At 59.5% G+C, this 113345-nt stretch carries 110 protein-coding genes and 1 pseudogene (2 of these 111 cut by a window edge); 52 read left to right on the top strand and 59 right to left on the bottom strand.

Annotated elements, in window-relative coordinates; genetic code table 11:
* On the top strand, window positions 1-622 hold the end of the coding sequence (gene rep, locus E1573_RS11900) for a DNA helicase Rep (protein WP_133213839.1). It extends 1388 nt beyond the left edge of the window; only the last 622 of its 2010 coding nucleotides appear in the window; its start codon lies beyond the left edge, outside the window; its stop codon occupies window positions 620-622.
* A gap of 63 nt (window positions 623-685) precedes the next feature.
* The gene (locus tag E1573_RS11895; RefSeq protein WP_133213837.1) at window positions 686-1258 is read left to right on the top strand and encodes a xanthine phosphoribosyltransferase; all 573 of its coding nucleotides are present in this window, start codon (window positions 686-688) and stop codon (window positions 1256-1258) included.
* A gap of 64 nt (window positions 1259-1322) precedes the next feature.
* Here E1573_RS11895 and E1573_RS11890 read toward each other — a convergent pair whose 3' ends face one another.
* The 6 genes from E1573_RS11890 to dadA form a co-directional block, all read right to left on the bottom strand.
* Complete coding sequence (locus E1573_RS11890) at window positions 1323-3182, bottom strand: acetyl-CoA hydrolase/transferase C-terminal domain-containing protein (protein ID WP_133213835.1); 1860 nt, start codon at window positions 3180-3182, stop codon at window positions 1323-1325.
* Between the two features lie 136 nt (window positions 3183-3318).
* Window positions 3319-3741 carry a cytochrome c5 family protein gene (locus tag E1573_RS11885; RefSeq protein ID WP_028942436.1) on the bottom strand — a complete coding sequence of 141 codons (423 nt, stop codon included), beginning with the start codon at window positions 3739-3741 and terminating at the stop codon, window positions 3319-3321.
* A 140-nt stretch (window positions 3742-3881) separates the two neighbouring features.
* Window positions 3882-4430, bottom strand: coding sequence for a cupin domain-containing protein (locus E1573_RS11880; RefSeq protein ID WP_028942437.1), 549 nt, complete (start codon window positions 4428-4430; stop codon window positions 3882-3884).
* Between the two features lie 108 nt (window positions 4431-4538).
* Entirely contained in the window at window positions 4539-5612 is a 1074-nt protein-coding gene (alr, locus tag E1573_RS11875; RefSeq protein WP_133213833.1) for an alanine racemase, read from the bottom strand.
* A 94-nt stretch (window positions 5613-5706) separates the two neighbouring features.
* Complete coding sequence (locus E1573_RS11870; RefSeq protein WP_133213831.1) at window positions 5707-6060, bottom strand: RidA family protein; 354 nt, start codon at window positions 6058-6060, stop codon at window positions 5707-5709.
* On the bottom strand, window positions 6032-7333 hold the full coding sequence (gene dadA, locus E1573_RS11865) for a D-amino acid dehydrogenase (RefSeq protein WP_133213829.1): 1302 nt from the start codon (window positions 7331-7333) through the stop codon (window positions 6032-6034). The genes E1573_RS11870 and dadA overlap by 29 nt, the downstream gene beginning before the upstream one ends.
* 156 nt (window positions 7334-7489) lie before the next feature.
* On the opposite strand from dadA, the gene E1573_RS11860 reads away from it, so the two are divergent.
* Window positions 7490-7978 carry an Lrp/AsnC ligand binding domain-containing protein gene (locus E1573_RS11860; protein ID WP_133213827.1) on the top strand — a complete coding sequence of 163 codons (489 nt, stop codon included), beginning with the start codon at window positions 7490-7492 and terminating at the stop codon, window positions 7976-7978.
* Window positions 7979-7981: 3 nt separating this feature from the next.
* Here the strand turns inward: E1573_RS11860 and E1573_RS11855 are convergent, their stop codons facing one another.
* Window positions 7982-8335 (bottom strand): YkgJ family cysteine cluster protein, encoded by a 354-nt coding sequence (locus E1573_RS11855; protein WP_133213825.1) that lies wholly within the window; start codon window positions 8333-8335, stop codon window positions 7982-7984.
* Between the two features lie 115 nt (window positions 8336-8450).
* Here E1573_RS11855 and E1573_RS11850 point away from each other — a divergent pair, with 115 nt between their 5' ends.
* Window positions 8451-9755, top strand: coding sequence for an FAD-binding oxidoreductase (locus E1573_RS11850; protein ID WP_133213823.1), 1305 nt, complete (start codon window positions 8451-8453; stop codon window positions 9753-9755).
* A gap of 87 nt (window positions 9756-9842) precedes the next feature.
* On the opposite strand, the gene E1573_RS11845 is transcribed toward E1573_RS11850, so the two are convergent.
* The gene (locus E1573_RS11845; protein WP_133213821.1) at window positions 9843-10073 is read right to left on the bottom strand and encodes a DUF1127 domain-containing protein; all 231 of its coding nucleotides are present in this window, start codon (window positions 10071-10073) and stop codon (window positions 9843-9845) included.
* A gap of 160 nt (window positions 10074-10233) precedes the next feature.
* On the opposite strand from E1573_RS11845, the gene E1573_RS11840 reads away from it, so the two are divergent.
* Complete coding sequence (locus tag E1573_RS11840; protein WP_133213819.1) at window positions 10234-11664, top strand: PLP-dependent aminotransferase family protein; 1431 nt, start codon at window positions 10234-10236, stop codon at window positions 11662-11664.
* Window positions 11665-11723: 59 nt separating this feature from the next.
* Window positions 11724-13280, top strand: coding sequence for a phospholipase D family protein (locus E1573_RS11835; RefSeq protein ID WP_165957321.1), 1557 nt, complete (start codon window positions 11724-11726; stop codon window positions 13278-13280).
* Here E1573_RS11835 and E1573_RS11830 read toward each other — a convergent pair.
* Both E1573_RS11830 and E1573_RS11825 read right to left on the bottom strand, forming a co-directional pair.
* Window positions 13277-14416, bottom strand: coding sequence for an MFS transporter (locus tag E1573_RS11830; protein ID WP_133213817.1), 1140 nt, complete (start codon window positions 14414-14416; stop codon window positions 13277-13279). The two genes, E1573_RS11835 and E1573_RS11830, sit on opposite strands and share 4 nt — an antisense overlap.
* A 93-nt stretch (window positions 14417-14509) precedes the next feature.
* The gene (locus E1573_RS11825) at window positions 14510-16003 is read right to left on the bottom strand and encodes an aldehyde dehydrogenase (protein ID WP_133213815.1); all 1494 of its coding nucleotides are present in this window, start codon (window positions 16001-16003) and stop codon (window positions 14510-14512) included.
* Window positions 16004-16199: 196 nt separating this feature from the next.
* On the opposite strand from E1573_RS11825, the gene E1573_RS11820 reads away from it, so the two are divergent.
* Window positions 16200-16562: a cupin domain-containing protein gene (locus E1573_RS11820; protein WP_133213813.1), complete on the top strand. Its 363-nt coding sequence runs from the start codon at window positions 16200-16202 to the stop codon at window positions 16560-16562.
* A 149-nt stretch (window positions 16563-16711) separates the two neighbouring features.
* Here E1573_RS11820 and rpmG read toward each other — a convergent pair whose 3' ends face one another.
* Together rpmG and rpmB are read right to left on the bottom strand one after the other, a co-directional pair.
* Complete coding sequence (gene rpmG / locus E1573_RS11815) at window positions 16712-16867, bottom strand: 50S ribosomal protein L33 (RefSeq protein ID WP_010225867.1); 156 nt, start codon at window positions 16865-16867, stop codon at window positions 16712-16714.
* 11 nt (window positions 16868-16878) lie between these two features.
* Window positions 16879-17115, bottom strand: coding sequence for a 50S ribosomal protein L28 (gene rpmB, locus E1573_RS11810; protein WP_010225868.1), 237 nt, complete (start codon window positions 17113-17115; stop codon window positions 16879-16881).
* 362 nt (window positions 17116-17477) lie between these two features.
* On the opposite strand from rpmB, the gene E1573_RS11805 reads away from it, so the two are divergent.
* Window positions 17478-19067, top strand: coding sequence for an ABC transporter substrate-binding protein (locus E1573_RS11805; RefSeq protein ID WP_133213811.1), 1590 nt, complete (start codon window positions 17478-17480; stop codon window positions 19065-19067).
* Window positions 19068-19137: 70 nt separating this feature from the next.
* Here E1573_RS11805 and radC read toward each other — a convergent pair whose 3' ends face one another.
* Window positions 19138-19818 (bottom strand): DNA repair protein RadC, encoded by a 681-nt coding sequence (gene radC, locus E1573_RS11800; RefSeq protein ID WP_133213809.1) that lies wholly within the window; start codon window positions 19816-19818, stop codon window positions 19138-19140.
* A 133-nt stretch (window positions 19819-19951) separates the two neighbouring features.
* Here radC and coaBC point away from each other — a divergent pair, with 133 nt between their 5' ends.
* The 4 genes and pseudogenes from coaBC (at window position 19952) to argB (ending at window position 24079) form a co-directional block, all read left to right on the top strand.
* The gene (coaBC, locus tag E1573_RS11795) at window positions 19952-21160 is read left to right on the top strand and encodes a bifunctional phosphopantothenoylcysteine decarboxylase/phosphopantothenate--cysteine ligase CoaBC (RefSeq protein ID WP_133213807.1); all 1209 of its coding nucleotides are present in this window, start codon (window positions 19952-19954) and stop codon (window positions 21158-21160) included.
* 6 nt (window positions 21161-21166) lie between these two features.
* Complete coding sequence (dut, locus tag E1573_RS11790; protein WP_133213805.1) at window positions 21167-21622, top strand: dUTP diphosphatase; 456 nt, start codon at window positions 21167-21169, stop codon at window positions 21620-21622.
* Window positions 21623-21758: 136 nt separating this feature from the next.
* A pseudogene (locus E1573_RS11785) lies at window positions 21759-23135 on the top strand (phosphomannomutase/phosphoglucomutase); the annotation flags it as partial.
* A gap of 29 nt (window positions 23136-23164) precedes the next feature.
* Complete coding sequence (gene argB, locus E1573_RS11780) at window positions 23165-24079, top strand: acetylglutamate kinase (RefSeq protein WP_133213797.1); 915 nt, start codon at window positions 23165-23167, stop codon at window positions 24077-24079.
* A 93-nt stretch (window positions 24080-24172) separates the two neighbouring features.
* On the opposite strand, the gene pyrE is transcribed toward argB, so the two are convergent.
* Entirely contained in the window at window positions 24173-24814 is a 642-nt protein-coding gene (gene pyrE, locus E1573_RS11775; protein ID WP_133213795.1) for an orotate phosphoribosyltransferase, read from the bottom strand.
* An 80-nt stretch (window positions 24815-24894) separates the two neighbouring features.
* On the opposite strand from pyrE, the gene E1573_RS11770 reads away from it, so the two are divergent.
* Window positions 24895-25674: an exodeoxyribonuclease III gene (locus E1573_RS11770; protein WP_028942456.1), complete on the top strand. Its 780-nt coding sequence runs from the start codon at window positions 24895-24897 to the stop codon at window positions 25672-25674.
* A 127-nt stretch (window positions 25675-25801) separates the two neighbouring features.
* Here the strand turns inward: E1573_RS11770 and E1573_RS11765 are convergent, their stop codons facing one another.
* Both E1573_RS11765 and rph read right to left on the bottom strand, forming a co-directional pair.
* A complete protein-coding gene (locus E1573_RS11765; RefSeq protein ID WP_133213793.1) occupies window positions 25802-26170 on the bottom strand; it encodes a DUF4870 domain-containing protein in 369 nt (122 codons plus the stop codon).
* A 24-nt stretch (window positions 26171-26194) separates the two neighbouring features.
* A complete protein-coding gene (gene rph, locus E1573_RS11760) occupies window positions 26195-26917 on the bottom strand; it encodes a ribonuclease PH (RefSeq protein WP_133213791.1) in 723 nt (240 codons plus the stop codon).
* A 241-nt stretch (window positions 26918-27158) separates the two neighbouring features.
* Here rph and E1573_RS11755 point away from each other — a divergent pair, with 241 nt between their 5' ends.
* Window positions 27159-28022 carry a YicC/YloC family endoribonuclease gene (locus E1573_RS11755; RefSeq protein WP_133213789.1) on the top strand — a complete coding sequence of 288 codons (864 nt, stop codon included), beginning with the start codon at window positions 27159-27161 and terminating at the stop codon, window positions 28020-28022.
* Between the two features lie 13 nt (window positions 28023-28035).
* A complete protein-coding gene (gene gmk, locus E1573_RS11750) occupies window positions 28036-28656 on the top strand; it encodes a guanylate kinase (protein WP_133213787.1) in 621 nt (206 codons plus the stop codon).
* Between the two features lie 21 nt (window positions 28657-28677).
* On the opposite strand, the gene E1573_RS11745 is transcribed toward gmk, so the two are convergent.
* From E1573_RS11745 to E1573_RS11730, 4 genes are all read right to left on the bottom strand, one after another.
* Window positions 28678-30228, bottom strand: a complete 1551-nt coding sequence (locus E1573_RS11745; protein WP_133213785.1) for an APC family permease — start codon at window positions 30226-30228, stop codon at window positions 28678-28680.
* 112 nt (window positions 30229-30340) lie between these two features.
* Window positions 30341-31120: a gamma-glutamyl-gamma-aminobutyrate hydrolase family protein gene (locus E1573_RS11740; RefSeq protein ID WP_133213783.1), complete on the bottom strand. Its 780-nt coding sequence runs from the start codon at window positions 31118-31120 to the stop codon at window positions 30341-30343.
* A 14-nt stretch (window positions 31121-31134) separates the two neighbouring features.
* Window positions 31135-32628 (bottom strand): aldehyde dehydrogenase, encoded by a 1494-nt coding sequence (locus E1573_RS11735; RefSeq protein WP_133213781.1) that lies wholly within the window; start codon window positions 32626-32628, stop codon window positions 31135-31137.
* A gap of 18 nt (window positions 32629-32646) precedes the next feature.
* Window positions 32647-34029 carry a glutamine synthetase family protein gene (locus tag E1573_RS11730; protein WP_133213779.1) on the bottom strand — a complete coding sequence of 461 codons (1383 nt, stop codon included), beginning with the start codon at window positions 34027-34029 and terminating at the stop codon, window positions 32647-32649.
* Between the two features lie 242 nt (window positions 34030-34271).
* On the opposite strand from E1573_RS11730, the gene E1573_RS11725 reads away from it, so the two are divergent.
* The 5 genes from E1573_RS11725 (at window position 34272) to E1573_RS11705 (ending at window position 39009) form a co-directional block, all read left to right on the top strand.
* Window positions 34272-35150 carry a LysR family transcriptional regulator gene (locus tag E1573_RS11725; RefSeq protein WP_133213777.1) on the top strand — a complete coding sequence of 293 codons (879 nt, stop codon included), beginning with the start codon at window positions 34272-34274 and terminating at the stop codon, window positions 35148-35150.
* Window positions 35151-35375: 225 nt separating this feature from the next.
* Complete coding sequence (gene rpoZ, locus E1573_RS11720) at window positions 35376-35642, top strand: DNA-directed RNA polymerase subunit omega (RefSeq protein WP_028942466.1); 267 nt, start codon at window positions 35376-35378, stop codon at window positions 35640-35642.
* A gap of 60 nt (window positions 35643-35702) precedes the next feature.
* Window positions 35703-37811, top strand: a complete 2109-nt coding sequence (gene spoT, locus E1573_RS11715) for a bifunctional GTP diphosphokinase/guanosine-3',5'-bis pyrophosphate 3'-pyrophosphohydrolase (RefSeq protein ID WP_133213775.1) — start codon at window positions 35703-35705, stop codon at window positions 37809-37811.
* Window positions 37812-37834: 23 nt separating this feature from the next.
* Window positions 37835-38215 carry a RidA family protein gene (locus E1573_RS11710; protein ID WP_038615925.1) on the top strand — a complete coding sequence of 127 codons (381 nt, stop codon included), beginning with the start codon at window positions 37835-37837 and terminating at the stop codon, window positions 38213-38215.
* A gap of 59 nt (window positions 38216-38274) precedes the next feature.
* Window positions 38275-39009 (top strand): hypothetical protein, encoded by a 735-nt coding sequence (locus E1573_RS11705; RefSeq protein ID WP_133213773.1) that lies wholly within the window; start codon window positions 38275-38277, stop codon window positions 39007-39009.
* Window positions 39010-39017: 8 nt separating this feature from the next.
* On the opposite strand, the gene E1573_RS11700 is transcribed toward E1573_RS11705, so the two are convergent.
* Complete coding sequence (locus tag E1573_RS11700; RefSeq protein WP_133213771.1) at window positions 39018-39878, bottom strand: SDR family oxidoreductase; 861 nt, start codon at window positions 39876-39878, stop codon at window positions 39018-39020.
* Between the two features lie 195 nt (window positions 39879-40073).
* On the opposite strand from E1573_RS11700, the gene exbB reads away from it, so the two are divergent.
* The 6 genes from exbB (at window position 40074) to E1573_RS11670 (ending at window position 46840) form a co-directional block, all read left to right on the top strand.
* On the top strand, window positions 40074-41099 hold the full coding sequence (gene exbB, locus E1573_RS11695; RefSeq protein WP_133213769.1) for a tonB-system energizer ExbB: 1026 nt from the start codon (window positions 40074-40076) through the stop codon (window positions 41097-41099).
* A 3-nt stretch (window positions 41100-41102) separates the two neighbouring features.
* Window positions 41103-41528 (top strand): TonB system transport protein ExbD, encoded by a 426-nt coding sequence (exbD, locus tag E1573_RS11690; RefSeq protein ID WP_133213767.1) that lies wholly within the window; start codon window positions 41103-41105, stop codon window positions 41526-41528.
* On the top strand, window positions 41525-42262 hold the full coding sequence (locus tag E1573_RS11685) for an energy transducer TonB (RefSeq protein ID WP_133213765.1): 738 nt from the start codon (window positions 41525-41527) through the stop codon (window positions 42260-42262). Before exbD ends, E1573_RS11685 begins: the two co-directional genes overlap by 4 nt.
* Before the next feature lie 93 nt (window positions 42263-42355).
* On the top strand, window positions 42356-43276 hold the full coding sequence (locus E1573_RS11680; protein ID WP_128321929.1) for a hydrogen peroxide-inducible genes activator: 921 nt from the start codon (window positions 42356-42358) through the stop codon (window positions 43274-43276).
* Between the two features lie 9 nt (window positions 43277-43285).
* Window positions 43286-45361 (top strand): ATP-dependent DNA helicase RecG, encoded by a 2076-nt coding sequence (gene recG, locus E1573_RS11675; RefSeq protein ID WP_133213763.1) that lies wholly within the window; start codon window positions 43286-43288, stop codon window positions 45359-45361.
* Window positions 45362-45439: 78 nt separating this feature from the next.
* Window positions 45440-46840, top strand: coding sequence for an aminoacyl-tRNA deacylase and HDOD domain-containing protein (locus E1573_RS11670; protein ID WP_133213761.1), 1401 nt, complete (start codon window positions 45440-45442; stop codon window positions 46838-46840).
* Window positions 46841-46862: 22 nt separating this feature from the next.
* Here E1573_RS11670 and E1573_RS11665 read toward each other — a convergent pair whose 3' ends face one another.
* From E1573_RS11665 to E1573_RS11650, 4 genes are all read right to left on the bottom strand, one after another.
* Window positions 46863-47237, bottom strand: coding sequence for a helicase (locus E1573_RS11665; RefSeq protein WP_133213759.1), 375 nt, complete (start codon window positions 47235-47237; stop codon window positions 46863-46865).
* 298 nt (window positions 47238-47535) lie between these two features.
* Entirely contained in the window at window positions 47536-47811 is a 276-nt protein-coding gene (locus E1573_RS11660) for an HU family DNA-binding protein (protein ID WP_133213757.1), read from the bottom strand.
* A gap of 187 nt (window positions 47812-47998) precedes the next feature.
* Window positions 47999-49147: an NAD(P)/FAD-dependent oxidoreductase gene (locus tag E1573_RS11655; protein WP_133213755.1), complete on the bottom strand. Its 1149-nt coding sequence runs from the start codon at window positions 49145-49147 to the stop codon at window positions 47999-48001.
* 33 nt (window positions 49148-49180) lie between these two features.
* Window positions 49181-49348 carry a rubredoxin gene (locus tag E1573_RS11650; protein ID WP_028942479.1) on the bottom strand — a complete coding sequence of 56 codons (168 nt, stop codon included), beginning with the start codon at window positions 49346-49348 and terminating at the stop codon, window positions 49181-49183.
* Window positions 49349-49555: 207 nt separating this feature from the next.
* Between E1573_RS11650 and E1573_RS11645 the strand changes: the two genes are divergently transcribed.
* On the top strand, window positions 49556-50080 hold the full coding sequence (locus E1573_RS11645) for a chorismate lyase (RefSeq protein ID WP_371925157.1): 525 nt from the start codon (window positions 49556-49558) through the stop codon (window positions 50078-50080).
* Complete coding sequence (ubiA, locus tag E1573_RS11640; RefSeq protein WP_133213751.1) at window positions 50080-50967, top strand: 4-hydroxybenzoate octaprenyltransferase; 888 nt, start codon at window positions 50080-50082, stop codon at window positions 50965-50967. The genes E1573_RS11645 and ubiA overlap by 1 nt, the downstream gene beginning before the upstream one ends.
* A gap of 70 nt (window positions 50968-51037) precedes the next feature.
* Here ubiA and E1573_RS11635 read toward each other — a convergent pair whose 3' ends face one another.
* Window positions 51038-51409 carry a hypothetical protein gene (locus E1573_RS11635; RefSeq protein WP_133213749.1) on the bottom strand — a complete coding sequence of 124 codons (372 nt, stop codon included), beginning with the start codon at window positions 51407-51409 and terminating at the stop codon, window positions 51038-51040.
* A gap of 145 nt (window positions 51410-51554) precedes the next feature.
* Here E1573_RS11635 and phoB point away from each other — a divergent pair, with 145 nt between their 5' ends.
* From phoB to E1573_RS11620, 3 genes are all read left to right on the top strand, one after another.
* Window positions 51555-52244, top strand: a complete 690-nt coding sequence (gene phoB, locus E1573_RS11630) for a phosphate regulon transcriptional regulator PhoB (protein ID WP_010225936.1) — start codon at window positions 51555-51557, stop codon at window positions 52242-52244.
* 152 nt (window positions 52245-52396) lie between these two features.
* A complete protein-coding gene (gene phoR / locus E1573_RS11625; protein ID WP_256659525.1) occupies window positions 52397-53671 on the top strand; it encodes a phosphate regulon sensor histidine kinase PhoR in 1275 nt (424 codons plus the stop codon).
* Window positions 53672-53786: 115 nt separating this feature from the next.
* The gene (locus E1573_RS11620) at window positions 53787-55127 is read left to right on the top strand and encodes a hemolysin family protein (protein WP_133213745.1); all 1341 of its coding nucleotides are present in this window, start codon (window positions 53787-53789) and stop codon (window positions 55125-55127) included.
* 86 nt (window positions 55128-55213) lie between these two features.
* Here the strand turns inward: E1573_RS11620 and E1573_RS11615 are convergent, their stop codons facing one another.
* The 8 genes from E1573_RS11615 to E1573_RS11580 all read right to left on the bottom strand — a co-directional run bounded on the left by E1573_RS11615 (window position 55214) and on the right by E1573_RS11580 (window position 65704).
* A complete protein-coding gene (locus E1573_RS11615) occupies window positions 55214-56110 on the bottom strand; it encodes a peptidoglycan DD-metalloendopeptidase family protein (RefSeq protein WP_133213743.1) in 897 nt (298 codons plus the stop codon).
* A 160-nt stretch (window positions 56111-56270) separates the two neighbouring features.
* Window positions 56271-57167: a response regulator gene (locus E1573_RS11610; RefSeq protein ID WP_133213741.1), complete on the bottom strand. Its 897-nt coding sequence runs from the start codon at window positions 57165-57167 to the stop codon at window positions 56271-56273.
* A gap of 162 nt (window positions 57168-57329) precedes the next feature.
* Window positions 57330-58088, bottom strand: a complete 759-nt coding sequence (phoU, locus tag E1573_RS11605) for a phosphate signaling complex protein PhoU (RefSeq protein ID WP_133213739.1) — start codon at window positions 58086-58088, stop codon at window positions 57330-57332.
* 120 nt (window positions 58089-58208) lie between these two features.
* The gene (gene pstB / locus E1573_RS11600) at window positions 58209-59042 is read right to left on the bottom strand and encodes a phosphate ABC transporter ATP-binding protein PstB (protein ID WP_133213737.1); all 834 of its coding nucleotides are present in this window, start codon (window positions 59040-59042) and stop codon (window positions 58209-58211) included.
* Between the two features lie 97 nt (window positions 59043-59139).
* A complete protein-coding gene (pstA, locus tag E1573_RS11595; protein ID WP_133213735.1) occupies window positions 59140-60810 on the bottom strand; it encodes a phosphate ABC transporter permease PstA in 1671 nt (556 codons plus the stop codon).
* A 17-nt stretch (window positions 60811-60827) separates the two neighbouring features.
* Entirely contained in the window at window positions 60828-63116 is a 2289-nt protein-coding gene (locus tag E1573_RS11590; protein ID WP_133213733.1) for an ABC transporter permease subunit, read from the bottom strand.
* Window positions 63117-63254: 138 nt separating this feature from the next.
* Window positions 63255-64253: a phosphate ABC transporter substrate-binding protein PstS gene (locus E1573_RS11585; RefSeq protein ID WP_133213731.1), complete on the bottom strand. Its 999-nt coding sequence runs from the start codon at window positions 64251-64253 to the stop codon at window positions 63255-63257.
* 161 nt (window positions 64254-64414) lie between these two features.
* On the bottom strand, window positions 64415-65704 hold the full coding sequence (locus E1573_RS11580) for an MFS transporter (RefSeq protein WP_133213729.1): 1290 nt from the start codon (window positions 65702-65704) through the stop codon (window positions 64415-64417).
* 373 nt (window positions 65705-66077) lie between these two features.
* Between E1573_RS11580 and E1573_RS11575 the strand changes: the two genes are divergently transcribed.
* Together E1573_RS11575 and E1573_RS11570 are read left to right on the top strand one after the other, a co-directional pair.
* The gene (locus E1573_RS11575) at window positions 66078-66479 is read left to right on the top strand and encodes an acyl-CoA thioesterase (protein ID WP_009402429.1); all 402 of its coding nucleotides are present in this window, start codon (window positions 66078-66080) and stop codon (window positions 66477-66479) included.
* Window positions 66480-66551: 72 nt separating this feature from the next.
* Window positions 66552-67448, top strand: coding sequence for a D-hexose-6-phosphate mutarotase (locus tag E1573_RS11570; protein WP_133213727.1), 897 nt, complete (start codon window positions 66552-66554; stop codon window positions 67446-67448).
* Window positions 67449-67527: 79 nt separating this feature from the next.
* Here the strand turns inward: E1573_RS11570 and E1573_RS11565 are convergent, their stop codons facing one another.
* The 5 genes from E1573_RS11565 to E1573_RS11545 form a co-directional block, all read right to left on the bottom strand.
* Window positions 67528-68061: a DUF3299 domain-containing protein gene (locus E1573_RS11565; protein WP_165957320.1), complete on the bottom strand. Its 534-nt coding sequence runs from the start codon at window positions 68059-68061 to the stop codon at window positions 67528-67530.
* A 44-nt stretch (window positions 68062-68105) separates the two neighbouring features.
* Window positions 68106-68351 carry a GlsB/YeaQ/YmgE family stress response membrane protein gene (locus E1573_RS11560; RefSeq protein WP_028942497.1) on the bottom strand — a complete coding sequence of 82 codons (246 nt, stop codon included), beginning with the start codon at window positions 68349-68351 and terminating at the stop codon, window positions 68106-68108.
* A gap of 93 nt (window positions 68352-68444) precedes the next feature.
* Complete coding sequence (locus E1573_RS11555) at window positions 68445-69527, bottom strand: 5-(carboxyamino)imidazole ribonucleotide synthase (RefSeq protein ID WP_133213723.1); 1083 nt, start codon at window positions 69525-69527, stop codon at window positions 68445-68447.
* A 10-nt stretch (window positions 69528-69537) separates the two neighbouring features.
* A complete protein-coding gene (gene purE, locus E1573_RS11550) occupies window positions 69538-70029 on the bottom strand; it encodes a 5-(carboxyamino)imidazole ribonucleotide mutase (protein ID WP_028942499.1) in 492 nt (163 codons plus the stop codon).
* A gap of 170 nt (window positions 70030-70199) precedes the next feature.
* On the bottom strand, window positions 70200-71147 hold the full coding sequence (locus tag E1573_RS11545) for a LysR substrate-binding domain-containing protein (protein ID WP_133213721.1): 948 nt from the start codon (window positions 71145-71147) through the stop codon (window positions 70200-70202).
* Between the two features lie 178 nt (window positions 71148-71325).
* On the opposite strand from E1573_RS11545, the gene aspA reads away from it, so the two are divergent.
* From aspA to E1573_RS11525, 4 genes are all read left to right on the top strand, one after another.
* Window positions 71326-72750 (top strand): aspartate ammonia-lyase, encoded by a 1425-nt coding sequence (aspA, locus tag E1573_RS11540; RefSeq protein ID WP_045186229.1) that lies wholly within the window; start codon window positions 71326-71328, stop codon window positions 72748-72750.
* A 254-nt stretch (window positions 72751-73004) separates the two neighbouring features.
* A complete protein-coding gene (locus tag E1573_RS11535) occupies window positions 73005-73997 on the top strand; it encodes an asparaginase (RefSeq protein WP_133213719.1) in 993 nt (330 codons plus the stop codon).
* 57 nt (window positions 73998-74054) lie between these two features.
* Window positions 74055-75047 carry an AraC family transcriptional regulator gene (locus tag E1573_RS11530; protein ID WP_133213717.1) on the top strand — a complete coding sequence of 331 codons (993 nt, stop codon included), beginning with the start codon at window positions 74055-74057 and terminating at the stop codon, window positions 75045-75047.
* 123 nt (window positions 75048-75170) lie between these two features.
* On the top strand, window positions 75171-76214 hold the full coding sequence (locus E1573_RS11525) for a histone deacetylase family protein (protein ID WP_133213715.1): 1044 nt from the start codon (window positions 75171-75173) through the stop codon (window positions 76212-76214).
* A gap of 51 nt (window positions 76215-76265) precedes the next feature.
* Here E1573_RS11525 and E1573_RS11520 read toward each other — a convergent pair whose 3' ends face one another.
* Both E1573_RS11520 and E1573_RS11515 read right to left on the bottom strand, forming a co-directional pair.
* A complete protein-coding gene (locus E1573_RS11520) occupies window positions 76266-76712 on the bottom strand; it encodes a hypothetical protein (RefSeq protein ID WP_133213713.1) in 447 nt (148 codons plus the stop codon).
* Between the two features lie 142 nt (window positions 76713-76854).
* On the bottom strand, window positions 76855-78381 hold the full coding sequence (locus E1573_RS11515) for a PLP-dependent aminotransferase family protein (RefSeq protein WP_133213711.1): 1527 nt from the start codon (window positions 78379-78381) through the stop codon (window positions 76855-76857).
* An 89-nt stretch (window positions 78382-78470) separates the two neighbouring features.
* On the opposite strand from E1573_RS11515, the gene E1573_RS11510 reads away from it, so the two are divergent.
* Genes E1573_RS11510 through E1573_RS11500 form a run of 3 tightly spaced genes read left to right on the top strand, consistent with a single transcriptional unit; the run spans window position 78471 to window position 80246 of the window.
* Entirely contained in the window at window positions 78471-79100 is a 630-nt protein-coding gene (locus E1573_RS11510) for an FMN-binding negative transcriptional regulator (RefSeq protein WP_133213709.1), read from the top strand.
* Window positions 79101-79111: 11 nt separating this feature from the next.
* A complete protein-coding gene (locus tag E1573_RS11505) occupies window positions 79112-79558 on the top strand; it encodes a GNAT family N-acetyltransferase (protein WP_133213707.1) in 447 nt (148 codons plus the stop codon).
* Between the two features lie 16 nt (window positions 79559-79574).
* Entirely contained in the window at window positions 79575-80246 is a 672-nt protein-coding gene (locus E1573_RS11500) for a GNAT family N-acetyltransferase (RefSeq protein WP_133213705.1), read from the top strand.
* A gap of 147 nt (window positions 80247-80393) precedes the next feature.
* Here the strand turns inward: E1573_RS11500 and oadA are convergent, their stop codons facing one another.
* Complete coding sequence (gene oadA / locus E1573_RS11495; RefSeq protein WP_133213703.1) at window positions 80394-82202, bottom strand: sodium-extruding oxaloacetate decarboxylase subunit alpha; 1809 nt, start codon at window positions 82200-82202, stop codon at window positions 80394-80396.
* 101 nt (window positions 82203-82303) lie between these two features.
* The gene (locus E1573_RS11490) at window positions 82304-83719 is read right to left on the bottom strand and encodes an acetyl-CoA carboxylase biotin carboxylase subunit (RefSeq protein WP_133213701.1); all 1416 of its coding nucleotides are present in this window, start codon (window positions 83717-83719) and stop codon (window positions 82304-82306) included.
* Window positions 83720-83907: 188 nt separating this feature from the next.
* On the opposite strand from E1573_RS11490, the gene E1573_RS11485 reads away from it, so the two are divergent.
* Window positions 83908-84870 (top strand): LysR family transcriptional regulator, encoded by a 963-nt coding sequence (locus tag E1573_RS11485; RefSeq protein WP_133213699.1) that lies wholly within the window; start codon window positions 83908-83910, stop codon window positions 84868-84870.
* Here the strand turns inward: E1573_RS11485 and E1573_RS11480 are convergent.
* Together E1573_RS11480 and hexR are read right to left on the bottom strand one after the other, a co-directional pair.
* Entirely contained in the window at window positions 84812-85030 is a 219-nt protein-coding gene (locus E1573_RS11480; protein WP_133213697.1) for a PA3496 family putative envelope integrity protein, read from the bottom strand. The genes E1573_RS11485 and E1573_RS11480 overlap by 59 nt on opposite strands.
* 187 nt (window positions 85031-85217) lie before the next feature.
* Window positions 85218-86084 carry a transcriptional regulator HexR gene (gene hexR, locus E1573_RS11475; RefSeq protein ID WP_133213695.1) on the bottom strand — a complete coding sequence of 289 codons (867 nt, stop codon included), beginning with the start codon at window positions 86082-86084 and terminating at the stop codon, window positions 85218-85220.
* A gap of 104 nt (window positions 86085-86188) precedes the next feature.
* Here hexR and zwf point away from each other — a divergent pair, with 104 nt between their 5' ends.
* Together zwf and E1573_RS11465 are read left to right on the top strand one after the other, a co-directional pair.
* Window positions 86189-87631, top strand: coding sequence for a glucose-6-phosphate dehydrogenase (gene zwf, locus E1573_RS11470; protein WP_133213693.1), 1443 nt, complete (start codon window positions 86189-86191; stop codon window positions 87629-87631).
* Window positions 87632-87716: 85 nt separating this feature from the next.
* Window positions 87717-88040 carry a hypothetical protein gene (locus E1573_RS11465; RefSeq protein WP_177494576.1) on the top strand — a complete coding sequence of 108 codons (324 nt, stop codon included), beginning with the start codon at window positions 87717-87719 and terminating at the stop codon, window positions 88038-88040.
* A gap of 37 nt (window positions 88041-88077) precedes the next feature.
* Here the strand turns inward: E1573_RS11465 and E1573_RS11460 are convergent, their stop codons facing one another.
* Window positions 88078-90957, bottom strand: coding sequence for a bifunctional diguanylate cyclase/phosphodiesterase (locus tag E1573_RS11460; RefSeq protein ID WP_133213691.1), 2880 nt, complete (start codon window positions 90955-90957; stop codon window positions 88078-88080).
* Between the two features lie 226 nt (window positions 90958-91183).
* On the opposite strand from E1573_RS11460, the gene uvrD reads away from it, so the two are divergent.
* The 3 genes from uvrD to E1573_RS11445 all read left to right on the top strand — a co-directional run bounded on the left by uvrD (window position 91184) and on the right by E1573_RS11445 (window position 94904).
* Window positions 91184-93367 carry a DNA helicase II gene (uvrD, locus tag E1573_RS11455; RefSeq protein ID WP_133213689.1) on the top strand — a complete coding sequence of 728 codons (2184 nt, stop codon included), beginning with the start codon at window positions 91184-91186 and terminating at the stop codon, window positions 93365-93367.
* A 159-nt stretch (window positions 93368-93526) separates the two neighbouring features.
* Complete coding sequence (locus E1573_RS11450) at window positions 93527-94384, top strand: Tim44 domain-containing protein (protein ID WP_133213687.1); 858 nt, start codon at window positions 93527-93529, stop codon at window positions 94382-94384.
* Window positions 94385-94496: 112 nt separating this feature from the next.
* Window positions 94497-94904 carry an SMI1/KNR4 family protein gene (locus tag E1573_RS11445; RefSeq protein WP_133213685.1) on the top strand — a complete coding sequence of 136 codons (408 nt, stop codon included), beginning with the start codon at window positions 94497-94499 and terminating at the stop codon, window positions 94902-94904.
* A 146-nt stretch (window positions 94905-95050) separates the two neighbouring features.
* Here the strand turns inward: E1573_RS11445 and E1573_RS11440 are convergent, their stop codons facing one another.
* Window positions 95051-96811, bottom strand: coding sequence for a cation:proton antiporter (locus E1573_RS11440; protein ID WP_133213683.1), 1761 nt, complete (start codon window positions 96809-96811; stop codon window positions 95051-95053).
* Between the two features lie 322 nt (window positions 96812-97133).
* Between E1573_RS11440 and E1573_RS11435 the strand changes: the two genes are divergently transcribed.
* The gene (locus tag E1573_RS11435) at window positions 97134-97619 is read left to right on the top strand and encodes an acyl-CoA thioesterase (protein ID WP_133213681.1); all 486 of its coding nucleotides are present in this window, start codon (window positions 97134-97136) and stop codon (window positions 97617-97619) included.
* On the opposite strand, the gene pdxY is transcribed toward E1573_RS11435, so the two are convergent.
* A complete protein-coding gene (pdxY, locus tag E1573_RS11430) occupies window positions 97616-98488 on the bottom strand; it encodes a pyridoxal kinase PdxY (RefSeq protein WP_133213679.1) in 873 nt (290 codons plus the stop codon). The two genes, E1573_RS11435 and pdxY, sit on opposite strands and share 4 nt — an antisense overlap.
* Before the next feature lie 117 nt (window positions 98489-98605).
* Here pdxY and E1573_RS11425 point away from each other — a divergent pair, with 117 nt between their 5' ends.
* Window positions 98606-98998 (top strand): DUF3301 domain-containing protein, encoded by a 393-nt coding sequence (locus tag E1573_RS11425; RefSeq protein WP_133213677.1) that lies wholly within the window; start codon window positions 98606-98608, stop codon window positions 98996-98998.
* On the opposite strand, the gene E1573_RS11420 is transcribed toward E1573_RS11425, so the two are convergent.
* Both E1573_RS11420 and zigA read right to left on the bottom strand, forming a co-directional pair.
* On the bottom strand, window positions 98995-99966 hold the full coding sequence (locus tag E1573_RS11420; protein WP_133214099.1) for a GTP-binding protein: 972 nt from the start codon (window positions 99964-99966) through the stop codon (window positions 98995-98997). The genes E1573_RS11425 and E1573_RS11420 overlap by 4 nt on opposite strands.
* Before the next feature lie 77 nt (window positions 99967-100043).
* The gene (gene zigA / locus E1573_RS11415; RefSeq protein WP_133213675.1) at window positions 100044-101252 is read right to left on the bottom strand and encodes a zinc metallochaperone GTPase ZigA; all 1209 of its coding nucleotides are present in this window, start codon (window positions 101250-101252) and stop codon (window positions 100044-100046) included.
* A gap of 128 nt (window positions 101253-101380) precedes the next feature.
* Here zigA and E1573_RS11410 point away from each other — a divergent pair, with 128 nt between their 5' ends.
* Together E1573_RS11410 and folE2 are read left to right on the top strand one after the other, a co-directional pair.
* The gene (locus tag E1573_RS11410) at window positions 101381-101767 is read left to right on the top strand and encodes a glutamine synthetase (protein ID WP_133213673.1); all 387 of its coding nucleotides are present in this window, start codon (window positions 101381-101383) and stop codon (window positions 101765-101767) included.
* Between the two features lie 29 nt (window positions 101768-101796).
* Window positions 101797-102684 carry a GTP cyclohydrolase FolE2 gene (gene folE2 / locus E1573_RS11405; protein WP_133213671.1) on the top strand — a complete coding sequence of 296 codons (888 nt, stop codon included), beginning with the start codon at window positions 101797-101799 and terminating at the stop codon, window positions 102682-102684.
* A gap of 13 nt (window positions 102685-102697) precedes the next feature.
* On the opposite strand, the gene E1573_RS11400 is transcribed toward folE2, so the two are convergent.
* Window positions 102698-103225, bottom strand: coding sequence for a DUF3617 domain-containing protein (locus tag E1573_RS11400; RefSeq protein WP_133213669.1), 528 nt, complete (start codon window positions 103223-103225; stop codon window positions 102698-102700).
* A 127-nt stretch (window positions 103226-103352) separates the two neighbouring features.
* Here E1573_RS11400 and cls point away from each other — a divergent pair, with 127 nt between their 5' ends.
* Window positions 103353-104792 (top strand): cardiolipin synthase, encoded by a 1440-nt coding sequence (gene cls / locus E1573_RS11395; RefSeq protein WP_133213667.1) that lies wholly within the window; start codon window positions 103353-103355, stop codon window positions 104790-104792.
* A gap of 6 nt (window positions 104793-104798) precedes the next feature.
* On the opposite strand, the gene cfaB is transcribed toward cls, so the two are convergent.
* Window positions 104799-105983, bottom strand: coding sequence for a C17 cyclopropane fatty acid synthase CfaB (gene cfaB / locus E1573_RS11390; RefSeq protein ID WP_133213665.1), 1185 nt, complete (start codon window positions 105981-105983; stop codon window positions 104799-104801).
* A 210-nt stretch (window positions 105984-106193) separates the two neighbouring features.
* On the opposite strand from cfaB, the gene lpdA reads away from it, so the two are divergent.
* A complete protein-coding gene (gene lpdA, locus E1573_RS11385) occupies window positions 106194-107594 on the top strand; it encodes a dihydrolipoyl dehydrogenase (protein WP_133213663.1) in 1401 nt (466 codons plus the stop codon).
* A 2-nt stretch (window positions 107595-107596) separates the two neighbouring features.
* Here lpdA and E1573_RS11380 read toward each other — a convergent pair whose 3' ends face one another.
* The 7 genes from E1573_RS11380 to benB all read right to left on the bottom strand — a co-directional run.
* Window positions 107597-108802: a benzoate/H(+) symporter BenE family transporter gene (locus E1573_RS11380; protein WP_133213661.1), complete on the bottom strand. Its 1206-nt coding sequence runs from the start codon at window positions 108800-108802 to the stop codon at window positions 107597-107599.
* Window positions 108803-108909: 107 nt separating this feature from the next.
* Entirely contained in the window at window positions 108910-109842 is a 933-nt protein-coding gene (catA, locus tag E1573_RS11375) for a catechol 1,2-dioxygenase (RefSeq protein ID WP_133213659.1), read from the bottom strand.
* A gap of 38 nt (window positions 109843-109880) precedes the next feature.
* Window positions 109881-110171 (bottom strand): muconolactone Delta-isomerase, encoded by a 291-nt coding sequence (gene catC, locus E1573_RS11370; protein WP_133213657.1) that lies wholly within the window; start codon window positions 110169-110171, stop codon window positions 109881-109883.
* Window positions 110172-110182: 11 nt separating this feature from the next.
* A complete protein-coding gene (locus E1573_RS11365) occupies window positions 110183-111304 on the bottom strand; it encodes a muconate cycloisomerase family protein (protein WP_133213655.1) in 1122 nt (373 codons plus the stop codon).
* Between the two features lie 18 nt (window positions 111305-111322).
* Window positions 111323-112084, bottom strand: a complete 762-nt coding sequence (locus E1573_RS11360; RefSeq protein WP_133213653.1) for a 1,6-dihydroxycyclohexa-2,4-diene-1-carboxylate dehydrogenase — start codon at window positions 112082-112084, stop codon at window positions 111323-111325.
* 65 nt (window positions 112085-112149) lie between these two features.
* Window positions 112150-113160: a benzoate 1,2-dioxygenase electron transfer component BenC gene (gene benC / locus E1573_RS11355; RefSeq protein WP_133213651.1), complete on the bottom strand. Its 1011-nt coding sequence runs from the start codon at window positions 113158-113160 to the stop codon at window positions 112150-112152.
* Window positions 113161-113184: 24 nt separating this feature from the next.
* A protein-coding gene (gene benB / locus E1573_RS11350) for a benzoate 1,2-dioxygenase small subunit (RefSeq protein ID WP_038616069.1) crosses the window boundary here: on the bottom strand, window positions 113185-113345 show its 3' end. Its footprint extends 328 nt past the window's final position; the window shows 161 of its 489 coding nt (coding positions 329-489); its start codon lies off the right edge, out of view; it ends in the stop codon at window positions 113185-113187.

The raw sequence follows: 113345 nt of genomic DNA, 5'->3' as shown, positions 1-113345 counted from the left end.
CCGCGAGCAGGTTGCCCTGGAAGATCCGATTGCTGCGTTGCGCAGCATGATCATGGACATCGACTACGAAACCTGGATCCGCACCAACAGCTCCAGCGACAAGGCTGCGGACTTTCGCATGAGCAACGTCTGGTTCCTGATCGAGGCGTTGAAAAACACGCTGGAGAAGGACGAAGACGGTGAGATGACCATCGAGGAGGCCATCGGCAAGCTGGTGCTACGCGACATGCTCGAGCGCCAGCAAGAGGAAGAGGACGGTGCCGAGGGTGTGCAGATGATGACCTTGCACGCCTCCAAGGGCCTGGAGTTCCCCTACGTGTTCATCATCGGCATGGAAGAAGAAATTCTTCCGCACCGCTCCAGCATCGAAGCCGACACCATCGAAGAAGAACGGCGCCTGGCCTACGTGGGTATTACCCGTGCTCGCCAGACCCTGGCCTTCACCTATGCAGCCAAACGCAAGCAATACGGCGAGATCATCGATTGCGCCCCGAGCCGCTTCCTTGACGAACTGCCCGATGATGACTTGGCCTGGGAAGGCCTGGACGACGCGCCCGTCGAAGTGAAGGCGGCGCGCGGCAATAATGCACTGGCCGATATCCGCGCCATGCTGAAACGTTAGATAATCAACCTTTGCTGCGGCGTACTGCCGTGGCCACTCTTGCTACATCGAGGAAATACCACAGTGGAAGCACTGCACCAGAAGATTCGCGAAGAAGGCATCGTGCTTTCCGATCAGGTTCTCAAAGTCGATGCGTTTCTCAACCATCAGATCGACCCTGCGCTGATGCAACTGATTGGCGACGAGTTCGCCCGTCTGTTCGCCGACTCCGGCATTACCAAGATCGTCACCATCGAAGCCTCGGGAATTGCCCCAGCGGTGATGACCGGCCTGAAGCTGGGTGTCCCGGTGATTTTCGCGCGCAAGCACCAGTCGCTGACCCTGACTGAGAACCTGCTGACCGCAACGGTGTACTCTTTCACCAAGCAGACTGAAAACACCGTGGCAATTTCTCCGCGCCACCTCAACAGCAGCGACCGCGTACTGGTGATCGACGACTTCCTGGCCAACGGCAAAGCCTCCCAGGCCCTGATCTCGATCATTAAACAGGCTGGCGCTACCGTTGCCGGTCTGGGTATCGTCATCGAGAAGTCGTTCCAGGGCGGCCGTGCCGAACTGGATAGCCAGGGCTACCGCGTTGAGTCGCTGGCTCGGGTCAAGTCGCTGGAAGGCGGTGTAGTTAGCTTCATCGAGTGACCCTTTTATCGCGGGGCAAGCCCGCTCCCACAGCGTCGATTGTGGGAGCGGGCTTGCCCCGCGATCAAACGGTTGCCCCCAACCCCGCCAGCAGCAACCGCTGATACAGTTCCTCTTTCAGCCCCTGCGGCTGCGTCAGTCCCATGCGCGCCAACTGCTGTGGATAAGTTTCCGGCGCCGGTGCATCCAGTGCAGCCTTGCCCAGCTCCAGCACCTCACTCAACTTGAACTTGCTCTTGAGCCAGTTCAACGCCCGCAACAAATCCTGTTCTTCATCCGTGAAGTCAGTACCCAACGGGTACTCCGGGAACAAGCGTGCATGCGCATCGCGAATACGCTGCAACCGTTGCGGGGTGTTTTCGGTAAAACGTGGCGCGAGCACAAAGTCACCGGGTAGTTTGCCGGCTTTCTGCGCCTGAGCGATCAACTCCGGCTGAAAGCGCGAATCGCTGATGGCCAGCAATCGGCGAATGGTTTCGGCATCGGTTTGCCCACGCAGGTCTGCGATACCGTACTCAGTCACCACGATGTCGCGCAGATGCCGGGGAATCGTGCAATGGCCGTAATTCCACACCACATTGGAACTGACCTCGCCACCCGACTCACGCCAACTTCGCACCAGCAGAATTGACCGCGCGCCTTCCAGTGCATGGCCTTGGGCAACGAAGTTGTATTGCCCGCCAACACCACTGAGCACTCGGCCGTTTTCCAGTTGATCGGCAACGCCTGCGCCCATCAGGGTCATGGTGAATGCGGTATTGATAAAGCGCGCATCGAGGCGCTGTGAACGCTTTAGCGATTCTTCGCCGTACAGCTCGTTGATGTAGCTGATAGCGCGCATATCAATGCACTTGCGGGCGGCCAGCGGCATGTCGCGCAAGCGCTGGTAAAACGCTTGAGGCCCGAGGAAGAAACCACCGTGCACCAACACACCATCACCGACCGAGCGCCGGATAATCCCGGCCTCCAGCAGCGCCAGTAGGCCGTTCACAAACATTTCACTACAACCGTACAGACCTTGATCAAAAGCCTGGGTGCCACCTTCGCGGGTGATTAATGGCTGCCATGGCTGCAGGTCGATGTCCGCCAGCAAGGCCTGATAGGCTTCGTTGTCATCCTGCCGAGCCAGCAGCGCCGCCGTCAGAGCATCGCCCATGGCGCCAATGCCGATCTGCAAGGTACCGCCGTCGTGCACCAGCGCACTAGCATGCAGGCCGATAAAGTGATCCTGGGTGGTCACCGGCATGTTTGGCGTCGAAAACAAGCGACGTCGCTCGACGGTATCGATCAGCAGGTCGAAATTCTGTCGGGGCAACTCGGCATGGCCAGGCATGTAGGGCAGTTCGGCATGCACCTGGCCGAGCAACAGGATGGTTTCTCCGGCTGCACGGCGGCGCTCGATCATGGGCAACAGGTCGAGGGTGATGTCCGGGTTGCAACTCAGGCTCAAGTGATTCGGGCGCTGCGAATCCTCAGCCACCAGTTGTGCCACCAGATTAAGGCCCTTGGCGTTGATATCGCGGGCGGCGTGGCTGTAGTTGCTGCTGACATAGTCTTGCTGGGCGGTGGCGCTGTGCAACAGGCTGCCCGGTTGCATGAAAAACTGTTCGACGCGGATATTGGCGGGCAGACGATCGTTGCGCAGGTCGGCCACGTATTCGAGCTCTTCGTAGTCGGCAAAAACGCGCTCGATAAAAGGCTCCAGAAAACGCCGCTGCAGGCCTTCGCCCAAGTCGGGCCGCCCCAGGCTCAGCGCGGTGTAGATGCTCAGGTGTCGTTCGGGCAACTGGCGGATGCGCGCATACAGTGCGTTAACGAAGGCGTTGGGTTTGCCCAAACCCAACGGCAGGCCCATGTGGATATGCGCTGGTAACCGTGCCAGCACCTCATCAACGGCCTGTTCAATCGAGCATCGATGCGTCATCTGCACCTCCGGTGGGAACTGGCTTGCCCTGCGATGCAATATAACTGAACCACCGCTATCGCGGGGCAAGCCCGCTCCCACCGTTGCAAGAACAACAAAGCCCGCACGAGGCGGGCTTTGTTGGAGAAGCGCGGGCTTACAGGCCGGACATCTTCTTGATGGCGCCCATCAGGTCGTCATCCGAGCAATCTGCACAGGTGCCTTTAGGCGGCATGGCGTTGAGGCCGGTAATTGCCTTGGCCAGGATACCGTCCAGACCACCCTGGTGGTCGGCACGTTCTTTCCAGGCAGCGGTGTCGCCGATTTTCGGCGCGCCCAGCAGGCCACTACCGTGGCAAGCATTGCAGTGCTTGGCGATGATTTCATCCGGGGTCTTGGCACCACCGCCACCAGCGGAGGCAGCCACTTCCATACCCTTGCATTCCTGACCCTGTACACACACCTGGCCAACCGGTTCCAGTCGCTTGGCGATGTCGTCGTTGGTCGCAGCTTGTGCGCTGACTGCCCAAAGGGCCAATACGGCAGCTGGTACGGCCAGCATTTTCTTGATTAGATTCACGCGTACACCCTCATGGTGGCTAGTCACGCCCGCGGCCACGGTTTCGCAGGCGGCGCAAGTATAACGGGAACCCTGCCATACCGAAACAACCCTAGTGTCCAAAGGGTCTTAGCCGCGACAATCCGCCGCGTGCCTACGCCTTAGAAATTCGCCGGGGTCGCCGCGCTGATCAGCCGGGCCGGCTCATCGTACGGGTTACGGAAACGGTGCGGCTTGGTACTTTCAAAATAGTAGCTGTCGCCCGCTTCGAGAATAAAAGTTTCCAGCCCGACCACCAGTTCCAGGCGGCCTTCGAGGAGGATGCCGGTCTCTTCGCCATCGTGGGTGAGCATTTCTTCACCGGTGTCAGCACCCGGCGGGTACACCTCGTTGAGAAACGCGATAGCCCGGCTCGGGTGCGCCTTGCCGACCAGTTTCATGGTCACCGCACCGTCGGAGATATCGATCAACTCGTGGGCTTTGTAAACGATCTGGGTGGGGTTTTCCGGCTGCAGTTCTTCCGAGAAGAACTCGACCATGGACATCGGAATACCGCCCAGCACTTTGCGCAGCGAGCTGATGGAAGGGCTGACGCTGTTTTTCTCGATCATTGAGATCGTGCTGTTGGTGACACCCGCACGTTTGGCGAGTTCACGCTGGGACAGGCCCTTGAGCTTGCGAATGGCTTGCAGGCGTTCACCGACGTCCAAAGCTGGAGCCCTCCTAAACGAACGAGTGGGGTCGAAATTGAACGATATCATCGCAACAGCGTTCAGTATTTACAACACTTCGACCCGCAGCCTGTCCGCTTTGGCGCCTCAATCGCCGATATAGTCCAGCGGTACGCGCTTGAGGTTGCAGAAAATCTGGTAGGGGATGTTGCCAGCATGCATGGCCAATTCGCTGGCCAGCACGTTTTTACCCCACAACTCTACCGGGCTGCCCACGCCGGCTTCCGGGACGTCGGTGAGGTCGATGCACAGCATGTCCATCGATACCCGACCGATCAGTTGCGTGCGCTTGCCCGCTACCAATACCGGAGTGCCGTTTGGCGCCTGGCGCGGGTAACCGTCGGCATAGCCCATGGCAACCACACCAACCCGGGTCGGCCGCGGGCTGATGAACTTGGCGCCATAGCCCACCGGCTCACCAGCAGGCAGTTCACGCACGCTGATTACCCGCGATTGCACCGTCATTACCGGCTGCAGCCGCGCCGCTTCGGCCTGAGGCACTTCAAACGGTGTGGCGCCGTAGAGCATCAGGCCCGGGCGCACCCAATCACTAGGCATGTTCGGCCAACCGAGCACCGCAGGCGAGTTGCGCAGGCTGACCTCGGCGCTCAGGCCCTGGCGTGCTGCCTGAAACACTGCCAGTTGTTCATTGCTGGCGGCACTGTCGAGTTCGTCGGCGCGGGCGAAGTGACTCATCAACACGATACGCGCGACTTTGCCGCTGGCCAGCAGACGCTGGTAAGCCGCCTGATAATCTTTGGCATGCAAGCCAACCCGGTGCATGCCCGAGTCGAGTTTGAGCCACACGGTGATCGGCTTTTTCAGGTGTGCCTGTTCGATCGCTTCAAGCTGCCACAGCGAGTGCACCACGCACCACAGGTCATGCTGCGTAATCAGCTCCAGCTCGCTGGCCTCGAAAAAGCCTTCAAGCAGCAACACCGGCGCCTTGATCCCGGCTGCGCGCAGCTCCAGTGCCTCTTCGATGCAGGCTACGGCAAAACCATCGGCCTGCTGCTCAAGGGCCAGTGCGCACCGCACGGCACCGTGACCATAGGCGTCAGCCTTGATCACGGCCAGGGCTTTGGCACCAGTCAGTTCGCGGGCAAGTTGATAGTTGTGACGCAGGGCTTGAAGATCGATCAGGGCACGTGCAGGACGCATGACGGCAGCCTTCTGGGCAGTCTGGTTAGAATAAAAAGCCCGGTGCACAAACGCAGCGTGTTGGCCGTCGCCGGCACCGGGTGAGGGACATCAGTTACGGCAGCGCAGCGACTACCGACAGTTCTACAAGGATTTCCGGCTCGCACAGCTTGGCTTCAACAGTGGCGCGAGCAGGCGCGACACCCTTGGGCAGCCAACTGTCCCAGACACTGTTCATGCCCTGGAAGTGCGCATCGATGTCCTTCAGGTAGATGGTCACCGAGAGCAGGCGGCTCTTATCGGTGCCTGCCAGGTCCAGCAGGCGTTCGATGTTGGCCAGGGTTTCACGGGTCTGCTGTTCAATCCCGGCATTCATGTCGTCGCCCACCTGGCCCGCCAGGTAGACAGTGCCATTGTGGGTGACGATCTGGCTCATGCGCTCATTGGTGAGCTGGCGCTGGACTGACATGTTTTGCAGACTCCTTTTGCTTGCCGTAACGAGAAATATCCAGGCCTTCGGCACTGATCTGTGGCTTTTTGCGGGCGATCAAATCAGCCAGCAAACGGCCAGAACCGCAGGCCATGGTCCAGCCCAGCGTGCCGTGACCGGTGTTGAGGAACAGGTTACGGAACGGCGTGGCACCGACGATTGGCGTGCCGTCTGGAGTGGTCGGGCGCAGGCCGGTCCAGAAACTGGCTTGGCTCAGGTCGCCGCCGCGAGGATAAAGATCGTTGACGATCATCTCCAGTGTTTCGCGCCGACGCGGGTTCAGCGAGAGGTCAAAACCGGCAATTTCAGCCATACCGCCAACACGAATGCGGTTGTCGAAACGGGTGATCGCGACCTTGTAGGTTTCGTCCAGAATGGTCGAAGTCGGGGCCATGGCCGGGTCGGTGATTGGTACGGTCAGCGAGTAGCCCTTCAGTGGGTAAACCGGAGCTTTGATGCCCAGCGGCTTGAGCAATTGAGGCGAGTAGCTGCCCAGCGCCAGCACGTAGCGGTCAGCGGTTTCCAGCTTGCCATCGATCCACACACCGTTGATGCGGTCACCGGCGTAGTCCAGGCGCTGAATGTCCTGACCGAAGCGGAACTCGACACCCAGCTTGATAGCCATTTCCGCCAGGCGGGTGGTGAACATCTGGCAGTCGCCGGTCTGGTCGTTCGGCAGGCGCAGAGCGCCGGCGAGAATATCGGTGACATTGGCCAGTGCCGGCTCAACGCGGGCGATGCCTTCGCGGTCGAGCAATTCGTAAGGCACGCCAGACTGTTCGAGGACGGCGATGTCCTTGGCAGCGTTATCCAGTTGCGCCTGGGTGCGGAACAGTTGCGTGGTGCCCAAAGTGCGGCCTTCGTAGGCAATACCGGTTTCGGCACGCAGCTCGTCGAGGCAGTCGCGGCTGTACTCAGACAGACGCACCATGCGCTCTTTGTTCACCGCATAACGGCTGGCGGTGCAGTTGCGCAGCATTTGCGCCATCCACAGGTACTGATCGATGTCAGCGGTGGCTTTGATTGCCAGAGGCGCATGGCGCTCCAGCAGCCATTTGATGGCTTTGAGCGGTACGCCCGGTGCAGCCCAGGGCGAAGCATAACCAGGCGAGACCTGGCCGGCGTTGGCAAAGCTGGTTTCCATGGCGACTGCAGGTTGGCGGTCAACCACGACGACTTCAAAACCCTGCCGTGCCAGATAGTAGGCACTGGCGGTTCCGATCACACCGCTACCAAGTACCAGAACTCGCATGTTTATTACCCTCGACGCAGCGTAACGCTGACATTTGTTGTTAATGGCGTAGATGGGCGCAGTATAGGAAGGTATGACCAGTGCATTTCACTATATAAAAGCCTATATTTGGCGAGAATTCTCGGCAAAGATCGCTTTCACGGAGGGGCATCCCCTATGAGAACCCAGCACCAAAGCAAGCGTGAACTGGATAAGATTGACCGCAACATCCTACGGATCCTGCAGGCAGATGGACGCATCTCGTTTACTGAACTGGGCGAGAAAGTCGGCTTGTCGACCACGCCGTGCACCGAGCGGGTCCGGCGCCTTGAGCGCGAAGGGATCATCATGGGCTACAACGCCCGACTCAACCCGCAGCACCTCAAAGGCAGCCTGTTGGTGTTCGTTGAGATCAGCCTCGACTACAAATCCGGGGACACGTTTGAAGAGTTTCGCCGCGCGGTACTGAAACTGCCGCATGTGTTGGAATGCCACCTGGTTTCCGGCGACTTCGACTACCTGGTCAAGGCCCGTATTTCCGAGATGGCCTCGTACCGCAAGCTGCTCGGCGACATCCTGCTCAAGCTGCCGCACGTGCGTGAGTCGAAGAGCTACATCGTTATGGAAGAGGTTAAAGAGAGCCTCAGCCTGCCGATTCCGGAGTAAGGCTCAGACCAACACCTGGCGGGTGCTGGCAATGTACTGGTGCACCAGCTTTTCAGCCTGGGGATCGATCATTTCAGCCGGGCCGCGACCATTCGGGCACGGCAAGCGTGGCGTGGTACCGAACAACCGGCAGATCAGCGGCCGCTCTTCATAGACCGTGCAGCCATCTGGCCCCAGGTGCACACAGTTCAGCTCAGCCAGGGCAGCTTCCTGCTCGGCGGCACTCTTGCGTGGTAGCCGGGCCATTTCTTCCGAAGAGGTGGTAACCGGCCCGCAACAGTCATGGCAGCCAGGGACGCATTCGAAAGACGGGATCTGATCGCGCAGGAAACGGATCTTGTGGCTGTTGCAACTCATGGTGGCCTGCGCTGAAGAAAGGGAATGGCGCTATTTTGCCCCATGGTTGCCCAGCGTCGAAAGTGCAGCTTATCCTGCGTCAATTTTTCCAAACACTTACATTCAGGACTCCTCCATGAGCGCTGCTGTGCAATCACCCGCTTCTCATGTCGCTTCCTACTACGCGGCCAGCAGCCAGCCACAGCCGGAGTATCCGCCGTTGCAGGGCGAGTTGAGCTGCGATGTGTGCGTGGTCGGCGGTGGCTTTTCCGGGCTGAACACGGCAATCGAACTGGCTGAACGCGGGTTCAAAGTAATTGTGCTTGAAGCCCGCAAAATGGGTTGGGGCGCCAGCGGGCGCAACGGTGGACAGCTGATTCGCGGCGTCGGCCACGGCCTCGACCAGTTCACCTCGGTCATCGGCAGTGACGGCGTACGTACATTGAAGCTGATGGGCCTGGAGGCTGTGGATATCGTCCGTGAGCGTATCGAACGCCACGCCATCAACTGCGACCTGACCTGGGGCTATTGCGACCTGGCCAACAAAGCCAAAGACCTGCAAGGCTTTGCCGAAGACGCCGAAGAACTGCGCAACCTCGGCTACCGCCATGAACTGCGCCTGGTTCAACCCGACCAGATGCGCACCGTGGTCGGCTCCGACCGCTATGTGGGCGGCCTGATCGACATGGGCTCGGGGCATCTGCACCCGCTGAACCTAGCGTTAGGTGAGGCCGCCGTGGCCAACACGCTGGGCGTTCGCCTGTTCGAGCAATCAGCGGTCACGCGCATCGAATACGGCACGCAGGTTCGCGTACATACAGCGCAAGGGGCGGTTAAAGCCAGCACACTGGTACTGGGCTGCAATGCCTATCTGAATGACCTGAACACTGAGCTGGGCGGTAAAGTGCTGCCTGCAGGCAGCTACATCATCGCCACAGAACCGCTGAGCGAAGCGCAGGCGCACGAACTGCTGCCGCAGAATATGGCGGTCTGCGACCAGCGCGTGGCCCTGGATTATTACCGCCTGTCTGCCGACCGCCGCCTGCTGTTCGGCGGTGCCTGCCATTACTCCGGGCGTGATCCACACGACATTGCTGCGTACATGCGGCCGAAGATGCTCCAGGTATTCCCGCAACTGGCCAACGTTCGCATCGACTACCAATGGGGCGGCATGATTGGCATCGGCGCCAACCGGCTGCCACAAATCGGCCGCCTGGCATCGCAGCCCAATGTGTACTTTGCCCAGGCCTACTCCGGCCACGGGCTCAACGCCACGCACCTGGCGGGCAAGTTACTGGGTGAGGCTATCAGCGGCCAGCACAGTGGACGCTTCGACCTGTTCGCCAAAGTGCCGCACATCACCTTCCCCGGCGGCAAACACCTGCGCTCCCCGTTGCTGGCCCTGGGCATGCTCTGGCACCGACTGAAAGAGTTGGTATGAACCTGTAGGAGCGGGCTTGCCCCGCGACTGCGGTTTGTCTGATACACCGCGGTCGCGGGGCAAGCTCGCTCCCACACCACAGAGTGTTTAACCGCGCCAGAAGGGCTTGAGCCCTTCCTCGCGCGCCTGCGCCCGGGTCAGGCCAATATCGCGCAATTGCTCGGGCGTCAGCTCCAGCAGCGCACGACGGCTGTGCCAGCGGTGCAGCATCAGCCCCCAGCGACCGAGCCCGGCCGGTACATTGAACAGCCGCAAACGCTGCTCACGGCTCAGTTCTTGCGCATGCAATTCAAGGCGCACATCGCTCATACCGCTCATCGCTCGACTCCTTCGGGTGTGTATTACCGTGGAGAAAGCTTGCGCGTCTGAGGAAAAGCATTACAGATCCAAAGCACAGCTATTATTTCCATACAGAATTGGCACGTTTCCTACTGAATGCTGTATTTTTTCGCCATCTGTATTGGTACAGGAGTACGCCATGACCCTCTATGTCAATCTGGCCGAGCTGCTCAGCGCCCGCATCGAACAAGGCCTGTATCGCCCCGGCGACCGCTTGCCGTCGGTGCGCGCCTTGAGCGTGGAACATGGTGTCAGCCTGAGTACCGTGCAACAGGCCTATCGCTTGCTGGAAGACAATGGCCTGGCCGCACCACGGCCCAAGTCAGGTTATTTCGTACCCAGCGACCGCAGCTTGCCGGCCCTACCTGCAGTCAGCCGACCGGCGCAGCGACCGGTGGAAATTTCCCAATGGGAACAGGTCATCGAGCTGGTCCGTAGCGTGCCGAGAAAGGATGTTGTGCAATTGGGCCGCGGCATGCCCGACATCGACAGCCCGACCCTCAAACCGTTGCTGCGCAGCCTCGCTCAGCTGAGCCGCCGCCAGGACATGCCCGGGCTCTACTACGACACCATTTCCGGAACCCTGGCCCTGCGTGAGCAGATCGCTCGCTTGCTGCTCGACTCCGGCTGCAGCCTCGACCCGGCTGATCTGGTGGTCACAACCGGCTGTCACGAAGCGCTATCGGCCAGTATCCGCGCGGTGTGCCAGCCCGGCGACATCGTTGCGGTCGAATCGCCGAGCTTTCACGGCGCCATGCAGACCCTCAAAGGCCTGGGCATGAAAGCCCTGGAGATTCCCACCGATCCAATCACCGGCATCAGCCTCGAAGCCCTGGAGCTGGCGTTGGAGCAGTGGCCGATCAAGCTCATTCAGGTCACGCCGAGCTGTAACAACCCGCTGGGCTACATCATGCCGGAAGCGCGCAAAAAGGCTCTGCTGAACCTGGCCCAGCGCTTCGACGTGGCGATCCTCGAAGATGACGTATACGGCGACCTGGCCTACACCTACCCTCGCCCGCGCACCATCAAGTCGTTCGACGAAGACGGCCGCGTCCTGCTCTGCAGCTCGTTCTCCAAGACGCTGGCGCCGGGCCTGCGTATCGGCTGGGTCGCCCCTGGCCGTTATCTGGAACGGGTGCTGCACATGAAATACATCAGCACCGGCAGCACCGCGACCCAACCGCAACTGGCCATCGCCGACTTCATCGAAGCCGGCCACTATCAGCCGCATATGCGCCGCATGCGCAGCCAGTATCAGCGTGCTCGTGACCAAATGAGCGATTGGGTCACCCGCTACTTTCCGCCGGGCACCCGCGCCAGCCGGCCACAGGGCGGATTCATGCTGTGGATAGAATTGCCGGAAAGTTTCGACACGCTTCGGCTGAACCGGGCTTTACTTGGGCAAGGCGTACAGATTGCCGTGGGCAGTATATTTTCCGCCTCGGGCAAGTACCGTAATTGCCTGCGAATGAATTTCGCCGCCCGCCCCACTGCCGAGATCGAAGCGGCAGTGCGCAAGGTTGGCGAGACCGCCATTCGTCTACTGGCCGAAGACGAACGTGACGGGTAACTTTCCGCCGCCGTTCGTGGTCCAACCCCATAAGCCTGCGTCGAGAAGGACACCACCTCTTGAGAAGCCCGTGCACGCTGCCTGTGCTGCTGTCGCTGATACTCAGCCTGGGTGGATGCGCCAGCATCAGCCAGCCACGGGAAGTCACCCAGGCGCTTCCTGCCAGTGATTCCGCCTTTGGCCGTTCGGTGCAACGCCAGGCTTCGGCTTACGACGGGCGCTCAGGGTTTCGCCTGCTGCCCAACAGCAATGAGGCCTTTCGCGCCCGGGCCGAACTGATCCGCAACGCCCAGTCGAGCATCGACCTGCAGTACTACATCGTCCACGACGGCCTGAGCACGCGCGCCTTGGTGCATGAGTTGCTGCAGGCGGCCGACCGCGGCGTGCGCATACGCATCCTGCTCGACGACACCACCAGCGACAGCATCGAAGACAAGATGGCCACCCTCAACGCCCACCCGAACATTCATATTCGTGTGTTCAACCCGCTGCACCTGGGGCGCAGCACGGGCGTGACACGGGCGGTAGGCCGCCTGTTCAACCTCAACCTGCAACACCGGCGCATGCACAACAAGCTGTGGCTGGTGGACAACAGCATGGCCATCGTCGGCGGCCGCAATCTGGGCGACGAGTACTTCGATGCCGAGCCCAACCTGAACTTCACCGATATCGACTTGCTGGGTGTCGGACCGGTAGCCGAACAACTGGGTCACAGCTTCGATCAGTACTGGAACAGTGCGCTGAGCAAACCCATTGACGACTTTATTTTGCGCAAGCCCGATGCCGACGACTTGCGTGCCAGCCGTCAACGCCTGGAAGTCTCGCTGGCCGAGGCCGAGGTTGAGCACAAGGCTCTGTATGACCGGTTGATGTCATACAAAACCCGCCCGCGCCTGGGTATCTGGCGCAATGAACTGATCTGGGCCCACAACCAGGCACTCTGGGACGCACCGAGCAAGGTGCTGGCCAATGATGAGCCAGACCCACAACTGCTGATGACCCACCAGCTGGCACCGGACATGAACAACGTTCAGCATGAGCTGATCTTGATCTCGGCCTACTTCGTGCCTGGCGAACCCGGCCTGCTGTACTTGACCAGCCGTGCCGATGCCGGTGTCTCGGTCAAGTTGCTGACCAATTCCCTGGAGGCCACCGATGTCCCGGCAGTACACGGTGGCTATGCGCCCTACCGCAGGGCCTTGCTCGAACACGGTGTGCATTTGTACGAGCTGCGTCGGCAACCGGGCGACCCCAGCTCAAAGCGCGCCCTGCATTTCTACGGCAGCTCGGATTCCAGCTTGCACAGCAAGGCGATCATCTTCGACCGACGCAAGACCTTCATCGGCTCGTTCAATTTTGACCCGCGCTCGGTGCTATGGAACACCGAAGTCGGCGTGCTGGTCGACAGCCCTGAACTGGCGGAATACACCCGCGACCTGGCGGTACAAGGCATGGCCCCGGCGCTGAGCTACCAGCCGCAACTGGTCGACGGCAAGCTGGTGTGGGTGACGGAAGACAATCATCACCTGCACACCCTGACCACCGAACCCGGTGGCCTGTGGCGCCGCTTCAACGCCTGGATCAGCAAGGCCGTCGGCCTGGAGCGGATGCTTTAGACCGGTGCAGGCTCAAAGGCGTTGGCGCGCCGTGAAAGCAACACCAGCCCAGCAGCACCAGCGGCCATCAACAACGGTAAGGCATGCCCGCTGATCCATTGGCCACCAGCACCGGCAATCAACGGCCCGAGCAGACAGCCAATGCCCCAGAGTTGCGCGACATGCGCATTGGCGCGTACCAACGCATCATCCCGGTAGCGCTCGCCGATCAGAATCAGCGACAAGGTGAACAAGCCACCAGCGCTGGCACCGAACAACACCCACAGCGGCCAGATCAGCCAGGTGTGTAACGCCAACGGGATCGCCAGGCTCGATACCAGCAGGGTCAGCGCGCATCCGCTGAACAGGCTGCGGCGCGACATGCGGTCGGCCAGCGCCCCCAGCGGCAACTGCAGCAGCGCATCGCCCACCACCACGGTACTGACCATGAACAGTGCGACCTCAGTGGTGAAGCCTTGCTGCAAGCAATACACCGGCAGCAAGGTCAGAATCATCGCCTCAAAAGCGGCGAACAGGGCAATCGCCCAGGCAATCACCGGCATGCGCCGGCAAAAGCCCACCAGGTCGAACAGCGTCACGCTGCACGACTCTGCGCTCGGCGCCCCGCCCCGCCCAAGCAGCACCAGCGGCCCCAGCAACAGCAAGCCAGCCCCGAGCCAGAAGCCCAGATCATCTTCCGAGCCCAGCACACCGAGCAGCAACGGCCCGGCCAGTTGGCTCAAGGCATAACTGCAGCCATACAAGGCCACCAGACGCCCGCGCCATTGTTCGACCACCAGTTGGTTGATCCAGCTTTCACCGAGAATAAATACAATGGTCAGGATCATGCCGATCAGCAGGCGCAGCACGATCCACACCGGATAACTGGGCATCAGCGCCAGCAAACCAATGGACAACGCGCCCGCCCACAAGCACAGCTGCATGGTCCCTGGCGTGCCAAAGCGAGCAGCGAGCCGACTGGAGAGGCTGGCCCCGAGCAGGACACCGATGGCCGGCATCGCCGCCATCACGCCAATGGCAAAGCTGCCATAGCCCCAGCCCTCCAGCCGCAATGACACCAGCGGCATGCTCACACCCAGTGCCAGGCCGACACTGAGCACCGCCGTCAGCACGGCGAAATAGGTTCCCCAACGCATTGCAGCCTCCCAGGCTGGCTCTGTTGTGCAGAAACAACACAGCCGGACCTGCGTGGTGCAAGGCCCGGCTGTGAATAGATCGCGCTGTTAACGTTACAGCTTGATCCAGGTCGCCTTCAGCTCGGTGTACTTGTCCAGCGCGTGCAGCGACTTGTCACGGCCGTTGCCCGATTGCTTGAAGCCACCGAACGGGGCGGTCATGTCGCCACCGTCGTACTGGTTGACCCACACGCTACCGGCACGCAGAGCCTTGGCGGTCAGGTGTGCCTTGGAGATGTCAGCGGTCCACACACCAGCGGCAAGGCCATACGGGGTGTCGTTGGCGATGTTGATTGCCTCTTCGACGGTGTCGAAGGTCAGCACCGACAGCACTGGGCCGAAGATTTCTTCCTTGGCGATGCGCATGGCGTTGTCTACGCCGTCGAAAATCGTTGGCTCAACGTAGGTGCCACCGGTTTCTTCAAGGATACGCTTGCCACCTACCAGCAGCTTGGCACCATCGCTGTGACCCGCTTCGATGTACGACAGCACGGTGTTCATCTGCTGGGTATCGACCAGCGCACCAACGGTGGTTGCTGGGTCCAGCGGGTTACCTGGCTTCCAGGCCTTGAGGGCTTCGAGCACCAACGGCAGGAACTTGTCTTTGATCGAGCGCTCGACCAGCAGACGGGAACCGGCGGTGCAGACTTCACCCTGGTTGAAGGCGATAGCACTGGCGGCGGCTTCGGCAGCGGCATTGAGGTCCGGAGCGTCGGCGAAAACGATGTTCGGGCTCTTGCCACCGGCTTCCAGCCAAACACGCTTCATGTTCGATTCGCCGGCGTAGATCATCAGTTGCTTGGCGATTTTGGTCGAACCGGTGAACACCAGCGTGTCTACGTCCATGTGCAGGGCCAAGGCCTTGCCAACGGTGTGGCCATAGCCTGGCAGCACGTTAAGAACGCCTTTCGGGATGCCGGCTTCGATCGCCAGTTGGGCAATGCGAATGGCGGTCAGTGGCGATTTTTCCGAAGGCTTGAGCACCACCGAGTTACCAGTGGCCAGTGCCGGGCCGAGTTTCCAGCAGGCCATCAGCAGCGGGAAGTTCCACGGTACGATGGCAGCAACTACACCTACAGGTTCACGGGTGACGAGGCCCAGTTGATCATGCGGGGTAGCCGCGACTTCGTCATAAACCTTGTCGATTGCTTCACCGTTCCAGCTCAGGGCCTGAGCGGCACCTGGCACGTCGATGTTCAGCGAGTCGTTGATCGGCTTGCCCATGTCCAGCGTTTCCAACAGCGCCAGCTCTTCGACATTGGCCTTGAGCAGAGCGGCAAAGCGGATCATGGTGGCTTTACGCTTGGTTGGCGCCAGACGCGACCAAACGCCGGAAGCGAAGGTAGCGCGGGCGTTTTCCACGGCGCGTTCGGCATCGGCCAGATCACAGCTGGCAACTTGCGCCAGCAGTCGGCCATCGACCGGGCTGAGGCATTCGAACGTCGCGCCGGAAACGGCGGCGGTGTATTCACCGTTGATGAAAGCGCGGCCTTCAATTTTCAGCTGCTGGGCACGCTGTTCCCAATCCGCACGAGTCAGGGTGGTCATACGAAACTCCTCCTCTTGTTAAGGTGCAGTGCCGTACGAGGGGTCACAGGCACTGTCAAAAATTCTGGCTGGGCGAGCTACGCGCACAGGCACCCGCCACCCTAAACCACTGGCGACCCAATTATCAATATATTTGACATAATCGCATCAAACGCCTACTGATGTTCATTTTATTAAACAAACAAGAGAAATAGCCATGCGCATTGATCAGATCATCGACTTCGCCCAGGTCCTCACCGAGGCTGAACGCTACCGCCCAGCAGCCGAAAAGATTCTCAAGGGTGAACCCGATCAGGCCGTCTACAACCACTATTCCAGCCCTTGCGGACAGTTCGCCGCCGGCGTCTGGGAAGGTGAGGTAGGACAATGGACTGTCAATTACACTGAACACGAATACTGCGAGATCGTTCAGGGCGTGTCGGTACTGCGCGATGCAGACGGTGGCGCAAAAACATTGCGTGCCGGTGATCGGTTTGTCATTCCGGCTGGCTTCAAAGGCACCTGGGAAGTGCTGGAGCCATGCCGCAAGATTTATGTGATGTTCGAACAGAAAGCCTAAACCTTGGTGGGAGTGGGCTTGCCCCGCGATTGAAGTGTGTCAGCCACATCGCTTCGCGGGGCAAGCCCGCTCCCACAGGCAGCATTCACAGTGCAAAAAAAAGGGCCCGTATCGTGAGATACGGGCCCTTTTTTCGTCAGCCTGATCAATTACTTGATCTTGGCTTCCTTGTAGATCACGTGCTTGCGAACAACCGGATCGAATTTTTTGATTTCGATTTTGTCCGGAGTGGTGCGCTTGTTCTTGTCGGTGGTGTAGAAGTGGCCGGTATTAGCGGTCGACACCAGACGGATCAATTCACGCATGATTCTCTCCCTTAGACCTTAGCGCCGTTACGGCGAATGTCGACCAGAACGGCATCGATGCCGCGCTTGTCGATGATGCGCATGCCTTTGGCAGATACGCGCAGACGCACGAAACGCTTCTCGGACTCGACCCAGAAGCGATGATGCTGCAGGTTCGGCAGGAAACGACGACGGGTTTTGTTGTTTGCGTGGGAAATGTTGTTCCCGGTTACCGGACCCTTACCGGTAACTTGACAGACTCTCGACATGCCTCAGCCCTCTAAAACCACATGCCCAACCCGGCATGGGTTGGCCGCTTAATCTCTCAGTCTTTGGCGCTAGGCGCCGTGTTTCTTCAGGGTCTTATCGACTCAATCAACAGATGCGACAAGCCGAGCCCCTAGAAAAGAGCGCTGCTTTATACCAGAAAGACCAGAGCACAACAACAGGAGTTGTGCTTTGACTTGCTGATCGACACGCCGGAGCAGCATAACGACTGGCTTGGCAGGATGTCGACCACTCGTCGCTCGATTGGTAAAAAAGGAGTTGGCCATTTCTGGCTTGGCGCACTAGGGTAGGACTTTTCCAGACTGCACTGACAGATGGGCCATCGATCAGCCAAGGAATCACCATGCGCGCTGCTGCTCTACCCCTGTTGTTCGCCACCCTGCTCGGCCCGGCATTTGCTCAGGCTGCGGCATTGAGTGTGTGTACCGAAGCCAGCCCTGAGGGCTTCGATGTGGTTCAGTACAACTCGCTGACGACCACCAATGCCTCAGCCGACGTGCTGATGAACCGCCTGGTTGAGTTCGATTCCGCAAAAGGCCAAGTAGTACCAAGCCTGGCTGAAAGCTGGACGGTTTCGCCTGATGGCCTGGTTTACGAATTCAAGTTGCGCCCCGAAGTTAAGTTCCACAACACTGGTTACTTCAAACCGAGCCGCACCCTGAACGCCGACGATGTGCTGTTCAGCTTCCAACGCATGCTCTACCCCGCGCACTCCTGGCACAAGATCGCCCAGAGCGGCTACCCGCATGCCCAGTCGCTGCAGCTGCCAAGCCTGATCAAGCAGATTGAAGCCCCTGACTCGCTCACGGTGCGCTTCACACTCGATCACCCGGATGCCACCTTCCTGCCCACCCTGAGCATGGGCTTCGCATCGATCTACTCCGCCGAATATGCCGACCAGTTGCTCAAGGCCGGAACGCCGGAAAAACTCAACAGCCAACCGATTGGCACAGGGCCGTTCGTGTTCAATCGCTTCCAGAAGGACGCGGTGATCCGCTACCGCGCCAACCCGGATTACTTTGCCGGCAAGCCTGCAGTTGACCCGCTGATTTTTGCCATCACCCCCGATGCCAACGTGCGCTTGCAGAAGCTCAAACGCAACGAATGCCAGATCGCCTTGTCGCCCAAACCGCTGGATATAGCCGCCGCTAGCGAAGATCCAGCACTGAAAGTAGAAAAAACCGATGCCTTCATGACGGCATTCGTTGCTATCAACAGCCAGCATGCGCCACTGGACAAGCCCGAGGTACGTCAGGCGATCAACCTGGCATTCGACAAAGCCTCCTACCTCAAAGCCGTGTTCGAGGGTACAGCGGTCGCCGCTAACGGCCCCTACCCGCCCAACACCTGGAGCTATGCCAAGGACCTGCCGGGCTACCCGACCGACGTGGAGAAAGCCAAATCGCTGCTCGCCAAGGCCGGCCTTAAAGACGGCTTCAGCACAACCATCTGGACCCGCCCGCAAGGTAGCCTGCTGAACCCCAACCCGAGCCTGGGTGCGCAGTTGCTACAAGCCGACCTGGACAAGATCGGCATCAAGGCCGAGATCCGGGTTATTGAGTGGGGCGAGCTGATTCGCCGCGCCAAAGCGGGCGAGCATGACCTGCTGTTCATGGGCTGGGCGGGTGACAACGGCGACCCGGATAACTTCCTGAGCCCGCAATTCGCCTGTGCCGCGGTGAAATCCGGTACCAACTTTGCCCGCTATTGCGACCCTCGCCTGGACCAGCTGATCAGCGCGGGCAAGACCACCACCGACCAGAGCGTGCGCAGTCGTCTGTACCAGCAGGCTCAAACGCATATTCAGCAGCAGGCATTGTGGTTGCCGTTGGCGCACCCGGTCGCATCGGTGCTGGTGCGTCAGATTGTGGAGGGCTACCAGGTCAGCCCGTTCGGCCGACAGGACTTCGCATCAGTGAAGGTTTCGCGCTGACCATCGCGGGGCAAGCCCGCTCCCACAGGGGTAACACAACCCCGGTGGGAGCGGGCTTGCCCCGCGATCTTCACGCCACAAACCACCCTTTCTCGACCATCGACAAGGGCTCACCTTCACCGATGATGAAGTGATCAAGCAAACGCACATCCACCAAGCCCAACGCTTCCTTAAGCCGATGGGTCATCAACACATCTGCTTGGCTAGGCTCTGAAACACCTGAGGGATGGTTGTGGCAGAGAATAAGCGCTGCCGCATTGTGAGCCAGCGCGCGCTTAATCACTTGCCTAGGGTAAACACTGGTTTCATGGATGGTGCCGCGAAACAGCGCCTCGAAACCAAGCAGCCGGTGCTTGGTATCTAGAAACAAGCAGGCGAACACTTCATGAGGCTCATGTCGCAGCTGGGCTTTCAGATAGTCTCTGACGGCCTGCGGGCTCTGTAGCGCTGAATCGCGACGCAGCTGGCCTGCCAAGTGCCGACGAGACATTTCCATCACTGCCTGCAACTGGGCGAACTTGGCCGGCCCAAGGCCAAACTCCTGATTGAAGTGCTTGGCATCCGCCTGCATCAGGCCGCGCAAGCCACCGAACTGCATAAGCAGATGCCGAGCCAGATCGACAGCACTGTAACCCCGCACGCCGGTGCGTAGAAATATGGCCAGCAATTCAGCATCCGAGAGGCTGGCTGCCCCTTGCTCCAACAACTTTTCCCGTGGCCGCTCCGCCGCAGGCCAATCTCTGATACTCATCCCAACCTCCCTGTCTATCGGTTACTGCTCCTGTTTTACAGCCCTGTGCTACATTACCCGCTCATTTTTACGCGACGATTCGGCCTGGGGAGGCGTCGTCGCCGCGTGCAATCACTGAGCAAAAGGCAAGCCTATGCAGCGGCTGTATCGTAAGCGCATCGTTCTCGGCGTCGGCGGCGGCATTGCCGCCTACAAAAGTGCCGAACTGGTTCGCCGACTTCTGGAACACGGTGCGCAAGTGCGCGTCGTCATGACCCGCGGCGGCGCGGAGTTCATCACTCCGCTCACCTTGCAGGCATTGTCCGGCCACCCGGTGCACATGGACCTATTGGACCCTGCTGCCGAAGCGGCGATGGGCCATATCGAGCTGGCCAAATGGGCTGATCTGGTGCTGATCGCACCCGCTACCGCCGACTTGCTGGCACGTATGGCCCAAGGCGTGGCTGACGACCTGCTGACCACCCTGGTGCTTGCCACCGACGCCACGGTAGCCGTCGCCCCGGCGATGAACCAGGCCATGTGGCGCGACCCTGCGACTCAGGCCAACCTTGAACTGCTGCAGAGCCGTGGCATTCAGGTGTTCGGCCCGGCATCCGGCAGCCAAGCCTGCGGTGATGTCGGCCTGGGGCGTATGCTCGAAGCCACCGACCTGGCCTGGTGCGCCGCAGAAACCTTCAAACGCGAGTCGCTGACCGGTAAACACATCGTCATCACTGCCGGTCCGACTCAGGAAAACATTGACCCGGTGCGCTACATCACTAACCACAGCTCCGGGAAAATGGGCTTCGCCCTGGCCGAAGCAGCGGTAGAAGCCGGTGCCAAGGTGACCCTGATCAGTGGCCCGGTGCATCTGCCAACGCCTGATCGAGTCACCCGTATCGACGTGGTCAGCGCCCGCGACATGCTCGCGGCCTGCGAAGCAGCCATGCCCTGCGATGTATTCATCGCCTCGGCTGCGGTCGCAGACTATCGCCCGGAAGTGGTTGCACCACAAAAACTCAAGAAAGACCCTACGACAGGCGACGGCCTGCTGCTGCAAATGGTCCGCAATCCGGACATTCTGGCCAGCATTTCGCTGCGCCCTGATCGCCCGTTCAGCGTCGGCTTCGCCGCCGAAACCGAACACCTGCTCGACTACGCTGCGCGCAAGCTCAAGGACAAAAACCTCGACCTGATCGTCGCCAACGATGTGGCCAACCCCAGCATCGGCTTCAACAGCGAGGAAAATGCCTGCAGCGTGATCGATCGCGAGCTTCACGCAACACTCTTTGCACAGACCAGCAAGGGCAAGATCGCCCGTCAGCTGGTTGCTTTCATCGCCGAACGTCTCAACCAGGTTTAACTCTGCATGCACGCTCTACAAGCCAAGATTCTCGATCCACGCATCGGTAACGAATTCCCGCTGCCGCAGTACGCTACGCCAGGCTCCGCCGGTCTCGACCTGCGCGCCATGCTCAAGGAAGACACCGTCCTCGAACCCGGTCAGACCATTCTGATCCCTACCGGCCTTTCGGTGTATATCGGCGACCCTGGCCTGGCTGCGCTGATCCTGCCGCGCTCGGGCCTGGGCCATAAGCACGGCATCGTGCTGGGCAACCTGGTCGGCCTGATCGACTCTGATTACCAGGGCGAACTGATGGTTTCTTGCTGGAACCGCGGCCAAACCCCTTTCACCATCGCCATTGGCGAGCGCATCGCACAGCTGGTTCTGGTGCCGGTGGTACAAGCGCATTTCGACATTGTCGAAGCCTTCGACGAGAGCCAGCGTGGTGCTGGCGGCTTTGGACATTCCGGCAGCAAGTAATCCACTCACTGCCCACTGTGCGCCAAGGATGGCGAACTCTCTGGCGAAATCACCGTCAAAGCGTTCAGTTCAAGCCTGCCCTGCACGCCCTCGATATTGGAGCCCCCCAGAGATGAACGACATGGCACACCTGGTACCTGCACTCCCAGAAAGCATTTTTCGTGCTTACGACATCCGCGGCGTTGTCGGTGACACCTTGACTGCCGAAACCGCGTACTGGATCGGCCGCGCCATCGGTGCGCAAACCCTGGCCCAAGGCGAACCTAACATTTCGGTAGGCCGTGACGGCCGCCTGTCTGGCCCGATGCTGGTCGAGCAGTTGATCAAAGGCCTGGTGGAAGCCGGCTGCCAGGTCAGCGACGTCGGTCTGGTTCCGACCCCTGCCCTGTACTACGCCGCCAACGTCCTGGCCGGCAAATCCGGTGTGATGCTCACCGGCAGCCACAACCCGCCGAACTACAACGGCTTCAAGATCGTCATTGCCGGCGACACCCTGGCCAACGAGCAAATCCAGGCCCTGCTGACCCGCCTGAAAACCAATGACTTGAGCCAAGGCGAAGGCCGCGTCGAGCAAGTCGAGATCCTTGATCGTTATTTCAAGCAGATCACTGCAGACATCAAGTTGGCGAAGAAACTCAAAGTCGTCGTCGATTGCGGCAACGGCGCAGCCGGTGTGATCGCACCGCAGCTGATCGAAGCTTTGGGCTGCGAAATGATCCCGTTGTTCTGCGAAGTTGACGGCAACTTCCCGAATCACCACCCGGATCCGGGCAAGCCCGAGAACCTGATCGACCTGATTGCCAAGGTCAAGGAGACCGGTGCCGACCTTGGTCTGGCCTTTGACGGCGACGGCGACCGCGTTGGCGTAGTAACCAACACTGGCACTATCGTCTACCCGGATCGCCTGCTGATGCTGTTCGCCAAGGACGTCATTGAGCGCAACCCGGGCGCCGAGATCATCTTCGACGTCAAATGCACACGCCGCCTGACGCCACTGATCGAGCAATACGGTGGCCGCGCGCTAATGTGGAAGACCGGTCACTCGTTGATCAAGAAGAAGATGAAACAAACCGGCGCCCTGCTGGCCGGTGAGATGAGCGGACACATCTTCATCAAGGAACGTTGGTATGGTTTTGACGACGGCATTTACAGTGCCGCGCGCCTGCTGGAGATCCTCAGCAAGGCTGATACCGATGCTGAACAGCTGTTCGCGGCGTTCCCAAATGATATTTCCACACCGGAAATCAATATTGATGTGACCGACGACGGTAAATTCAGCATCATTAATGCACTGCAACGCGAAGCCGACTGGGGCCAAGATGCAAACCTGACCACCATCGACGGTGTGCGGGTCGATTATCCCCACGGCTGGGGCCTGGTTCGTGCCTCCAACACCACACCGGTGCTGGTGCTACGCTTCGAGGCCGACAATGACGCCGAACTGCAGCGTATCCAGGAGGTTTTCCGCGCCGAGTTGAAGCGCGTAGCTCCTGATCTGCAACCCAAGTTCTGACCGACTATTTGTTCCAACTGGAGCCCTGCATGACCCTCGATCGCGATGCCGCCACCCATGTCGCCCAGGTTTTGTCCGAAGCGCTGCCTTACATCCGCCGCTTTGTCGGCAAGACTTTGGTGATCAAATACGGCGGCAACGCGATGGAGAGCGAAGAGCTCAAAACCGGCTTTGCCCGTGATGTCGTGCTGATGAAAGCGGTCGGCATCAACCCGGTGGTTGTGCACGGCGGCGGCCCGCAGATCGGTGATCTGCTCAAACGTCTGTCGATCGAAAGCCACTTTATCGATGGCATGCGCGTCACCGACGCACAAACCATGGACGTGGTGGAGATGGTACTCGGCGGCCAGGTGAACAAAGACATCGTCAACCTGATCAACCGTCATGGCGGCAGCGCCATCGGCCTGACCGGTAAAGATGCCGAGCTGATTCGTGCGAAAAAGCTCACTGTCACCCGCCAGACGCCTGAAATGACGACGCCGGAAATCATCGACATCGGCCACGTGGGCGAAGTCACCAGCGTTAACACCGACCTGCTCAACATGCTGGTCAAAGGCGACTTCATTCCGGTGATCGCGCCGATTGGCGTAGGTGCCAATGGCGAGTCGTACAACATCAACGCCGACCTGGTGGCGGGCAAAGTGGCGGAAGCGCTGAAGGCTGAAAAGCTGATGCTGCTGACCAACATCGCCGGCCTGATGGACAAACAGGGCACCGTGCTGACCGGTCTGACCACCGAGCAGGTCAACGAACTGATCGCTGACGGCACCATCTACGGCGGTATGCTGCCGAAGATTCGTTGCGCGCTGGAAGCAGTGCAAGGCGGCGTCAACAGCTCGCACATCGTCGACGGTCGCGTACCGAATGCGGTGTTGCTGGAGATCTTTACCGACAGTGGTGTTGGTACTTTGATCACCAATCGCAAGTCTGCATTGCGAGGCTGATTATCGCGGGGCAAGCCCGCTCCTACCGTAGGAGCGGGCTTGCCCCGCGATCAGGCACTAAAAAGGCGACCCTAAAGGTCGCCTTTTTTTTGCTCAGATCCCGTACTGGGCCCGATAGGCCTCGACGGCCGGCAAGTGTTGCTTGAGCGCTGGATCGTCAGCGAGGAACTCCAGCACCTGGGTCAGCGATACGATGCTGACGACCGGGATACCGAAATCACGCTCCACTTCCTGGATCGCCGACAGCTCACCGTTACCGCGTTCCTCGCGGTTGAGCGCGATCAGTACGCCTGCGGCCTTGGCCTGTTGGCCCTGAATGATCTGCATGACTTCGCGGATTGCGGTGCCTGCAGTGATCACGTCGTCGATGATCAGCACATCGCCAGTCAGTGGCGCGCCCACCAGGCTGCCACCTTCGCCATGATCTTTGGCTTCTTTGCGGTTGAAGCACCATGGCAGATCAAGGTTATGATGCTCGGCCAGGGCCACAGCGGTGGCTGCCGCCAAGGGGATACCCTTGTAGGCTGGGCCGAACAGCACATCGAACGAAATCTTGCTGTCGACGATTGCCGCTGCATAGAAACGCCCGAGCTGAGCCAGGGCCGAACCACTGTTGAACAGGCCGGCATTGAAGAAATACGGGCTGGTGCGCCCGGATTTGAGGGTGAATTCACCGAAGCGCAGTACCCCGCGGTCGATGGCAAAACGAATGAAGTCGCGCTGATACGGCTGCATGAAGAGTCCTGGATACCACGGATTTAGCTAATTGAGTACAGCTCGGGTATCATACACGCACGAGATTTTTGGGGCCATTTATGCGGATCATCAGTGTGAACGTTAATGGCATTCAGGCTGCCGTTGAGCGTGGTTTGCTCAGCTGGCTACAAGCCCAGAATGCTGACGTCATCTGCCTTCAGGATACCCGCGCCTCGGCCTTTGAACTCGACGACCCAGCTTTTCAGCTTGATGGCTACTTCCTTTATGCCTGCGACGCAGAAGTTCCCGCCCAAGGCGGCGTGGCACTTTATTCGCGGTTGCAGCCCAAGGCAGTCATCAGCGGCCTGGGCTTCGAGACAGCCGACCGCTACGGGCGTTACCTGCAGGCCGATTTCGACAAGGTAAGCATCGCAACTTTGCTGCTGCCTTCGGGAATGAACGGCGACGAAGACTTGAACCAGAAGTTCAAGTTGATGGACGACTTCGCCAAGTACCTGGACAAGCAGCGGCGCAAGCGTCGTGAATACATCTACTGCGGCTCGTTGTACGTGGCGCAGCAGAAGCTCGACGTGAAAAACTGGCGCGACGGCCAGCAGTCACCGGGCTTCCTGGCGCCGGAACGCGCCTGGATGGACACCGTTGTCGGTGACATGGGTTATGTCGACGCCCTGCGCGAAGTCAGCCGTGAAGGCGACCAGTACAGTTGGTGGCCAGACAACGAGCAGGCCGAGATGCTCAACCTGGGCTGGCGTTTCGACTACCAGCTGCTGACTCCAGGCCTGCGTCGCTTCGTGCGCAGCGCACGCCTGCCGCGTCAGCCACGCTTCTCCCAGCACGCGCCACTGATCGTGGACTACGACTGGACGCTGACGATCTGATTCGTGCAGCTACAAAAAAACCGACGTCATGTCGGTTTTTTTGTGCCTGTAGGAGCGGGCTTGCCCCGCGATGCGATGTAATTGATGTAACGCTATCGCGGGGCAAGCCCGCTCCTACAGTTGGCCGTTACTTGATCGGGCGCCAGGTCAACGGGTAACGATAGGCTTGGCCATCGTTGGCCTTGACCCCGGCAATGATGGTGAGCACCAACACGGCGACCATCAACATGCCGAACAGCACAATCCCTACCAGCACAAACATCAGCGCGAAGCAGACCATCGAAGCCAGGAACACAGTGAGCTGGAAGTTCAACGCTTCCTTGCCCTGGGCATCGATGAACGGATCCAGATCCTTTTTCCACACCCACATCACCAGCGGGCCCAGCAGGTTGCCAAACGGCACCAGCAGGCCGAGCAGGGCCGACAAGTGGCAGAACATTGCCCACTGACGAATCTCGGCATTGGGGGTCGGCAACTGTAGCGGTTGCTCGCTCATGCTCTGCTCCTTGCGTGTTTGCGATCAGTCGGCCAGCGAAGCCTGCTGCAGCTCAAACAGATCGACCATGCCTTTTTGCGCCAGCGCCAACATGGCGTTGAGCTCTTCAGGCTGGAACGGTGCGCCTTCAGCAGTGCCCTGAACTTCGATGAAGCCGCCTTTGCTGGTCATGACCACGTTAAGGTCGGTTTCGGCAGCGGAGTCTTCCAGGTAGTCGAGGTCGAGCACTGCTTCGCCCTGATACATACCAACCGAAACGGCAGCAATCATGTGCTTGAGCGGGTCACCGCCCTTCAGGCCGCCACGCTTTTTGACTACACGCAGGGCATCAACCAGGGCAACCATGGCGCCGGTGATCGACGCAGTACGGGTGCCGCCATCGGCCTGGATCACGTCGCAGTCGACATACAGGGTGATGTCGCCGAGTTTGCTCATGTCCAGGGCAGCGCGTAGCGAGCGGCCAATCAGACGCTGGATTTCCAGGGTACGACCACCCTGCTTGCCACGGGCGGCTTCACGCTGGTTACGCTCACCAGTGGAGCGCGGCAGCATGCCGTACTCGGCGGTCAACCAGCCTTGGCCCTGGCCTTTGAGGAAGCGCGGTACGCCGTTCTCGACGCTGACGGTGCAGACGACTTTAGTGTCACCGAACTCGACCAGTACTGATCCCTCGGCGTGTTTGGTGTAGTTGCGGGTGATGCGGATCGAGCGAAGCTGATCGGCAGCGCGACCACTTGGACGTTTCATTTGGGATACCTGTACTGGGTTTGAATCTGCCCGCCATTATAGAGTGCACCGGGCGTTGAGAACACGCCTATTGTCGCAGCCTCTAAAATGGCGGCCACAGCGGCATCGGTCGGTTTTTTACGGAAGATGCCTGAGTATTTGTAACATCAGTTGATTGGGAGCCAGCGCCGCACTGCGCTACAATCTTGCGCCTTTGCAGCCGGTTGGCTTTTCTTTGACCCCTTTTTGCGAGGTACTCCCCATGGTGCACAGCATGACCGCTTTTGCTCGTGTCGAGCGCGCCGGTAGCCAGGGCACCCTGATCTGGGAGCTACGCTCGGTCAACCACCGTTACCTGGAACCGCACCTGCGCCTGCCTGAAGCCCTGCGCGACCTTGAAGGCGCCGTGCGCGAAGCCCTGCGCCAGGGTTTGTCACGCGGTAAAGTCGAATGCACGTTGCGTTTTAATGAAGAAAACGCTGGCAAACCGCTGCAGGTTGACCGCGAGCGTGCCGCACAGCTGGTGGCTGCCGCCGAGACGGTAGCAAGCCTGATCAAACAGCCTGCGCCGTTGAACCCGCTGGAGGTGCTGGCCTGGCCTGGCGTGCTGGTTGCCGACGCCAACGATCCGCAAACCCTCAACAATGAAGCCATGGCGCTGTTTGTCGAGGCACTGAATGAACTGAAGAACGGCCGCAACCGCGAAGGCACTGAGCTGGCCCGCCTGATCAACGAGCGCCTGGACAACATGGCCAGTGAAGTCACCACCCTGCGCGCCCTGGTGCCGCAGATGCTGGCGGCTCAACGTCAGAAGGTCCTCGACCGCTTCGCCGATATGCAGGCCGAGCTCGACCCGCAACGCCTGGAACAAGAAATGGTCTTGCTGGCGCAGAAAAGCGACGTTGCCGAAGAACTTGACCGCTTGAACACCCACATCACCGAAGTACGCCGGGTACTCAAATCCGGTGGCGCCGCCGGCCGACGCCTGGACTTCCTGATGCAGGAGCTCAACCGCGAAGCCAACACCCTGGGCTCCAAAGCCTTCGACCCACGCAGCACCCAGTCCGCGGTCAACCTCAAGGTACTGATCGAGCAGATGCGTGAACAAGTACAGAATATTGAGTAAGGCCACACCGACCATGAATCACAGCAGCGGCACCCTTTATATCGTTTCGGCCCCGTCAGGCGCCGGCAAGACCAGCCTGGTCAAAGCCCTGATGGACGCCGATAGCAGCATCCAGGTTTCGGTCTCGCACACCACGCGGGCCATGCGCCCAGGCGAAGTGCACGGCGTGAACTATCACTTCGTCGAGCACACCACGTTCAAACTGATGATCGAGCAAGGCGACTTCCTCGAACAGGCTGAAGTGTTCGGTAACTTCTACGGCACCTCGCGCAGTGCGCTGCAGCAAACCCTCGATCAGGGTCACGATCTGATTCTGGAAATCGATTGGCAAGGCGCCCAGCAAGTACGCAAGTTGATGCCTGAGGCGCGCTCGATCTTCATCCTGCCGCCCACCCAGGAAGCCTTGCGCCAGCGCCTGACCAACCGTGGCCAGGACAGCGATGAGATCATTGAAGGTCGGATGCGAGAAGCAGTCAGCGAGATGAGTCATTACGACGAATATGACTTCGTCATCATCAACGATGACTTCGCCACTGCGCTGGAAGACCTCAAAGCAGTCTTCCGCGCCAACCGCTTGCTGCGGGAGAACCAGCAGCAGCGTCATGGTCAGCTGCTCACGCAATTGCTTGCCTGAGCAACTGGAGACTCCAGCCGCTTAGCGGCGGTTGGAGACTGTGGCGTGACGTTGCAGGGTCATGCCCAGGAAGAACGCCGGTGCCCGCAGGCGTGACAGCATCATCAGCCCCAGCCCCAGCAGTGTGATGATCACTGCGATCACGAACACCAGCCCCAGACCACCGACGTGCGAGCCGCTGCCAAACGAAGGCGAAGCGCTGTCGTAGGCTGTCTGCAGGAAGATCACCGAGAGAATGCCACCGCCCAGCAGCGGGCACAGGCCGCGCATCAGGAAGTGACGCACGCTGTCGAACAGGCTGTGGCGGAAGTACCAGACACAGGCATACGCGGTCAGCGAGTAGTAGAAGCAGATCATCATGCCCAAAGCAGTGATGGTGTCGGCCAGTACGTTTTCACTCAGCGTACGCATGGTGACGTAGAACACGCCCGCCGCCACACCGGCGCAAATCGTTGCGTAACGTGGGGTTTTCGAGCGAGGGCAAATGTTGGCGAAACGCTCCGGTACCGCGCCGTAGTAACCCATGGCCAGCAAGGTGCGCGCTGGTGCCACAAAGGTTGACTGCAGCGAGGCAGCGGTGCTGGCCAACACCGCGATCGACATCAGGATCGCCAACGGCCCCATCACTGGGCCAGCCAGGTGGGCAAAGACGTTTTCCTGGATACGCGGATTGTTCAGGCCCAGGCCATCTTCACCAATACCGGCAAACTGCAGCGTGGCAATTGCCGTCACCAGGTACAAGCCGAGAATCAGCAGCACTGTCAGGGTCGCCGCACGGCCGGGGGTGTCACCGCTGCCCACAGACTCTTCACTGATGCTCAGGCACACGTCCCAGCCCCAGAAGATGAAAATCGACAACGACAGGCCAGCAGCAAATGCTGAGAAGGACTCAACACCAAATGGATTGAACCAGGCAAAGTCGAACTCCAGCGGCGGCATCGGTGCCGACTCGCCAAAAGCGGCCATGGCAAAGCCCACCAACACCACCAACTGCAACGCTACCAGGCTGTACTGCACCGTCATGGTAGTAGTAATCCCGCGGCAGCAGATCCACACCGCCATGGCAATGAACACGCAACAGGTGACGACGTTGATCACCAGGTTATCCGCCAGCGCTGCCACCTCGTGGCTACCGGTGATCTGCCCGAGGAACAGGTAGAAGAAGTCGACGGCCACCCCCGCGAGGTTGGACAACACAATGGTGGTGGCCGTGACCAACCCCCAACCGCCGATCCAGCCGATCATCGGGCCAAATGCCCGTGCCGACCAAGTGAAGGACGTACCGCTGTCAGGCTCCGCCGAGTTCAGCTCGCGGTAGCCCAGCGCTACCAGCAGCATAGGCAGGAAGCCGACGATGAACACCGCTGGCAGATGGGCTCCGACTTCACGTACGGTCGGGCCAAGAGCACCCGTGAGGGTGTAGACCGGTGCAATGGTGGAGATACCCAGCACAATGCTCGCCAGCAGCCCAAGCCGACCCGCGTCGAGGCCTTTGGTTGCTTTCGATGCACCGCTTTCCTGGGTGCGAGCTTGTCCCATACCTGGGGACAGGCCTGCTTCGTATTCGCTCATGAGTAGTTGCCGCCGCTTTTACTATTGTTTTTCAGGGCGCCCCGCAGCGCGCCCACTTGCACTCAATGAAACTTGTTGCCTGGTGATACAGCTCCGGATCAACCGGATACCCTCATAGGGTCTTCTCCCGATGACGCTTGCCCCTTGCACGGGCCAGACATGCCTCACGAAACGCCTGGAACAGGCGCAACGAAACCGGGTTGTCGGTCATGCGGTACTCAGGGTGCCATTGCACACCGACCACAAAACCGGGGGCATCCTCCATGGATACCGCTTCGATCAGTCCGTCCGGCGCCAGGGCCTCGGCCCGCAGGCCGTCAGCCAGGCGATTGATGCCCTGGCTATGAAGCGAATTGACCATGAAGTGCTGCTCCAGCCCCAGACGCTCGAACAGCCCACCGGGCTGTACGGTCACGCTATGACGTGGGCTGTATTGCTCTTCCAGTGGTGCGTCCTGCGGCTCGCGGTGATCGAGGAAACCTGGCAGCTCCTGCACTCGCTGGTGCAGCGTGCCGCCCAAGGCAACGTTCAATTCCTGGAATCCACGGCAGATACAGAACACCGGCACACCGGTGGCAATGGCGGCCTGCAACAACGGCAGGGTCAGCCGGTCACGAAACACATCGTGCTTCGTACCTTCCACGCTGGGGGCGCCATTGTAATGATGCGGCTCGACATTAGAAGGCGAACCGGTAAAAAGAATGCCATCGAGGCGTTCCAGCAGACGCTGAGGGTCAACCGGCTCAGCGCGCGCAGGGAGGATCAAAGGAATGCCGGCATAGCCTGCCGCTTCGACGTACTTGTCGCCGACGGTATGCGACGAGTTGTGGCCCAGCTGCTGACGACAGGCAGAAATGCCAATCAAAGGCGGCAGGTCATTGGTAGTTTGCATGGGTTCACCCTCCCTTACAGCTTGATCCAGGTCGCCTTGAGTTCAGTGTATTTATCAAAAGCGTGCAGCGATTTGTCCCGGCCATTACCCGACTGCTTGAAACCGCCAAAAGGCGCGGTCATGTCGCCGCCGTCGTACTGGTTGACCCAGACGCTACCGGCGCGCAGCGCGCGAGCAGTGTTATGGGCACGGGAGATATCGCTGGTCCAGACTGCTGCAGCCAGGCCGAACGGTGAATCGTTGGCAATGGCCACGGCCTCTTCGGCACTGTCGAAGGTAATGACCGACAACACCGGCCCGAAGATTTCTTCGCGGGCGATACGCATGGCGTTGGTGACGCCATCGAAGATGGCCGGCTGCAGGTAGACACCACAGGTGTCTTCCAGCACGCGCTCACCACCAGTAAGCAAGGTGGCGCCATCGGCTTTACCCGCTTCGATGTAGCCGAGCACGGTGTCGAGCTGTGTGCCGTCTACCAAGGCGCCGACGCGGGTCTCTGGATCCAGCGCGTGGCCTGGCTTCCAGGCTTTGAGGGCTTCAACCACCATGGGCAGGAAGCGCTCCTTGATACTGCGCTCGACCAGCAGACGCGAACCGGCAATGCACACTTCACCCTGGTTAAAGGCGATAGCCGCAGCGGCGGCATCAGCAGCCGCCTGCAGGTCAGGAGCATCAGCAAAGACGATGTTCGGGCTCTTGCCACCAGCTTCCAGCCAGACCCGCTTCATGTTCGACTCACCGGCATACACCATCAATTGCTTGGCAATGCGCGTGGAGCCAGTGAACACCAGGGTATCGACGTCCATGTGCAAGGCCAGGGCCTTGCCCACGGTGTGGCCATAGCCAGGCAAGACGTTGAGCACGCCCGCTGGCAGACCCGCATCGAGCGCCAACTGCGCGATACGGATCGCGGTCAGCGGTGATTTTTCGGACGGCTTGAGGATCACCGAGTTACCGGTGGCCAGGGCCGGGCCGAGTTTCCAACAGGCCATCATCAGTGGGAAGTTCCACGGAACAATGGCCGCAACCACGCCGACCGGCTCGCGGGTGACCAGACCCAGCTGGTCGGACGCGGTTGCAGCAACTTCGTCGTAAATCTTGTCGATCGCTTCGGCGTGCCAGCGAATGGCGTTGGCCGCAGCGGGAATATCAATGCTCAAGGAGTCGGCAATCGGCTTGCCCATGTCCAGGGTTTCCAGCAGCGCCAGTTCTTCAGCATTGGCCAGCAGCAGGTCAGCGAAGGCAATCAGCACGCGCTTGCGCTGTGCCGGAGCCTGTTTTGCCCACACGCCACTGTCAAAGCTGCGGCGAGCGGCAGCCACGGCGAGCTCGGCGTCGGCGCTGTCGCAACTAGCAATCTGCGCCAGCAAGCGGCCATCGACCGGGCTTGAACAATCGAAACTGTCACCAGCGACACTGGTGCAATACTGCCCGTCAATAAAGGCTCGGCCTTCGATCTTCAGGGTCTGGAACAGCTGTTCCCAGTGTTCACGTGGTGCAATTGTCATTGTTGTTATCTCCGGGCATCACACGGTATGCAGGTACCAGTTGTATTCGAGGTCGGAAATCGACACTTCGAATTCGGCCATCTCGCTTTCCTTGCAGGCGACAAAAATGTCGATGTAGTCCGGGCTGATGTATTTGTTCAGCACTTCGCTGTCATCAAGCTCACGCAGCGCATCGCGCAGGTTGTTCGGCAAGCTCTGCTCCAGCTGCTCATAGCTGTTGCCTTCAATCGGCGCGCCCGGCTCGATCTGGTTGGTCAGGCCGTGGTGAATGCCCGCCAGAATCGCCGCCATCATCAGGTAAGGGTTGGCATCGGCACCGGCCACGCGGTGCTCGATACGTACCGCATCGCTGCTGCCGGTCGGTACGCGAACAGCCACAGTACGGTTGTCCAGGCCCCAGCTTGGCGCATTCGGCACGTAGAACTGGGCACCGAAACGGCGGTAGGAGTTGATGTTCGGGCACAGGAATGCCATCGACGCCGGCATGGTCTCCAGCACACCGCCGATGGCATGACGCAAGGTCTGGCTCTGCTCGGGGTCATCACTGGCGAAGATGTTCTTGCCGGTTTTCTTGTCCAGCAACGAGATATGCACGTGCAGACCGTTGCCCGCCTGGCCCGGATAAGGCTTGGCCATGAAGGTGGAATCCATTTCATGGTCGTAGGCGATGTTTTTGATCAGGCGCTTGAGCAACACCGCGTAGTCGCACGCTTTGATCGCGTCGGCAACGTGGTGCATGTTGACTTCAAACTGCGCCGGGGCGCTTTCCTTGACGATGGCATCGGCAGGAATGCCTTGCTCTTTCGCCGCTTCAAGCATGTCTTGCAGGCAGTCGACGTACTCGTCCAGGTCGTCGATCAGGTACACCTGGGTCGACTGCGGACGCTTGCCGGAGATGGGCGAGCGCGGCGGCTGCGGACGGCCGTTGAGGTTGTCCTGGTCGATCAGGTAGAACTCCAGCTCGAACGCTGCGCAGATATCCAAGCCCAGGGCGTCGAACTTCTCCACCACACCGCGCAGGACTTCCCGCGGGTCGGCGAAGAACGGCGCGCCGTCCAGCTCGTGCATGGTCATCAGCAACTGGGCGGTCGGACGTTTCTGCCAGGGCTCGTAGCTGAGGGTTCCGGGAATCGGGAAACAGATGCGGTCGGCGTCGCCGATGTCCAGGCCAAGGCCGGTACTTTCGACGGTCGAACCGTTGATGTCCAGGGCGAACAAAGAAGCCGGCAAGTTGATGCCTTTCTCATACACCTTGACCAGGCTCGCACGCTCGATGCGCTTACCGCGTACCACGCCGTTCATGTCTGCAATCAGCAGATCGACAAATTGCACCTCAGGGTGGGCCTTGAGAAATTCACCCATCTCGTCGAGAGGGATGGCGCGCGGGGAGACCGACGTCATGGCTAGGCATCCTTTGATTTTTATCGAACGATTGTGGAGGAGGTACTGCGGCGCTACCGAGAGCGGCGATGGTTCAGTTTGTTCTTTTTAATGTGTCCATCGTGGGGACTGCAGAACGCTGTCAAATAGGACTCACGTTCCACATTCTGACAATGTTACGAGTTGATTCACGACTGCTGCCTCACTATAGAATGGCCCTAGCGCAACAGACATTGGCATTTAGGCAAGCAAAGAGTGCACCCATGCAATATCAGATCAGTCACGCCGACCTCTCGCTGGTACTCGCCCTGGTACGCGGACGTTCGTTGGCCAAAGCCGCAGAACTGCTGCGGGTGGATGTTTCGACGGTGTTCCGCTCGATTCGGCGCATGGAAGCTGCCCTCGGTACCGCGTTGTTCATAAAAAGTCGCAAAGGCTACATTCCTACCGGCACCGCCCAAGCCCTGGCTGAACAAGCCGAGCGGGCCGAACAGGCGCTGGATGCCGCGCGGGTGGCGCTGGAGCACGGCGAGCAGGTGGTGAGTGGTACCGTTCGTCTGACATGTACCGATGCGGTGCTGCACAGCCTGCTGCTGCCGGCGCTGGCTGAGTTCATGCCCACCTACCCTGCTTTATCGCTGGAACTGGCAACCTCTAACACCTTCGCCAACCTGAGCCGTCGCGATGCCGACCTTGCGTTGCGCCTGACCAACTCGCCCCCCGAGCACTTGGTTGGCCGCTGCCTGGGCTCGGCTTCCTACGTTGTGTCCGGCTTGGAGCACTACCGCGAAAAGCTCAAGCAAGCGCCGACCAGCCTGCCCTGGATCGCCCCGGATGACACCATGCAGGATCACGCCACCGAGGTGTGGCGCAGCGAACACCTACCCGGCGTCACCCCGCGCTATCGCTGCAGCAGCATTTCTGCGATTGCCCAGCTGGTGACGGCTGGCCTGGGCGTAGCCGCGCTGCCTGACTACATGGCCCACACCCTGCCGGGCGTCGAGCCGCTGAGCGATGCCCTGCCGGGGTGCGACACCGAAGTGTGGCTACTGACCCGCCCGGACTGCCGGGCGTTGCGGTCAGTGCAAACGCTGTTCGATGAGCTGACGCCGCGCTTGCGGGATGCGTTGGCGCGGCAGTAACTGCCATCGCGGGGCAAGCCCGCTCCCACTGGAACCTGTAGGAGCGGGCTTGCCCCACGATGCTTTCAATCAAACAGTTGTGCTAGAGCCCCTGAAGTGGTTATCGTCAAGGCATTCAGGGCTCGAAGTGAAATCAGCGCTTCCCTAATGGCTGGTGATTTTTTAAACTATCGAGTCCGCTCGCCCATTCGGGCTGAACACCGCATTTGCTACTTGAGGAAGACCATGGCCCGCGTAACCGTTGAAGACTGCCTAGAACACGTGGATAACCGTTTTGAGCTGGTCATGCTCTCTACCAAGCGTGCCCGTCAGCTGGCCACCGGCGGCAAAGAGCCGAAAGTGGCATGGGAAAACGACAAGCCTACCGTCGTTGCCCTGCGTGAAATCGCTGAAGGCATCTGCACCCCTGAATTCATCGCTGCCGAATCCATTGTCGAAGTCGAACCTGCCTTTGCATTCGGTAGCGAGGAAGAGGCGAACGAGGCCGTTTAAGCCTATGCCTGGTCGACGTTGTGCGGCGCAGGTCCCTTTTCCTCGGCAGGAGGTAATCCTGTGCCGAGCATAGACGCCCTCGCCGATCGCCTGTCGACCTACCTCGGTCCGGACCAGGTCAACCTGGTACGCCGAGCGTACTTCTACGCCGAACAAGCCCACGACGGCCAACGCCGTCGTAGCGGTGAGCCATACGTCACGCATCCGCTGGCGGTGGCAAGCATCCTCGCTGACATGCACATGGACCATCAAAGCCTGATGGCTGCCATGCTCCATGACGTGATCGAAGACACCGGCATTGCCAAGGAAGCCCTCAACTCGCAATTTGGCGAGACTGTGGCCGAACTGGTTGATGGGGTCAGCAAACTGACCCAGATGAACTTCGAGACCAAGGCCGAAGCCCAGGCGGAAAACTTCCAGAAAATGGCCATGGCCATGGCCAGGGACATCCGCGTAATCCTGGTCAAGCTGGCCGACCGTCTGCACAACATGCGCACCCTTGAGGTGCTGTCAGGCGAGAAGCGTCGCCGCATCGCCAAAGAAACCCTGGAAATCTACGCCCCAATCGCCAATCGCCTGGGTATGCACAGTGTGCGCGTAGAGTTTGAAGATCTGGGCTTCAAAGCCATGCACCCGATGCGCTCTGCGCGCATCTACCAGGCGGTCAAACGCGCTCGTGGCAACCGCAAGGAAATCGTCAACAAGATCGAAGAATCCCTGGCGCATTGCCTGGCGGTCGACGGCATTGAAGGCGAAGTCAGCGGCCGGCAAAAACACCTCTATGGCATCTACAAGAAGATGCGCGGCAAACGCCGGGCCTTCAACGAGATCATGGACGTGTACGCGTTTCGCATCATCGTCGACAAGGTAGACACCTGCTACCGCGTGCTCGGCGCCGTGCACAACCTGTACAAACCACTGCCTGGCCGCTTCAAGGACTACATCGCGATTCCTAAGGCCAACGGCTACCAGTCGCTGCACACCACACTGTTTGGTATGCACGGCGTGCCCATCGAAATCCAGATCCGCACCCGCGAAATGGAGGAGATGGCCAACAACGGTATTGCCGCGCACTGGCTTTACAAGTCCAGTGACGATGAGCAGCCTAAAGGCACCCATGCCCGCGCTCGTCAGTGGGTCAAAGGCGTGCTGGAAATGCAGCAACGTGCCGGCAACTCCCTGGAATTCATTGAAAGCGTGAAGATTGACCTGTTCCCGGACGAGGTCTACGTGTTCACGCCCAAAGGCCGCATCATGGAGCTGCCCAAAGGCTCCACGGCGGTCGACTTCGCTTACGCGGTGCACACCGACGTTGGCAACAGCTGTATCGCCTGCCGGATCAATCGCCGCCTGGCGCCGCTGTCCGAGCCCCTGCAGAGCGGCTCTACAGTCGAAATCGTCAGCGCCCCAGGCGCCCGACCGAACCCCGCCTGGCTCAATTTTGTCGTCACCGGTAAAGCCCGTACCCATATCCGCCATGCGCTCAAACTGCAGCGCCGCTCCGAGTCGATCAGCCTGGGCGAACGCCTGCTGAACAAAGTGCTCAATGGCTTCGACAGCGCCCTGGACAAAATCCCACAGGAACGCATCCAGGCCATGCTCAGCGAATACCGCCTGGAGCAGATCGAGGACATGCTCGAAGACATTGGCCTGGGTAACCGCATGGCCTATGTGGTCGCCCGACGCCTGTTGTCCACCGAGGGCGAGCAGTTGCCAGCACCCGAAGGCCCGCTGGCGATTCGTGGCACCGAAGGCCTGGTGCTCAGCTATGCCAAGTGCTGCACACCGATCCCGGGCGACCCGATTGTCGGTCACCTCTCGGCGGGCAAGGGCATGGTTGTACACCTGGAAAATTGCCGGAACATCAGTGAAATCCGCCATAACCCGGAAAAATGCGTGCAGCTTTCCTGGGCCAAAGACGTCGCTGGCGAGTTCAATGTCGAGCTGCGCGTCGAGCTGGAACACCAACGCGGCCTGATCGCCCTGCTGGCCAGCAGCGTCAACGCTGCCGACGGCAACATCGAGAAAATCAGCATGGACGAGCGCGATGGTCGCATCAGCGTGGTCCAACTGGTAGTCAGCGTGCACGACCGCGTGCACCTGGCCCGCGTGATCAAGAAACTACGCGCCCTGACCGGGGTGATCCGCATCACCCGCATGCGCACGTAGCCCAATAACAGCAAGGAGTCATCATGACCAAGACCGTCATCACCAGTGACAAGGCCCCAGCCGCCATCGGCACCTACTCCCAGGCGATCAAGGCCGGTAACACGGTGTACATGTCCGGCCAGATCCCACTGGACCCGAAAACCATGGAACTGGTTGAAGGCTTCGAAGCCCAGACCGTTCAGGTCTTCGAAAACCTCAAGGCGGTGGCTGAAGCTGCAGGCGGCTCGTTCAAAGACATCGTCAAGCTGAACATCTTCCTGACCGACCTGAGCCACTTCGCCAAGGTCAACGAGATCATGGGCAAATACTTCGAACAACCGTATCCGGCCCGTGCCGCCATCGGTGTTGCCGCTCTGCCACGCGGCTCGCAAGTTGAAATGGACGCGATCCTGGTCCTCGAGTAATACCCCCGCGCGGCGAGCCGCCCGGCTCGCCCTCGCTCTGCCCCGGAAAGGACCCCGCCATGCGCCATGCGCTCGCCCTGACCCTGGCTGCCGCACTGCTGAGCGGATGCGCTAGCCACAAACCCGAAGATTACAACGGCATCTGGATCAACCAGAAAGCCATTGATACCGCTGCCAAAGGCGTCAGCCTGCGTCAGGCCCTGCAAGACAACGGCCCCAACTTCGAATGGAAGGTCAATGTCGCTGCCAGCCAGGCCAGCTTCGACAACGGCTTTGAAATCGCTGAAGGCCAGCTCATCGCCAGTGAAAAGCAATATCAGGTCGCGTTCGCTGGCAACCTGGTCCAGACCCTGGCGCTCGATGGTGACGAACTGGTGCAGCAAACCAGCGATGCCATGCCGCAGCAAACCTTCGAGAGAGCCGAATCGCCTGCACCGATGGGCGCTCGCACCGGTACGACGTTTGAACAGGCCCTGTACAGTGCCTATCTGGGCGGCGAATGGAAGATCATCGAAGGCCCAGGCCAGGGCGCCACGGTGCACTTTCGCGACAACGGTAGCGTCGAAGGCTTACCCAACCTGGACCGCTATGCACTGTGCCTGGCCGGCGACTGTGCCGACATGAGCGGTGCCAACGACAGCCTGTGGCTGGAACGTAACCAGAAAGGCGCGCCATGGATCTTCAAGCGCGATGGCGATCAGCTGGAAATCCTGCGCGCCGTCAACAGCGCTCAACCTGACGAGAAACCACTGCTGCAACCCGGTGCGCGTCAGTGGCTGCTCGAACGCGACTGAGCTGAGACTTACGCGTCGCGCCCTTCAAGGATCGCCGCATAGCCTTCCTTGAAGCTCGGGTACTGAGGCGCCCAGCCCAGCGCCCGAGCACGGGCGTTACTGCAACGCTTGCTGCCGGTGCGACGCACCCGCTCCGAATCCGACCACTGCGTGACGCCCATATACTGACGAAGCCAGGCTACCACCTCGGCCAGCGGTGCCGGCGCGTCATCGACGCCGATGTAGCAATCGTCCAACGCGTGCCCTTGAGCGTCGGCCTTGATCAGGAAAGCCAGCAAGCCAGCAGCGTCTTCGGCATGAATACGGTTGGCATAGAGTGGCGGCTCTTCGGTCACCCGATAGCCCTGACGCACCTGACTCAGCAGCCATTCACGCCCAGGGCCGTAAATACCCGTCAACCGCACAACCGACGCAGGAATGCCACTGGCCAACGCCAACTGTTCGGCCTCAAGCATGACCGTACCGGTATAGCTTTGCGGTTCGGTCGCCGACATCTCGTCGATCCACTCGCCTTGCTGCTGAGCGTAAACACCGCTACTGGACACGAACAGCAAGCGTCGTGGCGCCTGCCCGCGCTCAGCCAGCCAGCTCAAAACGTGCTTCAGACCTCCGACATAGGCCGCTTGATAACCGGCTTCGTCATGCTGGCTCGCCGCCGCACAGTAAACCAGGTAGTCCGGCGCCTCTGTCGGCCAGGTGGCCGGGCACTGCGGGTCGAACAGGTCCGCAGCCACCGGCGTCACCCCTGCTGGCAGCTCGCTCACGCTGCGGCGAAGCCCACTCACTTGCCAGCCAGAAACCAGCATTTTCTTGGCCAGGCGACTACCGACATCGCCACACCCGACGATCAAAACAGACGACGCAGACATTGCCGAACTCCGTAAATCAAAGGCCAAGCCTATCCAAATAAATCGATAGGCGGCTAGCAATGATGGAAAAAAAGTAACTTTATTACTTCTGCTAACAAGAATTACTTGCAATAATGGCCGCCCAATTTTGTTCTCGGCCTGTATCGAGGCCTGGAAGGACAAGCAACTCTTTCTTCTTCATCAGGTCCGGCCAGCATGACACGTATCCAACCTTCCGCTTCGCCAACCACGCCGCGCGTATGGCGCGCCATTGCCGCGCTGATGTTCAGCCTGGCCGTGGCCCCGGCTGCATTGGCCGATGAGCCGACCACACCTGCTGCAACGCCCGCTGCTGCCGTAGCGCCTGCTGCTGCCCCAGCAGCACCTGGCGAACAGCCAGCCACACCAGCTGACCCAGCCGCTGCGCCAGCGCCTGTTGCTGGCCAGGCCCCGATTGCTGGCCAAGCACCTGTTGAAGGTCAGGCCGCCAGCGAAGCTGCCGAAGTCGAAGCGCTGGTTGAAGACACCAGCCTGGGCATGGCCCACGACCTGTCTCCATGGGGCATGTACAAAAACGCCGACATCGTGGTCAAGATCGTCATGATCGGCCTGGTCATTGCCTCGATCATCACCTGGACTATCTGGATCGCCAAAGGCTTCGAGCTGATGGGCGCCAAGCGTCGTCTGCGTGGCGATATCGCCCTGCTGAAAAAAGCCACCACCCTCAAAGAAGCCAGCGACGCCACCAACAAGGAAGGCACCCTGGGCCACGTGCTGGTTCACGATGCCTTGGATGAAATGCGTCTGTCGGCCAATACCCGCGAGAAAGAAGGTATCAAAGAGCGCGTCAGCTTCCGTCTTGAGCGTCTGGTAGCTGCCAGCGGCCGCAACATGAGCAGCGGCACCGGCGCGCTGGCAACCATCGGTTCCACCGCTCCGTTCGTCGGTCTGTTCGGTACCGTATGGGGCATCATGAACAGCTTCATCGGCATCGCCAAAACCCAAACCACCAACCTCGCCGTTGTTGCCCCAGGTATTGCCGAGGCCCTGCTGGCCACCGCACTGGGCCTGGTTGCAGCGATCCCGGCTGTAGTTATCTATAACGTCTTCGCCCGCTCCATCGCCGGTTACAAAGCACAGGTGTCGGATGCTTCGGCAGAAGTCCTGTTGCTGGTCAGCCGCGACCTGGACCACCAGCCAGCTGATCGCGCCACTGCACCTCACATGGTGAAAGTGGGGTAATCCATGGGCCTGCATCTTAACGAAGGTGGCGACGACCTCGCCGAGAACCACGAAATCAACGTCACGCCGTTCATCGACGTGATGTTGGTCCTGCTGATCATCTTCATGGTGGCAGCGCCACTGGCTACCGTCGACATCAAGGTCGACCTGCCGGCCTCGACCGCCAAGCCAGCGCCGAGGCCCGAGAAACCGGTGTTCCTCAGCGTCAAAGCCGATCAGAACGTCTATGTCGGTGACGAGCAGGTGCAACGCGACCAGCTCGGCGCAGTACTCGACGCCAAGACCAAGGGCGACAAGGACACGACGATCTTCTTCCAGGCTGACAAAGGCGTGGATTACGGCGATCTGATGGAAGTCATGAATTCGCTGCGCGCGGCCGGTTACCTGAAAGTCGGTCTGGTCGGGCTTGAGACGGCAGCCAAAAAATGATCAAGACGCGGCATAAAATGACGCGTTACAGCATCAGTCTGGCGATTGTGCTGGGTATCCATGCCGTCGCCGTGCTGCTGACGCTCAATTGGTCGGTACCCCAAGCGATCGAACTGCCGCCCGCGGCGATGATGATCGAAATGGCCCCGATGCCCGAACCGGCACCTCCACCGCCGCCGAAGGTCGTGACTCCGCCACAGCCGCCAGCGCCGGTTGAAGAACCGCCATTGCCGAAACTGGCCGAGGCGCCAAAACCGAAAATCGCCATTGCCAAGCCGGTCAAGCCGAAGGCTAAACCGCAGCCGCCCAAGCCTGAGAAAAAGCCTGAGCCGCCGCAGGAAAAGCCTGCTGACGAAGAAGTGGTCGATACACCGCCAAGCAACGCGCCGACTCAGAAGTCCGCAGCGCCAGCGCCGAGTATCGCTACCAACAGCAATGCCTTGCCAACCTGGCAGAGCGACCTGTTGCGCCACTTGGCCAAGTACAAGCGCTACCCGGAAAACGCCCGTCGTATGCGCATGGAAGGCATCAACCGTCTGCGCTTTGTGGTTGATGGCGAGGGCAAGATCCTTTCGTACACCCTGGCCGGAGGTTCGGGCAGTGCCGCACTGGATCGGGCAACGCTGGAGATGATTCGTCGTGCCCAGCCGGTTCCACCGCCGCCCAAGGAATTGCTTAACAACGGCAGCATCGAGGTGATCGCGCCTTTCGTCTACTCGCTGGACAAGCGCTAACACTTTGTTTCTGTCACAACCAGGCAACTCTGATAACGTGCGTCTATCGATTGCAGCCGCTATGCTGGGGCCGCAACTTCATGGACGCACGTTATGACCCTCACAGAATTACGCTACATCGTCACCCTTGCTCAAGAACAGCACTTCGGCCATGCAGCCGAGCGTTGCCATGTCAGCCAGCCGACCCTGTCGGTGGGTGTGAAAAAGCTTGAGGATGAGCTCGGTGTACTGATCTTCGAGCGTAGCAAAAGCGCTGTACGCCTGACTCCGGTCGGCGAAGGTATCGTTGCCCAGGCCCAGAAAGTCCTCGAGCAAGCCCAAGGCATTCGCGAGCTGGCCCAGGCCGGTAAGAACCAGTTGACCGCACCGCTGAAAGTCGGGGCCATCTACACCGTCGGCCCTTACCTGTTCCCGCACCTGATCCCGCAACTGCATCGGGTCGCCCCGCAGATGCCGTTGTACATCGAAGAAAACTTCACGCACATCCTGCGCGACAAGCTGCGCAACGGTGAACTAGACGCCGTGATCATCGCGCTGCCATTCAATGAAGCCGATGTGCTGACCCTGCCGCTGTACGATGAGCCTTTCTATGTGCTGATGCCCAGCGAGCACCCCTGGACCAAGAAAGAAACCATCGACGCCAGCCTGCTCAACGACAAGAGCCTGCTGTTGCTCGGTGAAGGCCACTGCTTCCGCGATCAGGTCCTTGAGGCCTGCCCGACCCTGACCAAGGGCAGTGACGGTGCCAAGCACACCACGGTCGAATCCAGCTCGCTGGAAACCATCCGCCACATGGTCGCGTCGGGCCTTGGCGTGTCGATCCTGCCGCTGTCGGCGGTACACAGCCATCACTACGCACCGGGCGTCATCGAAGTGCGCCCCTTGAGCCCACCGGCGCCGTTCCGCACCGTGGCCATTGCCTGGCGCGCCAGCTTCCCACGGCCCAAGGCAATCGAGATCCTCGCCGACTCCATCCGTCTGTGCTCGGTGGCCAAACCACCGGTGAGCGCGTAGGACGTCAGCATGTCGGAGTTGTCCCAGGTCTCGGTGACTGCACTGAAGGGCGTTGGCGAAGCCATGGCCGAAAAGCTGGCCAAGGTCGGCCTGGAAAACCTTCAGGATGTGCTCTTTCACTTGCCGCTGCGCTATCAGGACCGCACCCGTGTGGCCCCGATCGGCGCTTTGCGCCCTGGCCAGGATGCGGTGATCGAAGGCGTCGTCAGCGGCGCCGATGTGGTCATGGGCAAACGTCGCAGCCTGGTGGTGCGCCTGGGTGACGGCACAGGTGTGCTGAGCCTGCGCTTTTACCACTTCAGCAATGCGCAAAAAGAAGGCCTGAAACGTGGCACTCACCTGCGCTGCTATGGCGAAGCCCGCCCCGGCGCCTCGGGCCTGGAAATCTACCACCCGGAGTATCGCGCCCTGACCGGCGACGAACCGGTGCCCGTGGAACAGACCCTGACCCCTATCTACCCGACCACTGAAGGCCTGACCCAGCAGCGCCTGCGTCAGCTGTGCCAGCAAAGCCTGGCGATGCTCGGCCCGCGTAGCCTGCCCGATTGGCTGCCGCTGGAGCTGGCCCGGGACTACCAACTGGCACCGCTGGATGAAGCGATCCGCTACCTGCATCACCCACCAGCCGACGCCGATGTCGACGAACTTGCCGAAGGCCAGCACTGGGCCCAGCACCGACTGGCGTTTGAAGAACTGCTGACCCACCAGCTATCGCAGCAGCGCCTGCGCGAAAGCCTGCGAGCGCAACGAGCACCGGTACTGCCCAAGGCCACGCGCCTGCCCCAGCAATACCTGGCCAACCTCGGCTTTGCGCCCACCGGAGCCCAGCAACGAGTTGGCAACGAGATTGCCTACGATCTCAGTCAGCCCGAGCCTATGCTGCGCCTGGTACAAGGTGACGTCGGTGCCGGCAAAACCGTGGTGGCCGCGCTGGCTGCCCTGCAGGCGCTGGAAGCGGGCTACCAGGTGGCGCTGATGGCCCCCACCGAGATCCTCGCTGAACAGCACTACGCCACCTTCAAACGCTGGCTGGAGCCGCTGGGTATCGAAGTTGCCTGGTTGGCCGGCAAGCTCAAAGGCAAGGCCCGCGCCAGCGCCCTGGAGCAAATCGCAGCAGGCGCCCCAATGGTGGTGGGCACCCATGCACTGTTCCAAGAAGAAGTGAAATTCCACAACCTGGCCCTGGCAATCATCGACGAGCAGCATCGCTTCGGCGTTCAACAACGCCTGGCGCTGCGCCAGAAAGGCGTTGGCGGGCAACTCTGCCCTCACCAGTTGATCATGACTGCAACGCCCATCCCGCGCACATTGGCGATGAGTGCCTACGCAGACCTGGACACCTCGATCCTCGATGAATTGCCGCCTGGGCGTACGCCGGTAAACACTGTGCTGGTTGCTGACAGCCGTCGCTTCGAGGTGGTTGAACGGGTGCGCGCGGCGTGCGCCGAGGGGCGTCAGGCTTATTGGGTATGTACCCTGATCGAAGAATCCGAAGAGCTGACCTGCCAGGCTGCTGAAACCACCTTCGAGGAGCTGGGCAGTGCCTTGGGAGAACTGCGCGTCGGCCTGATTCACGGGCGCATGAAGCCTGCCGAAAAAGCGGCGGTAATGGCCGAGTTCAAGCAAGGCAACCTGCAGTTGCTGGTGGCGACCACCGTGATCGAAGTCGGTGTCGACGTGCCCAACGCCAGCCTGATGATTATCGAGAACCCTGAACGCCTTGGCCTGGCCCAATTGCACCAGTTGCGCGGCCGGGTCGGACGCGGCAGCGCGGTGAGTCACTGTGTACTGATGTATCACCCGCCACTGTCGCAGATTGGTCGCGAGCGCCTGGGGATCATGCGCGAAACCAATGACGGCTTCATCATCGCCGAGAAAGACCTCGAGCTGCGCGGCCCCGGTGAAATGCTCGGTACGCGCCAGACCGGCCTGCTGCAGTTCAAGGTGGCTGACCTGATGCGTGACGCTGATCTCTTGCCAGCGGTACGCGATGCCGCCCAGGCTCTGCTGGCACGCTGGCCGGAGCATGTCAGCCCGCTGCTGGACCGCTGGCTGCGTCATGGCCAGCAATATGGACAGGTGTGATCGCCGTCTCAAATTGGATCCAGCTCGAGGTTGAAGCTGGTTATACTCTTGCGAACATAAAATTTCTGGATACAGACCATGACTGAAGTTGCCTTGGACACCGCAACCCCCCACGCTCCGTCTGTTATCCGGCTTTTGCTGGAAAAGCTTGGTATTGCCTACCAGGAAGTCCTGGATCACCCGCACCTGTTGCCTGAGCGCAAAGTCCAGGCGGTGTTGCTCGACGATTCGGTCGGTGCGCTGATGGTACTGTTCCCGCAAAATCAGTTGCTGGACCTCAACCGCCTGGCCGAACTGACCGGCCGCAAACTGGCTGCCGTGCCGCTGGACCGCCTCAAAACGATGCTGGACAAGCATGGCCTGAAAATTCTGCCCGGCATCCCGGCCCTGACCAGCTCGCCGTGCCTGTATGAAGAGAGCCTGCTCAAACCGGAAAGGCTGCTGGTTCATTCCGGCCAAGCAGGCCTGTGGCTGGAAATTGAGCGAGACGATTTCAAAAAGATGCTGAGCAAGGCCAGCGCTGGCAACTTCGGCGAACTGCTGTCACGCATCCGCCCCAACCTTGATCGCCCCACCGACGATCGCGATGAAATCTCCCAGGCTGTCCAGGCCTTCACGGCCCGCCGCATTCAACAGCGCCTGGAAAACACCATCGAGATTCCACCCCTGGCGGAAACTGCGCAGAAGATCATCAAACTGCGGGTCGATCCCAACGCGACCATCGATGACATCACCGGCGTGGTCGAAACCGACCCAGCCCTGGCCGCACAGGTGGTCAGTTGGGCTGCGTCGCCCTACTACGCTTCACCGGGCAAGATTCGCTCGGTAGAGGATGCCATCGTGCGCGTACTGGGCTTTGATCTGGTGATCAACCTGGCGCTGGGCCTGGCATTGGGTAAAACCCTGAGCCTGCCCAAAGACCACCCCCAGCAAGCCACACCCTACTGGCAGCAGTCGATCTACACCGCAGCGGTGATTGAAGGCCTGACCCGTGCCATACCGCGTGCAGAGCGCCCGGAAGCCGGCCTGACGTACCTGGCCGGGCTGCTGCACAATTTTGGCTACCTGTTGCTGGCCCACATTTTCCCGCCGCACTTCTCGCTGATCTGCCGACACCTGGAGGTCAACCCACACCTGTGCCACAGCTATGTCGAGCAGCACCTGCTGGGCATCAGCCGCGAGCAGATCGGTGCCTGGCTAATGCGTTTCTGGGACATGCCGGATGAGTTGGCCACCGCGCTGCGCTTCCAGCACGACCCTTACTATGAAGGCGACCATGCTGCCTTCCCGAACCTGGCTTGCCTGGCCGTGCGCTTGCTACGTGCCCGTGGCATTGGCTCGGGCCCTGACGAGCCGATTCCGGACGAGCTGCTGGAGCGCCTGAACATCTCCCGCGAAAAAGCGGAAGATGTCGTGACCAAAGTGCTGGAAGCAGAAGCCCTGCTGCGCGAGCTGGCCTCGCAGTTCAACCAGCACTGATCCTCGTGGCCTGAGCGCCCGCTCAGGCTTTTTTCTTCGGCTTCAGGTACTTCATCAAGCCCTGGAACCAGATCACCAGCGCCGGGTTGCCCTTGATCTGGATGCTCTTGTCCTGAATCCCCTGCATGAATGCCAACTGCTTGTTCTTCGCCTGCAAGGTGGAAAAGCCGAAGGCTGCGTCTTTGAAGGCAATGGCGAATGCCGGCTGAGGATGCGTACCGGACTGACTGCTGATACGCATGTCTTTGACGATGAAATGGCGCGCAACCTTACCGTCGAGCGTCTGCAGCTGGAACACCAGGTCCTTGTCGGTCAGCTGTTGCTGGAACGCCGGGTTCTGGCGACTGGCCTTAGCCATCAGCAAGCCCATGGCCCAAAGTAGAAAGCGAAACTTCATGTGCACGCCTCGGCTAAAAAATGACTGGCGAAGCAGTTTATAGTCTCGCTACAAAAACACCATACTTTGCCGCACATTTCGCGACGTTCATCGCCGTTAGCTCTGTAACTGCGTAATTCTGGGTGTTTGGTGCGTACGCCGGTGGGAGCGGGCTTGCCCCGCGAAGCAGCCTCACTGACACACCGCAATCGCGGGGCAAGCCCGCTCCTACCGGAGGCGTCAGCCCAGCCAACGCCCCATAAAAAACGGGCACCGTATCGGGTGCCCGTTTCTCAACGCAATCAATCGGTGCGAGGCATCACGGATTGACGCTGTCCTTCAGGGACTTGCCTGGTTTGAAAGCAACAGTGTTGCTGGCTTTGATTTTTACCGGCTCACCGGTTTGTGGGTTCTTGCCGGTACGGGCGCCACGATGACGCTGCACGAAGGTACCGAAACCGACCAGCGTCACGCTGTCTTTACGGTGCAGGGCGCCGGTGATTTCTTCGAGTACGGCATTAAGCACGCGATTGGCTTGCTCTTTGGTGAGGTCGGCCTTTTCAGCGATAGCTGCGGCGAGTTCTGGTTTGCGCATAGTGAAGCCTCTTTGACGGTTTTTTGTTGTTATGCCGTGCTGCCCTTGAAGGACAGCGCCCAAGGCACCGCAGGCTCTAAACTGCGGCAGACGGGAGTGAGGATGGCATGCCGTCGGAGGCCGCGCCAGTCTCTGGACGGCCATTGTTGAGGCAATAACAGGGGAAATCCGACAGAACGCCCGCTATTTACGCCATTAGCGCCGGAAGTTGCCGATTTAGAGCCAGTTTCTCCATCACCGCCGAGCCGGTCAGGGCATACCCCAACAGGTTGCCATCGGCGTCATGGCACAGCACCTTGAGGTCAGTACCTTGGCCTTCGACCTGCCAGGTGCCCTCGCGGCCATGCGGCGGCGGCGAGACCACCAGCGGGCACGCCGGGGTTTTCACTGTCACCGGCATCGGGCCGTAGGCAACGGCTGTCGGGGTACCGGCCAGGGTTTGCGCCAGTGCACGCGCGCAGCTCATCAGCGGCATGACGTAGAGCAGGTTGAGGCCATCGACTTCAGCGCAGTCACCCAGCGCGTAGATATTGGCATGCGAGGTGCGCAACTGGCGGTCAACTACTACGCCACGGTTAACCTGCAAACCGGCCGCAGCGGCCAAGTCGATGCGTGGGCGCAGGCCAACAGCAGACACCACCAAATCGCAAGCGATCACCGTACCGTCGCTGAGATGCGCCTCCAGCCCCTCGCCAACGCGTTGCAGGCGATTGAGCACCGGGCCCAGATGGAAACGCACGCCAAGCCCCTCCAGGCCAGCCTGCACGGCGCCAGCGGCAGCCGGGTGCAGCAAGGTCGGCATGACTTGCTCGCAAGGAGCCACCAGTTCAACCTGAAAACCGCCCAAGCTCATGTCGTTGGCGAACTCGCAGCCGATAAGCCCGGCCCCCAGGATCAGCACCCGACGTTTACCAGCGGCGGCAGCACGAAAACGCGCGTAATCTTCCAGATCGTTGATCGGGAAAATCGCCTCGGGTGCGTCCCCAGCCACGGGTACCTGCACGGTTTGAGCGCCCCAGGCCAGGATCAGGTCACGATAGGTCACCTGCTCTTCACCGATCCACAGGCGTTTGTGGCCCGGATCGATGCCGCTGATGCGGGTATGCGTGCGCACTTCAGCCTTGAGCTGCTCGGCCATGACACCGGGTTCAGCCATGCTCAGGCCATCGGCATCCTTGTTCTTGGCAAAGCCGGTGGACAACATGGGCTTGGAGTAGGAACGGCCGTCATCGGCGGTAATCAACAGCAAAGGCGTCTCGCTGTCGTGCTTGCGAAATTCGCGGGCCAGGTTGTAGCCCGCCAATCCAGTACCCACAATTACCACCGGTGCAGTCATGCCTTGTGTCCTTGCATCCTGATTAAAGAGTGATCAGCCGATGGCGATCATTTCGAAATCCATCTTGCCCACGCCGCAGTCCGGGCACAGCCAGTCTGCCGGAACGTCTTCCCAACGTGTACCGGGGGCAATGCCATCATCCGGCCAACCTTCGGCCTCGTCGTAGATCAAACCGCACACAATACACTGCCACTTTTTCATTGCTTACTTCCTCAACAGACCCAGGCATTGGAGGGGCCGCTCTCATGAAAATTACAGTGGCGACCCGCTAAGGAGGGGCTTTGTACTGGAGCCAGGTGCCAGCATGCAAGCCGGATCGGGCAATCATGCTAAGCTCGCCGTCTCTTTGGCCTGTTAATCCATACCATCGTGCCGTACGAAACATCGCAAGCGCCCGCTGCAGAATGGTTGCAGTACTCTCAGGTAGCAGACAGCACAACGCCTGCACTCCTTGACTGGTTGTTTGATCAAGGTTCACTGACGCGTCGCCTGACTCGATTATCCGCCGATCACTTTTCTGTTACACCCCTTTACGAGGGTTGGCAGCCCCTGCGTGATGACGAATGCCAGGCACTCGACCTGCCGCCCGGCAGCGAAGGCTGGGTACGCGAAGTGTACTTGCGCGGTCACGGCCAGGCCTGGGTGTTCGCCCGCAGTGTCGCTGCCCGCAGCGCCCTGGAAAGCGGTGGCCTGGACATGGAAGCGCTGGGCAGCCGCTCGCTGGGCGAACTGCTGTTCTGCGACCAGGCCTTCACCCGCCGTGCTATTGAAGTTTGCCATTACCCCCAGGCCTGGCTACCGACTGCGGATGCCTGCGATACGCTCTGGGGGCGGCGCTCGCGCTTCGACCGCGGTGAATTGAGTATATTGGTTGCCGAAGTTTTCCTGCCGTCACTGTGGCAGGCCTCTGAGATTGCCGGGGAGATCCGCTGATGTACCTGCAGCTGCTCAAGTCGTTCAATCGCCTGCACCCTCGGGCCTGGGACTTCATTCAACTGAGCCGCATGGACCGCCCCATCGGCATCTACCTGCTGTTGTGGCCAACACTCTCTGCCGTATGGATCGCTGCCAAGGGCTCACCGACGCTGGCCAATGTGGTGATCTTTACCTTGGGTGTGGTGCTGATGCGGGCAGCGGGCTGTGCCATCAACGACTTTGCCGACCGCAAGGTCGATGGCCATGTCAAACGCACCGCCGAACGCCCTCTGGCGGCCGGCAAAATCAAAGCCCGTGAGGCGTTGGTGCTGTTTGCCGTGCTGGTTGGCGTGAGTTTCCTGCTGGTGCTGTGCACCAACGCCCAAACCGTGTGGCTGTCGTTCGGCGCAGTGGCGCTGGCGGCCTGTTACCCGTTCATGAAACGCTACACCTACTACCCGCAAGTGGTGCTTGGAGCGGCCTATTCCTGGGGCATCCCGATGGCCTTCACTGCGGCCACCGGTGAACTGCCCGCCATTGCCTGGCTGTTGTACATCGCCAACCTGCTGTGGACGGTGGGGTATGACACCTATTACGCGATGGTCGACCGCGACGATGACCTGAAGATCGGCGTGAAGTCTACGGCGATTCTGTTCGGTGAGGCCGACCGGGCCATTATCCTGACCCTGCAAGTGCTGTCGTTGGCGTGCTTGCTACTGGCGGGTAACCGCTTTGAGCTGGGTGGCTGGTTCCACCTGGGGCTCATCGCTGCCTTAGTGTGCTTTGTCTGGGAATTCTGGTCGACCCGCAAGCTCGACCGCGAGTCGTGTTTCAAGGCTTTCCTGCACAACCATTGGGCCGGGTTGCTGGTGTTTGTCGGGATTGTGCTGGATTACAGCTTCTGACTTCATCGCGGGGCAAGCCCGCTCCCACCGGACACATGTGGGAGCGGGCTTGCCCCGCGATCAAGCTCGACTATTTGATGACGTGCCAGACGTCCTTCATGCCGTCACCGGTCATGTCACCGGCTTTCTTGTCCTTGACGAAGGTGTACACCGGCTTGCCTTTGTAGGCCCATTGCATTGAGCCGTCATCGCGTTTGATCTGAGTCCAGCCCTCTTCAGCCGTGTCGCTAGCCTTGACCATCAATGGCGGCCAGTTTTTGGCACACTCGCCGTTGCACATGGATTTGCCATCCGCATCCTTGTCGAAGGTGTACAGCGTCATGCCTGCATGGTCGACCATCACACCATCTTTCATCATGGCATGATGGGCTGACGCTATGCCGGGCAGCGCCAGTGCCACCGCAGTAAAAAGCGTCATCCAGTTCAGCGTATGTCGTGTCATTGGATCCACCATGTTTCTCGAGAGAGGGAACTTAAGCCTAGCTCAGTAACAGAATGTTGCCGGAACGGTCACAGCCTGTCACACGACTGCAATAATTCCGTTATCTAATGCGGGCCACGACACCTGAATAGGGAGAGGTTTGAACATGGTTGGCAGAAACATTCTGATCGTTGACGACGAAGCGCCAATCCGCGAGATGATCGCCGTTGCATTGGAAATGGCCGGCTATGACTGCTTGGAAGCCGAGAACTCCCAACAGGCCCACGCCATCATCGTTGACCGCAAGCCGGACCTGATTCTTCTCGACTGGATGCTCCCGGGCACCTCGGGTATCGAGCTGGCCCGCCGCCTGAAGCGCGACGAACTGACTGGCGATATCCCGATCATCATGCTCACCGCCAAGGGTGAGGAAGACAACAAGATCCAGGGCCTTGAAGTCGGCGCTGACGACTACATCACCAAACCGTTCTCGCCCCGCGAGCTGGTCGCCCGTCTCAAGGCGGTACTGCGCCGTGCAGGCCCAAGTGATGGCGAAGCACCGATCGAAGTCGGTGGCCTGTTGCTCGATCCCATCAGCCACCGCGTCACCATTGATGGCAAGCCTGCGGAAATGGGCCCGACCGAATACCGCCTGCTGCAGTTCTTCATGACCCACCAGGAACGCGCCTATACCCGTGGGCAGTTGCTCGATCAGGTCTGGGGCGGCAATGTGTATGTCGAGGAACGCACGGTTGATGTGCATATCCGTCGCCTGCGCAAAGCGCTGGGTGACGCCTACGAGAATCTGGTACAAACGGTACGCGGCACCGGCTACCGGTTCTCAACTAAAAGTTGATTTAAGCGGCAAGCTGTAAGCTGCAAGCCTCAAGAAAGAGCAAAAGCAACACGCGGTCCGCTTCAATCTTGCAGCTTGTAGCTTGCAACTTGCAGCTGATCCGCTAAGGATCCAAATTGAACCAAAATTGGCATGGCACTCTGATTCGCCACATGCTGCTGTTGATCACCGCCTGCCTGCTGGTCGGGCTGATCAGCGGCTATTACGGCTGGAGCCTGGCCTTGGGCCTGGCGCTGTACCTGGGCTGGACGCTCAAACAGTTGCTGCGCCTGCATGAGTGGCTACGCCTGCACAAGCCTGATGAAGCGCCGCCTGATGGCTATGGCCTGTGGGGCGAAGTATTCGACAGCATTTATCACCTGCAACGCCGTGATCAGCGGGCGCGAGGCCGCCTGCAAGCAGTGATCGACCGCGTGCAAGAATCCACCGCCGCACTGCGGGATGCGGTGATCATGCTCGACAGTGACGGCAATCTGGAATGGTGGAACCGCGCCGCCGAAACCTTGCTCGGCCTGAAGACCCCGCAGGACAGCGGCCAGCCGGTCACCAATCTGGTGCGTCACCCACGCTTCAAGGAGTACTTCGAGCAGGAGAACTACCTTGAACCTCTGGAAATCCCTTCACCGATCAACGACCGCCTGCGCGTGCAACTGCATATCACCCGCTACGGCAACAATGAGCACTTGATGCTGGTTCGCGATGTCACGCGCATCCATCAACTCGAACAGATGCGCAAGGACTTCGTCGCCAACGTTTCCCATGAGCTGCGCACGCCCCTGACGGTGATCGCCGGCTACCTGGAGACCCTGCTCGACAACGTCGAAGACGTTAACCCTCGCTGGGTTCGGGCACTGCAGCAAATGCAGCAACAAGGCGGACGCATGCAGGCCCTGCTCAACGACCTGCTGTTGCTGGCCAAGTTGGAAGCCACCGATTACCCCTCGGACAATCAGCCCGTGGCGATCGACACCTTGCTGCAATCGATCAAGGGTGACGCTCAGGCATTGTCTGGTCAGCGTAACCAACGCATTACCCTGGAAGCCACGCCCGGTGTTTGCCTCAAGGGCAGCGAAGCAGAGCTGCGCAGTGCGTTCTCTAACCTGATATTCAACGCCGTCAAATACACTCAAGACGAAGGACAGATCCGCATTCGCTGGTGGAGCGACGACCAAGGCGCACACCTGAGCGTCCAGGACTCGGGCATCGGTATCGACGCCAAGCACCTGCCACGGCTGACCGAACGTTTTTACCGGGTCGACTCCAGCCGCAACTCCAATACTGGTGGCACCGGCCTTGGCCTGGCGATCGTAAAGCATGTGCTGTTGCGGCACCGCGCGCGCCTGGAGGTCAGCAGTGTGCTCGGCCACGGCAGCACCTTTACCTGCCATTTTGCCCCTGCTCAAATCGCCCAGCGCGTGGCCTCTTGAGGCTGCGCCCCTAGGCAACCGCGCCCTCAGCCGCTACATTGGCGAACTTGTGCCAGCGAATGCTGGCACCGTATTTCTCTCTTTCTTCAGATGACGGACCCCGTAAAACTCCATCATGGACCCTTCCCCTGGTATTAGCCTCGCCCAAATTTTTGCCGATTTCGGCATGATTCTTTTTGCTCTGCTGCTGGTGTTGCTCAACGGTTTCTTCGTTGCGGCCGAATTTGCCATGGTCAAATTGCGCTCGACCCGCGTCGAGTCGATTGCCGAGCAGCATGGCTGGCGCGGGCAAATCCTGCGCACCGTTCACAACCAACTGGACGCCTACCTATCCGCCTGCCAACTGGGCATCACCCTCGCCTCTCTGGGCCTGGGCTGGGTTGGTGAGCCGGCCTTTGCACACCTGCTCGAACCCCTGCTGGCGGCAGTCGGCGTGCAATCGCCGGAAGTGATCAAGGCAATATCGTTCTTCAGTGCCTTCTTCGTGATTTCGTACCTGCACATTGTGGTCGGTGAGCTGGCACCCAAGTCGTGGGCAATCCGCAAACCCGAGCTGCTTTCGCTGTGGACAGCCGTGCCGCTGTACCTGTTCTACTGGCTGATGTACCCAGCCATCTACCTGCTCAACGCCAGCGCCAACGCCATTTTGCGCATCGCTGGCCAGGGTGAACCCGGCCCGCACCACGAACACCATTACAGCCGTGAAGAATTGAAGCTGATCCTGCACTCCAGCCGCGGCCATGACCCTAGCGATCAAGGCATGCGGGTATTGGCGTCGGCGGTGGAGATGGGCGAGCTTGAGGTGGTCGACTGGGCCAACTCCCGTGAGGACATGGTCTGCCTGGACGCCCATGCCCCTCTCAAGGAAATCCTGGCGATGTTCCGCCGCCACAAATTCAGCCGCTATCCGGTATACGATGCCGAGCGTGGTGAGTTCATCGGCTTGCTGCACATCAAAGACCTGCTGCTGGAACTGGCCGATCTGGATCACCTGCCGGATTCGTTCAACCTTGCCGAACTGACCCGCCCACTGGAGCGCGTGTCCCGCCATATGCCGCTGGCCCAACTGCTGGAGCAGTTCCGTAAAGGCGGCGCGCACTTTGCCTTGGTCGAAGAAGCAGACGGCAAGGTCATTGGCTACCTGACCATGGAAGACGTACTGGAAGTGCTGGTCGGCGACATTCAGGACGAGCACCGCAAAGCCGAACGCGGCATCCTCGCCTACCAGCCCGGCAAGTTGCTGGTACGGGGTGACACGCCGCTGTTCAAGGTCGAGCGCCTGCTCGGGATCGATCTGGACCATATCGAGGCGGAAACCCTCGCCGGCCTGGTCTACGAGACGCTCAAACGCGTACCGGAAGAAGAAGAGGTGCTGGAGGTCGAAGGCCTGCGCATCATCATCAAGAAGATGAAAGGCCCCAAGATTGTCCTGGCCAAGGTGCTAAAGCTCGATTGAGCTGCACTTGGTAGGAGCGGGCTTGCCCCGCGATGCGATGTATCTGACAGACCGCAATCGCGGGGCAAGCCCGCTCCCACCGGGTGTCAGGGGTTGCCGGCGGTGAAGTTCGGCAACCCACCGACGTTTTGGTTGAACTGAAACGGTATCGATTCCAGCGCCAGGCCTACGTTGCGCTGCACCACGAAGTGCAGATGAGGGCCGGTGCTGTTGCCGGTATTGCCAGATTTCGCCAGTGGCGTTCCGTACACCACCGACTGCCCCTCACGCACGACCACAGAACCGCGCATCAGGTGCAGATAGACACCCATGGTGCCGTCGTCATGCAAGATGCGCACAAAGTTGCCCGAGGGATGTGTTCCACGCCCACTCTGGTTGTTTTCAGTCTTGATCACCACGCCCGCCCGCGAAGCAATGATCGGCGTGCCTTCGGGCATGGCGATGTCCATGGCATAACGGCCTTTTGGCCCAAAATGACTGTATTGCCCGTTCGGCCCCTGCGTCAGGCGAAATGGCCCGCCCCGCCACGGCACCGGGTAACGGTAGGCTTGCTGACGCTGCTTGGGGTTGCCCAAAGCAAACGTGAACTTCTCTTGGTACCCAACCGGTTTGCCCGGCTGCTGGGCATTGATTACGGTCAGCAGCACTGCCGCCCGCGCGGGTACCACCCGCCGGACAAGCCGGTCACCACCGCCCTTGGCGTTGCTCAGGCGTAGCAGGCGCAGTTCCACCTCCACAGGGGCGTAGGTGTCGTTGCGAGCGCTGAAACTCACACCACCGGTAAACTTGATGGCGTGCAGTTTCACCTGGCGCTCCAGCTGCTCGACCATTCGATCACGAAAAACCAAGGGCTGAGAGTCCGGCATCGGCCTGTCAGAGTACGAAACCACGCCGTAGGCATCGGTGCTTTTAAAAATAGGGGTGGCCAACGTCGGGCCACAAGCCACGAGCAAGGCACAAAACAGCAGTGAACGTGCTGGCATGGTAGTGGCTTTTTGACAGTTGATATCTGTCGAAGACTAGCAGCAGATTTTGCCCAGAGGATGGCCGGAGTGTTTCAGAGGTGTACCAATAGACGAGCGGTGACAAGCCAACCCCTACCAACCCTGTAGGAGCGGGCTTGCCCCGCGACAGGGGCGCCTGTCAGGCCCCAGGCACAAAATGCTTCTGCGCCGTACCACGGGCAATCAGTCGCGACAGGTAGTCCAGCTTTTGTGCGTCCTGATCGACAAACTTGAAGGTCAACTGCAGCCAGTCGCTGTCAGGCTTAGGTTCCAGCGCCGCCACAGCATGCAAGTAACCATTGAGCCGGGCAATTTCGGCGTTCTCGCCCTGCTCCAGATCGAGCACCGCGCCTTCGAGCACCTGAGGCAGGGTTTCGCCACGGCGCACCACCAGCAACGCCTCCTTGAGGCTCAGGGCCTTGATCACGCACGGCTGCACGCCACTGGGCAAGCGCAGTTGCCCCTGGCCACGTCCGGCAGGCGCGGCAGCCGCCGGCTTAGGTGCGCTGATCAGCGGCTTGGCGGCTGCTACCGCAGCGGCCGGTGCCGTGGGCTTGACCGTTTCGGCACGCCCGGCAGTCAGGGCATTGAGCGAGTCATTGGCAAATGCCGAGGTGCTACGTGTTGGTGCGCTGGCCATGACCGCATCGAGCTTGCCGACTTTGGTCAGGGCTTTCTTCACTTTGGTCAGCAATTGCTCGTTGGTGAATGGCTTGCCGACGAAGTCGGAAACACCCGCCTGAATCGCCTGGACGACGTTCTCTTTGTCGCCGCGGCTGGTCACCATGATGAACGGCAGCGTCTTCATCGACTCTTGCTGACGGCACCAGGTCAGCAGCTCCAGCCCGGACATTTCCGGCATTTCCCAGTCGCACAGAACCAGGTCGAACGCTTCACGTGCCAGCAACGTCTGGGCTTTGCGGCCGTTGACGGCGTCTTCAATGACCATGCCGGGAAAATAGTTGCGCAGACACTTCTTCACCAGGTCACGAATGAACGGCGCGTCATCCACAACCAATACACTGACTTTACTCATCGCCACTCCTATTGAATCCCGCCTAGCATAACGCTGACTGATGGCCATTTGCCAAACACTGGCTCACGCCGGGACTCGTTGCGTCGTTCGCGGCTGCCTTGAGGTGCTCGACCGCAAACGAAAACGCCCGGCCTGAGCCGGGCGTTCATTCTCGGGGCAGTCTTACTTATCGTCAGTAACGCCCGGAACATTAGCCTTTTCGGCGCTGCCCTGAACCTCTTCTTTCATTCGGGCCAGGCCCAGATGGCGCACGTCGGTACCACGCACCAGGTAGATCACCAGCTCCGAGATGTTACGGGCATGGTCACCGATACGCTCCAGCGAACGCAGCGCCCAGATCACGCTCAGTACCCGCGAAATCGAGCGCGGATCTTCCATCATGTAGGTGACCAACTCACGCAGCGCGGTTTTGTACTCGCGGTCGATGGTTTTGTCGTACTGGGCTACCGACAAGGCCAGGTCTGCGTCGAAACGAGCGAACGCGTCCAGCGCGTCACGCACCATGTTGCGCACCTGATCGCCAATGTGGCGGACTTCAACGTAACCACGCGGCGACTCACCCTCTTCACACAGCTGGATGGCCCGACGGGCAATCTTGGTCGACTCGTCGCCAATACGTTCCAGGTCGATCACCGACTTGGAAATGCTGATGATCAAACGCAGGTCGGAAGCGGCTGGCTGACGGCGAGCAAGGATACGTACGCACTCCTCGTCGATGTTGCGCTCCATCTGGTTGATCTGCTCATCGACTTCGCGCACCTGCTGAGCCAGGCCCGAGTCGGCCTCGATCAGCGCGGTGACCGCGTCATTGACCTGCTTCTCGACCAGGCCGCCCATCGCCAGAAGGTGGCTGCGGACCTCCTCAAGCTCGGCGTTGAACTGCTGGGAGATGTGATGGGTAAGGCTGTCTTTATCGATCATGCTTTCGCTCCGCTAAGCTGCAAGCTTCAAGCCGCACGCTTCAAGTCGTTCGTGTCGTTCCCGGGCACCGCTATCCTTCTTGCCGCTTGTACCTTGCAGCTTGAAGCTGTCGCACTGCGACTAGCCATAGCGACCGGTAATGTAATCTTCGGTCTGCTTCTTCGCCGGGTTGGTGAACAAGGTATCGGTATCACCGAACTCGACCAGTTTGCCCATATACATGAAGGCGGTGTAGTCGGAAACCCGCGCGGCCTGCTGCATGTTGTGGGTAACGATAACGATGGTGTACTTGGACTTCAGCTCATAGATCAGCTCTTCGACTTTCAGCGTCGAGATCGGGTCCAGTGCCGAGCACGGTTCGTCGAGCAGCAGGACTTCAGGCTCTACCGCGATGGTACGGGCAATCACCAGACGCTGCTGCTGACCACCAGACAGCCCCAGTGCCGACTCGTGCAGGCGGTCTTTGACCTCATCCCACAGCGCCGCACCCTTCAGTGCCCACTCCACGGCTTCATCCAGCACGCGCTTCTTGTTGATACCCTGAATGCGCAGACCGTAAACCACGTTCTCGTAGATGGTCTTGGGGAACGGGTTGGGCTTCTGGAACACCATACCCACCCGGCGACGCAGTTCGGCCACGTCTTCGCCTTTGCGATAGATGTTGTTGCCGTACAGGTTGATTGCACCCTCGACACGGCAGCCGTCCACCAGGTCGTTCATGCGGTTGAAGGTACGCAGCAAGGTCGACTTACCGCAGCCGGACGGGCCGATAAAGGCGGTCACGCGCTGTTTCGGGATGTTCATGCTGACGTCGAACAGCGCTTGTTTCTCGCCGTAGTACAGGCTCAGGCCCGGTACTTCGATGGCAACGGTTTCTTCAGCCAGCTGCAGGCTCTGCTTGGTACGACCCAAGGCCGACATGTCGATACCGTGAGCGTGAGATTCATGTTGCATGATTTAACTCCTTTTGTGGCTGCAAGCTTCAAGCTGTCAGCCGCAAGTTTGGGCATAAGCGGCTTGTAGCTTGCCGCTTATGGCTAATAACTTTCTGTCAGCTGTCCAGCGCCTTGTACTTCTCGCGCAGGTGGTTACGAATCCACACCGCCGAGAGGTTGAGGGTCGCGATCACCAGTACCAGCAGCAATGCGGTGGCGTACACCAACGGACGCGCGGCTTCTACGTTCGGGCTCTGGAAGCCAACGTCATAGATATGGAAGCCCAGGTGCATGATCTTCTGGTCCAGGTGCAGGTACGGGTAGTTGCCGTCCACTGGCAGCGATGGCGCCAGCTTCACCACACCTACCAGCATCAGCGGCGCTACTTCACCAGCGGCACGTGCCACAGCGAGGATCATGCCGGTCATCATCGCCGGGCTGGCCATTGGCAGAACGATCTTCCACAAGGTTTCGGCCTTGGTTGCACCCAGTGCCAGCGAGCCTTCACGAACGGTACGTGGAATACGCGCCAGGCCTTCTTCGGTGGCCACGATCACCACCGGTACCGCCAGCAGTGCCAGGGTCAACGACGCCCACAGCAGGCCCGGCGTACCCAGGGTCGGGGCTGGCAGTGCTTCAGGGAAGAACAGACGGTCAAGCGAGCCACCCAGCACGTAGACGAAGAAGCCCAGACCGAACACGCCGTAAACAATGGCAGGTACACCGGCCAGGTTGTTCACTGCAATACGGATCAGGCGCGTCACCGGCCCCTGACGAGCGTATTCACGCAGGTATACTGCCGCCAATACGCCGAACGGGGTGACGATCACGGCCATGATCAGGGTCATCATCACGGTGCCGAAAATCGCCGGGAAAATCCCGCCTTCAGTGTTGGCTTCACGTGGGTCGTCGCTGAGGAATTCCCAGACCTTGGCGAAGTACACGCCCATCTTGGTGAAGAAGCCCATGCCGTTTGGCTGGTAGGCGTGCACCACCTTGCTCAGGTTGATTTCAACTTCACGGCCATTACCGTCCTTGGCCACCAGGCTGTCACGGGCGAAGTCCTGATGCAGACTGCTCAGACGCTCTTCAATAGCCTTGTAACGGTTGTTCAGCTCGGCACGCTCGGCCTCGATGTCAGCTTGAGCAGCCGCGTCGAGTTTGCCATCCAGCTCCAGCTTGCGGGTCTGCAGGCGCAGACGCTCAAGGCCGTAGTTGATGGCGCCGATGTCTTTCTTCTCCAACTGTTGCAGATCGGTCGCCAGCTTGTCGGCACGCTTGAGGCGCGCCTGCAGCTCAGCCCAGGCCGCCTGGCCTTCGGCAACGACCTTACCGTTTTCCTTGACGCTGACCAGGTAGCCGTAGAAGTTGCCCCACTCGCGGCGTTCCAGCGCAATCAGGTCGACCGGCGTCTGCATGTCGGTCAGCCAGTCGCCGACCACCCAAGTGAAGTCGCTGCCATTGAGGTCGCGGTTGCCGATCTTGATCAGCTCACGGGTCATGAACTCCGGGCCATTATCAGGCACCGGCAAGCCGGCACCTTTCAGACGCGCCAGCGGCACCTCTTCCTTTTGCACTATTTCGCCAACCACAACGTGATCAGCCTGGCCTGGCACCTTGTAGGTGGCCTGAACCAAGTCAGCCGGCCAGAAGTGGCCCAGGCCACGCACAGCGATCACCGAGAGCAGACCAATGGTCATGATCACTGCGATGGCGACGGCGCCACCGCTGATCCAGACGCCAGGGGCGCCGCTCTTGAACCAGCTTTTGAGGGAATCCTTTTTCACGGATCTCTACCTTTCTATCAAAGCGACGAGTATTTCTTGCGCAGACGCTGGCGGATCAGCTCGGCCAAGGTGTTCATCACAAAGGTGAACATCAACAGCACCAGCGCAGCGAGGAACAGCACGCGGTAATGGCTGCCGCCCACTTCCGATTCCGGCATCTCTACCGCAACGTTTGCGGCCAGGGTACGCATGCCTTCGAACAGGTTCAGTTCCATGACCGGGGTGTTACCGGTAGCCATCAGCACGATCATGGTTTCACCCACCGCACGGCCCATACCGATCATCAACGCCGAGAAAATGCCCGGGCTAGCGGTCAGGATGACCACGCGGGTCAGGGTCTGCCATGGCGTAGCACCCAGGGCCAGGGAGCCCAGGGTCAGGCTGCGCGGCACGCTGAACACGGCGTCTTCGGCAATCGAGTAGATGTTCGGGATGACCGCAAAGCCCATGGCGATACCCACTACCAGGGCGTTGCGCTGGTCATAGGTGATACCCAGGTCATTGGTGATCCACAGGCGCATGTCACCACCGAAGAACCAGGCTTCCAGCAATGGGCTCATGTACAGGGCGAACCAACCGGTCAGCAGGATCACCGGGATCAGAATCGCGGCCTCCCAACCATCCGGTACCCGCAGGCGGATCGACTCAGGCAGGCGGCTCCAGGTGAAGCCGGCGACCAGAATGCCGATTGGCATCAGCAGGAAAAGGCTGAACACTCCCGGCAGGTGCCCTTCCAGATACGGCGCCAGGAACAGGCCGGCGAAGAAACCGAGAATTACGGTTGGCATCGCCTCCATCAGCTCGATCACCGGCTTGACCTTGCGGCGCATACCCGGGGCCATGAAGTAGGCGGTGTAGATCGCTGCTGCAATGGCCAGCGGAGCCGCCAGGATCATCGCGTAAAACGCTGCCTTCAGGGTACCGAAGGTCAGTGGCGACAGGCTCAGCTTAGGTTCGAAGTCGGTGTTCGAGGCGGTGGACTGCCAAACGTATTTCGGCTCGTCATAGTTCTCGTACCAGACCTTGCTCCACAACGCGCTCCAGGACACTTCCGGGTGCGGGTTTTTCAGCGTCAGGGGCAGCAGCTTGCCGCCTTCTTCGACGATGATGCGGTTAGCGCGTGGCGACAGTGCCAGAACGCCTGCGCCTTCGGCTACTGGCTCGACCAGCAGGGTGCGATGCGCAGTGCTGTGGAACACGCCCAGCTCGCCAGCGGCATCCAGGGCAACGAAACCTTTACGACGCTCTTCGGCATCGATCTGAACGATCGGCGAGGTGCCCATCTGGAAGTCGCGGATACGCTTGAAGCGCTGCTCGCCATCAGGGTCTCGGGCCATGAACCACTGCGCCAGGCCACCTTTGGAGTCACCGACGATCAGCGAAATACCACCCACCAACTGCGCGCTGGCAGTAACTTCGGCATTGCCGTCTTCAAGCAGCTTGTAACGGCCATTGAGGCTCTTGTCACGCAGGCTGAAGACATCGGCCTGGGCACGGCCATTGATCACATACAACCACTGCTGACGCGGGTCGATGAAGATCGCTTTGACCGGTTCGGTCATCTGCGGCAGGTCGATACGGTTCTGCTCGCTGGTGACTTCGCCGGTCATCATGTTTTCTTCGCGGCTCAGCGAGATCACTTGCAGGTGCGCACCGGTAGAACCGGCCACCACCAGGGTTTCGCCGTTCACATTGAGGCTGACGTGCTCCAGCGCACGCCCCTGATCGTCGAGTACGAACGGCTCCTGACCATACGGGAAGTCGATGGCCGGGGTGATGGTTTTCTTATTGTCCGGGTAGGTGATCTTGTAGCTATGGCTGAACGCCAGCGCCTGACCGTTGGACAAACCCAGCACCACCAGCGGATTACCCGGCTGGTCAGCACCAATGGAAGTAACCTGAGTACCGGCAGGTACCGGCAACTCGACGCGCTTGAGTTCGGCACCGGTCTTGGTGTCGAAGAACAACGCCTGGCCTTTGTCGGAAACCCGCATACCCACCAGGTTCTGTTCTTCCAGGGCAATCATCAGAGGCTTGCCGGCATCCTGGCTCAACCAGGTCGGTTCCAACGCTTTTTTGCTGGTCAGCGTGGCGCCCTGGAACAGCGGTATCACCACATAAGCCAGGTAGAAGAAGATCAAGGTGATCGCTGCCAGCACGGCAAGCCCGCCCACCAGTACATACCAGCGGGTCAGGCGATCCTTGAGCGCACGCAGGCGACGCTTGCGTTGCAGTTCGGGCGTATTGAAATCAATCCGCACGGGGGGAGAATTTTGGGTCATGGTGGAGTTGGCCAGATCATTCATGCGCACACCCTAGCGGTCCCGTATGACAAAAACATTACAGTGCAGTGACGCAACAAAGCCCGCCGCTCAGTAACCCTGGCGGCGGACTCGCAATTTTCAGCAGGATCCGGCCATTGCCAGACCCCGCCTAGTTCACTCTCAGTTCTTAGCTACGCCTTTGGCGTGGTTCAGGCCCAGGTCTGCCAGGGCTTTTTCAGCCACTTTGGCAGGCAGTGGGATGTAGCCGTCTTTCACTACAACTTGCTGGCCGGCTTGCGACAGCACCAGCTTCACGAACTCAGCTTCCAGCGGAGCCAGAGGCTTGTTCGGCGCCTTGTTGACGTAGACGTAGAGGAAACGCGACAGCGGGTAGGTACCGTTCAGGGCGTTGGCTTCGTTGTCTTCAACGAAAGCACCGCCGTCTTTCTTGGCCAGCGGCACGGTCTTGACGGAGGCGGTCTTGTAACCGATGCCCGAGTAGCCGATACCGTTCAGCGAGCTGCTGATCGACTGAACGACCGAAGCCGAGCCTGGTTGTTCGTTGACGTTTGGCTTGAAGTCGCCTTTGCACAGGCCTTCTTCTTTGAAGTAACCGTAGGTGCCCGACACCGAGTTACGACCGAACAGTTGCACCGGCTTGTTGGCCAGGTCGCCGGTCACGCCCAGGTCACCCCAGGTTTTCACGTCGGCTTTGGCACCGCACAGGCGGGTCGAGGAGAAAATCGCATCGACCTGAGCCATGGTCAGGCCTTTGATCGGGTTGTCTTTGTGCACGAATACGGCCAGGGCATCGACGGCAACCGGGATTGCGGTTGGCTTGTAGCCGTACTTCTGTTCGAACGCCTGCAGCTCGACGTCCTTCATTTTGCGGCTCATCGGGCCGAGGTTGGCGGTGCCTTCAGTCAGCGCGGGTGGCGCAGTGGAAGAACCGGCAGCCTGAATCTGGATGTTTACGTTCGGGTATTCCTTCTTGTAGGCCTCAGCCCACAGAGTCATCAGGTTCGCCAGGGTATCGGAACCGACGCTGGAGAGGTTGCCCGACACACCAGTGGTTTTGGTGTAAGTCGGAATAGCAGGGTCAACAGCGGCGACCGCGTTGGCGGTAGCAACGCCAGCGGCGACGAAAGTCAGGGCCGCCATCAAACGCTTCAGTTTCATGCCTTACTCCTAGCAGGAATTGGGGTGAGCTGGATCTGGCCCAAGTATCTGCAGGCCGCATGAACACTTTATGAATCGAATATGACAATTAGATGAAAGGCCATCATCGGAAACCGAGGATGGCCTTTTCAAAATGTTGCGAGGGTTGTGTTAGAGCGGTGTCAGCGTTTCTTCGCCAGCAGGTACAGGCCAACCAGCAGACCAATGGTCGAGATACCTGCCACATAGTAGGCCGGTGCCATCGGGCTGAACTTGAGCAGCGCGGTCACCACCATCGGCGTCAGGCCGCCGAAGATCGCGTAAGCCATGTTGTAGGAGAACGACAGGCCACTGAAGCGCACCACCGGTGGAAACGCCTTGACCATCACATAAGGCACGGCGCCGACAATGCCCACACACAGCCCGGTCAACGCATACAACGGAACCATCCACTCCGGGTGGGTGGGCAGGCTGTGGTAGAAGGTCCAGGACGAAGCCAGCAACAGCAAACTGCCGACAACGAACACCCGGCCAGCGCCCAGGCGGTCAGCCAATGCACCGGTGGCAATGCAGCCAAAGCTGAGCAGGACGATGGCCAGGCTGTTGGCCTTGAGCGAGTCGGTTGGGCTGATCTGATAGAGGCTCTGCAGCAGCGCCGGGGTCATCAGGATCACCACGACAATACCGGCCGACAACAGCCAGGTCAGCAACATCGACAGGACAATGGCGCCACGGTGATCACGCAGCACTGCACGCAGCGGCACTTCTTCAGCCAGCGCCTTGCGTGCCTGCATTTCGGCAAACACAGGTGTTTCATGCAACCAGCGACGCAGGTATACCGCGAACAGGCCAAACACGCCGCCGAGCAGGAACGGCAGACGCCAAGCGTAGTCGGCCACTTCTTCAGGGGTGTAGATGCTGTTGATCAGGGTTGCCACCAGCGAGCCGAGCAGAATCCCGGAGGTCAGCCCCGCAGTCAGGGTGCCGCAGGCATAACCGGTGTTGCGTGCCGGCACATGCTCGGACACGAATACCCAGGCGCCTGGCACTTCACCGCCAATCGCCGCGCCCTGAATCACCCGCATCAGCAGCAACAGAATCGGTGCCCACATGCCGATCTGTGCGTAGGTGGGCAGCAAGCCCATGATCAGCGTCGGTACCGCCATCATGAAGATGCTCAGGGTGAACATCTTCTTGCGCCCCAGTAGATCGCCAAAGTGCGCCATGACAATGCCGCCCAAAGGCCTTGCCAGGTAACCTGCGGCGAAAATACCAAACGTTTGCATCAAACGTAGCCATTCCGGCATGTCGGCGGGAAAGAACAGCTTGCCGACTACGGTGGCGAAGAACACAAAAATAATGAAATCGTAGAACTCCAGCGCACCGCCCAAGGCGGAAAGCGACAGAGTTTTATAGTCACTGCGGGTGAGCGGCCTCGAAGGCTGCGCAATACTGCCTGGCACGGAGGTCATAAGTATCTCTTATTGGATTTTCATTATGGATACCGCAGGCCGCCTGCGACAGGGCTTTTGGCCTGAGAAGCCCCGAACGATATCAAATTGCCGGAAAAAGCACATCGCAGTACATATTCAATACAAGTATTCATGACTGCATGGTCGTCGCTGCGCTTTCAGCTCTATATACTGGCCGCCTGTAGGATGAGGTTGGACCTTGCGAAGGATGTTGTGCGAAAACGTCGCTAAGCAGGCTTAGTCGATTTCGCAGAGTTTCCCTTCGCCGCCTGGCAAAGCGAAAGCAGCGTAGAATAGTTGTGCTGAATCGTTTTTCGAGGCGTCTGTCATAGCGCCAACCAACGAAGCGTCACGGGTCAGAGGCACCCCCGGCATGATTGAACTCGAACAAGAAGATCCTATCCCGCAGGGCGACCTGGCCTTGCAGATCACCGCATTACCGCGTGAAACCAATGGTTTCGGCGACATTTTCGGCGGCTGGCTGGTCGCTCAAATGGACTTGGCCGGCACTGCCATGGCCAGCCGAGTTGCTGGCGGTCGGGTCGCGACCGTCGCGATTGACCGCATGGCCTTTCTGGTCCCGGTCGCCGTTGGTGCACAGTTGTCCTTTTATACCCAAACCCTGGAAATCGGCCGCAGCTCGATCCAGATGATGGTTGAGGTATGGAGCGACGACCCGTTGTCCAGCGAATGGCGCAAAGTAACTGAAGCTGTGTTTGTGTTCGTGGCCATTGATGGCAGCGGCCGCACCCGCTCGGTTCCTCCTCGTCGCTGACACGGCTGCGCGGTAAACTCAACGGTATGCGAACGGTCCAACACCGTACGGCAAACCAATGAGAGCATGCGCATGTCCACACCCAAGGTCGAATCCGAAAAGCACGGTGAGCTCAACTGCTGGCGCATCACCAGCGACACTGCCGAACTGCTGGTTGCCCAGCAGGGCGCGCAGGTTCTGAGTTATCAGCGCATCGGTGAGCCACCGTTGTTGTGGCTCAGTGAGCAAGCCATCTTCAAACAGGGCAAATCAGTGCGTGCCGGTGTTCCGGTGTGCTGGCCTTGGTTTGGCAACCTCAAGCGCAACCCGGCTGCTGTTCAGGCCATGTACCACGGCGAAGACGCACCAGCTCATGGTTTGGTGCGTGGCCGTGACTGGCAATTGCTGGGCATTGCCAGCGAAGGCAATTCAGTGCGCGTGGACTTCACCTTGCCAGAGACCCAGGGCGACCTGCCTGGCTGGCCACACAATGTCGAGCTTACGCTCAGCATCGTCATGGCCGAACAATTGCGCATCACCCTGACCAGCTACAACCTCGACAACGTGCCGGTCACTGTCAGCCAGGCCTTGCACAGCTACTTTGCGGTTAGCGATGTGCGCGAGGTGCACGTCGAGGGTGTCGAGGGCCTCGATTACATCGAAACCCTGGCCGATTGGGAGCAACGCACTCAACAAGGTGCGCTGAGCTTTGCTGGTGAGACTGACCGTATTTACCTGCAGGTACCGGAGCAGTTGAGTATTGCCGATCCGAACTGGAACCGGCGCACTCGCGTAGCCAGCACCGGCTCGCGCTCGGCTGTCATCTGGAACCCGTGGATTGGGCGCGCGGCTGAATTGTCAGACATGGCTGATGATGGCTGGCAGCGCATGCTGTGTATCGAAACAGCAAATGTCTGGGACGATGTGGTGACGCTGGCACCAGGGGCGACTCATTCGTTGAGCTTGAGCATCGGTAGCGAGCCACTCTAGAACGCAGATCGCGGGGCAAGCCCGCTCCCACAGCGGATCCACACAAATCCTGTGGGAGCGGGCTTGCCCCGCGATCAGGTCAAAGGTCTGCGTCTTCCACTACCCGCACTTTGCCCGCATCCATCGCATAAGCGGCATCAGCCAGGTCATTGCTGACTTTTTCGATCTTCAACGTGCCGTCGACCCACAGCGGCGTATAGATATCATCCAGCTTCAAACCCTTGGGGTACCTAACTAATACCAGCTGGTTCGGCGGTGGTGGCGGCACGTGGATGCATGCCCCTGGGTACGGCACAAGGAAGAACAGCGTGCTATTGCCCTTAGCATCGGTTTCCAACGGCACCGGGTAGCCACCCAGGCGAATGTGCTTGCCGTTCATGGCGGCTACGGTCTTGTTCGAGTACATCACCGCGGGCAAGCCCTTGCTTTGCTTCAGGCCACCCTTTTCGGTGAACGTACCCGTAGCTTCCGGTGAGTTGTGGTCAATCTCGGGCATCAGCTCAAGGGCTTTCTGGTCCGACTTGGGCATCAGTTCCAGCCAGTCGGTCTCCGCCAGTTCGGCATGGGCAAGGCTGCTGACAAGCAGCAATGAAAGTAAAAATACACGGCGCATGAAAATGCTCGGCAACAAAAATTGCCGAGCATTTTAGCCTGCTGTCAGTTCTTTTTGACCATGCCGTATATCACCAAAAGGACGACCGCACCCACCAGCGCCCCGAGGAAACCTGCACCTTCTCCTGCCTGGTAGATACCCAGCGCCTGGCCGCCGTAGGTCGCTGCGAGCGAACCGGCAATGCCGAGGAGAATGGTCATGATCCAGCCCATGCTGTCGTCGCCGGGCTTGATGAAACGCGCCAGCAGACCAACGATCAGGCCGATGAAGATGGTTCCGATGATACCCATGGCAATCCCTCTGAATGGAATGACGCATGCCAAAGCCTAGTCAGCGCTTTGGCATCCCGCCATCAGAGGGATTGTGAAGAGGGAAGGTTCCTCTTAGCCCTGGATCAAGGCCTCAACCTGCTGGATTTTCTGCTCCAGGGTTGCCATGTCGGCACAACGCAACGTGGCGTGGCCAACCTTGCGCCCAACCTTGAAAGCCTTGCCGTAGTGATGCAGGTGGCATTCATCGATGGCCACGACCTTGTCTACCGCCGGTACTTCACCGATGAAGTTGAGCATGGCGCTTTCACCGACCTTGGCCGTCGAACCCAGCGGCAAGCCAGCAACGGCGCGCAAGTGGTTTTCGAACTGGCTGCACTCGGCACCTTCGATGGTCCAGTGCCCGGAGTTGTGCACGCGCGGAGCGATTTCGTTGGCCTTCAGGCCACCGTCGACTTCGAAGAATTCGAATGCCAACACGCCGACGTAGTCGAGCTGTTTGAGCACGCGACCGGCGTAATCTTCAGCCAGGCTCTGCAGCAAGTGGTCTTCACTGGCCACCGACAAGCGCAGGATGCCGTTCTCGTGGGTGTTATGCACCAGCGGGTAGAAACGGGTTTCACCGTCGCGAGCGCGCACAGCAATCAGCGAGACTTCGCCAGTGAACGGTACGAAGCCTTCCAGCAAGCATGGCACGCTACCCAGTTCGGCGAAGGTGCCTACCACATCATCAGCAGTTCGCAGCACTTTCTGGCCTTTTCCGTCATAACCCAGAGTACGGGTCTTGAGTACGGCTGGCAGGCCAATGCTGGCTACAGCGGCGTCGAGGTCAGCTTGCGACTGAATATCGGCGAACGACGGGGTTGGAATACCCAGGTCTTTGAACATGCTCTTTTCGAACCAGCGGTCGCGAGCGATGCGCAGCGATTCGGCACTCGGGTAGACCGGTACGAACTGCGACAGGAAGGCGACGGTTTCTGCCGGAACGCTTTCGAACTCGAAAGTGACCAGGTCAACTTCGTCGGCCAGTTGGCGCAGGTGGTCCTGGTCGCCGTAATCGGCACGCAGGTGCTCGCCCAATGGCGCGGCGCAAGCGTCCGGAGCCGGGTCGAGGAAGGCGAAGTTCATGCCCAGTGGCGTTCCTGCCAGGGCCAACATGCGACCGAGCTGGCCGCCACCGATTACACCGATTTTCATGCTTGTGACCTCAGGCCTGGCGCGGATCTGGATTGTCCAGAACGTTGTCTGTCTGCTCTGCGCGGAACTGCTTCAACACGCTGTGGAACTGCGGGTGCTTGGCGCCCAGAATGCTTGCCGACAGCAGCGCGGCGTTGATTGCGCCAGCTTTGCCGATGGCCAGGGTAGCGACCGGAATACCGGCAGGCATTTGCACGATCGAGAGCAGCGAGTCGACCCCGGAGAGCATCGACGACTGTACAGGCACACCCAGAACCGGCAGGTGGGTTTTGGCGGCGCACATGCCTGGCAAGTGGGCAGCGCCACCAGCACCGGCGATGATCACCTCGATGCCTCGGCCTTCGGCCTCTTCGGCATACTGGAACAGCAGGTCCGGGGTACGGTGGGCAGATACCACCTTGACCTCGTAGGGAATGCCGAGTTTTTCCAGCATATCGGCGGTGTGGCTAAGGGTGGACCAATCGGACTTGGAGCCCATGATCACGCCAACCAGTGCACTCATCGTCGAGCCTCTTCTCTTGGGCGCCCGCAGGCGCGTCAAAAAACAACAAGCCACGCGGGACGACCGGCGTGGCTTGTTATACGAATTAGGGTCGGGGGAAGCCGACCGAAGGCCGCGCAGTATACCGTAAAGCCGCGACGTTGATGCACTCCGACGACCAACTGTCAGCCTTATTTTTCGGGGCTCGGACTGACTTTTGAGTCAACCCGGGCCTCACCTGTGTTGCCCGCCGATTCCAGCTTGCGCCACAGCAACCGTACGTTGGCTTTGCGTACCAGGGCACAGCGATACAGGCGAATCTCCAGAGGCACATGCCACTGGCTGCTACCACAGATCACTAATTCACCCCGTTCAAGCTCGGCCCGCGCCGATAGCCTCGGCACCCAGGCGACTCCCAACCCTTCCAGCGCCATACTCTTGAGGCTGTCAGCCATGGCCGTCTCATAGACCGTGGTAAAGCGAAGGTTGCGCTGGCGCAGCAGCAAATTGACCGAGCGCCCCAGGAATGCCCCAGCACTGTAGGCCAGCAGCGGCACACTGCCCTCACCTTCCAGGTCGAACAGCGGCTGGCCATTGGCGTCTGCGGCACACACCGGAAGCATCTCGGTGTTACCCATATGCAGCGACGGGAAAATTTCGGCGTCCATCTGCAGCGCAGCATCAGGGTCATAGAACGCCAGCATCAAGTCGCAGCCGCCCTCGCGCAAGGCGTGCACCGCGTCACCGACGTTGGTGGCCACCAGCCGGGTTGCGATGTTCAGACCATCGTTACGCAGTTGGGCAATCCAGCGCGGGAAGAACCCCAAGGCCAGGGAGTGCGCTGCAGCCACTTGAATCACTTCGCCCTGCCCGCCTTCCAGATGATGCAGATGGCGCAACACTTCGCCCAACTGATCGACCACCGTACGCGCCGTCACCAGAAATAGCTGGCCGGCCGCTGTCAGCTCGATAGGCGTGCGCGAGCGGTTGACCAAGGTCAGCCCCAGCGCCGCCTCAAGGCTGCGAATACGCCGACTGAAGGCAGGCTGGGTCACGAAGCGGCGCTCAGCGGCTTGAGAAAAGCTGCGGGTCGCCGCCAGGGCGCTGAAGTCTTCCAGCCATTTGCTTTCAAGGTTCATTTGTCTCTCCAGGCATGCACCAAAATGGGACACGCTCGAATGTCGGTTGGCGTCACATCAACCATTATGCCGTTTGTGCATAGGTTAGCGTGCAACAGCATTGGCCGCAAAAGCGGTGCCAGCCTAGGATTGGCGCCATTCCGGCATGTGCCGGGCCAAACTCGAGATGATATTTATCATGTCCGCTGCTGCATCGTTCCGCGTTGAAAAAGACCTGCTTGGCACCCTCGAAGTCCCAGCTGATGCTTACTACGGCATCCAGACCCTGCGCGCTGCCAACAACTTCCACCTCTCCGGTGTTCCGCTGTCGCACTACCCTAAGCTGGTCGTGGCCCTGGCCATGGTCAAGCAAGCTGCCGCCGACGCCAACCGTGAGCTGGGTCACCTGAGCGATGCCAAGCACGCCGCCATCAGCGAGGCTTGCGCCCGTCTGATCCGCGGTGACTACCACGAGCAATTTGTGGTCGACATGATTCAAGGCGGTGCTGGTACTTCTACCAACATGAACGCCAACGAAGTGATCGCCAACATCGCGCTGGAAGCCATGGGCCACCAGAAAGGCGAATACAAGTACCTGCACCCGAACAACGACGTGAACATGGCGCAGTCGACCAACGACGCCTACCCGACTGCGATCCGTCTGGGTCTGCTGCTCGGTCACGATGCGCTGTTGGCCAGCCTCGACAGCCTGATCCAGGCCTTCGCTGCCAAAGGTAAAGAATTCGACCACGTACTGAAGATGGGCCGCACCCAGCTGCAGGACGCTGTACCGATGACCCTGGGCCAGGAATTCCGCGCCTTCGCCACCACCATGACCGAAGACCTGCAGCGCCTGCGCTCGCTGGCTCCGGAACTGCTGACCGAAATCAACCTGGGTGGTACCGCCATCGGCACCGGCATCAACGCCGACCCTGGCTACCAGGCCCTGGCCGTACAGCGCCTGGCAACCATTAGCGGCCAACCGCTGGTTCCAGCTGCCGACCTGATCGAAGCAACCTCCGACATGGGTGCGTTCGTACTGTTCTCCGGCATGCTCAAGCGTACTGCGGTCAAGCTGTCGAAGATCTGTAACGACCTGCGTCTGCTGTCCAGCGGTCCGCGCACCGGCATCAACGAGATCAACCTGCCAGCCCGTCAGCCAGGCAGCTCGATCATGCCAGGCAAGGTCAACCCGGTTATCCCCGAAGCAGTCAACCAAGTGGCCTTCGCCATCATGGGTAACGACCTGGCCCTGACCGTCGCTGCCGAAGGTGGCCAACTGCAGCTGAACGTGATGGAGCCGCTGATCGCTTACAAGATCTTCGACTCGATCCGCCTGCTGCAACGCGCCATGGACATGCTGCGCGAGCACTGCATCGTCGGCATCACCGCTAACGAACAGCGCTGCCGTGAACTGGTCGAACACTCGATCGGCCTGGTCACCGCCCTGAACCCGTACATCGGCTACGAGAACGCCACCCGTATCGCCGCCATCGCCCTGGAAAGCGGCCGTGGTGTGCTGGAACTGGTTCGCGAGGAAGGCCTGCTGGACGAAGAGATGCTCAACGACATCCTGCGTCCGGAAAACATGATTGCTCCGCGTCTGGTTCCGCTGAAAGCGTAACCGATGCTGTAACACCGCTCACCAGGTCGAGGGACTAGACACCTCTCACCTTTTGAGGGCCCTGGGTTAACTCCCCGGGCCCTTTTTTTATGCCCTTAAAATAGCCTTGCTCAGTGGGAGCGGGCTTGCCCCGCGATCGCGGTATTTCAGTTAAATCGCATCGCGGGGCAAGCCCGCTCCCACCTAGTGGCGCACCTTGGGTGGCTTGGCGTACTGTGGGCAGCTAACAATAAGCCGACCACGGAGACCGCCCCATGGCAACCGCACAACCCGCCCGCAACATCATGGTGCTGTATACCGGCGGTACCATCGGCATGCAGGCGAGTGCCAATGGCCTGGCTCCGGCCTCAGGCTTCGAACAGCGAATGCGCGAACAGTTGGCCGGAGTTGCCGGCATCCCATCATGGCAGTTTCGCGAAATGCAGCCGCTGATCGATAGCGCCAACATGACGCCTGAATACTGGCAACGCCTGCGCGAGGCGGTCATCGAAGCCGTCGATAATCAGGGCTGCGATGCTGTTCTGATACTGCATGGCACCGACACCCTCGCCTACAGCGCGGCAGCTATGAGCTTTCAGTTGCTTGGCCTGCAGGCACCTGTGCTGCTGACCGGCTCCATGCTGCCCGCCGGCGTTGCCGACAGCGATGCCTGGGAAAACCTGGTCGGCGCCTTGCAAGCACTGGCCCACGGTATCGCCCCTGGGGTGCAGTTGTACTTTCATGGTGAATTGCTCGCCCCTCAGCGCACCGCCAAAGTGCGCAGCTTCGGTCGGCACCCATTCGTGACACTCAAGCGCGCAGACGGTGTGCCCAACGTGCAACCCCTGCCACCCGAGCTGGACTACCGCCACCCCAAACAAACCGCCAAGGTCGCAGCACTGCCGCTGGTCCCCGGGTTTGGCGCACCCTTGCTGCACGCGGTGCTCGCCAGCGGTGTGCAGGGCGTGATTCTGGAATGCTTCGGCAGTGGCACTGGCCCGGCCAACGACACAGACTTCCTCGATGCCCTGAAGCAGGCGCACGCCAAAGGCGTTGTGGTGGTAGCAATCACCCAATGCCATGAAGGTGGGGTTGAGCTGGATGTGTATGAAGCGGGCAGCCGTTTGCGTCAGGCCGGGGTATTGTCCGGCGCAGGGATGACCCGCGAGGCTGCATTCGGCAAATTGCAGTTGCTGCTTGGCGCCGGTTTAGCGCTGACAGAAGTACGGCGCCTGATCGAGCTGGACCTCTGCGCAGAACTGGGCTAACCCGGCAAGGCACGCATATTGCTGGCTTACAGATAGCCCTTCAGCAGGAAGCCACCCATGCTCCACTCGCATCTCACGACCCTCAACGCCGTGTCGTTGATTCTGCAGGCCTTCAAAAATGAAGGCGTAGACGCTGCGGCGCTGCTCGACGGTAGCGGTATAAGCCCCGAGGACCTGGGCCGCGCTGACTTGCGCATTACCACCCGCCAAGAGCTATTGGTGTGTGCCAACGCTGTGGCGCGGCGCCGTGAGGTGGGCCTGGAGTTGGGTCGGCGCATGCATGTTTCCTGCTACGGGATGCTCGGTTACGCGCTACTTTCCAGTGCCACCTTAGGTGACGCTTTACGTCTGGCCATGCAGTATCCGGCGCTGCTGGGAACACTTTTCCAGTTACGCCTGATCGAAGACGGTGAACGCATTTGGTTCAGTGCCAGTAACTACCGCGAGGTCCCGCACTTGGCTGCCTTCAATGCCGAGTTCTGCCTGACGTCCCTGAAAGTCATTTGCGATGACCTGCTCGGGCAATCGCTGCCGCTGCTAGCGTCGCGTTTTGTCCATGCCGCGCCTGATTACCAAACGCTGTATACCGAGACCTTCAATTGCCCACTGCAATTTGAGGCCGCTGATAACGCCTTCGCCTTCGAGCGCCAGTGGCTCGATAAACCTTTACCGTTGGCCGACCAGATCACCCATCGGGCTATGAGTGAGCGTTGCCGCCGACAAAACCTGGAATTCACCGGACGCCAGGCCTGGCTAGGGCGCATCCGTCAGTTGTTGCTCGATCAACTGGATGCCGCGCCCGGGCTGGAAGGCCTGGCCAAACAGATGAACTGTTCATCACGGACGTTGCGCCGCCATCTACAGGAACTGGGTAGCAGCTACCAGCAATTGCTCGACGAATTGCGTTTTGAACGAGCCAAACAATTGCTGGCTGAAGACCAATTGCCGATCTATCAGATTGCAGAAGCCTTGGGCTTCAGCGAAACCGCCAGCTTTCGCCATGCATTTCTACGCTGGAGCGGTGTAGCACCCAGTCATTTCCGCGCCTGAACAAGTGGTATCTGGCCCCGTAGACTGGCCACATCGATCCCCTTTTGGCCGTTTCCGCCGTTCTGAAGCAGGGCTGCTCCATTCAACAATGGACCTCTGCCTGTGACTGTGGAAAACAAAAAAATGCTGACCATTTATTCTGATGACCATCGCCTGCACCACGGCCGCTGCGAGCTGATCGACGGGCAATTGATGCCGTGCTTCGAAATGCCTTCGCGCGCTGACCATGTTCTGGAACGGGTAAAAGCCCGTGAGCTGGGCCCAGTGCAAGGCCCGACAGACTTTGGCCGCGCCCCGCTGCTGCGGGTGCACAGTGCCGACTACCTGAATTTCTTTGAAGGTGCCTGGAAGCGCTGGGCCAGCCTCGGCCATGATGGCGACCTGCTGCCCTACACTTGGCCTGCGCGCACGCTGCGCAGCGTTAAACCGTCCACCCTGCATGGCGAGCTGGGGTATTACAGCTTCGATGGCGGCGCGCCGATCACCGCGGGCACTTGGCAGGCCGCTTACAGTGCTGCGCAAGTGGCGCTCACCGCCCAGGCAGCCGTGCAAGCCGGCGCCCATAGCGCCTTCGCCCTGTGCCGACCACCAGGGCACCATGCCGCCAGCGATGTCATGGGTGGCTATTGCTACCTGAACAACGCCGCAATTGCTGCCCAGGCGTTCCTCGACCAAGGCCACAGCAAAGTCGCCATCCTCGATGTCGACTATCACCATGGCAACGGTACTCAGGACATTTTCTACCAGCGCAACGATGTGTTCTTCGCATCAATCCACGGCGATCCACAGGCTGAATTCCCGTTCTTTCTTGGCTACGCCGACGAACAGGGCGAAGGTGAAGGCCTGGGTTACAACATCAACTACCCGCTGCCAGCCGGCAGTGACTGGCACACCTGGGGCAACGCGCTGGATCAAGCCTGTGAGCGGATCGCCGCCTTTGCACCAGATGTTGTGGTGGTCTCGCTCGGGGTGGACACCTTCAAGAACGATCCGATCTCGCAGTTCAAACTGGACAGCCCTGACTACCTGAAGATGGGCGAGCGCATCGCTCGCCTGGGTAAGCCAACCCTCTTTGTGATGGAAGGCGGCTATGCAGTCGAGGAAATCGGCATCAACGCGGTCAACGTGCTAGAGGGCTTTCAGAGCGCTCAGCCACAGTCCCGATAAGTTAACGCCTGTGTGTTACGCCCCCCAGCTCAAGGCGGGGGCGTATCACGGTTAGCCAATAGTCATCTGGGCAACGCTGAACTTGGCTTTGGTAATTTTCGAAACGGGGGAACCTTTTTCCAGCTCAACTTCAAACTCGCCAGTATAAGGCTGGCTCAATTTTTTGAGCCTGGCAGTGCCTTTGTCGGCAGGATACTCAAGGTTTTCCCCCTCTTCGATCATATAACCAACCGTTACCTTTCCATCCAATGTGACGGGATGATCACCAACGGCCAAGTCATCATCCGCTGCGAAAGAAATATATTTACGTCCTTTCGCAGTTTGAATAACACCTACCACGATATTCACACCAAAACTTGTGAATCCACGCACCTCTTGAGCCTCAAAAGGCGTGCCATCGATCAGTGCCGTAAAGTAATCATTAGCGCTCTTTTTTTGGCGGCCAGTCTTCATTGCGTCCAATGCCGCTTTCAAAGCTTTTTTGTGAGTGCTTTCCATGTACAAACCCTCAAAAGTGACCGCTGGATAAGTTAGCGACCATGAGTATGCACACGCAGAAATGAATAAACACCTGACAAATTTATCAGTTGCCAATCCGTAATTTTTAAAAAACCCCTTCGCTAATAGTTATAACTTCCCGCTATAGCCAAACTTTCTTCAATTGTTCCACCGCTATTTTAATGCTGCTCTCAGGCACCGCTGCAAAACCAATAACCAGGCCCGCACGCGATTTACCCTCATCCGGAGTGCCCGGCAACCAGAAGTTACTCAATGCACTAATCTCGACACCCACACGTTCAGCCTGCTCAATGAGTTCACGTTCGCGTTCGATCCCCTGCACCGGCAACGTCAAATGTAGGCCAGCAGCAACCACCGGCATTGCACCAACGCCCGATATCTCCCGTGGCCAGGCATTGAGCAAGGCATTGCGTCGCGCCAAAGCTGCACGGCGCATACGCCGGATATGTCGCTGGAAGTAGCCCTGGACCATGAATTGCGCCATCACGCACTGCGTGGCCACCTCAGAATGCCGGACGTTCAACGCCCGGGCCCAGGAAAATTCGCGCATCAGCGACGTAGGCAGCACCAGATAGCCGAGGCGCAAGGCGGGAAAGGCCACCTTACCGAACGTGCCTACGTAGATCACTCGTCCTTGCCGATCCAGCGCTGCCAGCGGCGCCAGAGGCGCGCCGCTGTAACGGTATTCGCCATCGTAGTCATCCTCGATGACCCAGCCCTGGTGACGCTCAGCCCAGGCCAACAGCGCCAGACGTCGAGCCAGGCTCATGGTAACGCCGGTGGGGTATTGGTGTGCCGGGGTGACATAGGCCAGCCTGCAGTTGTCGAGTGATTCAAGCACCGCGCAGTCCAGGCCATCGTTATCCACAGGCACACCGATAACCTCCGCGCCCGCCATGGTAAAAGCGTGCCCTGCTGCCCGATATCCTGGGTTTTCCACAGCTACGCGGCTGCCAGGGTCCAACAGCAACTGTGCACAAAGGCTGATGGCCTGCTGCGCACCATGGGTGATCACAATTTGCTCAGCAGTACAGGAAAGGCCTCGCGACCGCCTCAGGTAGGCAGCAATCAACTCACGAAGCTCCAATTCACCCGCAGGGTCTCCATAGCCAAGATGTGCTGGGTCTGGATTGCGCCAAAAACCCGCCTGTAGCTTGGCCCAGACGTCGAACGGGAACAGATCGAACGCCGGAATTCCGACGCGAAAGGCACGAGGTGCGCCTGTTTTGGGTGGCGGCAAATGGTTGGATTTCAACCGCTCCAGCGGCTCACTCGACACGCTGCAACTGGATAAAACCTCAGTACTATTCGGGCTAAATGTGGATAACCCTGTTGATAACCTACTGTATAACCCTGTGGATAATCGTGTGGATATTTTTTCGAGGTGACTGACATAGGTGCCATCACCCACTCGGCTTTCGATGAAGCCTTCCGCGTAGAGCTGATCGTAAGCACGCACCACAGTGTTGCGCGACAACCCCAGTTGCTCGGCCAGCTCCCGGCTCGCAGGCAGGCGCGTACCGCTGCTTAAGCGACCATCGAGAATTCGCCCCCGCAGCGCCTGATAGAGCTGCTGACTAAGACCTCGGCGGCGATCAAGCACGATGCCAGTGGGGTCGAAGGGCAAAACAAGGATGCGCTCGCTCATAGCATTGGACCTATGAAAATAGCCATAAATGGCTCTTACAAAGAGCCAATAGCCTGCCTAGGATGAAGTCATTCGACAAGGGAACCGCCATGTACAACAGCAAGCCTCATCAGGAACACGACCTCGATCGCCTGCACCAGCACATGCTCGACAGCCGTCTGGCTCTGCTGGTCAGCCAGGGTGAACACGGCTTGCTGGCCACGCACCTGCCGGTGCTGGTCAACACCGAGGAAGGCGAATACGGCACCGTCTACGCTCATCTGGCGCGCGCCAACAACCAATGGCAAGACCTGCAGCAAGGAAGCGAGGCGCTACTGGTGTTCCCCGGCGCCGATGCTTATGTAAGCCCCAGTTTTTATCCGAGCAAGGCCGACAACCCCAAGGTAGTACCCACTTGGAATTACCTGGCCGTGCATGCTTATGGCCCGGTCGAAGTCCTGCATGAGGCTGCCGCACTGCTGGACATCGTCACCCGCCTGACCAATCGCCATGAGCAAGGCCGTAGCGAGCCGTGGCGGGTGGACGACGCACCCAGCGACTACCTCGACGGCATGCTCCGCGCCATTGTCGGCATCCGCATGCCCATTGCCCGTCTACAAGGTGCGCGCAAACTCAGCCAGAACCGCTCCGCTCAAGACATCGCTGGCGTACGGGAAGGCTTGAGCGCCAGCTCCGATTACCTGGACAACCAACTCGCTGCATTGATGCGTCAACCCTGAAGGAATCACCCATGCCAAATGTAACGATCCGCCCGGTTACCGCTGATGACCACAACGCCTGGCTGCCCCTGTGGCAGGCCTACCTGCGCTTCTACGAAACCCGTCTTGCCGATGAGGTAACCGCCGTTGCCTGGCAGCGCATGCTCGACCCCACGGAACCAACCAACGCCGCCTTGGCTTGGGTCGACGGCAAAGCGGTGGGCATGGTCCACTGGATCTACCATCGCTCCAACTGGAGCATCGAAAATTCCTGCTACCTGCAGGACCTGTATGTCCAGAGTGAACAACGCGGCCTTGGTGTCGGTCGCCAATTGATCGAATACGTCTACGCTACGGCGAAAGCGGCAGGCTGCGCCAAGGTTCACTGGTTGACCCATGAAACCAATGCCACAGCGATCAGCTTGTATGAACAGGTTGCCGAACGCCCCGGCTTCATTCAGTTCCGCAAACCCCTGTAAGCCCAGGAACCTTCACATGAGTACACCGTTGAATTGGCACCCGGCAAAACGTCCCCAGCCCACGCCCTTGGTCGGTCGCTTCATCCGCCTGGAAAAGCTCGACCCCCGACGCGACCGCGAAGACCTCTGGGAGGTGTTCCAGGGCTCCGGTGCCGACCCGAAGCTCTGGGACTACCTGGCCTACGGCCCGTTTACTGAACGCGAAGATTTCGACCATTGGCTCGACAGCAACGCGGCCAGCAGCGACCCGCTGTTCTACAGCGTGATTGACAGCGCCAGCGGCCAAACCCAGGGCATCCTCAGCCTGATGTCGATCGTGCCCGATCAAGGCCGTATCGAAATTGGCCACATTGCCTTTGGTGCAGCCATGCAGCGCACTCCCCGGGGCACTGAGGCGGTTTACCTGCTTGGCAAGCTGGCGTTCGAACTGGGCTACCGGCGCCTGGAGTGGAAATGCAACAACGACAATGCCCGCTCGAAAAGAGCCGCTGAACGCTTCGGTTTCCGTTTTGAAGGGGTGTTTCGCAAGCACATGGTGATCAAGGACCGTAACCGCGATACCGCTTGGTTCTCGATTACCGATGATGAGTGGCCGGCAATTGCGGCGGGATTCGAGCGCTGGCTGTCGGAAGAGAATCAGCAACCGCAAGGCCAAGTGCATTCACTTGAAGCGTGCCGAAGCGTCTGAACGCAACTCGGGTAGGAGCGGGCTTGCCCCGCGATTGCGGTGTTTCAACCACATTGCATCGCGGGGCAAGCCCGCTCCTACCGGCCAAAAAAAAAGGGGAGCAAATGCTCCCCAGAGGTTAACCGCTTGTAGATGAAGGCTTGTGAATCAGCCCTCGATCTCGATCAGGATTTCGCCCGGGTTGACCCGGTCGCCCTTGGCCACGTGGATGGCTACGACCTTGCCAGCAATGTCTGCCTGAACTTCGGTTTCCATCTTCATGGCTTCGGTAATCAGCACCGGCTGGCCGGCTTTGACCACATCACCTTCCTTGACCAGTACATCGACAATGTTGCCCGGCATCGTGGTGCTGACGTGGCCCGGTGCGCTGGCTTGCTTGCGCTTGCTGCTGCCACCGCCGACGAATTCGTTGAGCGGCTCGAACACCACCTCTTCCGGCATACCGTCAATCGACAGGTAGAAGTGACGCTTGCCTTCGGCCTTGACGCCGACACCGGTGATGTCGACGCGGTAGGTTTCGCCGTGGACGTCGATGACGAACTCAGTCGGCACACCTTCACCGCTGGCCGAGGCCACAGCACCAGCTTCCGGTATTGGCAGCAGTACTTCAGGGGTCAAGGTGCCGGCTTCGCGCTCTTCGAGGAACTTACGCCCGATATCCGGGAACATGGCGAAGGTCAGCACGTCTTCTTCCGAACGGGCCAGGCTGCCGATGTCGTTGCGCAGTTTGGTCATTTCCGGCTTGAGCAGGTCAGCCGGGCGTACATCGATCACCTCTTCGCTGCCGATGGCCTGGCGGCGCAGGTTCTCGTTGACCACACCCGGGGCCTTGCCGTAACCACCTTGCAGGTACAGCTTCACCTCGTTGGTGATGGTTTTGTAGCGCTCACCGGCGAGGACGTTGAAGAACGCCTGGGTGCCGACGATTTGCGAGGTCGGGGTCACCAGCGGTGGGAAGCCAAGGTCTTCACGTACGCGTGGGATTTCAGCCAGCACTTCGTTCATACGATTGAGTGCGCCCTGCTCTTTGAGCTGGTTGGCCAGGTTGGAAATCATGCCGCCCGGTACCTGGTTCACTTGAACGCGGGTATCGACGGAGGTGAACTCGCTTTCGAACTGGTGGTACTTCTTGCGCACGGCGTAGAAATACAGACCGATTTCCTGCAGCAGCTCCAAGTCCAGACCGGTGTCGAACTCACTGCCCTTGAGCGCCGCCACCATCGACTCGGTACCTGGATGGCTGGTACCCCAGGCGAAGCTGGAAATCGCGGTGTCGATATGGTCGGCACCGTTCTCGACAGCCTTCAGTTGGCACATGGCTGCCAGGCCGGCGGTGTCGTGGGAATGGATGAACACCGGCAGCGATTGCTCGGCTTTCAGGGCCTTGACCAGTTCACCGGTAGCGAATGGGGTCAGCAGGCCAGCCATGTCTTTGATCGCCACCGAGTCGCAACCCATGGCTTCCATTTGCTTGGCCTGAGCTACGAAGGCGTCGATGGTGTGCACAGGGCTAGTGGTGTAAGCAATGGTGCCCTGAGCGTGCTTGCCAGCCGCCTTGACCGCTTCGATGGCCACGCGCAGGTTACGCACGTCGTTCATGGCATCGAAGATACGGAACACATCGATACCGTTGACGGCAGCCTTGGCCACGAACGCTTTGACCACGTCATCGCTGTAATGACGATAGCCGAGCAGGTTCTGACCGCGCAGCAACATCTGCAGACGGGTGTTAGGCAGCGCGGCACGCAGTTTGCGCAGACGCTCCCATGGGTCTTCCTTGAGGAAGCGCACGCAGGCGTCGAAGGTTGCGCCGCCCCAGACTTCCAGCGACCAGTAGCCGACCTTGTCGAGCTTGTCGCAGATCGGCAGCATGTCTTCGGTACGCATGCGGGTAGCCAGCAGAGACTGGTGAGCGTCGCGCAGGATTGTGTCAGTAACAAAGATCTTCTTAGTCATTTTTATCTCCTCAGAGCTGCAAGCTCCAAGCTACAAGCTGCAAGCAAAAGCCGATCAGCTCTAACTTGCCGCTTGTAGCTAAAAGCTTACAGCTGGCTTATTCATAAGCCCGCATGTGCGGCAATGGCGGCAGCGATGGCCAGGGCCAGCTCTTCGGGTTTGCGCTTGATCGAGTAGTTGGTCAGTTCCGGATGGCTTTCAACGAAGCTGGTGTTGAACTGACCGCTGCGGAATTCCGGATTGCGCAGGATTTCCTGGTAGTAGGCTGCAGTGGTTTTCACCCCTTGCACGCGCATGTCGTCCAGGGCCCGCAGGCCACGGTCCATGGCTTCTTCCCAGGTCAGCGCCCAGACCACCAGTTTCAGGCACATGGAGTCGTAGAACGGCGGAATGGTGTAGCCGGTGTAGATCGCCGTGTCGGTACGTACGCCGGGGCCACCGGGTGCGTAGTAACGGGTAATCTTGCCGAAGCTTGGCAGGAAGTTGTTCTTCGGGTCTTCAGCGTTGATCCGAAACTGCAGGGCAAAGCCGCGATGCTGGATGTCTTCTTGCTTGACCGACAGCGGCAGGCCCGACGCAATACGGATCTGCTCACGAACAATGTCGATACCGGTGATTTCCTCGGTGATGGTGTGTTCCACCTGCACTCGAGTGTTCATCTCCATGAAGTACACCTCGCCATCAGCGAGCAGGAACTCCACAGTACCGGCGTTTTCGTAGCCCACGGCCTTGGCCGCACGCACCGACAGATCACCAATGTAGGCGCGCTGTTCAGGGGTGAGCTGCGGGCTCGGGGCGATTTCGATCAGCTTCTGGTTACGGCGCTGGATCGAGCAGTCACGCTCGAACAGGTGCACAACGTTACCGAAGCTGTCACCGAGGATCTGCGCCTCGATATGTTTCGGGTTGACGATACATTTTTCCAGGAAGACTTCCGCCGAACCAAACGCTTTGGTGGCTTCGGAAATCACCCGTGGGAACGCCTGTTCCAGCTCGTCACGGCTGTTGCAGCGACGAATGCCGCGACCGCCGCCACCGGAGGTGGCCTTGAGCATCACCGGATAACCGATGCGATCGCCCTCTTCCAGCGCTTCATGGATGTCGGCGACGTTGCCTTCAGTGCCCGGGGTTACCGGTACACCAGCCTTGATCATGCTGCGACGGGCTTCAGTCTTGTCACCCATGCGGCGAATGACTTCCGCTGCAGGGCCAATGAACTTGATTCCACGTTCAGCGCAGATGTCTGCGAGTTCAGCGTTCTCCGAAAGAAAGCCATAACCAGGGTGCAGGGCATCGCAACCGGTTTCCACAGCCAGGTTCACCAGCTTGCGCGGGTTCAGGTAGCCAGCCAGAGGCTCGGCACCAATGCTGTGGGCCTCATCCGCACGTTTAACGTGCAAGGCGTGGCGGTCGGCGTCGGAGTAGATCGCCACGGAGCGAATGCCCATCTCGGCGCAGGCACGCACGATCCGAACAGCAATTTCACCGCGGTTGGCGATCAGGATCTTTTTTATCACTGGAGTATTCCCAAGGCCGCTAGAACAAACGAGCCGGCGAAGCCGGTCGGCGCGTGACCAATCGTCGCTGGCCAGTCGCATCTTTACCCTAGCGCTGTCTCTGGATAAACAAAAATCAATATTTATTAGGGTGTGCATTAGCAAAAGCTTATAGTGCTGTTACAAGGTTTTGCCGAGACAAGAAAAAAATGCGTAAGTCATTGATGCGTATGACATTGCGTCAATTGCAGATCTTCAATGAGGTCTGTGATTTGCGTTCCTACAGCCGGGCTGCCGATGAGATGAACCTTACGCAACCCGCCGTTAGTCTACAGATTCGCCAGCTTGAAGAATTGGTTGGCCAACCGCTGTTCGAGTACGTCGGCAAAAAACTTTACCTGACCGAGGCTGCCGAAGCCCTGCAACGCGCCAGCCGCGACATATTTGGTCGCCTGGAAAGCCTCGATATGCAGCTTTCCGATATGCAGGGCTCACTGCAAGGGCAACTGAAGCTGGCGGTGGAGTCGAGCGCCAAGTACTTCGTTCCCCACCTGTTTGCCGCCTTCAAACGCCTGCACCCTGAGGTCAATCTTACCCTCACGGTAGTCAACCGGGCCCAGGCGATACGCCGTCTTTCCGACAACCGTGACGACCTGATCATCATGTCCATGGTACCGCAGGACATGGGGCTGGAGTTTCTACCCTTCCTCAACAATCCGATTGTCGCCGTGGCACCGCCCGACCATCCCCTGTGCAAGCTGGAGAAACTGCGCCTTCAAGACCTGGAGCCGCATACCCTGCTGATTCGCGAACAAGGCTCAGGCACACGTAAAGCCTGTGAGGAGTACTTCAAGGATAAACGCGTGCACTTCACCCAGACCCTTGAGGTTGCCTCTGCCGACGCTCAGCGCGAATGCGTGATTGCCGGCTTGGGCATCGCCCTGCTGACCCGCCACGCGTTGAACCTGGAGCTCGCTACCGGGGTGTTGCGCGAGTTACCGGTCGAAGAACTTCCGTTGTACCGCAGTTGGTGTGTAGTGCAGTCCAAGGCCAAGCGACAATCGCCGGTGGCCTTGGCCTTTCTTGCGTTCATCCGCAGCGAACGGACGCAAATCAGCGCACTTGTTGAGCGTTTTTCGGGGAACCTGCCGCCGACACCTGCCATACGTTGATGGCTTGCAACTCGGGGTAATCAGCAATTTCCTGCAACAAGCGGCGTTGCTCGGAATAGCTTTCGATCGCGCGTCGAAACTCCATGCGGCGCTGATCTTTCTCTTGCTGTTTGCGGGACTTGGCGGTGGGCTGATACGAGCCATCGAATTCACGAGCCATTGCATCTCTCCCAGATCGAGTGCGGGAGTTTCAGCCTGACTACGCGGCGTTACGGTTTAGCGGCGCACCAATGACAAATCAATGAATAGATTTTGCTCAACCAGGTGGGAGCGGGCTTGCCCCGCGATGCGGGATAGCAGATAAATCGCAATCGCGGGGCAAGCCCGCTCCTACCGGCGAATGTGGATCAGTCGTCCATCGCCTTGATCGACTTGGGTGACAGACGCAAGCTGCGCAAGCTGCGCTTAACACTCTTGAGGTGGTTGACCAGGCTCGGGCCGCGAGCCATCGCCACGCCCATTGCCAGCACATCGATCACCACCAGGTGGGCAATCCGCGAGGTCAACGGTGTGTAGATTTCCGTGTCTTCGTGCACATCGATTGCCAGATTGACGCTCGACAGCTCGGCCAATGGCGTCTGGCTCGGGCACAGCGTAATGAGGGTAGCGCCGCTCTCACGCACCAGGTTGGCGGTGATCAGCAGGTCTTTGGAACGCCCGGACTGGGAAATACAGATCGCCACATCGCCCGGCTTGAGGGTCACCGCCGACATGGCCTGCATGTGCGGGTCAGAATACGCCGCTGCACTGAGTAGCAAGCGGAAGAACTTGTGCTGGGCATCCGCCGCCACGGCACCGGAAGCGCCAAAGCCATAGAACTCGACACGCTGCGCCTGCGCCATCGCCGACACGGCGCGCTGCAAGGCCTGGGGGTCGAGATGCTCACGCACTTCCATCAGGGTATGCAGCGTGGTGTCGAAGATCTTCAGGCTGTAGTCGGCGACGGAGTCGTCTTCATGGATGGCGAACTGACCAAAACTGGCACCGGCCGCCAGGCTCTGGGCCAGTTTCAGCTTGAGGTCCTGAAACCCCGAGCACCCGATAGCTCGGCAAAAGCGCACGATGGTCGGTTCGCTGATACCAACGCTATGGGCAAGATCGGCCATGGAGCTGTGCATGACGGCTGCGGGATCCAGCAGCACGTGATCGGCAACTTTCAGTTCCGATTTGCGTAGCAGATGGCGCGACTGGGCGATGTGTTGCAACAGATTCAAGGGCAGGACTCGGTTATGATCGACTGACCGGGTTGTAGCTTTCTTGTAGTTATACTACATGACCGGCGACCCGCCCAGCTAAACCAACTAGGAGAGTGGTGGTATTGACTATCCCCTGCGACATTATGGTGTTCGGCGGCACCGGTGATCTGGCCTTGCATAAACTGCTTCCGGCGCTCTACCACCTGTATCGCGAGGGTCGCCTGCATATTGCCGTGCGTATCATTGCCCTGGCCCGACGCAACCTTCCGCGCAGCGAATTTATCAAACTTGTCGAACGCCGCTGCCGGGCGCAGATCGCCCGCAACGATTTCGACGAGGATGTCTGGGCACGTTTCTCGGCACGTCTGGACTACTTCTCCATGGACGCCGCACAAAGCGCTGACTTCGGCCGCCTGGCGCGCTTTCTGGGCGAAGCCGGTGGTTTGACGCGGGTGTACTACCTGGCAACAGCCCCGAACCTGTTCGTGCCCATCGCCAACCACCTGAAAATCGCCGGCCTGGCCGACAGCGAAGCGCGAATCGTCCTGGAAAAGCCGATTGGCCATTCACTGGAGTCGGCCACCGCGATCAATCAGGCCATCGGCGCGGTCTTCGGCGAATCGCAGGTGTTTCGTATCGACCACTACCTGGGCAAGGAAACCGTGCAGAACCTTATGGCCCTGCGCTTTGCCAATGCGCTGCTGGAGCCGGTGTGGCGCAACAGTCAGATCGACCACGTGCAGATCAGCGTGTGCGAAACCCTTGGCGTGGAAAACCGTGGCGCCTACTACGACCGGGCGGGTGCCACGCGCGACATGCTGCAGAACCACCTGCTGCAACTGCTCTGCCTGGTGGCGATGGAGCCGCCGGCGCAGTTCGAAGCCGAAGCGGTGCGTGACGAGAAAGTAAAAATCCTCAAGGCACTCAAACCCATCTGCGGCCAGGATGTGCAAGACAAAACCGTGCGAGGCCAATACGCAGCGGGCAAGATTGGCGGGCAGGAAGTGCCTGCCTATTATTTCGAGAAAGATGTCGACAACGACAGCGATACGGAGACCTTCGTCGCCGTGGAAGCGCATATCGACAACTGGCGCTGGGCTGGCGTGCCCTTCTACCTGCGTACCGGTAAGCGCTTGGCCAAACGCACGTCGCAAATCGTCATTCAATTCAAGCCTGTACCCCATCGCCTGTTCGAAGGCGATCAAGCCAACCAACTGCTGATCCAGCTACAGCCCGATGAGCGAATCAGCCTGCAGATGATGACCAAGACCCCCGGCAAAGGCATGCGCCTGGAACCGGTTGAATTGAACCTCAACCTTGCCCAGGTGTTCGGCCAGACCCGCCGCTGGGAGGCCTACGAACGCCTGTTGCTGGATGTGCTCGATGGCGACTCGACGCTGTTCATGCGCCGTGACGAGGTCGAGGCGGCCTGGGCCTGGGTCGACCCGATCCTCAATGGCTGGCAAGAGCACTTCCAGGCGCCCAAGCCCTACCCGGCTGGCTCCAATGGCCCAGACCAGGCCCATAGCCTGCTGGCACGTCAGGGGAGCAGCTGGCACGGCTGAAGGTTTTCCCGCTCCAAGATCGATCTCGGTAGCCACAAGATCGGGCTGCAACCTGTGTTGCATCCCACTATCGAGGAGTCAAAAGATGACGATTAATTCCAAGGACTGGTGCATCTACCACACCCTGACGCCAGGCGTTGGCGCAGAGAGCTTCCAGGTGCGCGGCACCATTACTGTCGCCCACCCTGGCGTTACCCCGACGCTGGTCAAGGCCGTACGGCAGGACAGGTCTTATGCCTTGAACCTGGAACTCAAGCTTGAGCAAGGCGAAGGCATGGCCATCCAGGTGCTGACCGATAAAGAAGTCTGCTTCGAGATGGCAGGTAACCACAGCGACATTCCGTGGGTGAATGTACTGCATGAAGGTGAGTTGCTGACCACCGTCACAAAAGTCATCACGCTCAAGTGATGGGCTAACCGGCAGGCCTGTGCTCGCACACGGCCTGCTATCCGCAGAAACGGGCCATGCTGGACGTCAGCAGGCTACCGAACGCACCGGCATCCACCGGCTTGCTGATCAAATACCCCTGCACTTCATCACAACCCTGCTCACGCAGCAGGGCTAACTGCTCCTGGGTTTCCACGCCCTCCGCCACCACCTTCAGCTCCAGACTCTTGGCCATGGCGATGATTGCGCGGGTAATGGCGGCGTCTTCACTGCCCTCATGCAGGCCACGGACAAACGCCTGATCGATTTTGACGTAATCCACAGGGAAGCGCTTGAGGTAGCTGAGCGATGAGTAACCAGTGCCGAAGTCATCTATCGCCAGCTTGACCCCCAACTCATGCAACTGCTCAAACGTAGTGATGATGTTCTCGACGCTGTCGAGCAATTGACTCTCGGTCAGCTCCAACTCCAGCAGATGAGGCGCCAGGCCGCTTTCTTCCAGCACCTGCCGCACCAGGCTGACCAGCTTGCCCTGACGCAACTGGTAGACCGACAGGTTCACCGAAACTCGAATCGGCGCCAGCCCTTGTCGCTGCCATTCGCAGGCCTGCCAACAGGCCTGACGCAAGACAAACTCGCCAATCGGTGCAATCAGGCCGGTTTCTTCGGCCAACCCAATGAACTCACCTGGCGGCACCATGCCCCACTCGGGATGCTGCCAACGCACCAGCGCTTCAGCGGCCGTTAGCTGGCCATGGCGCAGGCATAACTTTGGCTGGTAATAGACCAGAAGCTGACGCTCTTCGATCGCTTTGCGCAGATGATTCTCTAGCTGCAGGCGCTCTACCGTACTGGCGCGCAGGCTCTCGGTGTAAAACTGGAAGCTGTCACCGCCCAGGTGCTTGGCATGCTGCTTAGCCATGTCGGCCTGGCTGACCAGCGCATTCAAGTCAAAAGTGGCATCAGACAATACGCTGATGCCCACCGATGCACTGATAACCACTTCATGGCCACCCAGACGCTGCGGCACGCGCAGTTTATCCAGCAGGCGCGTGGTCACCCGAACCAGGCTGGACAGGTTGTTGTAACCATCAAACAGCACGGCAAATTCATCACCGGACAATCGCGCGACGGTATCGGCTTCCGGCAGTGCACTGGCAATACGCTGGGCCATTTTTTTGAGCAACTGATCTGCCAGTTCGTGGCCCAGGCTTTCGTTGAGCAATTTGAAGCGGTCCAGATCAATGTGAAGTAACGCCAGGCTGCGACCATTAAGCCGCACGCGCTGCCCGGCATCATGCAAGCGCAGGCGAAACAGTGCACGGTTGGCCAGCCCGGTGAGTTCGTCGTAATGCGCCAGATAACGCAAGCGCTCTTCTGACTCACGGCGTGCCGACAGGTCGGTGAAGAAGCCCACGATGTTGCTGATGTTGCCACGGGCATCCCGTACACCGTTGAGTTGCAACCATTGCGGGTACAGCTCTCCGTTCTTGCGCGCTTCGACCAGTTCGCCTTGCCAGCGACCTTGCTGGTCCAGTGCCTGATCGATAGCCATGCTGTGCCGACGGGCATCGCGGCTGCAAGGCAACTCCAACGCATCACGCCCGAGTAACTCCTCGCGGCAATAGCCGGTGACTTCGCAGTAAGCCTGATTAACTGCCAGCAGCTCGAATTCCGAACTGAGGATGGCAATGCCCTCGCTGGCGGCTTCGAACACCGTCGCAGCCAGCCGCTGTTGCTCTTCATAGGCTTTCTGGGCAGAAACATCGCGGCGGGTCCCGAGCATCCTCACCACCTTGCCATTAGCATCGTGCTCCACCGCCCGTCCCCGGTCTTCGATCCAGCACCAGTGGCCCTGGCTGTGACGCACCCGGTATTCAACCCGATAATCCTCAGTGCGCCCTTTCAGATGTTCGACCAGCGTGCGTCGCAACACCGGCAGATCATCCGGGTGCAAACGTGGCTTGAGGTCGTTGCGCACACTGCGCACCTGCGCTTGCTCAAGACCGAACAGTGTTTGTAGCTGCGTGTGGTGGACTTCATCCGTTTCCAGGTTCCAGTCCCACATGCCCAGTTCACTGGCTTCCAGGGCCAAAGCCAGGCGCTGCTCACTTGCGCTGAGTGCATGATTGGCGTGGTCCAGCGCCCGCCCGCGCTCTTCGACCCGCGACTCCAGGCCTGCTTGAGCCTCACGCAGTTGCTCTTCAATCAGTCGCCGCTGCTCAACTTCGCCTGCCAGTGCCTGATTAAGGCGCTCACTGCGCCGCTGGGCGGCCTGTAAATGCTCGATCAAGGCCTGGTTCTGGAAGCGTTTGAGCAGCCCTACTTCGATCAAGCGATTGACCTGCCAAGCCACCACCAGTAGAGCACCCAACAGAATCAGCCCGAGCCAGCCCCAGCCCTGTTGCTGTTCGTCTCCGGTCCAGAACAAAAAAGCGATTGGGGGTAATAAGCACGGCAAGGTAAAGCTGAGGAATGCAGGCAAGCTGACGGCATAGGCGATGCTGGCAGACAGGGTCGCAACGCCCAGCAGACCGAATACCCACGCCTGCTGAGTGAAGTTATCCACAGGGACCAAGGCAATGGCGGCACTGGCCAGGGTCAGGCCGCTGAACGCCGAGCCGGTCAGGAACATTCGCCACCAGTTTGGCTGTGCCTGGCGTTCGGGCATGGCCGAGTCGAACGCAGCAACCTGGATAACCCTCAGGGCCACCAGCGCCATCAACCAGACCACCCAGACACTGACTTGCAGGTAGCGCGCCGGGCTCCAGAGCAACCAGGCGCAGACCAGACCGTTAAGCAGCATGAATAAAGTGGGCAGCAACGAGCCCTGATAGAGCAAACGGGTACGCTCTACCGCCAGTTGCGTCGCGAATTGCTTACGAATACTCCCGCGCGTCTGCAATGGAACGCCGACGGAGTTCACACCAGTGGTCATAGGCAGTGTTCTTGTAATGGTTAGCCCTAAACGTGGCACGGAGCATACACAAGCAAAGGCCCGCGCCAAACTGCTCTGGATCATTAATTCTGCTGCCCGGATTTCCGACGAAAAGCGCTCAAGCCCGCAGGCCTTGGGCTTCAGCGCAATGACCGCCCAGTCGGGAGCACTAACTTTTTCTACTGTATGTTTGCCCAAGGGTTGTTTGCGCCCCTAAAATGGCCGGATGCGCGATGATCTCTCTCTCCTGTTGAACTCCCTCAACGACGCCCAACGCCAGGCCGTAGCGGCCCCCGTCGGTCGTCAGTTGGTCCTGGCTGGTGCTGGCTCCGGCAAAACCCGCGTGCTTGTGCACCGCATCGCCTGGTTGATCCAGGTCGAGCAGGCCTCGCCGCACTCGATCCTGTCGGTGACCTTCACCAACAAGGCTGCCGCTGAAATGCGCCAGCGTATCGAGCAGTTGATGGGCATCAACCCAGCGGGGATGTGGGTGGGCACCTTCCACGGCCTGGCTCACCGCCTGTTGCGTGCGCACTGGCAAGAAGCCGGGTTGAACCAGAACTTCCAGATCCTCGACAGTGATGACCAGCAACGCCTGGTCAAACGGGTAATTCGCGAACTGGGCCTTGATGAACAACGCTGGCCAGCGCGCCAGGCGCAATGGTTCATCAACGGGCAAAAAGACGAAGGATTGCGCCCGCAACACATCCAGGCCAGCGGCGATCTGTACCTGGGCACCATGCGCAGCATTTATGAGGCTTACGAGGCCGCTTGTCAGCGCGCCGGGGTTATCGACTTCTCCGAGCTGCTGCTGCGCGCCCTCGATCTGTGGCGTGATCATCCGGGCCTGCTGGAACACTACCAACGGCGCTTCCGCCATGTGTTGGTGGACGAATTCCAGGATACCAACGCCGTGCAGTACGCCTGGTTGCGTTTGCTGTGCAAAGGTGGCGACAGCCTGATGGTGGTCGGCGATGACGATCAATCCATTTACGGTTGGCGCGGCGCCAAAATCGAGAACATCCACCAGTACAGCGCCGACTTCCCCGACGCCGAGCTGATCCGCCTAGAGCAAAACTATCGCTCTACGGCTGGCATCCTCAAAGCAGCCAACGCCCTGATCGCCAACAACAGCGATCGCTTGGGCAAAGAGCTGTGGACCGACGGCGGCGACGGTGAACCACTGAGCCTGTACGCAGCGTTCAATGAGCACGATGAAGCGCGCTACGTGGTCGAAACCATTGAAAGTGTGCTCAAGACCGGGCTAGCCCGCAGCGACATCGCAATCCTCTACCGTTCCAACGCCCAATCGCGGGTGCTTGAAGAAGCCTTGCTGCGAGAACGCATCCCCTACCGCATCTACGGAGGTCAGCGCTTCTTCGAGCGGGCCGAGATCAAGAACGCGATGGCGTACCTGCGCCTGCTTGAAGGCCGCGGCAACGACGCGGCGCTGGAGCGGGTCATCAACGTACCGCCACGAGGCATTGGCGAGAAAACTGTCGAAGCCATTCGTGACCATGCGCGACACGCCGAAGTGTCGATGTGGGAGTCGATGAGCCTGCTGATCGCCAACAAAGCCCTCAAAGGCCGTGCAGCCAGCGCCTTGGCGGCGTTCATCGAGCTGATTGAAAACCTCGCGGCCAAAGTCATGGAGATGCCCCTGCACCTGATGACTCAAACAGTCATCGAGCAATCCGGGTTGATCATCTATCACCAGGAAGAAAAAGGTGAAAAAGGCCAGGCACGGGTAGAAAACCTTGAAGAACTGGTCAGCGCTGCGCGTAACTTCGAAACCAGCGAAGAAGACGCCGAGCTGTCACCGTTGGCCGCCTTCTTGGGCCATGCGTCACTGGAAGCGGGCGACGCCCAGGCTGACGAGCACGAAGACAGCATCCAGCTGATGACCCTGCACAGCGCCAAAGGCCTGGAATTCCCGTATGTGTTCCTGGTCGGCATGGAAGAAGGGCTGTTCCCGCACAAAATGAGCCTTGAAGAGCCCGGTCGCCTGGCAGAAGAGCGCCGATTGGCCTACGTCGGCATCACCCGGGCGATGCAGCAGTTGGTGATGACCTACGCCGAAACCCGACGCTTGTATGGCAGTGAAACCTACAACAAGGTTTCCCGTTTTGTACGCGAGATTCCGGCAGGGCTGATTCAGGAAGTACGTCTGTCCAACAGTGTCAGTCGCCCATTCGGCTCCGGCCAGAAGCAGAACACCAGCAGCCTGTTCGCCAATGCGAACATTCCACAGACTGCGTTCAACCTCGGCCAGCGCGTGCAGCATGCAGTGTTCGGCGAAGGCGTGATCCTCAACTTCGAAGGCTCCGGCGCCCAGGCCCGGGTGCAAGTCAACTTTGCCGAAGGCAGTAAATGGCTGATGCTTGGCTACGCCAAGCTCGAAGCGCTCTAGACGGCTTCTGTAGGAGCGGGCTTGCCCCGCGATGTCATTTCATCGCGGGGCAAGCCCGCTCCTACAGGCAAAAGATGGAAACATCTTGGCGCTGGTCATGTGTCCTACAACCTGTGCAACATGACGCGCGTGCAATCCACAAAACGGGAATACCCTTCTATGCAACGTTTTCTCAGCATCGCCCTGGCGCTGTGCATCGGTCTGACGATGAGCCTCGACGCCAGTGCCGCCAAACGCATGGGCGGCGGCAAAAGCTCGGGCGCCGCGCCAATCCACCAGACTCGCCAGGCTGCCCCTGCCACTCCAGCTGCCTCGCCAACCGCTCCAGGTCGCGCACCTGCCGCCGCCAGCGGCGCATCGAAATGGCTCGGCCCGTTGGCCGGTATCGCCGCCGGTGGCCTGCTGGCCTCGATGTTCATGGGCGATGGCTTCGACGGCATGCAGATCTTCGACATCCTGATCATGGCGCTGATCGCCTTCCTGGTGTTCCGCTTCATCGCCGCTCGTCGCCGCAAGCAGCAGCCACAAATGGCCGCCGCCGGTCACGCGCCATACCAGCGTGAAGCACATCAGCCTGCTGCCCAGCCGTCGATCTTCGGTGGTTCCGCTGCGCCTGCCGCTGCTGCTCACCCGGTGATCAACGCGCCAGCCTGGTTCAACGAACAAAACTTCCTGGCCGCTGCCCGTAACCACTTCCAGACGCTGCAGCAGCACTGGGATGCCAACGAAATGGACAAGATCGCCGAGTTCGTCACCCCACAAATGCTGCAGTTCCTCAAGCAGGAACGTGCCGAGCTGGGTGATGGCTTCCAGTCCACCTACATTGACAACCTGAACGTGCAGCTTGAAGGCGTCGATGATCGCGCTGACAAGACCATCGCCACCCTGACCTTCAGCGGTGTGTCGAAAAACTCGCGCTTCGACCAGGGTGAAGTGTTCAGCGAAAGCTGGAACATGGAACGCGCCCAGGGCGAAAACCAGCCTTGGCTGGTCGCCGGGATCCGCCAGAACGGCTGATCTCAAGGCATTGCACAAAAAAACCCCGGGCTTGTCCCGGGGTTTTGCTTTTAGCGCAGCAGGCTACTAGGGTATAACGCGCAGCGTGTCGCAAAGGTTAGAGGATAGAACCGTGGAAGAAGTCATCGAACAGCTCCGAGAAGCCAACGAACCGGTACCTGTGCCGCTTGAGTTGCCGGACGAAGACCTGCTGGTCGAAATCGAAGAAGAGTTGTTCATCAACATTCCATTCGTCTTCAAGGAGTTCTTGCTGACGGTCAGCGACGTGGTCTATGGCAGCTTGGAGCCAGTCACCGCCACCGATCCGCAGTCGCACACCTACCTGCCGGAGGTGGCGGCAAACGCTTGGGATGCGGGTGTACCACGCGACCTGATCCCGATTTGCCAGGACGGTGACGATTATTACTGCGTCGAGGAAGACGGTACCGTGGTGCTATGGTCGGGCGAAGAAGAAATCGTCACTGAAGAAAGCTGGGAATCGGTCTGGCATTGGGCCCGCGATGTCTGGCTGGAAAGCTGAATGAGAAATATCCTCACAAATTAATGGCCCTTAGCCATTAATGTTCGTAGAATCGCCATGCCTTCCTGTGCGTGGCGATTTCGCTACCGCTCCATCCCCTCGGACATTCGAATCGTCTCGCGCAGGAAGCGTTTCCACGCATCCCCTCAGTGGTGATGCTCCTGATGATTCTCCAGCGTCTCCAGCAATGCGATCTGCATGCGCGTATGCACTCGGATAAGCCAGCGCCACAGCACTGCAACCACGCCCGCGGCCACCACCACGATCAGCACCAACAGCTCGCTGGTCGGCAGAATGCTCGCCGACAGTGCCGATAGCAGCAGAAAAATCACCAGCAGCGACAACAGTGGAATCACCTCGGCGATCACCCGCCGCACCCGCTGAGTATGACGCCCCGCCATTTCCGGCTTGACGCCCATCTCCGCCAGCAGCATCGACAACGCCTTGAGCTTACGGTAAGCGGCAATCAGGAACGGCAGGGAAAGCAGCAATGCGGCCCCCCAGATCAGCGCTTTTTGCTGACCGACATCGCTGATCCATTCGCCCAGGTATTCACCGATACGCACCGCGAAATAACCGCCACTGAAAAAGATCGCCACCACCAGCGCCAGGTTCACGCCCACCTGCAACAGAATGCGCCGGATCATCGAAGCCAGTAGCGCCCCTTCGCCGTGCGGCTGGATGCTGCGTAACCACTCGCCATACAACGACAACACGCGCGCCAAACGCCGCGGTACCACCTTGGCAAGCTTCAGCGACAAAGGATCGGCGCCCCGGATGAGGTAAGGCGTAAGCAGCGTGGTGATGGCCGAGACAGCCACAGCAACCGGGTAGAGAAAGTCGCTCGTCACCTGCAACGTCATGCCCAATGCCGCGATGATGAACGAGAACTCGCCAATTTGAGACAGCCCCATGCCCACGCGCAGCGAGGTGCGTCCGTCGTTACCGGCAATGAATGCTCCCATGCCGCAAGACAGCATCTTGCCCAGCACCACGGCGATAGTAATCACCACAATTGGCCACGCATATTCGACCAACACCATAGGGTCGATCATCATGCCAATGGCGACAAAGAAGATAGCGCTGAACAGATCACGAACCGGCTCGATCAAGCGTTCGATTTTCAGCAACTGCCGAGACTCAGCCATGATCGCACCGATCAGGAAGGCGCCCAGCACCATGCTGTATTCGAGTTTGACAACCAGCAGACAGAAGCCAAAACACAGGCCCAAAACGGTGATCAACAGCATTTCGTTGCTTTCGAAACGCGCCACGTAGGCCAGCAGCCTGGGTACCAGCAAGATACCGATGACCAATGCCACGATCATGAACAACGACAGCTTGCCAACCGTGGAGAACACCTCACCGGAACTCACCGAGCCACTGACCGCGATCCCGGAGAGCAAGGCAATGATGCCGATACCGAGAATGTCCTCAACGATCAGCACGCCGAAGATCAGCTGAGCGAAGCGTTCGTTCTTCATCTTCAGGTCGTTGAGCGCCTTAACGATGATGGTGGTGGAAGAAATGGCCAGAATCGCGCCCAGGAACAGTGAATCCATCGTGCTCCAACCGAACCAGCGGCCGATTTCGAAGCCGATCCAGATCATCAGCACGATTTCCAGGAACGCTGCGATAAACGCAGTTGCACCAACCTTGAACAGCTTTCGCAGGCTGAACTCCAGGCCCAGACAGAACATCAGGAAAATCACCCCAAGCTCGGCAAGGGTCTTGATGGTGACTTCGTCGTGAATCAGGCCAAACGGAGGGGTGTGAGGGCCGATGATGAAGCCGGCGACGATATAACCGAGCACCACCGGCTGCTTGAACCGGTGAAAAAGGATAGTGACCACACCCGCAACCAGCATGATCACTGCCAAGTCCTGGATAAAGCTGATGGCATGCACGGCGTGGTACTCCTTACCTTGAGACGAAAGACAAGCCGCTACTCACCCCGAAATTGACTGATTGAGTTGCGGGTACAGAGCGTTTTAAATGTAGAAGACCCCACCTTGCATGGGCTTCCTCAGGTTAACACCGCCACCTGACGCGAAAAGCTGATGCAATAAGTGGTAACAGATCGACCTGATCAACGCCGCAATTGGCATAAACAGCGTGACGGCAAGGCCGCTGTCAGCGTCCCGTCTTTAGATGGGAATCGTAATAGGGGAAAGAAGCGTGAATACCAATCGCCACCCCGTCTCAGCGCAACCTCACCGTGAGCACACTATGGAACCTGGAAACGCACAGCTGTCGATGACCGTCCTGATGACTCCGGACAAGGCCAACTTTTCTGGCAATGTCCATGGCGGCACACTGCTCAAATACCTTGATGAAGTCGCCTATGCCTGCGCCAGCCGCTATGCCGGCCGCTATGTAGTTACCCTGTCGGTAGACCAGGTGGTTTTCCGTGAGCCGGTGCATGTCGGTGAACTGGTGACCTTCCTTGCCTCGGTCAACTACACCGGCAACACCTCGATGGAGGTGGGCATCAAGGTGGTCACCGAAAACATTCGCGAGCGTTCGGTACGCCACAGCAACAGCTGCTTTTTCACCATGGTTGCCGTCGACGACGACCGCAAGCCGGTAGCGGTACCTCCGCGCCAACCAGAAACCAGCGAAGAAAAGCGCCGTTTCCTGCAAGGCAAACAGCGCCGATTGATCCGCCAGGAGCTGGAAAAACGCTACCAGGAGCTCAAGGGCGACACGCTTTAACAGCTCAGGCGTCGCGCCTCAAAGCGCACCCGTGGATGCACGATGCGATCCTGGGCCCGTACCAGTTCGAGTTCGTAACTGGCGCAGGCCTGGGTTTCGAGCAATACCTCATGCACTGCGGCGGCGGCAAATTCGAAGGCTGCCAACCAGTTGTCGCCCAACAGCAGACGGGCCAGAAATAGCCCTGAAGTCAGGTCACCCACGCCCACTGGCTGACGTGGGAAGGCCAGCAAAGGCCGACGCAGATGCCAACTGCCCTCTGCCGTTACCAGCAGCATCTCGAAATCTTCTGCACCACGTCCGGGGTAGGCCAGGTGCTTGACCAGCACTGCTTTCGGCCCACGCTCCAGCAGACTACGCGCCATCAACACGCAATCCTCCAGAGATTGCGGCCGACGATCACAGAACGTGTCCAGTTCCAGTTGGTTGGGGCACAGCACATCGGCAACGGCTACGGCCTCTTCGAGTAGAAAAGTGCTGACTTCGGCCGGTACGATGCAGCCCTTTTCCGGGTGCCCCATGACCGGATCACACAGGTACATAGCCTTGGGGTTGGCCACCTTGATCCGCGCCACGCCACTGAGAATCGCACGCCCTTGCTCAGCGCTCCCCAGGTAGCCAGACAGCACCGCGTCGCAGTTGCCCAATTCACCGATCGCGGCAATGCCTTCCACCAGCGCTGGAATTTGAGCTGGGGCAAGCACTTCTCCCGTCCACTGGCCATACTGAGTATGGTTGGAGAACTGCACGGTATTCAGCGCCCAGACATTCACACCGACCCGCTGCATCGGAAACACTGCCGCGCCATTACCGGCATGGCCGAAAACTACATGGGACTGGATGGCGAGCAGATGCGGTGTACGTTTCATGCAAGGCTTCCAAAGCAAAGGAATGAAAAACAAGGACGCAGTATGGCGCTAAAAGCCTCCTGTACGACAGACCGGGGAGGCAGTTAAGCTGAGCATACTTTGTTGGAGCAAGTGCAAATGTTGACCCTGGGTAATCTCTCCGTGCTGATGCTGTTGGCCACGGCTGGCGCCTGGCTATGGCATAACCACGGATTGCGTGAAAAGGCCCTGGAGCGGGTCAAGCAGCACTGTGCGAAACTCGATCTGGAACTGCTCGATGGCAACGTGGCGCTCAAACGCATCGGCTTTGTCCGCGATGCTCAGGGCCGCAAGCGCTTGGCGCGTGTGTATAACTTCGAATTCACCGTAACCGGTGAACAGCGCCACCCCGGCACCGTCACCCAGTTCGGCGCCCACAGCATGCAGATCGAGCTGGCGCCCTACCCGTTCGAAATCAAACCCGTACAGCATGCCGATAACGTCATCGAGATGAATCAATGGCGCCAAGACCACAATCGCTGGCGCAACTAGGCCCGGCACGCCTGCATGGCGTGCTGCAGCTGTTGGCTGTCCTGGGCTGTGGTGAATATCAGTTCAATTCGTGAATCACGACGCCAAGCGCTGGGCTGCCACTGAAAGTCATCCTGCCCTTTTAATGCATTGATCGACTGCCAGCCTTGCGGGCTGTGGATAACTAATTTGGCCCGGCACCAGTCGAAGCTATGCAAAAACTGCTCGATACGTGAGCGGTCGAAGGTTTGCTGTGGATGCCAACGCCAACCGATACTCCAGCCTTCTGCGGCCTCTTGAACACTGCAGATAGGCTCACGAGGATTTATCCACAAGGCTGCCGTTGGCCCGTCGTTGTTGGGCAAAGTTAGTTTATCCACAGCGCTGTCGAGCACCGCCACATCCGCCAACACTGGCAGTTTCGATAGCGACAGTTGCCCTTGCTCAGTCCAGAGTTGCGGCTGATCGGGCAGCTGTGAAGTTATCCACAGACGCTGCGCGTCATCCAATCCCTGCGACTTGTTCAACACCAGCAAGCCTGCGCTGGTCAAAGCCTGTTGCTGTGCCTCGGGTAGAGCAACGCCTGCTGCCAGTTGCTGGGCATCCAGCACCATGACCGCAGGTTGTACAGTCAACACGCCACGCCAGGGTGGCTGTCGAAGTTGCTCCAGTAGCTGCTGCGGATGCCCCAGGCCTGAAGGTTCGATAAACAAACGATGGGGTTTGGCTTTGCGCAACAAGCGCCCCAAGCCCACCTGAAACGGTGCGCCGTTGACGCAACACAGACAGCCGCCCGCCACCTCCCCCATGGCAATCCCTTGGTCATCAGTGCTCAACAACGCCGCATCCAGGCCGATCTGCCCAAACTCGTTGATCAGCACAGCCCAACGCTCATCGGCTGGCCGTTGCGCCAGCAACTGGCGAATCAGACTGGTCTTGCCAGCGCCCAAGGTGCCGGCAATGACGTGGGTGGGAATGTTCTGCAACATATGACGGTAAGCGCCCAGGATTTTCGCCACTATGCCTTGATATCAGGGCTGCCCGTCAAGGCTTGAGGGATGCTGCATCAAGCCACTTCGTCCTCGTACCAAGGACCGAAAGGATCCGGCAACTGTTGCCACTGCTCGACGCCTTCAGCCATTTCTGCATCGTTCAGCAGGCAGGCGTCGAGTTCAGCCTTGAGCCGGGTGAAGTCGATATTCTGGCCGATGAATACCAGCTCCTGACGGCAATCGCCACATTCAGCCGTCCAGTTCTTCAGGATCGCAGCGGTACTCTGTTCATCTTGCGGCCAATGCTCGCGTGGGACAAAGCGCCACCAGCCTCCGGCAAATCCGTAACGCATCATGCCGCCTGCCTGCGACCAGCTCCCAGCATCCCGATACTTGCTGGCCAACCAGAAAAACCCTTTGGAGCGCAGTAACCGACCGTTCTCCCAAGACGCGTTGATGAAGTCGAAAAAGCGTTGTGGGTGCAACGGTCGGCGGGCCTGCCAGGTGCTGGCTGCGATCCCATACTCCTCGGTTTCCGGAATGTGCTCACCGCGCAGTTCCTGTAACCACCCCGGTGCCTGCGCCGCACGTTCGAAATCAAACAATCCCGTGTTGAGGATTGAAGCCAACGGCACTTGCCCCATGACCATCGGCACTATCCGGGCATGGGCATTCAGGCTGCGTAAAATTGCACTGAGCTCATCTCGCTCATGGCGACTGATCAGGTCGATCTTACTGAGCAGGATGACATCAGCGAACTCCACTTGTTCGATCAGCAGGTCACTGATGGAGCGCTCGTCACCCTCGCCCAGCGTTTCACCATGGCTGGCCAAGCTTTGCGCCGCTTGGTAATCGCGCAAAAAATTCAAGCCGTCGACCACGGTCACCATAGTGTCCAGGCGCGCTTGGTCGGCCAGGCTACGGCCCTGTTCATCGCGGAACGTAAAGGTCTCGGCCACCGGCAGCGGTTCGGAAATGCCTGTGGACTCAATCAGCAGGTAATCGAAGCGCCCCTCTTGTGCCAGCCGACTCACTTCTTCCAGCAGGTCTTCACGCAGGGTGCAGCAGATGCAGCCGTTGCTCATCTCTACCAGTTTCTCTTCAGCGCGATTGAGGCTGACGTTGCGTTGCACCTCACTGGCATCGATGTTGATTTCACTCATGTCGTTGACGATCACAGCAACACGCAGGTTCTCACGGTTACGCAGCACATGGTTAAGCAAGGTGCTTTTACCGGCACCCAGAAAGCCGGAAAGCACAGTGACAGGAAGGCGGTTGGGCATGGTCGGGTCCTCATCAGGCTAAGTGCATTCGAATGATGCATTGCGTGATGTTATAGTATAACAATACAATTTGACCAAGCTGCTTTATCCGATTCCAACCGAACGGGCCTTCTGAAGGACGCTAAGCAATGAATGTGTTGTGCTTGTCTGCCACTGCAGGATTGCTGATATGCCTGCCTGTTTGTGCGTCAGCTGTTCCGCTGAGCAAGGGCTTGGCGTTATGTACACGTAGCGCCACGCTACTGGCCTGCGGCGATGCTCAAGGCAACTACTACAGCGTGCGCACGGAGGGCAGCACAATTTACCTGCGCGGTTACAAGGCAGAAGGAAGGCGACTGTGGGCACAAACCAACAGCCGTTTTGGACAGCTGACGTTCTACACCGGGCTGGCCAGCGACGGAGAAACCTGGGTGGGCTACAGCCGTAAGGTCGGCTGGACCACCCTCAACCGGGTATCCAGCTCAAGCGGCCAGCGCTTCAGTTTGCGCTGTAACCGCCTGAGCGGCTGCCAGTAATTGCCACTTTCCCAAGAAACGAGTTGCCCATGACTGCCCTCACGCTCCCTGACATTGCCGCGCAGGCCACCCATTCATCGTTGCCACTGGACTGGGTTGGCATGTGCAACATCGCCTTACCGGTATTGCTCGACGGCAGCATGCTACGCGCAAGTGCTGACGCGGGGGTTAGCCTGGATGATGGCAGCGCACGTGGCATTCACATGTCGCGTTTGTACCTGGCGTTGGAGGCATTCGAGCGGCAACCCTTAACACCCCAGCTGTTGCACCAGGTGTTGCTGAACTTCCTTGAAAGCCATGCAGGCTTATCGGTGGGTGCTTACTTGAAGGTTCGCTTCGACTACATGCTCAAGCGCCCAGCATTGATCAGCCCGTTAGCGGGGTGGAAGGCCTATCCTGTCACCCTGTCGGCACAGGTAAAAGATGAAATGTTCCACGTGGAACTAAAAGTGGAAGTGGACTACTCCTCCACCTGCCCTTGTTCGGCGGCATTGGCCAGGCAATTGATTCAACAGCAATTTCTGACCGACTTCGGCAACCAGCCCCTAAGCCATGAAGCCGTACTCAGCTGGCTTGGCAGTGCCCAAGGTGTGGTTGCGACGCCACACAGCCAACGCAGCGTGGCGCAATTGCAAGTGCGCTTGAAGAAAGGAACCAGCGAGTTGCCGATCAGCGCGTTGATCGATCAAGCGGAAGCGGCCCTGGGTACCGCAGTACAAACCGCCGTGAAACGTGCAGACGAACAGGCCTTCGCCTTGGCCAACGGTCAGAATTTGATGTTCTGTGAAGACGCCGCTCGACGCCTGCACCTGACCCTGCAACGTCTCACTTGGGCTGCCGGCTTTGCCCTGCGCGTGGAACATGCAGAGAGCTTGCATGCCCACGACGCAGTCGCTCAAAGCCAGTGGTGCTGGTAGTGCTCAGGACGCTTCAGGTCCGTGGTTTAACCGTGCCACAGTCGTTGCCCAACCAGACGGCACGCGTATTCATGCTGCCTTGTTGCTGAACGCCAGAAGCGTTGAACGTGCCACTGACCTGAGTAAGAAACTCGCGGTCACTGACAAAGGTCGCTTGCCCTGCACCTTGGGCTTTCGGGCAACTGAAGGTGAACTTCCAGACATTACCGCTGCGCTCGGTGATCTTCTGGGTGCAGCCAGATTTAGGATCTTGCAGCGGAATGTCATCGGTCTTTACCTGCTCCGGCGTCAGGCACGAGCGCACGCCCTGACCGGCAACGCTGATCCCCTGTTTGGCCAGACCGCCTTCGATCATCGCCCGCTGTTCGGGAGGCAAGCTCTTCAACTGGCCGAGCATGAAGCCCATGTCCGGTAGCGCCTTACCATCGACCTGCATGTTGCTGGTGGTCAGCTCCCATAATCCGGGTTGCAACATTTGCGCATGCACCATCGGGCTAGACACTCCCAAGACCAACGCCAGCATCGGCAGACGACTTTTCATGTAATGACTCCTCGAAACTCCAGCCCCAAGCTGGAACACAGCTTAGACGTCAATTTGTCCTTTCGGTTGCAAGTGGGGTGTGGAACATGCTCTGTTAGAGGCAGTGCCTTTGGACAGCAGGATGTGTATGGATTACCACAGCCCCTACTTCTTCGGTTACCTCATTGGTGCCTTGCATTTGCTCGGTAGCATCGCCGCCATGCATGCAGTGCTCACCGTGCGCACGGCCCAAGGTGCAATCGCATGGGCGTTGTCACTAATCTTTATTCCGTACTTCACCTTAATCCCGTACCTGATTTTCGGCAGCCGTACCTTCGATGCCTACATCCAGGCCAGGCGCCAGGCTAACCGGGAAATGCATGTGGCCATGGCGGACCTGAACTGGCGACCTTGGGTAGATGAAGCACTGGCAGCACGCAACTCCGAGTCCTACGGCGCACTTCGGGCCATGCCCAGGTTGGGCCGGATGCCTTGCCTGGCGAATAATCAGGTACGCCTGCTGATCGACGGTAAGGCAACGTTCGACGCTATTTTTGCTGCGATCGAGCAAGCACGTGACACCGTGCTGGTGCAGTTTTTCATCATCCATGACGACAAACTGGGCCGCGCCCTGCAAGCCCTGTTGCTGAAGAAAGCCGCCGAAGGGGTCAAGGTGTATGTGCTGTATGACCGGGTGGGCAGCCATGCCCTGCCCGCCAGCTACAGCCAGACGTTGCGCGAAGGTGGAGTGAACATCCGTGCCTTCGCCACCCGCCGGGGCTGGTTCAACCGTTTTCAGGTCAACTTCCGCAACCACCGCAAGATCGTCGTGGTCGATGGCCTGCAGGGTTTTCTCGGCGGGCACAACGTCGGTGACGAGTACTTGGGTGAAAAGCCGAAACTCTCACCCTGGCGTGACACTCATGTACAGGTCAGCGGCCCGGTGCTGGCCTGTCTGCAGGAGTCATTCGCCGAAGACTGGTTCTGGGCCGCACGCGAGCTGCCACCGCTGATCCTCCCTGACACGTACCCTGAAGACGGTGTTCTCTGTCAGGTACTGGCCAGTGGGCCGGCCGACTCGCAGGAAACCTGTTCGCTGTTTTTCGTCGAAGCGATTCATTCGGCACGCAAGCGGTTGTGGATCACCAGCCCCTACTTCATCCCGGATGAAGCCGTGTTCGCCGCCCTGCGGCTGGCCGTACTGCGCGGGGTGGACGTACGCATCCTGCTGCCTTCACGTGCCGACCACCGTATCGTCTACGCCGCCTCCAGCCTGTTCGCCTTCGAGGCCGTACGTGCCGGTGTGCGGATGTTCCGCTATGGTCCTGGCTTCCTGCACCAGAAGGTGGTGCTTATCGACAATGACGTCAGCGCCATTGGCAGCGCCAACCTGGACAACCGTTCCTTCCGTCTCAACTTCGAGGTGATGCTGCTAACCGTCGACCGCCTGTTTGCCGATCAGGTCGAAACCATGCTCATCCATGACTTCGACCTGGCCCGGGAGATCAGCAGCGAAGACAGCCAGGACACCCACCGCATTCAACATCTGGGCATGCGTATCGCCCGGCTGATTTCACCGATTCTCTAGCGTCCTTCAGCGATACAAATCTTCACGGGTCAACGGCAGGTCGTGGTGACCATCAGCGAACGGTTTGACCGCCAGTATCTGATGCAGGTTGATCCAGCCCTTGGCAAAGGCATAGGAGCAACCCGCCAGGTACAAGCGCCAGATACGCAGCGCTTTTTCCGGCACCAGCGCCGAGGCCGCTTGCAACTGGCTTTCGAGGCGGTCACTCCAGTGCTTGAGGGTGCGGGCATAATGCAGGCGCAGGCTTTCAACATCGACAACCTCAAGCCCCGCCTGACTGATGCTGGCAGCGATCATCGACAGGTGCGGCAGCTCGCCGTGCGGGAACACGTAGCGCCCTATGAAGTTACCCGCGCCGCGCCCGACCGGACGCCCATCCACATGCTTGGCCGTGATGCCGTGGTTCATCACCAGCCCGCCCTCTCGCACCGCACCGAACAAACGCTGGCAGTACAACGCCAGGTTGGCATGGCCGACGTGTTCGAACATGCCGACACTGACCACTTTGTCGAAGCGACCGTCCTGAGGAATGTCGCGATAGTCGAGAATCTTCAGTTCCACCTGACCTTGCAGACCTTCGGCCTTGACCCGCTCACGACCCAGTTTGAGCTGTTCCTTGCTCAGGGTAATGCCGAGAACCCTGGCGCCGAATTCACGGGCGGCAAAGCGCGATAAACCACCCCAACCACAACCTACATCGAGTAAGTAATCGCCCTTGCGCAAACGCAATTTGCGGCACAGGTGTTCGAACTTGTTCTGCTGGGCCAGTTCCAGGCTGTCCTGATCTGTTTTGAAATACGCACAGGAGTAGGCCATGTCACGGTCCAGCCACAGCTGGTAGAAGTCGTTGGACAGGTCGTAGTGATAGGAGATCGCTGAAGCGTCCGTAGCCTTGTCGTGCTCGCGCCTTACCGGTTGGTCTTCAACTTCATGCTTGAGCAAGGCCTCACTGAGTTCATCGCAAATCCGGATCACCTCACTGATGGTGCCCTCCAACTCCAGTTTGCCTTCAACGAAAGCAGCGCCCAGTTCATCCAGGCTTGGGTGAGTCAGTTGGGTGAGTAGCTGCGGATCTTTTACCAGAATGGTGACCTGAGGCTTAGGCCCCAGATCGAACTCATGACCATCCCACAGCCGCAAACGTAGTGGCAATCGCAGGCTTTGCAGAACAGGTGGAAGTTGCGCAAGCATGAATTGAACCTCCCTTTCTTCATCGGACGTCACCGCCAAAGGGTAGTTCATCTGTTGGAAGTTTCAGGCTATCGCGACCATAGTCTGAAGCTGTCGCCCGCATTCCAGACCCTTGGAGCGCAATCGAACCGCGCGATAAATTGTATACAATCACTCGCCTAGCAGACTAATCTTGCCGCCATTGCCGATTCTTCATCCTGGAGTACAACAATGAAAACCTATGATGTGGTGATCATCGGCGGCGGCCCTGGTGGCTACAACGCCGCCATCCGCGCCGGTCAGTTGGGCATGAGCGTGGCCTGCGTGGAAGGTCGCTCGACACTCGGCGGCACCTGCCTGAATGTCGGCTGCATGCCCTCCAAGGCGCTGTTGCATGCTTCGGAACTGTATGAGGCCGCAGTCGGCAGCGAGTTCGCCAACCTGGGCATCGAGGTCAAGCCGACCCTGAATCTCGCCCAGATGATGAAACAGAAGGACGAGAGCGTCACCGGCCTGACCAAGGGCATCGAATTCCTGTTCCGCAAAAACAAAGTCGACTGGATCAAAGGCTGGGGCCAACTGGCTGGCCCGGGCCGGGTCAATGTCAGCGCCGAAGACGGCAGCGTCACCGAACTGCAGGCCAAGGACATTGTCATCGCCACCGGCTCCGAGCCAACGCCGCTGCCGGGCGTGACCATCGACAATCAGCGCATCATCGACTCTACCGGCGCCCTGTCGCTGCCCAACGTGCCCAAGCACCTGGTAGTGATCGGCGCTGGCGTAATCGGCCTGGAACTGGGTTCGGTGTGGCGCCGCCTGGGTAGCCAAGTCACAGTGATCGAGTACCTGGACCGCATCTGTCCCGGCACCGATGAAGAAACCGCCAAAACCCTGCAGCGTTCGCTGGCCAAACAAGGCATCAGCTTTAAGCTGGGCAGCAAGGTCACTCAAGCCACTGCTTCGGCCGATGGCGTCAGCCTTAGCCTTGAGCCAGCTGCGGGTGGTACCAGTGAAACGCTGCAGGCGGACTATGTATTGGTCGCCATTGGCCGTCGGCCTTACACCAAAGGCCTGGGCCTGGAAACGGTCGGCCTGGAAACCGACAAACGCGGCATGCTTGCCAACGAGCATCACCGCAGCGCCGTACCGGGGATCTGGGTCATTGGCGATGTCACCTCCGGCCCGATGCTGGCGCACAAGGCCGAAGACGAAGCAGTTGCCTGCATTGAGCGCATTGCCGGCAAGGCCCATGAGGTCAACTACAACCTCATTCCTGGCGTGATCTACACCCGCCCGGAATTGGCCAGCGTCGGCAAGACCGAAGAACAGCTCAAAGCCGAAGGGCGTGCCTACAAGGTGGGCAAGTTCCCGTTCACCGCCAACAGCCGCGCCAAGATCAACCACGAAACTGAAGGCTTCGCCAAAGTCCTGGCCGACGCCAACACCGACGAAGTGCTGGGTGTGCACCTGGTTGGCCCTAGCGTCAGCGAGATGATCGGTGAATTCTGCGTAGCCATGGAGTTCTCAGCCTCGGCTGAAGACATCGCCCTCACCTGCCACCCTCACCCGACGCGCTCTGAAGCCTTGCGCCAGGCGGCGATGAACGTCGAAGGCATGGCCATGCAGATCTGACGTCAGTCAGCCTGCATCCTTGCCCTGCTCACCTGCGGCGCTGGCCGCCGCAGGTGCAGCAACAGGTGTGCAAACAAACCGAAGATCAGCCCCCAGAACGCAGCCGACAACCCCAGAAATGACATCCCCGAGGCGGTCACCAGAAAGGTGATCAACGCCGCTTCTCGGTCATTCGGCACGCTCATCGCACCCGCTAAAGCACCTCCGATAGCGCCGAACAACGCCAGGCCCGCCAATGCGGCAATCAGCGCCGCCGGAAACGCGGTGAACAGCGACACCAGCGTCGCCCCGAAAACGCCTAGCAGCAAATACAGCACGCCACCCCACACACCCGCCCAATAGCGTTTGCCGGGGTCGTCATGCGATTCGCGCCCAGTGCAGATCGCGGCGGTGATCGCCGCCAGGTTCAATCCGTGACAACCGAACGGCGCCAGCAGCAGGCTGGTGAACGCGTTGCTGGAAATGATCGGGCTTGCCGGCGTTTGATAGCCATCGTTACGCAGTACCGCAATACCCGGCACAAATTGCCCGGTCAGCGCCACCATGACCAACGGCAGGCTGATGCTCAGTACGGCATGCCAGGTAAATACCGGCGCGGTCCACACTGGCGTGGCCAGGCCGACTACCAGCGCCGAGCTGTTCATTTCACCACTGAATACGGCGATGCTCACGCCGCACACCAGCACAGCCAACACGGCGTAGCGTGGCGCGATGCGCTTGAACACCAGGTAAGTGACGAACATTGCCAGCACCAGCAGTGGCTGCGATTTCACCGAGGTGAACAAACCGGTGCCAAAGCTGAACAGGATTCCGGCCAGCATGCCCGCAGAAATGGCCGGTGGAAGTTTGCCGACAATCCGGTCAAAGGCGCCGGACAAACCCACCAGCAGAATCACCAGGTTGGCGACGATATAGGCACCAATCGCTTCGGCAAACGCAATGTCTGGCAGCAGCGCCACCAGTAACGCGGAACCCGGTGCCGACCAGGCAATCACCAGCGGCACTTTGTAGCGCAGGCTGAGCACCACACCCAGTACACCGCTACCAATGGAAATGGCCCAGACCCACGACGACAGTTCAGCGGCCGACAGATCAGCGCTGTGGGCGGCTTGAAAGATGATCACCAACGGGCCAGCGTAGGAAATCAGTGTGGCGATGAAGCCGGCAACCAAGGCAGAAAGGGAGAAGTCCTGGAATATTGTTTTCATTGGATCGTCCAGTTATTGGCTTCTAAAAGCATCGCGGGGCAAGCCCGCTCCCACAGTGTGTTTACCTGTGGGAGCGGGCTTGCCCCGCGATCAATTCAACCTGTTACTCAGGCGTCCTGCAACGCCCGTGGCCGCTTGCTGCGCTGTTCACAGGCAGGCTTCGGTGCGCTGAGCAACTGGAAGTCGAAATCCATTTCGGCAAAGCGCCCTTCCACACCACGGGCATCGGCTGCTGCCGCGTCTTCAACAAAACGCAGTTCACCGATCAAGCCATCACGGGTGGCATAGGCGAAGTCGTCCCACAGGTACTGGTCACCGGCCAGGTTGATCTGGGTCGTCAGGTGACGATAGCCCGGTGCCGAAATGAAGAAGTGGATATGCGCTGGGCGATTGCCGTGACGACCCAGTTGATCAAGCAGCTCTTGAGTCGGACCGTCTGCCGGGCAGCCATAGCCCGACGGCACGATGCTGCGGGCGCGGTAGCGACCCTCGGCGTCGGTGACGATACGGCGACGCAGGTTGAAGTCCGACTGGGTGCTGTCGAAGTATGAGTAAGTGCCTTGGGTGTTGGCATGCCACAGGTCTACCACGGCGCCCGCGACTGGCTGGCCCTGCTCATCCAGCACACGGCCCTGGAGGAACATTACGGTGCCTGGGTCCTGGCCGTCGTCCATGCGGACTTCGCCTTCCGCCATCGGTGCGCCGGCAACATACAGCGGCCCTTCGATGGTGCGTGGGGTACCGCCACTGATACCGGCTTCGGCGTCCTGGGCGTCCAGTTGCAAGTCCAGGTAATGCTCGACGCCCAGACCAGCCACCAACAGGCCGGCTTCCTGGCGCGAGCCCAAGCGGTTGAGGTAATCCACCGCCTTCCAGAATTCATCAGGGGTCACTTGCAGGTCTTCGATGATGCGCGCCACATCGTTAACGATACGGTTGGTCACCAGCTTCATGCGCGGGCTACCCAAGTCGTTGTTCAGGCCGCTGACTTCTTCGAAGAATTTCTGGACATCGGCAGTGTGAGCAATCTTCACGGTCATGATATGTACCTCGAATTGTTGTTATCTGCGTTTCGCGTTTAACGGTCGTCGCTGTGGATCGATGACGGGTGACGGCACAGGCCATCGATTTCGATGTCCATGTAGGGGAACAGCGGCAGCTGCATCAGGGTGTCGTGCAGCGCTTCGACGCTAGGCAGGTCGAACACGCTGTAGTTGGCGTAGTGCCCGGCGATGCGCCACAGGTGACGCCAGCTGCCTTCGCGTTGCAGGCGCTGGGCGAGTTCCTTCTCGTCGGCCTTGAGTTGCGCGGCTTTGGCCGGGTCCATGTCCAGGGGCAGGTTCACGGTCATTTTCACGTGGAACAACATGGCATCTCTCCTTACTTGCGGCTGAAGAACGCCAGGCGCTCTTCGTCCAGGGTCAGGCCCAGGCCTGGGGTACGGGGCACGTGCAGGGCGAAGTCGCGGTAGACCGGCGCTTCGTTAACGATCTCTTCGGTCAGCAACAAGGGGCCGAACAGTTCGGTGTGCCAGGTCAGTTTGTTCAGGGTGATAAAGGCATGGGCCGAGGCCAGCGTGCCGATCGAGCCTTCGAGCATGGTGCCGCCGTACAGTGCGATGCCTGCAGCTTCGGCAATTTGTGCGGTGCGCAACACGGCACGTGGGCCACCGTTCTTGGCGATCTTCAACGCGAAGATGCTCGCGGCGCCGTCGGCTGCCAGGCTGAAAGCGTCTTCGACACTTTCGATCGACTCATCGGCCATGATCGGCGCCGGGCTGCGCTGGTTCAGGCGTACCTGACCGGCACGGTTGATGCGCGAAATCGGCTGTTCGACCAGGTCGATACCGTTGTCGCCCAACACTTGGCAAGCGCGGATCGCCTGGGATTCGTCCCAGTACTGGTTAACGTCGACCCGCACACTGGCGCGATCGCCCAGTGCGCGCTTGATCGCGATGACATGGTTAAGGTCGTGGGCAACTTCGTTGGAGCCGATCTTCAACTTGAAGATGCGGTGGCGGCGCAGATCGAGCATTTGCTCGGCCTCGGCGATATCACGCGCGGTGTCGCCACTGGCCAGGGTCCAGGCCACTTCCAGGCTGTCGCGAACACGACCGCCCAGCAGTTCACTGACCGCCAGCCCCTGACGCTTGCCTTGCGCATCGAGCAAAGCACTTTCGATACCGGAGCGGGCAAAGGTATTGCCCTTGATCACCTTGTCCAGACGCTGCATCGCGGCATTGATGTTGCTGGCGTCCTGGCCAATCAGCAGCGGTGCAAAGTAGCTGTCGATGTTCTGCTTGATGCTTTCCGGGCTTTCGTTGCCATAGGCCAGACCACCAATGGTGGTGGACTCGCCAATACCTTCGATGCCATCAGAGCATTGCAGACGGATGATCACCAAGGTCTGCTTCTGCATGGTATGCATCGCCAGCTTGTGCGGGCGAATGGTGGGCAAATCAACGATCAGCGTCGAGATGCGTTCAATCAAGGGATGACTCATCGAGATCTCCAGGGGCGCTCAACCGAGGTCGCCGCCGCCAACTGGCAGCACCGTGCCAGTGATGTAGGAAGCCTCGTCAGAGGCCAGGAACAGAATGGCGCCAACCTGCTCGTCGAGGTTGCCGTAGCGCTTCATCAGGCTGCTATCAATGGTCTGGTCGACGATCTGCTGGTACCAGACTTTCTCGTCGCTGCTTTGCTCAGCGCTGTTGCGCGGAACCCGGCGTGGCGGTGCTTCGGTACCACCCGGCGCAGTAGCGTTGACCCGCACGCCACGGCCGGCGGTTTCAAACGCCAGGCAAGCAGTCAGAGCATTCACACCGCCCTTGGCAGCACCGTACGGCACGCGGTTAACGCTACGCGTTGCGATGGAGGAAACGTTGACGATCGCGCCGCTGCCCTGCTCAAGCATGTAAGGCAACGCTGCATGGCAGCACCACAGCGTAGGGAACAACGAGCGACGCACTTCGGCTTCGATCTGTGAGGCTTCGTAGTGCTCGAAAGGTTTGGCCCAAATAGTGCCGCCAACATTGTTGACCAACACATCGAGGCGACCGAACCGCTCCACCGCTGCCGCCATCACCTGGCTGCATTCGGTGTGTTGCTCCAAGTCGGCGGTCAGGGTCAGAACGCCTTCGCCTCGCAGTTCGTGTACCAGCTCTGAGCGGTCTACCGCCACCAGGGTCGCGCCTTCTTCGAGCAAGCGCTCGCACAACCGGCGACCGATGCCCTGGGCAGCGCCGGTAACCAGCACGACCTTGTTATCGAATCTGTTGTTCATGACAACCTCGAATAAAAAAGGGACCGACCGTACCCGCACGATGCGCCCGGCCCCATAAAGCAGGATCAGGCAGCGGCAGCAGCGAATTTTTCGTAGTAGAAGTTCGCCGGGGTGATGCCTTGTTCGCGGATGTACTGGCTGACCGCTTCAACCATCGGCGGCGGGCCGCACAGGTACACATCGACATCGCCTTCGTTGAGGTGCTGCGGCTCGATGTGCTGGGTGACGTAGCCCTTGAGCGGATGCTGGCTCTCAGGGTTGGCCACGCAGGCGCTGAAGGTGAAGTTGGGAATGCTTGCAGCTAGGGCTTGCAGGCGGTCCAGTTCAACCAGGTCGAAATCATTGGTAACGCCGTAGATCAGGTGCAGCGGGTGTTCGCTGCCCTCTTCGGCGATTTTTTCCAGCATCGCGGTAAACGGTGCGAGCCCGGTACCACCTGCCAACAGCAGCAGCGGACGACGGATTTCACGCAGGTAGAAACTGCCCAGCGGACCGGCCAGGGTCATGCTGTCGCCCGCCTTGGCCAGACCGGTCAGGAAGCTGCTCATCAGGCCGCCCGGCACGTTGCGGATCAGGAAGCTGACCTCGCCATCCTTCTGCAGTGAGCTGAAGGAATAGGCGCGGGTCTGCTCGCTGCCGGGTACGCCGAGGTTGACGTACTGCCCCGGCAGGAAGGCCAGACGGCTCAGCGCTTCGCCTTTGATCGACAAGGCAATGGTGCTGTCGGACAACTGGCGAACTTCGCTGATGCTGGCCTGGTAGCTGGACTGCTCAGTCTTGCAGACCTGGGACGAGGCCGGGATTCGCACCACGCAATCACTTTCGGCGCGCATCTGGCAGGTCAGTACAAAACCTTGAGCAGCTTCTTCTTCGCTCAAAGCATCTTCGATGTATTCCTGGCCCAGGTCATAACGACCAGCCTCAGCAAAACACTTGCAGGTTCCGCAGGCGCCATCACGGCAGTCCAGTGGGATGTTGATGCCCTGACGGTAGGCGGCATCGGCCACGGTCTCGTCAGCAGTGGCGTCAATGAAACGGGTAACCCCGTCTTCGAAATTCAAGGCGATCTTGTGCATGGCACACCTCGCAGAAAGCTGGATTCAGATGTGGTAAACGTCGATGACCTGACGCACGTAGTCGTTCTTGAGCACGACCTTCTTGGCCTTGATCAGCGGGCGTTCGCCGCGCACATCAAGGGTGTAGAAGCTGGTGCCGAAGTGACTGTCCACTGTCTTGTAGCGAAAGCTCAGGGTGTGCCAGT

This window comes from Pseudomonas sp. H9 (assembly GCF_004353925.1).
Classification (GTDB): Bacteria; Pseudomonadota; Gammaproteobacteria; order Pseudomonadales; family Pseudomonadaceae; genus Aquipseudomonas.
Note: the sequence above shows the minus strand (reverse complement) of the source record. Positions and strands in the feature narration are given on the sequence as shown.

Excerpts from the sequence above, each read along its gene's own strand:
- E1573_RS11855 (WP_133213825.1), bottom strand. The coding sequence starts at position 8,335 with ATGAGTTGCAACAGCCACAAGATCCGTTTCCTGCGCGATCAGATCCCG.
- E1573_RS11500 (WP_133213705.1), top strand. The coding sequence starts at position 79,575 with ATGAGTACACCGTTGAATTGGCACCCGGCAAAACGTCCCCAGCCCACG.
- E1573_RS11840 (WP_133213819.1), top strand. The coding sequence starts at position 10,234 with ATGACCCTCTATGTCAATCTGGCCGAGCTGCTCAGCGCCCGCATCGAA.
- exbD (WP_133213767.1), top strand. The coding sequence starts at position 41,103 with ATGGGCCTGCATCTTAACGAAGGTGGCGACGACCTCGCCGAGAACCAC.
- E1573_RS11740 (WP_133213783.1), bottom strand. The coding sequence starts at position 31,120 with ATGCAAACTACCAATGACCTGCCGCCTTTGATTGGCATTTCTGCCTGT.
- E1573_RS11850 (WP_133213823.1), top strand. The coding sequence starts at position 8,451 with ATGAGCGCTGCTGTGCAATCACCCGCTTCTCATGTCGCTTCCTACTAC.
- E1573_RS11615 (WP_133213743.1), bottom strand. The coding sequence starts at position 56,110 with ATGCCAGCACGTTCACTGCTGTTTTGTGCCTTGCTCGTGGCTTGTGGC.
- exbB (WP_133213769.1), top strand. The coding sequence starts at position 40,074 with ATGACACGTATCCAACCTTCCGCTTCGCCAACCACGCCGCGCGTATGG.
- phoB (WP_010225936.1), top strand. The coding sequence starts at position 51,555 with ATGGTTGGCAGAAACATTCTGATCGTTGACGACGAAGCGCCAATCCGC.
- E1573_RS11710 (WP_038615925.1), top strand. The coding sequence starts at position 37,835 with ATGACCAAGACCGTCATCACCAGTGACAAGGCCCCAGCCGCCATCGGC.
- E1573_RS11670 (WP_133213761.1), top strand. The coding sequence starts at position 45,440 with ATGACTGAAGTTGCCTTGGACACCGCAACCCCCCACGCTCCGTCTGTT.
- E1573_RS11580 (WP_133213729.1), bottom strand. The coding sequence starts at position 65,704 with ATGACCTCCGTGCCAGGCAGTATTGCGCAGCCTTCGAGGCCGCTCACC.
- rpmB (WP_010225868.1), bottom strand. The coding sequence starts at position 17,115 with ATGTCGAGAGTCTGTCAAGTTACCGGTAAGGGTCCGGTAACCGGGAAC.
- pdxY (WP_133213679.1), bottom strand. The coding sequence starts at position 98,488 with ATGAAACGTACACCGCATCTGCTCGCCATCCAGTCCCATGTAGTTTTC.
- uvrD (WP_133213689.1), top strand. The coding sequence starts at position 91,184 with ATGCGCGATGATCTCTCTCTCCTGTTGAACTCCCTCAACGACGCCCAA.
- zigA (WP_133213675.1), bottom strand. The coding sequence starts at position 101,252 with ATGCCCAACCGCCTTCCTGTCACTGTGCTTTCCGGCTTTCTGGGTGCC.
- argB (WP_133213797.1), top strand. The coding sequence starts at position 23,165 with ATGACCCTCGATCGCGATGCCGCCACCCATGTCGCCCAGGTTTTGTCC.
- E1573_RS11655 (WP_133213755.1), bottom strand. The coding sequence starts at position 49,147 with ATGACTGCACCGGTGGTAATTGTGGGTACTGGATTGGCGGGCTACAAC.
- rph (WP_133213791.1), bottom strand. The coding sequence starts at position 26,917 with ATGAAACGTCCAAGTGGTCGCGCTGCCGATCAGCTTCGCTCGATCCGC.
- E1573_RS11545 (WP_133213721.1), bottom strand. The coding sequence starts at position 71,147 with ATGAACCTTGAAAGCAAATGGCTGGAAGACTTCAGCGCCCTGGCGGCG.
- E1573_RS11650 (WP_028942479.1), bottom strand. The coding sequence starts at position 49,348 with ATGAAAAAGTGGCAGTGTATTGTGTGCGGTTTGATCTACGACGAGGCC.
- E1573_RS11480 (WP_133213697.1), bottom strand. The coding sequence starts at position 85,030 with ATGGCTCGTGAATTCGATGGCTCGTATCAGCCCACCGCCAAGTCCCGC.
- E1573_RS11565 (WP_165957320.1), bottom strand. The coding sequence starts at position 68,061 with ATGCGCCGTGTATTTTTACTTTCATTGCTGCTTGTCAGCAGCCTTGCC.
- E1573_RS11685 (WP_133213765.1), top strand. The coding sequence starts at position 41,525 with ATGATCAAGACGCGGCATAAAATGACGCGTTACAGCATCAGTCTGGCG.
- E1573_RS11450 (WP_133213687.1), top strand. The coding sequence starts at position 93,527 with ATGCAACGTTTTCTCAGCATCGCCCTGGCGCTGTGCATCGGTCTGACG.
- E1573_RS11765 (WP_133213793.1), bottom strand. The coding sequence starts at position 26,170 with ATGAGCGAGCAACCGCTACAGTTGCCGACCCCCAATGCCGAGATTCGT.
- phoR (WP_256659525.1), top strand. The coding sequence starts at position 52,397 with ATGCTGCTGTTGATCACCGCCTGCCTGCTGGTCGGGCTGATCAGCGGC.
- E1573_RS11380 (WP_133213661.1), bottom strand. The coding sequence starts at position 108,802 with ATGAAAACAATATTCCAGGACTTCTCCCTTTCTGCCTTGGTTGCCGGC.
- coaBC (WP_133213807.1), top strand. The coding sequence starts at position 19,952 with ATGCAGCGGCTGTATCGTAAGCGCATCGTTCTCGGCGTCGGCGGCGGC.
- E1573_RS11770 (WP_028942456.1), top strand. The coding sequence starts at position 24,895 with ATGCGGATCATCAGTGTGAACGTTAATGGCATTCAGGCTGCCGTTGAG.
- rpoZ (WP_028942466.1), top strand. The coding sequence starts at position 35,376 with ATGGCCCGCGTAACCGTTGAAGACTGCCTAGAACACGTGGATAACCGT.
- E1573_RS11590 (WP_133213733.1), bottom strand. The coding sequence starts at position 63,116 with ATGAATGATCTGGCCAACTCCACCATGACCCAAAATTCTCCCCCCGTG.
- E1573_RS11755 (WP_133213789.1), top strand. The coding sequence starts at position 27,159 with ATGGTGCACAGCATGACCGCTTTTGCTCGTGTCGAGCGCGCCGGTAGC.
- E1573_RS11520 (WP_133213713.1), bottom strand. The coding sequence starts at position 76,712 with ATGGAAAGCACTCACAAAAAAGCTTTGAAAGCGGCATTGGACGCAATG.
- E1573_RS11570 (WP_133213727.1), top strand. The coding sequence starts at position 66,552 with ATGTCCACACCCAAGGTCGAATCCGAAAAGCACGGTGAGCTCAACTGC.
- E1573_RS11515 (WP_133213711.1), bottom strand. The coding sequence starts at position 78,381 with ATGAGCGAGCGCATCCTTGTTTTGCCCTTCGACCCCACTGGCATCGTG.
- oadA (WP_133213703.1), bottom strand. The coding sequence starts at position 82,202 with ATGACTAAGAAGATCTTTGTTACTGACACAATCCTGCGCGACGCTCAC.
- E1573_RS11530 (WP_133213717.1), top strand. The coding sequence starts at position 74,055 with ATGCTCCACTCGCATCTCACGACCCTCAACGCCGTGTCGTTGATTCTG.
- E1573_RS11420 (WP_133214099.1), bottom strand. The coding sequence starts at position 99,966 with ATGTTGCAGAACATTCCCACCCACGTCATTGCCGGCACCTTGGGCGCT.
- E1573_RS11400 (WP_133213669.1), bottom strand. The coding sequence starts at position 103,225 with ATGAAAAGTCGTCTGCCGATGCTGGCGTTGGTCTTGGGAGTGTCTAGC.
- cfaB (WP_133213665.1), bottom strand. The coding sequence starts at position 105,983 with ATGCTTGCGCAACTTCCACCTGTTCTGCAAAGCCTGCGATTGCCACTA.
- purE (WP_028942499.1), bottom strand. The coding sequence starts at position 70,029 with ATGAGTGCACTGGTTGGCGTGATCATGGGCTCCAAGTCCGATTGGTCC.
- E1573_RS11700 (WP_133213771.1), bottom strand. The coding sequence starts at position 39,878 with ATGTCTGCGTCGTCTGTTTTGATCGTCGGGTGTGGCGATGTCGGTAGT.
- E1573_RS11525 (WP_133213715.1), top strand. The coding sequence starts at position 75,171 with ATGCTGACCATTTATTCTGATGACCATCGCCTGCACCACGGCCGCTGC.
- cls (WP_133213667.1), top strand. The coding sequence starts at position 103,353 with ATGGATTACCACAGCCCCTACTTCTTCGGTTACCTCATTGGTGCCTTG.
- folE2 (WP_133213671.1), top strand. The coding sequence starts at position 101,797 with ATGACTGCCCTCACGCTCCCTGACATTGCCGCGCAGGCCACCCATTCA.
- dut (WP_133213805.1), top strand. The coding sequence starts at position 21,167 with ATGCACGCTCTACAAGCCAAGATTCTCGATCCACGCATCGGTAACGAA.
- E1573_RS11410 (WP_133213673.1), top strand. The coding sequence starts at position 101,381 with ATGAATGTGTTGTGCTTGTCTGCCACTGCAGGATTGCTGATATGCCTG.
- E1573_RS11560 (WP_028942497.1), bottom strand. The coding sequence starts at position 68,351 with ATGGGTATCATCGGAACCATCTTCATCGGCCTGATCGTTGGTCTGCTG.
- E1573_RS11825 (WP_133213815.1), bottom strand. The coding sequence starts at position 16,003 with ATGACCACCCTGACTCGTGCGGATTGGGAACAGCGTGCCCAGCAGCTG.
- gmk (WP_133213787.1), top strand. The coding sequence starts at position 28,036 with ATGAATCACAGCAGCGGCACCCTTTATATCGTTTCGGCCCCGTCAGGC.
- E1573_RS11505 (WP_133213707.1), top strand. The coding sequence starts at position 79,112 with ATGCCAAATGTAACGATCCGCCCGGTTACCGCTGATGACCACAACGCC.
- E1573_RS11860 (WP_133213827.1), top strand. The coding sequence starts at position 7,490 with ATGAGAACCCAGCACCAAAGCAAGCGTGAACTGGATAAGATTGACCGC.
- E1573_RS11485 (WP_133213699.1), top strand. The coding sequence starts at position 83,908 with ATGCGTAAGTCATTGATGCGTATGACATTGCGTCAATTGCAGATCTTC.
- benC (WP_133213651.1), bottom strand. The coding sequence starts at position 113,160 with ATGCACAAGATCGCCTTGAATTTCGAAGACGGGGTTACCCGTTTCATT.
- E1573_RS11610 (WP_133213741.1), bottom strand. The coding sequence starts at position 57,167 with ATGAGTAAAGTCAGTGTATTGGTTGTGGATGACGCGCCGTTCATTCGT.
- E1573_RS11730 (WP_133213779.1), bottom strand. The coding sequence starts at position 34,029 with ATGACGTCGGTCTCCCCGCGCGCCATCCCTCTCGACGAGATGGGTGAA.
- E1573_RS11555 (WP_133213723.1), bottom strand. The coding sequence starts at position 69,527 with ATGAAAATCGGTGTAATCGGTGGCGGCCAGCTCGGTCGCATGTTGGCC.
- radC (WP_133213809.1), bottom strand. The coding sequence starts at position 19,818 with ATGAGTATCAGAGATTGGCCTGCGGCGGAGCGGCCACGGGAAAAGTTG.
- E1573_RS11725 (WP_133213777.1), top strand. The coding sequence starts at position 34,272 with ATGCAATATCAGATCAGTCACGCCGACCTCTCGCTGGTACTCGCCCTG.
- ubiA (WP_133213751.1), top strand. The coding sequence starts at position 50,080 with ATGTACCTGCAGCTGCTCAAGTCGTTCAATCGCCTGCACCCTCGGGCC.
- lpdA (WP_133213663.1), top strand. The coding sequence starts at position 106,194 with ATGAAAACCTATGATGTGGTGATCATCGGCGGCGGCCCTGGTGGCTAC.
- dadA (WP_133213829.1), bottom strand. The coding sequence starts at position 7,333 with ATGCGAGTTCTGGTACTTGGTAGCGGTGTGATCGGAACCGCCAGTGCC.
- E1573_RS11465 (WP_177494576.1), top strand. The coding sequence starts at position 87,717 with ATGACGATTAATTCCAAGGACTGGTGCATCTACCACACCCTGACGCCA.
- E1573_RS11665 (WP_133213759.1), bottom strand. The coding sequence starts at position 47,237 with ATGAAGTTTCGCTTTCTACTTTGGGCCATGGGCTTGCTGATGGCTAAG.
- E1573_RS11575 (WP_009402429.1), top strand. The coding sequence starts at position 66,078 with ATGATTGAACTCGAACAAGAAGATCCTATCCCGCAGGGCGACCTGGCC.
- E1573_RS11830 (WP_133213817.1), bottom strand. The coding sequence starts at position 14,416 with ATGCGTTGGGGAACCTATTTCGCCGTGCTGACGGCGGTGCTCAGTGTC.
- phoU (WP_133213739.1), bottom strand. The coding sequence starts at position 58,088 with ATGATCGATAAAGACAGCCTTACCCATCACATCTCCCAGCAGTTCAAC.
- E1573_RS11435 (WP_133213681.1), top strand. The coding sequence starts at position 97,134 with ATGGAACCTGGAAACGCACAGCTGTCGATGACCGTCCTGATGACTCCG.
- E1573_RS11460 (WP_133213691.1), bottom strand. The coding sequence starts at position 90,957 with ATGACCACTGGTGTGAACTCCGTCGGCGTTCCATTGCAGACGCGCGGG.
- E1573_RS11870 (WP_133213831.1), bottom strand. The coding sequence starts at position 6,060 with ATGTCAGTCCAGCGCCAGCTCACCAATGAGCGCATGAGCCAGATCGTC.
- E1573_RS11620 (WP_133213745.1), top strand. The coding sequence starts at position 53,787 with ATGGACCCTTCCCCTGGTATTAGCCTCGCCCAAATTTTTGCCGATTTC.
- E1573_RS11535 (WP_133213719.1), top strand. The coding sequence starts at position 73,005 with ATGGCAACCGCACAACCCGCCCGCAACATCATGGTGCTGTATACCGGC.
- pyrE (WP_133213795.1), bottom strand. The coding sequence starts at position 24,814 with ATGCAGCCGTATCAGCGCGACTTCATTCGTTTTGCCATCGACCGCGGG.
- E1573_RS11635 (WP_133213749.1), bottom strand. The coding sequence starts at position 51,409 with ATGACACGACATACGCTGAACTGGATGACGCTTTTTACTGCGGTGGCA.
- E1573_RS11425 (WP_133213677.1), top strand. The coding sequence starts at position 98,606 with ATGTTGACCCTGGGTAATCTCTCCGTGCTGATGCTGTTGGCCACGGCT.
- E1573_RS11585 (WP_133213731.1), bottom strand. The coding sequence starts at position 64,253 with ATGAAACTGAAGCGTTTGATGGCGGCCCTGACTTTCGTCGCCGCTGGC.
- E1573_RS11890 (WP_133213835.1), bottom strand. The coding sequence starts at position 3,182 with ATGACGCATCGATGCTCGATTGAACAGGCCGTTGATGAGGTGCTGGCA.
- E1573_RS11660 (WP_133213757.1), bottom strand. The coding sequence starts at position 47,811 with ATGCGCAAACCAGAACTCGCCGCAGCTATCGCTGAAAAGGCCGACCTC.
- E1573_RS11745 (WP_133213785.1), bottom strand. The coding sequence starts at position 30,228 with ATGAGCGAATACGAAGCAGGCCTGTCCCCAGGTATGGGACAAGCTCGC.
- E1573_RS11735 (WP_133213781.1), bottom strand. The coding sequence starts at position 32,628 with ATGACAATTGCACCACGTGAACACTGGGAACAGCTGTTCCAGACCCTG.
- aspA (WP_045186229.1), top strand. The coding sequence starts at position 71,326 with ATGTCCGCTGCTGCATCGTTCCGCGTTGAAAAAGACCTGCTTGGCACC.
- E1573_RS11680 (WP_128321929.1), top strand. The coding sequence starts at position 42,356 with ATGACCCTCACAGAATTACGCTACATCGTCACCCTTGCTCAAGAACAG.
- pstB (WP_133213737.1), bottom strand. The coding sequence starts at position 59,042 with ATGCAACATGAATCTCACGCTCACGGTATCGACATGTCGGCCTTGGGT.
- E1573_RS11360 (WP_133213653.1), bottom strand. The coding sequence starts at position 112,084 with ATGAACAACAGATTCGATAACAAGGTCGTGCTGGTTACCGGCGCTGCC.
- recG (WP_133213763.1), top strand. The coding sequence starts at position 43,286 with ATGTCGGAGTTGTCCCAGGTCTCGGTGACTGCACTGAAGGGCGTTGGC.
- E1573_RS11705 (WP_133213773.1), top strand. The coding sequence starts at position 38,275 with ATGCGCCATGCGCTCGCCCTGACCCTGGCTGCCGCACTGCTGAGCGGA.
- rpmG (WP_010225867.1), bottom strand. The coding sequence starts at position 16,867 with ATGCGTGAATTGATCCGTCTGGTGTCGACCGCTAATACCGGCCACTTC.
- E1573_RS11510 (WP_133213709.1), top strand. The coding sequence starts at position 78,471 with ATGTACAACAGCAAGCCTCATCAGGAACACGACCTCGATCGCCTGCAC.
- E1573_RS11820 (WP_133213813.1), top strand. The coding sequence starts at position 16,200 with ATGCGCATTGATCAGATCATCGACTTCGCCCAGGTCCTCACCGAGGCT.
- catC (WP_133213657.1), bottom strand. The coding sequence starts at position 110,171 with ATGTTGTTCCACGTGAAAATGACCGTGAACCTGCCCCTGGACATGGAC.
- alr (WP_133213833.1), bottom strand. The coding sequence starts at position 5,612 with ATGCGTCCTGCACGTGCCCTGATCGATCTTCAAGCCCTGCGTCACAAC.
- E1573_RS11845 (WP_133213821.1), bottom strand. The coding sequence starts at position 10,073 with ATGAGCGGTATGAGCGATGTGCGCCTTGAATTGCATGCGCAAGAACTG.
- catA (WP_133213659.1), bottom strand. The coding sequence starts at position 109,842 with ATGACCGTGAAGATTGCTCACACTGCCGATGTCCAGAAATTCTTCGAA.
- E1573_RS11365 (WP_133213655.1), bottom strand. The coding sequence starts at position 111,304 with ATGAGTCATCCCTTGATTGAACGCATCTCGACGCTGATCGTTGATTTG.
- E1573_RS11805 (WP_133213811.1), top strand. The coding sequence starts at position 17,478 with ATGCGCGCTGCTGCTCTACCCCTGTTGTTCGCCACCCTGCTCGGCCCG.